Origin of the sequence: Georgenia daeguensis, assembly GCF_039537705.1 — a bacterium.
GTDB classification, from domain to species: Bacteria; Actinomycetota; Actinomycetes; order Actinomycetales; family Actinomycetaceae; genus Georgenia; species Georgenia daeguensis.
In genome coordinates this window covers 57,672-172,184 of sequence record NZ_BAABBA010000005.1, presented here as the reverse complement: position 1 = coordinate 172,184, position 114,513 = coordinate 57,672, and the positions used below count along the sequence as shown (strand labels likewise).

The following is a 114,513-nucleotide window of genomic DNA, read 5'->3' as shown; positions in this document are numbered from 1 at the left end:
CCGATGAACCGGAGAGCGGGCCGGTCCGGTTCGTCCGGACTACCCTTGTCTCGTAGGTGACCGGGCCCACACCCCTCGGCCCGGCGCCGGCTCATCCACGAGATGACGAAGGAGTCGATCACCGTGACCACCCTGTCGCGCCCCGATGCGCACACCCGCACCGCCCCCGTCGCCACGTTCCGCGCCCCGGGTCCCTTCGACCCCGCGCACGGCCACGAGCAGGTCGTCTACTGCAACGACGCCGCCTCCGGCCTCCGCGCCATCATCGCCGTCCACAGCACCGCGCTCGGGCTGGCGCTCGGCGGCACCCGGTACTACCCGTACGAGTCGGAGGACGACGCGCTCGCGGACGCCCTGCGCCTGTCGAAGGGCATGACCTACAAGAACGCCCTCGCCGGGCTCGACCTCGGCGGCGGCAAGGCCGTCATCATCGGCGACCCGACCCGGGAGAAGTCCGAGGCGCTCCTGCGGGCCTACGGCCGCTTCGTCGAGTCTCTCGGCGGGCGCTACGTCACCGCGTGCGACGTCGGGACCTACGTGGCGGACATGGACGTCATCCACCGGGAGACCGACTTCGTCGTGGGCCGCAGCGAGCCGCACGGCGGTGCGGGGGACCCGTCGGTCCTGACGGCGTTCGGCGTCTTCACCGCCATGCGCGCCTGCTCCGACCACGTCTGGGGCACCGTCTCCCTGCGCGGGCGGACCGTCGGCGTGGCCGGCGTGGGCAAGGTCGGCCACCTCCTCGTCGGGCACCTGCTCGAGGCGGGCGCGAACGTCGTGGTGACGGACGTCAGCGACGCCGCGGTCGACCGCCTGCGCCGCTCCCACCCCCAGGTCGACGTCGTCGCCGGCACCGACGCCCTCGTGCGGGCCGACCTCGACGTCTACGCCCCCTGCGCGCTCGGCGGCGCCCTCGACGCGGCGACCGTGGAGGCCCTGCGCGCCCGGGTGGTGTGCGGCTCGGCGAACAACCAGCTGGCCGACGACGGCGAGGGCGGCATCCCCGAGCGCCTCCTCGAGCGTGGGATCACCTACGCGCCGGACTACCTGGTCAACTCCGGCGGCGTGATCCAGGTCTCGGACGAGCTCGAGGGGTTCGTCTTCGAGCGGGCGAAGCACCGCGTGGAGAAGCTGTTCGACGCCACCGTGGCCGTCCTCCGGCGGGCCGAGGAGCAGGGCATCAGCCCGGCGCGCGCGGCGGACCACCTGGCCGAGGAGCGCATCACGACGATCGGCTCGTCCCGGATGTACCTGCCCGGGCGGCGCTGAGCACGGCGGGCTCGCCCGCGGCGGTCCGCCGTCGGGCGAGCCCGGCGACGGCTCGCTCACCCCTGGGTCGTGTCCGACTCCGGTGCCGTGCCGCCCCGGGGCGCCTCGGCGGTCATCAGCGCGGTCAGCTCGGCCTGCTGCTCGGCCGACGGCGTGCCCCAGCCCGGCCGGTAGCCGACCACGTCGCGCAGCGGCCGCCCCTCCTGGTTGCCGGAGAGGATCTCCACGTCGTCGACGTCGATGAGCCCGGGGTGCAGCACGCCGCAGGACTCGGCCACCTTCAGCAGGTCCCGCCGCAGCGTGCGGATGTACCCGGCGAGCCGGACGGACTTCACCGCCGGGTCCAGCCCGTGCGCCAGCCAGGCGTTCTGCGTCGCCACCCCCACGGGACAGGTGTCGGTGTGGCACTTCTGCGCCTGGATGCAGCCGATGGCGAACATGGCCTCGCGGGCGACGCCGAGGAGGTTGCACCCGAGGGCGAGGGCGACGATGGCGTTGTCCGCCAGGCCGAGCTTGCCGGAGCCGGTGAAGACGATGCGGTCCGTCAGCCCGGCGTCGGCGAAGATGCTGTAGACCCGCGGGAACCCCACACGGAAGGGCAGGGCGACCGAGTCGCTGAAGGTCAGCGGGGCGGCGCCCGTGCCACCCTCGCCGCCGTCGACGGTGATGAAGTCGACGCCGCGCTGGCCGTCCGCCATGGCGGCGGCGAGGCCGTGCCAGAAGTCGAGGTCGCCGACGGCGGACTTGATCCCGACCGGCAGCCCGGTGGCGTCGGCGAGGAGCTCGACCCAGTCGAGCATGCTGTCGACGTCGCTGAACTCGGCGTGGCGGGACGGGCTGATGCAGTCCTGACCCGGCCGGACCCCGCGGATCTCGGCGATCTCGGCGGACACCTTGGCCGCCGGCAGCACCCCGCCGAGGCCCGGCTTGGCGCCCTGGCTGAGCTTGATCTCCAGCGCGCGCACGGGCGCCGAGGCGACGAGGTCCTTCAGCCGCTCGAGGTCGAACGCGCCGTCGAGGTCGCGGCACCCGAAGTAGGCCGTGCCGATCTGGAAGATCAGGTCGCCGCCGTGGCGGTGGTGCGGCACGAGCCCGCCCTCGCCGGTGTTGTGCAGGGCCCCGGTCAGCGCGCAGCCCTCGTTGATCGCCCGGACGGCGTTGGAGGAGAGGGAGCCGAAGCTCATCGCCGAGACGTTGACGACCGACTCCGGCCGGAACGCCTTGGCCCGGCCCCGCGCGGCTCCCATCACCTTCGCGCACGGCAGGGTGATCTCCTCACCCGCGCGCGGGTGGGAGGGCGGGGCGACGGCGGAGAACGTGCGGTGCTTGATGATCGGGTAGCCGTCGGTGCGCTCGATGTCGTTGTCGGTGCCGAAGCCGAAGTAGTTGTTCTCGCCCTTGGCGGAGGCGTAGATCCACCGGCGCTGGTCGCGGGTGAAGGGCCGCTCCTCGTCGTTGCCGGCGACGACGTACTGACGAAGCTCGGGCCCGATCGCCTCGATGGCGTACCGGGCGTGGCCGATGACCGGGAAGTTCCGCAGCAGGCTGCGCCGGCGCTGGAGCAGGTCGTGCGCGGCCACGCCCGCCAGGCCGGCGGCGGGGAGGAGCGCCTTTGTCCACCTCATGGGGTGAGTGTGCCGCCGCGGGGATGGACCCGCCATCGCGGGCGCTGACCCGCGCAGCCCACAGACGCACCAGGCCCCCACCCAGCGGGTGAGGGCCTGGTGCGGCGCTGCGCGCGCAGCCGGGGCCGGCGTCAGGGGGCAGCCGGGGCCGCGGCCGGAGCCTGCGTCAGTAGGTGGTGCGGTCCTCCTCGGGCGCCGGGACGGCCGAGCCCTCGTCGGTGGCGTTCGCGGCGTTGATCTGCGGGGCCGCGGAGGTGCCGCCGCTCTTGAGGGCGGCGAGGCGGGCCTCGACCTCGGCGTTGCGGCCGTAGTCCTCGAGCTCGGCGAACTGAGACTCCAGCGTGGAGCCCTGGATCTCGGCGTGGCCGGCCACGCGGGCCTCCTCGCGGCGGACCTGCTCCTCGTAGCGGGCGATCTCGCTGGTCGGGTCCATGATGTTGATGGAGGAGATGGCGCCCTGCACCGTGGCCTGGGCCTCGGCCGTCTTGGCCCGGGCGACGAGCTGGTCCCGCTTGCCCTTGAGCTCGTCGAGCTTGACGCGCATCTGGGTGAGGCCGGTCTTGAGCTTCTCGACGACCTCGTTCTGCGAGTCGATCATCGGCTCGGCGGCCTTGGCCTCGTTCTCGGCGGTGATCTGCTTGCCGATGGCGATCTTGGCGAGGTTGTCGAAGCGGGCAGCCTCGGTGGCGTCGCCGGCGGCGCGCAGCTCCTCCGCCTTGCTCGACGCCGCCAGCGCCTTCTGGCCCCAGTCGCGGGCGTCGGCGAGGTCGGCGGCGTGGTCCTGCTCGGCCAGCCGCAGGTTGCCGATGGTCACGGCGACCGCGTCCTCGGCCTCGGCGATGGAGGAGGTGTAGTCACGCACCAGCTGGTCGAGCATCTTCTGCGGGTCCTCGGCACGGTCGAGGATCGCGTTGATGTTCGCACGTGTCAGCTGGGCGATGCGGCCAAGGATGCTCTGCTTCTCTGCCATGGTGATGCCCTTCTGTGGTTGGGGTCTCGTTCACGTCGTGGGTCTGGGGATCGGACGGGTCAGCTGTGCCCGGGCGAGGTATCCGGCGTCGGGGCGGCCGTCAGAAGCGACCACCGCCGCCGCCGAAGCCGCCGCCGCCGAAGCCTCCGCCACCCCCGCCGAAGCCGCCGCCGCCGAAGCCGCCTCCGCCGCCCCAGCCGCCCCCGTGGCCGCCGCCGCCCAGGAGGATGCCGCCCAGGATCAGGGAGCCCACGTCGATGCCGCCGCGGCGTCCGCCGCCGAACCCGCCACCGCCACCCCACGGGTCGTAACGGTCGGCGTCGCGCTCGGCGAGACGCTGGGCGTCGGCGGCCATCTGCTCGGCCTGGGCCACCAGCTGCATGGCCGCGACCGGGTCGGCGGTGGAGAGCCGGTTCGCCTCGGAGGCGAGGCGGGTGGCCTCCGAGAGCCGGGTGCGGGCCTCGGTGCCGACCGTGCCGCGCCGCGTCGAGATGTAGTCCGACACGGCCCGGATCTGGGAGTTGAGCCGGCCGAGCCGGTCCTGCAGCTGGGCGGACGCCCGACGGCGGACCTCGTCCGCGTCGCGCGCGGGGGCGAGGACGGCGTCGATCGCCGTCTCGGCCGAGTGCAGACGCTGGAGGGCGGCCAGCGGGTCACCGCCGGTGCGCGCCTGGTGGCCCTGGGCGATGGCGGCCTCGGCCTCCTTGCGGCGCGCGATGACGGCCGGGTCGTTCGGCGCCAGGCGGTTGGCGTCCTGGACGTCGCGGGTGATGGAGGCGAGGGCGGTGTCGAGCCGGTTGCCGGCCTCGGCCAGCGCCTGCCCAGCGCCGTGCACGGCCTTGAGCAGGGTGCTCGCCTGGGCGACGGCCTCCTCCGCGACCCGGGCGTGGGTCACGGCCGTCTGACGGTCCCCGGCCTCGACCTTGGCGCGGCCGGTCGCCACGGACTCGTGCGCGGAGACCAGCAGGGCCTTGGCCTGGTCCGGGTTCCTCGACACCGATGCCAGCGCCGCGGCGGGGTACTGGTTGGCGAGCCGCGCGAGCTGGGCGCGGGCGCCCTCGATCTCGCGCTCGACCTCCGTGGCGCGCTGGTCGAGCTCGGAGAGGACCTGCGGGGCACGCGCCTGCATGTCCCGGAGCCGGACGAAGTGCTGCGCCTGGGCGGAGAGCGTCTCGTCGATCTCCGAGGTCAGCTGCAGGATCTCGGCGTACATCTGCCGCTGCTGGGGCTCGGTCTCGGGGATCTCGTCGTCGAGCTGCTGGCGCAGCGCGAACGCGCGCTGGGCCTTCTGCTTCGCCTGGGTCAGCGCCGCGGTGAACTGGTCGGTGGCCTGGAGCCCGAACTGGGCCTTGGCGAACCCGAGCTCCTCCTCGGAGCTGCGGATGGCGTCGTCGGCGCCCAGCAGGGCGGTGCCCGCGCGCTTCGCGAGCTCCGGCGTGGGCAGGGTGAGCGGGTGGCCCGGCGGCAGCTGCTGACGTGCCTGGCGGGGCTCGCCCGCCACCCCCTTCTTCCGGCGGGCGACGAGGAACAGGCCGATCCCGCCGATGACGAGCAGGCCGACGAGCGCGACGGTGAGGAAGCTGCCCAGGCCGCCCCCGCCCTCCGCCCCGGACAGTCCGCCCTCGGCGGCGTCACCGACGCCCTGCGCGAAGCCGACGGCTGCGCCGGTCCAGTCGTCCGCGCCGAGCGCCGGTTCGACGTTCTCGCTCATGACCTGCCGGATCTCGGCCTCGCTCACGGCGGACTCGGAGTGGAGCGCGTAGACGTAGGCCCGGTCGCCGACCGCGACCGAGAGCAGCACGTTGTTCGGCCCGAGGCTGGACTGCTCGGCGGTGTCCACGGACCACTGGGTGGCGTTCATGCCCTCGAAGTTGTCGACGAAGGCGACGAAGACCATCTGGCCGGTGCTGCTCTCGACCTCGTCGAACGCGGCCTGGATCTCGGCCTCGTCGCTGTCGCTCAGGACCTCCGCGGTGTCGGTCACCTGGTCGGCGAGGTTCGTCGGCGGCTCCGCGGCGGCCGGTCCCGCGACGGCGACGGCGGGCACCGCGACCAGGACGGCGGCAGCCAGGGATCTCACGAGCGCGACGGGTCTCACACCGTGATCCTGTCGGCCTCGCCGCGGTCGCGCAACGAATATGGCGCGCTTTCGCCCAGGGAGGAGAACAGGAACCTCGCGCCGGGTGAACCGTTGCGGTCCGGTGACAGCTCGCGCCGCGCTCCGCTGCGCCCCGGCGCAGCGATCCGGCGGTGCTCGTACGGTGGTGGCGTGGAGCTCGTGGTCCTGACCGTGGTCCAGCCGGACGCGACGGTCCCGCTCGACCGGTTCGGCACCTGGCTGGGCGGAACCTCGCTGCGGTGGGTCCGCCCGTGGGCCGGCGACCCCGTGCCCGAGGTCCCCGACGTGGGCTCGGGCCTGCTGGTGCTCGGCGGGCGGACCAACGCCTACGACGACGACGGCACGCCCTTCCTCCCCGCCCTCCGGCGCCTGCTGGCTGACGCCGTCGCGCACGAGCTGCCGGTCCTCGGCATCTGCCTGGGCCACCAGCTGCTGGCCGCCGCGACCGGCGGGCGCGTGGAGGTCGGCGCGGCGCCCGGGCCGGAGCGAGGCGTCGTGCCGATCTCCTGGCACCCCGAGGCCGTGGACGACCCGGTGCTCGGACCGGCCGCCGCCCACGGCCCCGCACTGGTGCCCTCGATGCACGCGGACGCGGTCGTCGACCTCCCGCCCGGTGCCACGGCGCTGGCGCGCTCCGCGCGGTACCCGGTGCAGGCGATGCGGCTCGGCTCCGCGCTCGGGGTGCAGTTCCACCCGGAGGCGTCGCCGGACCTGCTCGGTGCCTGGGCGTCGGGCAGGCCGGGGGTCGACGCCGAGGCGCTCACGACGGCCGCGCGCAGGCACGACCAGGAGGTCGCCCGGGCGGGCCGCGCCGTCGCCGAGGGGTTCGTCGGCCAGCTGCGCCGGGCGCGCTGACGGGTCTCGCGAGGGCGGACCCCCGGGCTCCGTCGGCGGGGCGACCGCGCGTCAGTCGGCGGTGGCGCCGGTGATGGCGTTGACGCCGTCGGCGGAGAGCACGTGCTGCGTGACGAGAGCCGACGCGCCGAGAACGCCCGCGCGGCCCTCCGTCCGGGAGCTGACGATCCGCAGGTGCTGCGTGGCCAGCGGCAGGGAGCGGCTGTAGACCGACTCGCGGATGCCGGCGAGCAGGTGCTCCCCGACGGCGGCGACGACACCGCCGATGACGATGACGGAGGGGTTCAGCATGTTGACGACCCCGGCGAGCACGGCGCCGATGTCCCGCCCGGCCTGGCGCACCGCCTGGACGGCGCCGCGGTCCCCGGAACGCACCAGCTCGACGAGCTGGGCGTTCGTGTCGATCTCGTAGCCGCGCTCGCGCAGCCGCGCGGCGACCGCCGGGCCGGAGGCGACCGCCTCCAGGCAGCCGACGTTCCCGCAGGTGCACAGGGTGGTGTTGCCGTCGGGCACCGCGATGTGGCCGAGGTCCCCGGCGGCGCCCTGCGCCCCGCGCTGCAGCTGCCCGTCGCTGATGATCCCGGCGCCGATGCCCGAGGCGATCTTGACGAGGATCATGTCCTCGACGTCCGGGTAGACGGCCTCGTGCTCACCGAGGGCCATGATGTTGACGTCGTTGTCGACGAGGACGGGCCCCGGGAACGCCTCGCGCAGGTTCCCCGGGACGTCGAAGCGGTCCCAGCCCGGCATGACGGGCGGACTGGTCGGCCGGCCCGTGTCGTGCTCGACCGGGCCCGGCAGCCCGATGCCGACGCCCGCGAGGTCCGAGAGCGGCTTGCCCACCTTCTCGACGAGCCGGCGCCCGACCTCGGTGACCGCACCGAGGACGGCGACCGGGCCGTCGGCGATGGACTGGTCGAACGTCTCCTCGGCCAGGACATTGCTGGCCAGGTCGGTCACGGCGACGCGTGCATGACTGACCCCCAGGTCCACCGCGACGACGTAGCGGGCACCGGGGTTGAACGCGAAGGTCGCCGGCGGCCGGCCGCCGGTCGAGGCCGCCTCGCCGGTGGGCGTGACAAGAGCGGAGGCCAGCAGGTCGTCCACGCGGGCGGAGATGGTCGACCGGGCCAGCCCGGTGACTGCCGCGAGCTCCGCGCGGGTGCGGGGACTGCCGTCCCGCAGCAGCTGGAAGAGGCTGCCGGCGCTGCTGGGCGGGGCGGGCTGCGTCCACTTCCTCGTGGTCCCGCCTTCCACTGTCTGGAGGAGTGCCATACCCGAAGTTAACCACTTATCCAGGCGCTCATCCGCGCCTGCAGCGACATCTTTTGCTTGACGCGCGACGAAAGTCTCCCTACGTTGTGCGCATGGTCACAGCAGACCCCGCACCGTCGTTGCTGCAGATGCGCGGCATCGTCAAGCACTTCCCCGGAGCCAAGGCGCTCGACGGCGTCGACCTGGACATCCGGGCAGGTGAGGTCCACTGCCTCCTCGGGCAGAACGGCGCCGGCAAGTCGACACTCATCAAGACCCTGGCCGGGGCCCACCGCCCCGACCGGGGAGAGATCCTCTGGCAGGGCGAGCCGGTGAGCATCGACTCGCCCCAGGCCGCGCTCGAGCTCGGCGTCGCCACGATGTACCAGGAGCTCGACGTGGTCGACGGGCTCAGCGTCGCCGAGAACATCTACCTCGGCCACGAGCTCGCCAACGGCGGCTTCCTCAGGCGGGGGGAGGCGCACGAGCGCGCCCGCGAGCTGCTCCGCCGGCTCGGCCACCCGGAGATCTCCCCCTCCCGAGAGGTGGGGCGGCTCTCGGCGGCGGGCAAGCAGATCGTCTCCATGGCCCGGGCGCTCTCCCGGGACGCCAAGGTCATCGTCATGGACGAGCCGTCCGCGGTGCTCGACCCCGAGGAGGTCGCCAACCTCTTCCGGGTCGTCCGCTCGCTGAGCGCCGAGGGCGTCGCCATCATCTACATCTCCCACCGCCTCGAGGAGATCCGCCAGATCGGGGACCGGATCACCGTCCTCAAGGACGGCCGGACGGTCGCCACCGGCCTCGCCGTCGCGGACACGCCGACGGCGAAGCTCATCCCGCTCATGACCGGCCGGGACGTCGAGATGAACTTCGGTGGTGCAGGCAGCGGCGCCACCTCCGGCGAGCCCGTCCTCGAGGTCGACGGGCTCGCCCTGGCCGGGGTGTTCTCGGACGTCTCCTTCACCGTCCGGCCGGGGGAGATCCTCGGGCTCGCGGGGCTCGTCGGCGCCGGCCGCTCGGAGATCCTCGAGACCCTCTACGGTGCCCGGCACGCCACCGCGGGGACGGTGAAGGTCAACGGCAGGCCCCTTCGCCGCGGTTCGGTGCCGGCCGCCGTGGACGCCGGCGTCGGCCTTGCCCCTGAGGAACGCAAGAGCCAGGGGCTGCTTCTCGACGAACCCGTCTTCCGCAACATCACACTCTCCACCTTCGGGCGCTTCGCCCGCGGCGGCTTCCTCGACGAGCGGGCCGAGAGGGCCGCCGCCGAGGAGCAGATCGGAGCGCTCCAGCTCGCGCCGGCGGACCCCCGCCGCGTCATCCGTACCCTCTCGGGCGGCAACCAGCAGAAGGCGATGCTGGCCCGCTGGCTCGTCCACGGCTGCACCGTGCTGCTGCTCGACGAGCCCACGCGCGGCGTCGACGTCGGCGCCCGCGCCGAGATCTACACGCTCATCCGCCGGCTCGCCGCCGAGGGAGCCGCGATCGTCGTCGTCTCCAGCGAGATCGAGGAGGTGCTCGGCCTGGCCGACCACGTCCTCGTGATCGCCGACGGCGCGGTCGTCCACTCCGGTCCGGCGGACCAGATCGACGAGCACCGCGTGCTCGACCTTGTCATGGAAGGAACCCACGCATGAGCGAGAACCAGCCGGCCACCGTGCCGGCCGGCAGCATCCCCGGGGGGACGGGGCTGCCGCCGACCAACCGGGACGTCAGCGCGTCCGTGGCGCGCGGCAGGCGCGCACCGAGGTTCCAGCTCGGCCTCGGCCACAGCCTGGGCCTGATCATCGCGCTCGTCCTGCTCGTCGTCATCGGCGTCGTCACCTCGGGCGAGCGGTTCGTCGGCCTGAGCAACATCATGGTGATCCTCGAGCAGACCGCGGTCATCGGTGTCATCAGCATCGGCGTCACCTTCGTCATCACCGCCGGGGGGATCGACCTCTCGGTGGGGTCCGTGATGGGTCTCGCGACGGTGTGGGCGTCGACGCTGGCGACCCAGACGATGGCCCAGGACGTCCACTGGATCGTCATGGTGTTCACCGCCCTCGCGGTCGGTGCCGGGGCGGGGCTGATCAACGGGCTGATCGTCGCCTACGGCAGGGTCGTCCCCTTCATCGCCACCCTGGCCATGCTCGTCGCGGCCCGCGGCCTCGCGGAGATCATCTCCGAACGCCGCACGCAGATCGTCTCCGTCGAGGGCTACCTCGACTTCTTCCGGGCCGACGTCCTCGGCGTGCCCGTCATCGTGTGGATCTTCGTGATCGTCGCCGTCGCCGGGTGGGTGCTGCTCGCCCGCACCACCTTCGGCCGGCGCACCATCGCCGTCGGCGGCAACCCCGAGGCCGCCCGCCTCGCCGGCATCAAGGTGCAGCGCCACACGATGTGGGTGTTCACCCTGGCCGGGCTCACCGCCGGCATCGGCGCCCTGATGATGCTCGCCCGCACCACCGCCGGCAGCTCGACCCACGGCTACCTGTACGAGCTGGACGCGATCGCCGCCGTCGTCGTCGGCGGCACCCTGCTCATCGGCGGCCGCGGCACGATCTTCGGCACCGTGCTCGGCGTGCTGGTCTTCGCCGTCCTGACGAACATCTTCATCCAGAACAACCTCTCCATCTCGGCGCAGGCCCTCGCCAAGGGCGCGATCATCGTCCTCGCCGTCCTGCTCCAGCAGCGCTTCGCCGCGCGCGCCAGATCGAGCTGACGCCGGTCGCGAGGCCCGCGGACCGGCGGTGGCACCGCCCCGGCCGCCGTTCACCCAGACCCTGACCGACCGACACCCCCGACCACACCGTTCCCCCACGTCAAAGGAGACCACCATGTCCCTCCGTCGCCTCGCCGCCCCCGCGGCGCTGATCGCCTCCGCGGCGTTGCTGGCCGCCTGCACGTCCAACGCCCCCGAGGAGACCGCCGACACCGCGAACGGCGGCGGGAACGCCGGCGTCGCGGCCGGCGCCAACGACGAGCCCGGTGAGACCGTCACCATCGGCTTCTCCGCCCCCGCCGCCGACCACGGCTGGATGGGTGCCATCACCTCCGCCGCGGAGGACGAGGCCGCCAAGTTCGAGGACGTCGACCTCCAGGTCGCCGAGGGCACCAACGACGTCAACCTCCAGATCTCGCAGGTCGAGACCTTCATCAACGACGGCGTCGACGCGATCGTCCTGCTGCCCTTCGACGGCGCCGCCCTCACCGAGGTGGCGACCGAGGCGATGGAGGCCGGCATCCCGGTCATCAACGTCGACCGCGAGTTCTCCCGCCCCGAGGCCGCCCGCGTCACCGTCCTGGGCGACAACTACGGCATGGGCCGCAGCGCGGGCCAGTACGTCTGCGAGCGGCTCGAGGGCCAGGAGGACGCCGTCATCGCCGAGATCGCCGGCATCGACAACCTGCCCCTGACCCAGGATCGGAGCCAGGGCTTCGCGGACGCGCTCGGCGAGTGCGGCCTCGAGGTCTCCAACCGTGTGGCGGCCGACTTCACCGTCCAGGGGGGCGAGTCGGCGACGGCGAACCTGCTCCAGGCCGCCCCGGAGATCGACGCGATCTGGAACCACGACGACGACCAGGGTGTCGGCGTCCTCGCGGCCATCGAGAACGCCGGCCGCGACGAGTTCTTCCTCGTCGGCGGTGCCGGCTCGAAGAACATGATGGACAAGATCAAGGCCGGCGACTCCGTCGTCGAGGCCACCGTCATCTACCCGTCCACCCAGGCCGCCGATGGCATCCGCCTCGCCCGCCTGCTGGCTCAGGGCAAGGCCATGGGCGACCTGGTGGAGGTCGAGGTGCCCCGCCTCGTGCAGCTCCACGCCCCGGTGGTCACCGCCGACAACGTCGACCAGTACCTGCCCACCGCGTTCCAGTCCTGACGCCGACGACCCGGCCCGGGCCGACCGAGGCCCGGGCCGGGTCGGCCGCCGCGTCCGGAACCGGTGCGAGAGGAAGACAACATGAGTGAAGCAGCACGCCGCCCCCTGCGGGTGGCGATGGTGGGGTACGCCTTCATGGGGCGGGCCCACTCCCAGGGCTGGCGGGTCGCCCCGAGGTTCTTCGACCTCCCCCGCGAGCCGGTCATGCAGGTCCTCGTCGGCCGCTCGCCGGAGCGGTCGGCGGAGGCCGCGCGCACGCTCGGCTGGGCAGAGGTGGAGACCGACTGGCGCCGGGTCGTCGAGCGCGACGACGTCGACCTGGTCGACATCTGCACGCCCGGGGACACCCACGCCGAGATCGCCACCGCCGCGCTCGCGGCCGGCAAGCACGTCCTCGTCGAGAAGCCGATGGCGAACACCCTCGCCGAGGCCGAGCAGATGGCGTCCGCCGCGGCGGATGCCGCCGCCCGCGGGGTGCTGTCGATGGTCGGGTTCACCTACCGGCGCGTCCCCGCGCTCACGCTCGCCCGGCAGCTCGTCGCGGAGGGGCGTGTCGGCGAGGTCAGGCAGGTGCGCTGCCAGTACCTCCAGGACTGGCTGGCCGACGAGAGCACGCCGCTGTCGTGGCGCACCGACAAGGCGAAGGCCGGCTCCGGGGCGCTGGGGGACATCGGGGCCCACATCGTCGACCTCACCCACTTCATCACCGGCCAGCGCGTCGCCGGCGTCTCCGGCCGCCTCGACACCCTCGTGAGGGAGCGGCCGGTCGCCGAGAGCTTCGCGGGCCTGAGCGGCCGGGGCGGCGCCGGGCGCGGCCCCGTGACCGTCGACGACGTCGCCATGTTCACCGGCGAGCTCGCCGGCGGCGCCCCCGCGGTCTTCGAGGCCACCCGGTTCGCCTGGGGCCGCAAGAACGCGCTGCGCATCGAGGTCAACGGGTCCGCGGGGTCCCTGGCGTTCGACTTCGAGGACATGAACGTCCTGCACTACTACGACGCCCGCGAGCCCGCGCGCACCGCCGGCTTCCGGCGGATCGTCGTCACCGAGCCCGACCACCCCTACACGGGCAGCTGGTGGCCGCCGGGGCACGGGCTGGGCTACGAGCACGGGTTCGTCCACCAGGCCGTCGACCTGGTCCGGGCGATCGACGCCGGCGAGCAGCCCACGCCGTCCTTCGACGACGGGCTCGCCGTCCAGCGGGTCCTCGACGCCGTCGAGCGCTCGGCCGGGCGCCGCAGCGAGTACACCGAGATCCCCGAGCACCGCCGGGCCGCCGAGGCCGCGGCACCTGCGGCCGCCGACCATGACGTCCCCGCCCCCGCGGGGCAGAGCCGAGGAGAGTGAGATGGCACGACCGATCACGCTGTTCACCGGCCAGTGGGCCGACCTGCCGTTCGAGGAGGTCGCCCGCCTGGCGTCGCAGTGGGGCTACGACGGGCTCGAGATCGCCTGCTGGGGCGACCACCTCGACCCCTGGCGCGGCGCCGAGGACGACGCCTACATCCAGGACCGGCTCGACATCCTCGACCGGTACGGCCTGAAGGTCTGGGCGATCTCCAACCACCTCAAGGGACAGGCGGTCTGCGACGACCCGATCGACCAGCGCCACCGGGACATGCTGTCCGACCGGGTGTGGGGCGACGGCGACCCGGAGGGCGTCCGCCGGCGGGCGGCCGAGGAGATGAAGCTGACCGCACGCACAGCGGCGCGTCTCGGCGTCAAGACCGTCGTCGGCTTCACCGGGTCGGCGATCTGGAAGTACGTCGCGATGTTCCCGCCTGTCTCCGCCGAGCTGATCGACGCCGGCTACCAGGACTTCGCCGACCGGTGGAACCCGATCCTCGACGTCTTCGACGAGGTCGGCGTCCGCTTCGCCCACGAGGTCCACCCCTCCGAGATCGCCTACGACTACTGGACGACGGTGCGCACGATGGAGGCGATCGGCCACCGCGAGGCGTTCGGCCTGAACTGGGACCCCAGCCACTTCGTCTGGCAGGACCTCGACCCGGTCGGGTTCATGTGGGACTTCAAGGACCGCATCTACCACGTGGACTGCAAGGACGCGAAGCGCCGGGTGGGCAACGGCCGCAACGGGCGGCTCGGCTCCCACCTGCCGTGGGCGGACCCGCGCCGCGGCTGGGACTTCGTCTCCACGGGGCACGGCGACGTGCCGTGGGAGGACTCCTTCCGCATGCTCAACACCATCGGCTACGACGGCCCGATCTCCGTCGAGTGGGAGGACGCCGGGATGGACCGGCTCGTCGGCGCGCCGGAGGCCCTGGAGTTCGTGCGCTCGCTGGCGTTCGCGCCGCCGTCGGCCGCCTTCGACGCGGCGTTCAGCACGCGCTGAGCCGCCCCGGCTCGGGCGACACGTCGGTCGGCGCCTCCGGGCGCCGGCCGACGGCGCGAGACGCCGCACCGTCCGACGGGAACGGACGAGGACCCGCAGAACCGCTCGGAGCAGCGCGGTGCGGGTCGCTCCTCAAGCCGTGGCGAGGTCCTCCGCGTCGATGATCGTGTACGCGTATCCCTGCTCGGCGAGGAACCGCTGCCGGTGCGCGGCGAAGTCCTGGTCCACGGTGTCCCGGGCGATCACGGCGTAGAAGTGCGCCGTCCTGCCGTCCGCCTTCGGCCGCATGAGGCGCCCCAGGCGCTGGGCCTCCTCCTGGCGCGACCCGAACGACCCCGACACCTGCACGGCCACGGACGCCTCCGGCAGGTCGATCGAGAAGTTCGCGACCTTGGAGACCACGAGCACCTGGATCTCCCCGGTGCGGAACGCGTCGAAGAGCCGCTGCCGCTCGGTGACCGTGGTCTGCCCGGTGATGAGCGGGGCGCCGAGCGACTCGGAGAGCTCGTCGAGCTGGTCGAGGTACTGCCCGATCACCAGGGTCTGCTCACCGGGATGCCGCTCGAGGATCTGGCGGACGATCTTCGTCTTGCCCGGCGCGGACGCCGCCAGCCGGTACCGCTCCTCCGGCTCGGCCGTCGCGTAGACCAGACGGTCGTGCTCGGGCAGCGTCAGGCGGACCTCGACGCACTCCGCGGGCGCGATGTAGCCCTGCGCCTCGATGTCCTTCCACGGCGCGTCGTAGCGCTTGGGGCCGATGAGCGAGAACACCTCGTCCTCGCGCCCGTCCTCGCGCACGAGCGTCGCGGTCAGCCCCAGCCGGCGCCGGGCCTGCAGGTCCGCCGTCATCCGGAAGATCGGCGCCGGCAGCAGGTGCACCTCGTCGTACAGGATGAGGCCCCAGTCGTGGGCGTCGAGGAGCTCGAGGTGGGTGTAGACGCCCTTCCGCCGGGTGGTGAGCACCTGGTAGGTCGCGATCGTGACCGGCCGGACGTCCTTGCGGGCCCCGGAGTACTCGCCGATCTCGTCGTCGGTCAGCGTCGTACGCCGGACCAGCTCCTCGCGCCACTGCCGTGCCGAGACCGTGTTGGTCACCAGGATCAGCGTGGTGGTCTTCGACCGCGCCATCGCCCCGGCACCGACCAGCGTCTTGCCCGCCCCGCAGGGCAGGACGACGACGCCGGAGCCGCCGTGCCAGAAGGTGTCGACGGCCTCCTCCTGGTAGGGCCGCAGGTGCCAGCCGTCCTGCTCGAGGTCGATGGCGTGCGCCTCGCCGTCCACGTAGCCGGCGAGGTCCTCGGCGGGCCAGCCGAGCTTGACCAGCACCTGCTTGAGGTGGCCCCGCTCGGACGGGTGGACGACGACGTCCTCGTCGTCGATCCGCTCGCCGAGGAGACCCTTGACCCGCTTGGAGCGCAGGACCTCCTCGAGCACCGGCCGGTCGAGGGCGTGCAGGACCAGGCCGTGGGTGGGGTGCATGACCAGCTGCAGGCGCCCGTAGCGGTCCATCGTCTCGGCGACGTCGACCAGCAGCGCGTGCGGCACCGGGTACCGGGAGTACTCGATGAGCGCGCTGACCACCTGCTCGGCGTCGTGCCCGGCGGCGCGGGCGTTCCACAGGCCGAGCGGGGTGAGCCGGTAGGTGTGCACGTGCTCCGGGGCGCGCTCGAGCTCGGCGAACGGGGCGATCGCCCGGCGGGCCTCCGTGGCGCGCGGGTGGTCGACCTCCAGCAGGAGGGACTTGTCGGACTGGACGATCAGCGGGCCGTCGGGCATCCGTCCATTGTCGTGCGTCGCGGGCGGCGGGGGCCACCGCGGGGACGGGGCAGGGACGTGATCCGCGCGACCCCGGCGCGCCGGTGCGCCCCGCTCCCACCCGTGCCGCTGTCCCCGACGCGCGGCCCGGGACGGCCGCACCTAGCGTGGGAGGGCCGGCGGCACCGGCCGTCCGGACGACGTCGAGAGGAGACACCCGTGACCGACAAGGACCCCCGAACCAAGGTGACGGACCTGATCAAGGGCATCCGCACGGCCATGGTCACGACCACCACCTCCGGCGGTGAGCTGCACTCCCGGCCCCTCGCCACGCAGGACGTCGACTTCGACGGCGACGTCTACTTCATCGTCGAGCGCGACAGCAGCGTCGTCACCGACGTCGCCGCCCACCCGCGGGTCAACGTCGCCTACGCCGGCGACTCCTCGTGGGTCTCGCTGTCCGGCACCGCCCGCGTGCTCGACGACCACGCCAAGCTGGCCGAGCTGTGGAACACCTTCACCGACGCCTGGATGCAGGGCGGGCCCGAGGACCCGCGCAACGTCCTCCTCCACGTCTCCGCCGAGTCCGCCGAGTACTGGGACTCGCCGGGCGCCAAGGTCGTCCAGCTGGCCAACCTCGTGAAGTCCAAGGTGACCGGCAGGCGGGTGGAGGGCGACTCCGGGACCGTCGAGCTCTAGCCGGACGGCCGGAGCCTGACAGCCCACCGCTCCCACGGCGGCAGGTCCTCCCAGTTGAGCAGGATGGTGCGCCACGCACGGCGCATCCGGCGGCGCCACTGGGCCCGGCCGCGCACCGACCGGCCGGAGACACGCACCCGCAGCGTCCGGTCGAGGACGATCCGGCGGTGGGGGCCGAGCACGAACGCGAGGTCCAGGTCGTCGTGGAGCTCGGGGTCCTCGGTGTGCACGGCGGCCCGGACCTCGTCCCAGGCGGAGCGGCGCACCGCCATGTTGGACCCCCACAGGGCGTGGTGGCCCAGCGCGGCGTGGCACAGCAGGTAGTACGCGCCGAGGTAGGCCCAGGTCGCCGGCCGGGCGGCCGCCGCGGGGAGGCCGTAGAACCGGCCGGTGCCCGTGACGGCGACCGGAGCGTCGTCGGCGCCCATGATCTCCGCGATGCGCTCCACCCAGTCCGGCCCCACGACCGTGTCGGCGTCGAGCCGCGCGACGACGTCGCCGGTGGCCGCGTCGTAGCCGGCCGCCGCGGCCCGGGGGATGCCCGCCACCGGCTCGTGGACCACCCGCGCGCCGAGCTCGGCGGCCACCGCGGCGGTCCCGTCGGTCGAGCCGTTGTCGACGACGATCACCTCCGCCGGGGCCGTGCTCTGCCCCGCGAGCGCCGTGAGGCACACGCGCAGGGCGGGGGCGTCGTCGCGGGCGGGGATCACCACGCTGATCCGCGGGGTGACCGGCCCTCTCGTGCGAGAGCCCGTCACACGACGGCCCGCCGCGTCGCCAGCCACCACGCCGCGACGGCGGCGCCCAGCCCGCCCGCCGCGAGGTCACCGGCCGTGTCGGCGGCGCTGACGTAGATGGCCGGGTCCAGGTAGAGGTGCCCCGCCCACTCGCCGAGCTCCCACACGACGGCGAGCGAGATCCCCGCGGCGACGGCGACGGCGCCCAGCCCGCGCCGCCCTGGCCGCCCGGGCGCCGGGGCCGGGAGCAGGGCGGTCCGCGCGAGGAGGACCACCGCCAGCACGGTGAGCAGGCCCGTGGCCACCACGTGCACGACGACGTCCAGCCACCACCACCGCTGGTAGAGCTGGAGCAGTGCCGCCCACGCCGCGACGAGAAGCGTGCTGCACGTGAGGAGCTGCAGGCCCCCGGACAGGCGGAGCACCCGCGCGAGCGTGACCCCGAGCAGCACCAGGGCCATGAGCGACAGGCCGACGCCGCCCCAGGGGAGCGCCGCAACCATGGAGAGGGCCGTGAGCACGCCCACGCCTCGCACGAGGGTCCGTACCGCTGGCCGCCCCGGGACCTCGAGCACCTCCCGGGCCCGCTCGCGCAGCGGGCGGACGTCCTCGGCGGCGCCCCCCTCCGGCGTGCGGGGGAGGGCGTCCGCGCGCTCGCGGTGCAGCGGAGAGGCCATGCGGACCTGCCAGGCGCGTCGAAGGGCGTGGTGCGTCGTCGAGAAACCTATGCGAGGGCGGCGGCCGGGACCATCCGAGCGGGGCGCGGGTCGTCGGGACCGGCGGCTGGCGCCGCGGCTCACCGGTGGCCGGTCCCGCGGGCGCGGCACAGACTGGCGCCATGACCGAACCGAACGGCCGGACCGAACCGAACGGCCGGACCGACGCCGACGTGCGGCCCTCGCCCTCCGGAGCGGGCCGCCTCGCCCTCGTCACCGGCGCCACCGGCTACATCGGCGGCCGGCTCGTCCCCGAGCTGCTGCGCGCGGGGTTCCGCGTGCGTGCCATGGCGCGCCACCCCGACCGCCTGCAGGGCCGGGACTGGTTCGACGACGTGGAGGTCGTGCAGGCCGACGCCCAGGACGCCGACCAGATCGCGGCGGCGATGGACGGCGTCGACGTCGCCTACTACCTCATCCACTCCCTCGGCTCCGGTCCCACCTTCGAGCAGCGCGACCGGAGCACGGCCCGCGCGTTCGCCGTCGCCGCCCGCGAGGCCCGGGTGGGGCGCATCGTGTACCTCGGCGGGATGCACCCCGAGTCCGAGGACCTCTCCCCGCACCTGGACTCGCGGCGCGAGGTGGGGGAGATCCTGCTGGCCTCCGGCGTGCCGACCGTCGTGCTCCAGGCGGCCGTCATCATCGGTTCGGGCAGCGCCTCCTTCGAGATGATGCGCTACCTCACCGAGCGGCTCCCCGCGATGGTGGCGCCGAAGTGGCTGAACAACCGCATCCAGCCCATCGCAGTCCGGGACGTGCTCCGCTACCTCGTGGGCGCCGCCGACATCCCGCGCGACGTGAGCCGCACCTTCGACATCGGCGGCCCGGACGTGCTGACGTACCGGGAGATGATGCAGCGCTACGCCGCCGTCGCCGGCCTGCCGCCGCGGGTCATCCGCACCGTCCCGGTGCTGACGCCGAAGCTCGCCAGCCTGTGGGTCGGGCTCGTCACCCCCGTGCCCGGCGGGCTGGCGAAGCCGCTCGTGGAGTCGCTGATCCACGAGGTGGTGGCCAAGGAGAACGACATCCGCCGGTACGTGCCCGACCCGCCCGAGGGGCTGCTCGGCTTCGACCGGGCCGTGGAGATCGCGCTGCAGCGGGTCCGGGAGTTCGAGGTCGCCACCACGTGGTCCTCGGCCTCGCCCGCGCACGCGCCGAGCGACCCGCTGCCCGACGACCCGGACTGGGCCGGCGGCAGCCTCTACATCGACGAGCGCGAGACCGTCGTCGACGCCGACCGGGCCCGCCTGTGGGAGGTCATCGAGGGTATCGGCGGCGCCCAGGGCTGGTACTCCTGGAATCTCGGCTGGGTGGCGCGCGGCGTCATGGACAAGCTCTTCGGCGGGCCGGGGCTGCGCCGCGGACGCCGCCACCCGCACGAGCTGGCGGTGGGCGACGCCCTCGACTGGTGGCGGGTGGAGAAGATCGAGGAGGGCCACCTCCTCCGCCTCCGCGCGGAGATGCGCCTGCCCGGCCTCGCCTGGCTCGAGCTCGTCGCCGACCAGGACGACGGCCGCACCCTCTTCCGCCAGCGCGCCATCTACCACCCGCACGGGCTGCTCGGGCAGGCGTACTGGTGGGCCGTCTACCCGTTCCACGGCGTCGTCTTCGGCGGCATGCAGCGCAACATCGCCAGGGCCGCGGAGAGGCACCCCGGTGACGCGTGACCCCGGCGCGGTGGGCCGCGGGCGGGCGACGGCGCAGCCCGCCACCCCGGCACGTCCGACCTCGGGGGACCGGCTGCGCCAGGCCGGCGTGACGCTCAGCTACCTGCTGTGCCTGGTGGGATCCGCGATCGGCGTCGGCGCGTTCGGGGGCACCCCGATCGCCGAGGCCGCCGGCGGCGCGCTCTCCGCCGACGCCACCCACCTCGCCCCGGCGACCGGCGCGTTCTCCGTCTGGTCCGTCATCTACGCCGGGCTGGCGGCCTTCACGCTCTGGCAGTGGCTGCCCGGGCAGGCGGCCAGCCCGCGCCAGCGCCGGACCGGCTGGTGGGTGGCCGCCTCGATGCTGCTCAACGCGGCGTGGATCCTCGTGGTCCAGGCCGGCTGGCTCTGGCCCAGCGTGCTCGTCATCGCCGTCCTCCTGGCGGTGCTGGCGCGAGTCTTCGTCGGCCTCGTGCGCACGCGGCGCGGCGGCTGGCTCGAGTCGGTGGTCGTCGACGGCACCCTCGGCCTGTACCTCGGCTGGGTGAGCGTGGCCACGTGCGCCAACATCGCCGCCGCCCTCGCGGCCGCCGGGTTCGACGGCCTCGGCCTGGCGCCGGAGGTCTGGTCCGCCGTCGTCCTCGCCGCGGTGGCCGCGGTGGGGGTGGGGCTCGCGATCTTCGGGCGCGGACGGCTCGCGCCCGCGGCCACCATCGTGTGGGGCCTGGCCTGGATCGCCGTCGGCCGCACCACGGGTGAGCCGTTCTCGCCGCCGACGGCGGTCGCCGCGCTCGTCGCGGCGGGGGTGGTGGCGGTGGCGACGGTGGCTCTGCGCCTCACGCGCGGACGTCCCGCCGGCCCCGCGGGCCGCCGGACGGGTACACCAGCCGGCGGGTAGTCCGCGGGGCGCCCGCTGAGGGTGCCGGGTAGTCCGCGGGGTGTCTGCCCAGGGTGCCGGGTGGTCCACGGGGTGTCTGCCCAGGGTGCCGGGTGGTCCGGACGGCAGCCCGGCCGACGGGAAAGTGATCCTGCGCAGATGAAGTCGGTCCAGGCTCACTTCATCTGCGCAGGAGCACTTATTGCTGACCCCCGGTGCCGACGCGGGCTGGGGTGCGGAGGCGGGTGCGGGTGAGGAGGCGGGCGGGGGTGCGGAGGCGGGCTGGGGTGCGGAGGAGGGCCTGCACACCACCAGCTGATCCCCCGAGCTCGGTCGCCGAAAAAAACTGCTCCGGCGAATCTGCATCCGCGGAAGCACCCCCGCCGGAATACCTCCATGTCAGCACGTCCCGCTCCCGAACGGGGGCACGACCATGGAGGACCATCATGCGCAAGACAGCTGCACTCGGCGGAGGTTTCGGCCTCGCTCTGCTCGCCCTCGCTGCTTCTCCGGCCGCGGCGGACAACCACACCGCCTCGCTCTCCGTGCTGCACGGGGTGCCCGACCTGACCGTCGATGTCTACGTCAACGGTGAGCTCACCCTCGACGACTTCACCCCCGGCGAGCTCGCCGGGCCCCTCGAGCTCGCGCCGGGCACCTACACCGTCGCGATCACCGCCTCCGACGCCGCGGACGACAGCCAGCCGGCGATCGGGCCGGTGGACCTGCCGCTCGAGGCGGGCGCGAACTACACGGCCGCCGCCCACCTCGACGCGGAGGGCAACCCGACGGCGACCCTCTTCACCAACGACACCTCACCCACCGCACCGGGGGAGGGACGCCTGACCGTCCGGCACATCGCCGCGGCACCGGCGGTCGACGTCCTGGCGGGTGACCAGGCCGTCATCACGAACCTGTCCAACCCGGACGAGTCCGCGCTCGACCTGCCGGCCGGGGTGGTCCCGGCGGCCGTCGCCGCGACCGGGACGACCGACCCGGTGATCGGGCCGGCCGACGTGGAGGTCGCCGACGGCGTCGCCACCTTCGTCTACGCCTGGGGCAGCCTCGAGGACGGCAACCTCGCCCTCGCCACCCAGACGATCGAGGGCCTGCACTCCGCCCCGGGCGGCGTGCCCACCGGTGAGGTCCAGGTGACCGAGGAGGCCGGGATGTTCCCGGCGGCCTGGGCTGGGCTCGCTCTGGCCCTCGGCACGGCCGGCGTCCTGGGCGCCCGTCGCCTCGCCGTCGCCCGCCAGCGCTGAGAAGGAGGGCGGGACATGCGCACCGTGACCACGACCATCGCGGCCCTGCTGCTCGGCCCCGCCCTCCTCGCGGGCTGCTCGGACCTCTCCGGGCAGCCCGCCACCACGACCGCGGTGCCGGCCGAGTCCCCCAGCTCGGCCGGCACCGCCCCCGCAGCCCCTGGGACGGCGTCCGGTGAGCCCGCCGAGCCGGCCCCCCGGACGGCAGCGTCGAACGTGCCCACACCGTCCGGCGTTGCCCACCAGGCTCCGGCCGCGGCGGAGATCCCGGTGCGTAACGCCCGGCACACCGGTCAGATCTCCGCCGCGCCGGAGCCGCCCATCCGTCTGGTCTACGACGCGCTGGGGATCGACATGCCCGTCGCCCCGGTCGGCGTGGCCGAGGACGGCCAGATGGAGGTCCTCCCCGACGCCCTGGAGGCGGGCTGGTACCGCTTCGGCCCGACCGTCGGCGAGAAGGAGGGGACCGCCGTCGTCGCCGCCCACGCCGGCTCCTACGTCACCCCGCGCGGCCCGTTCTACGACCTCAAGGACGCCCGGCCCGGCGACCGGGTGGAGGTCACCCGGGCCGACGGCGTCGTCCTCGCGTACGAGGTCACGACCGTCGAGAACGTCGGCAAGGACGTCATCGACCTCGAGCAGTACTTCCGCCGCGACGGCGCTCCCCAGCTCGTCCTGTTCACGTGCGGCGGGCGGTGGGACGATGCGCGGCAGAGCTACGACGACAACGTTGTGGTGTCGGCGAGGCCCCTTGATGGGTAGTCTCACCGCCACGGCGGGCATTCCCCCGACCGGTGCACGGCCGAGGGAGGTGCGTGTGGACGACGACGACGCCCGCGTCGCCCTCGAGGCCGCCTTCCGGGAGGGGCGTCAGGAGGCGGTGCGCGAGCTGTACGAGCGTTACTCCCCGCTGGTCTACACGATCGCGCGCCGCTCGCTCGGCTCGGTGGCCGACGCCGAGGACGCGACGCAGCAGGTGTTCGTGGCCGCCTGGCGCGGGCGCTCCGGGTTCGACCCGGCACGCGCACCGCTGCAGGCGTGGCTGGTCGGCATCACCCGCAACACCGTCGCCGACCTGCACGCCAGGCGCGCACGGGAACGGCGAGCGGCGGACGCCGCGACCCGCACGGTGGAGGAGGTCGCGCCGCCGGCGGACGATCCCACGCGGGTGGTCGACCAGGTGGTGGTCGCCGACGCGCTCGGGGACCTGGGGGAGCCGCAGGGGGAGATCATGAGACTGGCGTTCTTCGACGAGCTGACGCACGTGGAGATCGCCGACCGCGTCGGGCTCCCGCTCGGCACGGTGAAGTCGCACATCAGACGGAGCCTGGGACGGTTGCGCACGAGGCTGGAGGTGGCAGATGTCGCATCTTGACGACGAGACGGTCGCGCTCCGCGCGCTCGGCGAGCACATCGGCCCCGACGCGGAGGCGCACCTGGACGAGTGCGAGCGCTGCCGGACGGAGGTCGCCGCGCTCGAGCGGGTGACCGTGTCCGCCCGGGGCGGCGGCGGCGCCGGGACCCTCGAGCGGCCGGGCGAGCACGTCTGGCAGCGGATCGCCGCCGAGCTGGAGCTGGCGGAGGGACCTGCGCCCGCGGAACAGGCCGCCCCGGCCGCCCGGCCGGTCGAGCCTGTGCGGCCCGTCGAGTCTGTGCGGCCGGCCGAGCCCGTGCGCCCGGCCGAGCGCGTGCGCCCGGCCGAGCCCGTGCGCCCGGCCGAGCGCGTGCGCCCGGCGGGCGCGCCGTGGTGGCAGCGCCGGACCGCGTGGGTCGCGGCCGCGAGCTTCCTCGTGGGGGTCGGCGGCACCGCGCTCGCCATGAACCTCGCGGACACGGAGCCCGAGGCGCCGGTGGTGGCCACCGCCGTGCTGGAGCCGCTGCCCGGCCGCCAGGTCACCGGCACGGCCGCCGTGCACCAGGTGGACGGACGCCGCGTGCTTCAGGTCGACCTCGCCGACCCCGGCGAGGCCGGGTACCTCGAGGTGTGGCTCCTCGACGCCGACGCCCAGCGCCTCGTCAGCCTCGGCATCCTCAGCGGCGCGGAGGGCGTCTTCGACATCCCGGAGAGCCTGGACATCGGTGAGTTCCCGGTGGTCGACATCTCCGACGAGCCGTACGACGGCAACCCGGCGCACAGCGGGGACAGCATCGTCCGGGGCCGGCTGGTCTGACGATGGTCCCGCGCTCAGGTCCTCGGGTCGGGGGTCAGCGGTGCGGGCGCAGCCTCGTGGTCGAGCTGGTCGGCCATGGCTTTGAGGAACTGGACGACGGCGGGACGGGCGGGCTCCGGCACTGCGCGGGCGATCTCCCGCATGCGCTCGTGCATCCGGGCGAGACGGTCGCGCACCTCGCGGTGCGCGTGCTCGGTGGGGACCACCACCAGCGAGCGCCGGTCGGAGGGGTGCGGGGACCGCGTCAGGTGCCCCGACGCCGTCAGCCGGTCGAGCAGCTTCGTCGTCGAGGCCGTGGAGATGTGCAGGTGCGAGGCGAGCTCGCGCGGCGTCACCGTGCGGCCGTGGTTCTCCGCCGCGATGATGAGCTGCAGGGCCTGCAGGTCGGTCACGTTCATGTCCATGTCGGCGCTCATCCGCCGGCGCATCTCCTGGTCGGCGCGGCGGAACGCACGCAGCGCGGCGAGCATCTCGACCACGCCGTCGCCGTCGTACCAGTAGGACGGGCTGGCGTCCGGCGGCCGGTCCGACGGGGGCTTGTCAGTCATGAGGGTTATGCTACCTTGGAAACTAACTAGCCTGGCTAGCAATCGTCGGGCGACATCTGGAAGAGGTGAGGGCGATGTCCGGCCCGGTCCCGCTCGACCACGTGATCCTTGTGGACGACGACGCCCGCCCTCTCGGCGTCGCGCCTCGTGCCACGGTGCACTCGCGGAGCACCCCGCTGCACCTGGCGTTCTCCTGCTACCTCTTCCGGGACGACGGCCGCGTGCTGCTCACCCGCCGCGCCCTGACCAAGCGCACCTGGCCAGGGGTGTGGACCAACTCCTTCTGCGGCCACCCGCGCTCGGGGGAGAGCCCCGCGGACGCCGTCGACCGGCACGCCCGGCACGAGCTCGGGCTCGCGGTCCACGGCGTCCGCGTCATCCTGCCGCGGTTCCGCTACCGCGCGGTCGACGCCGCCGGCATCGTCGAGAACGAGGTCTGCCCGGTGTACTTCGCGTTCACCGACGACGAGCCCGAGCCGAACCCCGACGAGGTCATGGACCAGCGCTGGGTGGACCCCGAGGAGCTGGGCCGGCTCGTCGTCGTCGCACCGTGGGCGCTGAGCCCCTGGGCGGTGGAGCAGGTCCACGCGCTCGCGGCCGCCGACGACGCCGTCACGGGCGGTCTCGAGACGGAGCTGGCCGGATGAGCGCCGACGCCGCCCGCGGCTCCGGGACCGGGCTCACGCCCGACGACGCCCTGACCGAGGTGCTCGACGGCGGAGCCGCCCACGCCGCAGGGCTCGGCGCCGACTACGGGCGGCTCTGGTCCGCCCTCACCGACGCCTCCGCCGGCGGCAAGCGGTTCCGGCCCGCGCTCGTCGTCACCGCCCACGACCTCCTCGGCGGCCACCTCGCCGGCCCGGCCGCGCGGGTCGGTGCCGCCGTGGAGCTGCTGCACACCGCCTTCGTCATCCACGACGACGTCATCGACGGGGACCACACGCGCCGCGGACGCCCGAACGTCTCCGGCACGTTCGCCGCCTCGGCCGCCGCCGCCGGCGCGAGCCCGCGCGGTGCCCGCACCTACGCCGACACCGCCGGGATCCTCGCCGGGGACCTCGCGCTGGTGGCCGCCGTCCGCTCCGTCGCGTGCTGCGGCGCCCCGCCGGCTACGGTCGAGCGGCTGCTCGACCTGATCGACCGGACCGTCCACGTCACCGCCGCCGGCGAGCTCGCCGACGTGCGCCTGAGCCTGGACCTCGACGACGCGCACGTCCCGCTGGGTGACGTGCTGACCATGTGCGAGCACAAGACGGCCGTGTACTCCTTCGAGCTCCCGCTGCAGGCCGGTGCCGTCCTGGCCGGCGCCGAGGAGACGGTCGTCCGGCGGCTCGGCGAGATCGGCCGCCTGGTCGGGATCGCCTTCCAGCTGATCGACGATCTCCAGGGCGTCTTCGGCGACGAGGCCGTCACAGGCAAGAGCGCCCTGACCGACCTGCGCGAGGGCAAGCACACCCCGCTCATCGCCCACGCGAGAAGCACGCAGGCGTGGCCCGCGATCGCCCCGTTCTTCGGCGACCCGGACCTCGACGAGGCCCGCGCCGACCTGGTGCGCGAGCTCCTCGTCGACTGCGGCTCCCGCGACTTCATCGAGGACCTCGCCGCCGGGTACCTCGACACCGCCCTGAACGTCGTGCGGGAGACTGGCCTGCCGGGGGAGTTCCTCGACGGCGTCGTCGCCCTGACCCGAGACCTCCTCCGGAGAGCCGCATGAGCGCCGCCACGCCCGCCCGCCCGCCGCGCCCGCGCCGTCGGCAGGTCGAGGACCTCGCCGCCCCGTCGGCGCCACCCCTGCACCTGGTCTCCGCGGACCCGCTCTACGACGCCGTCGCCCAGCGCAGCGCCGCGGCCGTCATCGAGGGGTACTCGACCTCCTTCGGCTGGGCCTGCAAGCTCCTGCGCGAACCGGTCCGCACCGCGGTGCGCAACATCTACGCCCTCGTCCGACTGGCCGACGAGATCGTCGACGGGCCCGTGGGCGCCACCGACCCCGAGCGCGCCGGACACCTGCTCCACGAGCTCGAGGAGGAGACCTACCGGACGCTCGCCAGCGGGCACAGCACCAACCTGGTGATCCACGCCTTCGCGCTCACCGCCCGGCGCGCCGGGATCGGCGCCGACCTCGTGGCGCCGTTCTTCGCCTCCATGCGCACGGACCTCTCCGTCACCGCGCACGACCCCACCAGCCTCGACGCCTACGTCTACGGGTCCGCGGAGGTGGTGGGGCTGATGTGCCTGCGGGTCTTCGTCGCCGCGCCCGACGGCCGCCACCTGGCGTACGAGGAGCTCGCCCCCGGCGCCCGCCGCCTCGGCGCCGCCTTCCAGAAGGTCAACTTCCTGCGCGACCTCGCCGACGACCACGACGCCCTCGGACGCACCTACTTCCCCGCCCTGGACGTCGACCACTTCACCGACGCCCACCGCGACCAGCTGCTCGACGACATCGACGCCGACCTCGCCGCCGCGGCCCGGGTAGCCACCCAGCTCCCGCCGAGCAGCCGCAGCGCCGTCCTGGCCGCGCACGGGCTCTTCGCTGAGCTCTCGGCACGCCTGCGCGCGACCCCGGCCGCCCGGATCCGCACCCGCCGGGTCCGCGTGCCCGGACGGCGCAAGGTGCTCGTGCTGGCCCGCTCCCTCGCGCGCGGGGGCCGGTGATGCGCCAGGCCGCCGGGACCCCGGTGCCCGCCGAGGCGGGATCCCGCGACCGGGCCGCCGCCCGCGACCGGCCCGCCGCCTCCCGCGACCGGGCGCCCGGCGGCGGTTCGCGCGGCGGCCGGCGCCGCTCCGCCGTCGTGGTCGGCGGCGGCATGGCCGGGCTCGCCTCGGCGGCCCTGCTCGCCCGCGACGGGTACGACGTCGAGCTCCTCGAGCAGCGCGACGCCCTCGGCGGGCGCGCCGGGTCCTGGGAGCGGGACGGCTTCCGGTTCGACACCGGCCCGAGCTGGTACCTCATGCCGGAGGTGTTCGACCACTTCTTCTCCCTCCTCGGCACCTCCGCCGCCGAGCAGCTCGACCTGGCCCGCCTCGACCCCGGCTACCGGGTGTTCTTCGAGGACCACGCCGAGCCGGTGGACGTGCGCGCGGACCTCGACGCCAACGTGGCCATGTTCGAGTCGCTCGAGCCCGGCGCGGGCGAGCGCCTGCGCGCCTACCTCGCCTCGGCGCGCGAGGCCTACGACCTCGCGGTCCGCCGCTTCCTCTACAGCTCCTTCGAGTCGCTCACCACGCTCGCGCGGCCGGACGTACTGGGCCGGTCCCGCCGGCTCGTCGAACTGCTGCTGCGCCCGCTCGGCTCCCACGTCGCCCGGTCCTTCGCCGACCCGCGGCTGCGGCAGATCCTCGGCTACCCCGCCGTCTTCCTCGGCTCCTCGCCCGACCGCGCGCCGAGCATGTACCACCTCATGAGCCACCTCGACCTCGCCGACGGCGTGCTCTATCCCCAGGGCGGCTTCACCACCCTGATCGAGGCGGTGGCGCGGCTGGCCGAGCGGGAGGGCGCGGTCCTGCGCACCGGTGCCACGGTCACCGCGGTGACGACGGCGGAGCTGCCGGCCCGCCGTCGGCGCGGCCCGCGGCGCGCCGCCGCGCGTGGTGCCCGGGCCCGGGTCACCGGCGTCCGGTGGCGCGACGCGTCGGGGGCCGAGCACCTGAGCGAGGCCGACGTCGTCGTCGGCGCCGCCGACCTGCACCACCTCGAGACGGAGCTGCTGCCGCCCGCGCTGCAGACCTACCCGCAGCGGTACTGGGACCGGCGCGACCCCGGCCCGGGCGCCGTGCTGGTGTACCTCGGAGTCCGCGGGGAGCTCCCCGAGCTCGCGCACCACTCGCTGTTCTTCACGGCCGACTGGGAGAAGAACTTCGCCGCCATCTTCGGCGCCGAGACCCGGGTGCCGGACCCGGCGTCGGCGTACGTGTGCACGCCCTCGCGCACCAACCCGTCGGTGGCCCCGCCCGGGCACGAGAACGTGTTCGTCCTGGTCCCCGTCCCGGCCGACCCGGGCCTGGGACGCGGCGGGGTGGACGGGGCGGGGGACCCCACGGTCGAGCGGGTGGCCGACGCCGCGATCGGCCAGCTCGCGGCGTGGGCCGGGGTGCCGGACCTGCGCGAGCGGATCGTCGTGCGCCGCACCGTGGGCCCCGGCGACTTCGCCGCCGACCTCAACGCGTGGTCCGGCGGCGCGCTCGGCCCGGCGCACACGCTGCGCCAGAGCGCGTTCCTGCGCGGGCGCAACGCGTCCCGGCGGGTCGCCGGGCTGTACTACGCCGGGTCGAGCACCATCCCGGGGGTGGGCCTGCCGATGTGCCTGATCAGTGCCGAGATCATGCTCAAGCGCCTGCGCGGCGACCGCACCACCGAGCCGATGGCGGTGCCGCTGTGAGCTGGCTCTACCTCGCCGCGCTGGTGGTCTCGCTCGGGTGCATGGTGCTCCTGGACCGCCGCTTCCGGCTGTTCCTGTTCGCCGACGCCCGCCGCGGCGCGCTGGTGCTCGCCGTCGGCGTCGCGTTCTTCCTGCTGTGGGACCTCGTCGCCATCGGCCTCGGCTTCTACGGCCGCGGGCAGGGCGAGGCGCTCAGCGGCGTGGAGCTCCTCCCGCACCTGCCGGTCGAGGAGCTGGTCTTCATCACGTTCCTCTGCTACCTCACGATGGTGCTGTACGGCCTGGTGACGAGGTTCTTCGTGCGCGTGCCGGAGGAGGGGCGATGAGCTACGCGACCATGGCGCTGCTCTTCGTGGCCGGCGCCTGCCTCGTGGCCGCGGTCTGCCTGCTGCCGACGTGGCCGCCCTCGATGCGGTGGCGCGGCGCCGTCGGGCTGGTGGCCCTGGTCCTCGCCGTGCTCACGGCCGTGTTCGACTCGGTCATGATCTCCGCCGACCTCTTCCGCTACGACGAGTCGACCCTCTCCGGTGTGCGGGTCCTGCTCGCGCCGGTCGAGGACTTCGCGTGGCCGCTCGCCGCGGCCGTGCTGCTGCCCTCCCTGTGGGTGGCGCTCGGACGACGGCGGAGCCGGGAGCCGCGGGCCGCGGCACCGGGGGCCGTCGGAGCCGGAGCCGGAGCCCCGGAGCCGGGCGTCCCCGAGAGGGGTGCCCCGGGCAGACCGGCGGCGGGGACGGCGGACGGCCCGGCCGAGGACCGGGCGGGGGAGCGGCGATGAGCGCCACCACGTCCCGGGCCACGCCCGGCGGGGCCGTGCGCCAGCTGCTCGGCGCGTCCCGGCCGATCAGCTGGATCAACACCGCCTACCCCTTCGCCGCCGCCTACGTCCTGGCCACCGGCCGCGTCGACCTGCCGCTCGTCGTCGGGACCCTGTACTTCCTGATCCCGTACAACCTCGCGATGTACGGCATCAACGACGTCTTCGACTACGAGTCCGACCTGCGCAACCCGCGCAAGGGCGGCGTCGAGGGCGTGGTCCTCGACCGGCGCTGGCACCGGCTCGTGCTGGTCGCGGCCGCCGTCACGAACCTGCCGTTCCTCCTCTACCTCGTCGCCGTGGGGTCCGCCGTGTCCACCGCGGTGCTGGCGGTGTCGGTGTTCGCCGTCGTCGCGTACTCGGCCAAGGGGTTGCGGTTCAAGGAGCGCCCGGCCCTGGACTCGATGACCTCGGCCACCCACTTCGTCAGCCCGGCGGTCTTCGGCCTGGCTCTCGCCGGCGCGGAGCCGAGCCGGCCGGTCGTCGCCGCGATGGCCGCGTTCTTCCTGTGGGGCATGGCGTCCCAGGCGTTCGGGGCGGTGCAGGACATCGTCGCCGACCGTGAGGGCGGCATCGCCTCCATCGCCACCTGGCTCGGGGCCCGGCGGACCGTTCGCGCGGCGATGGCGGGCTACGCCCTCTCCGCCGCGGTCGTGCTGCTGGCCGGCTGGCCGGGCGCGCTCGCCGCCGTCGTCCCGCTCCTGTACGTGGTCAGCATCGCGCCGTTCCGCAACCTCGACGACGCCGAGTGCGACCGCGCCCGGCCGGGCTGGCGGCGCTTCCTGTGGCTGAACCTGGTCAGCGGGTTCCTCATCACCCAGCTGCTGATCGTCATCGGGCTCGGCTGGGCCTGACGTCGCACGTGGCTGACGAACCGCCGGCGGCGCTTCGTCAGTGCTGTTGCGCAGATGAAGTCGGCCTGGACCGACTTTATCTGCGCGGGAGCACTTACCGGTGGGTGATCCCTTCTCTGCGGCCTCGCTCAGCCGCGGGCGCGCACCTCGACCCGGTCACCGGTGACGCGCACGTCGTAGGAGAGGATCCCGACGCTCGCCGGGCCGCGGGCCACCTCGCCGTCGGCGAGCCGGAAGTGGCTGCCGTGCCACGGGCAGACGACGCAGCCGTCCTCGATCTCGCCCTCCTCGAGCGGGCCGCCCATGTGCGAGCACACGGCGCCGGTGGCGTAGAGCTGGCCCTCGTCGCGCACGATGAGCACCGGCTGGCCGGAGACCTCCGCGCGGACCATCCCGGCGTCGAGGTCCGACACGGCCGCGGCGTCCCGCCACTCGCTCGGCCTCGGGGTGCGGTCGGCGTTGCGGTTCACCGCCACGCCCTGCGCGTAGGCCAGGTGCCCGCCGAGGTAGCCGCCGACCGCGAGCCCCGTCATCCCGAGCAGGGACAGCACCTGGCCGGTGACGTGCCGGCCCGCGCGGCGGGAGAACCAGCTCGCGGCGAAGAACGTGGAGGCGACGACGTTGGAGCCGGCGTGGACGAGCCCGACCCGCTTGGGGCGCTTCGCCGAGCCGAGCTCGGACCAGTCCGCCAGCCCGGCGGCCGCCGTGGGGGCGACGCTGAGAACGGCCGCGCCCAGGAGCCGCTGGGCGGCGGGGCGCGCGGCCGCGCCGCCGGTGAGGTCGAGGACCGTCACGCCCACGTTGAGGCCGATGGGCAGCGCCACGAGCATCGGGTGCAGGGCGTGACCGATCGGCTTGCCGTGGAGGACATCCTTGACCTCGCCGGGCGGGAGCACGGCGTTGACGGCGCCGGCCACGGCGTCGACCACCGGGTCCAGCGCCTTGGCCTTCTCGAGGGATCGCATCACCTGCGCGAAGAACATGGGTCCTCCTACCGGGTCGTCGTCCCGCGAGCGTAGCCAGGGCCCTGAGGGTGCGCCCGTCGAGCAGCCGGCACGGCCGGGAGGGCGACCCGGGAAGCGCGTCGGTGGGCGCCGTGTGAGCATGCACGGATGAACCGCCGTCTTCGCCGGGCACGAGGGATGGCCAGGTCCCTCGCCTGGTCCTACGGCAGCCCGGCTCGGTTGCGGAGCATGGCTGCCTTCTACCGCAGGTTCCTCGCGCCCGGTGACCTGGCGTTCGACGTCGGGTCCCACGCCGGGAACCGGGTGCGCGCGTTCAGGCGAACGGGTGCGCGGGTGGTCGCCGTCGAACCGCAGCCGGACTTCGTCACGGTGCTGCGGCTCCTCTACGGCCGGGACCGGGACGTCGTCGTCGAACCGTGCGCCGTGGGACGGGAGCCGGGGGAGGCTCGGCTCTACCTCAGCACGCGCACGCCGACCGTCTCGACGCTGGCCGGGTCCTGGATGAACGAGGTCCGCCGTGACGCGACGTTCGGCGGTGTGGACTGGGACGAGCAGGTCGTCGTGCCGGTGCGCACGCTGGACGAGGTCATCGACCGGCACGGGGAGCCGCGGTTCTGCAAGATCGACGTCGAGGGGTTCGAGCTCGAGGTGCTCCAGGGGCTGAGCCGCCCGCTGGGTGCGGTGTCGTTCGAGTACATCCCCGTGGTCATGGACCGCACGGTGCGCTGCGTGGGCAGGCTCGCCGAGCTCGGCGACTACCGGTTCCGGTTCTCCCGCGTGGAGAGCTTCGAGTGGGCGACGCCCGGGTGGCTGGATGCCGCCGGCGTCACCGAGGTGCTGCGGGGCGTGTCGCCGCAGGAACGGCCGGGGGACGTGTACGCCGTGCGGGCGGACCTGCCGCTGCCGGCACCTTGACCGGGGAGACGCAGCTCGGGCGGACCGCGGCCGGACCGTCGCGAAGGACGACGGCGTGACGAGCCGTGACTTCACGGGCTGCGAGGCACCTGGTCCTGGACGAACGTGAAGGGCCCCGGGCGCAGTGATGCGCCCGCGGCCCGTCGGTGCGGCTCAGAACTTGTCCTTGCCAACGTTGGGGTTCTTGGGGTCCTCCGCGTTCGAGTCGTTGCCGCCGTTGTTGACGCAGTCCCAGCCGTCCGCCGTCTTGGTGGCGGTCTGGCCGCCCGGACACGTGATCGGCGCGGCCGACGCCGTCGTCGCGCTCGCCAGGCCGAGGGCCAGGAACGCCAGGACGGAGGCTGACAGTGCCATGATGCGGTTGCGCATTGTTCTTCTCCTCAGGCTTGGCCGCGGCCTTGGTCCCGCATCTGTACGGGGCGGGCCGTACGGCCCGGGTGCCACCTGCGCCGCAGATACGGCAGGCCATGGACGGAGAAAATGCGTACGGCGGGCGTAGCCGCGTGTAAATGGCCGGGCCAGGCTACCTCTGCATTTCGACGTAGGTGGCTCTCCGCAACAACGTGCGGTATTGCTGCGCCTATGTGCTGCGCTCAGAAATACGTTGCAGACCGGCCTTGATCTGTTTCGGCCGGCGCGTGGGAATGCCTTTCCGTAGTCGTTTCTGCGCTTCGTTTCCACATTGAGGAGCGGACCGGATCTGATGAATTTTCCCGGGCGCTTCGTGCCGGCGTCGGCAGGAGTCCTGGAGCCGGCTGCGGCACGCCGGCCGGCGCTACCCCCGCGAACCCCGAGAGGGGCTGCTGGGGATGCAGCCCGATGTGACAACCTGGCGGGGAGATCGAGCAGGAGGAGCTGACGATGAGCCCGTTGAAGGTAGCCGCCCGTGCCGCAGTCCCGGCCTTCGAGGTGATGCGGATCCTCGACCGGGTGGCCGAGCTGCGCGCCGCCGGCCGCGACGTCGTCTCGCTCTGCGCGGGCGAGCCCTCCGGCGGGGCCCCGGCCGCCGTGCACGCGAGGGCCGCCCGCATCCACGCCGAGCGCGCGGAGCTGGGGTACACCTCGGCGCTCGGGGTGCGGCCGCTGCGCGAGGCGATCGCCGCCCACTACGGCCGCTGGTACGGCCTCGCCGTCGACCCGGACGAGGTGGCCGTGACCACCGGGTCCTCCGGCGCCTTCGTGCTCAGCTTCCTCGCCGCGTTCGACGTCGGTGATCGCGTGGCCCTCGCGCGCCCCGGCTACCCGGCCTACCGCAACATCCTCGCGGCGCTGGGCTGCGAGGTGGTCGAGGTGGACTGCGGCCCCGCCGAGCGGTTCCAGCCCACCCCGGCCGCCCTGGACGCCGTCGTCGCCCGGTCCGGCCCGGTCGCGGGGCTGGTGCTCGCCTCGCCGGCCAACCCCACCGGCACGATGGTCACCCGTGAGGAGCTCGCCGCCCTGACCGCCTGGTGCGCCGCCAACGGCGTCCGCCTGGTCAGCGACGAGATCTATCACGGCATCACCTACCCGGAGGACCCGGCGGCCCCCGGCGCCAAGGGGGTCTGCGCCTGGGAGACCGACCGGTCCGCCGTCGTCGTCTCCTCCTTCTCGAAGTACTGGGGGATGACCGGCTGGCGCCTGGGGTGGGCGCTGGTCCCGGCCGACCTGCGCACGGCCGTCGACGCTCTCGCCGGCAACGTGGCCCTGTGCCCGCCGACCCCGGCGCAGCACGCGGCCGTGGACGCCTTCACCGCCGGGGCGTACGCCGAGGCGGAGGCCCGCGTGGCCGAGTTCGCCGCGACCCGGGCCCTGCTGCTCGACCGGCTCGACCGCCTGGGGTGGGGCACGGTCGCCCCGGCCGACGGCGCGTTCTACCTCTACGCCGACATCGCCCCGCAGCTCGGCGCCTTCCCCGACTCCGCGGCCTGGTGCGCGGCGCTGCTCGAGGAGGAGGGGGTCGCGGTCGTGCCCGGTGCCGACTTCGACGCCGCGCACGGCACGACGTTCGTCCGGCTCTCGCTCGCGGCCGGGCCGGGCGCCGTCGCCGAGGCTGTCGAGCGGATCGTGCGCTTTCAGGCACGACGCGCCTCGAGCTAGGCGACGGGCTCGTACTCAGGCGCCGTCGAGCGCCTGCCGCAGCCGCGCGGCGTAGGCCTCCGCCTCGCCGTCGTCGGCGTACTTCGTGCGCGGCCAGAAGAACCCGCGCAGCCCGTCGCCCTTGGTCCGCGGCACCACGTGCGTGTGCAGGTGCGCGACGGACTGGCTGACCACGTTGTTCATGGCGACGAACGAGCCCTGCGCCCCCAGCCCGTCCACCATCGCGGCCGCCAGCCGCTGGGTGGCGGCGAGATAGGGGGAGAGGAGGTCCTCGGGCAGGTCGGGCAGCGTGACGACGTGGCGGCGCGGGACCAGCAGCGTGTGGCCCTTGAACACCGGCCGCACGTCGAGGAAGGCGACGACGTCCTCCGTCTCGAGCACCGTGCGTGCCGGGTTCTCGCCGTCGACGACCGCGCAGAACGGGCACCTGCCGGCCGGGGCGGCGGGCGTCACTGCAGCGAGCCGACGTCGTCGGGGACGTCCACCGCGTACTGGCGCAGCAGCTCCAGCGGCACCACCTCGAGCGCCCGCTCGTGGGTGCAGGCGAGCACCACCGGCGCCGCCACGCCCGCGGCGTGCGCCTGCAGCCAGCGCGCCGCCACGACGCACCACCGGTCCCCGGGCCTCAGGCCGGGGAACTGCCACTCGGGCCGGGGGGTGATCAGGTCGTTGCCGACCTGGCGCTGGTGCTGGAGGACCTCCTCGGTCATCACGGCGCAGATGCTGTGGTTGCCGATGTCCGCCTCGTCGGCGATGCACCGGCCCGTGCGGTAGTACCCCGTGACGGGGTCGACCCCGCACTCTCCCAGCTCCCCGCCCAGGACGTTGCGCTCGGCCATGGGCCCATCATTCCCGAACGGCTGCGGCCGTGTCAGTCGTCGGGCAGGGCGGCGACGGCGGAGATGCGGTGGATCGCCAGGGTCAGCTCCGTCTCGCGGGCCACGTCGGCCACCCGCACCCGCCCGGCGTCGACGCTGAGGGGGCGCACCCGGCGGCGCTCCGGCGTGCCGCGCGCCCCGACCACGACGATGTCGACCTGGTCCCCGCCGGCCGCCGCCTCGCGCAGCAGCGCCAGGGCGTGCACGGGGTCGGTCGCGGCGGGGGCACCGTCCGCCCGGCGCGCCGCGTCCCGCCGCACCTGCGTCTCGCCGGCCCGCATCCGTGCCACGAGCGGGCGCAGGTCGGCGTCCTCGAGGCGCCGGGTGTAGGTGCTCGCAGCCGCACCGGGGTAGGTGGGCAGGCCGCTGGTGCGCCGCCGTCCCCGCCGGAGCGTGCCGACGCTGCGCACCGGGCGGCCGGGTGAGCCCGGACGTGAGCCCAGGCCCGCGAGGGCGAGCCCGTCCCCGCCGAGCACCAGCGTGCCGTCGGGTCCCTCGAGCACCGGGGCCAGGCCCGCCTCGCGCAACAGGTCGAGCACCTCGCCCGGTGGTGCCGGGGAGATCAGAACGGTAGGCGCGAGCGCGCGCAGGGACAGCTCGGCCAGCGCGGGCGTGCCGACCAGCTGGGCGGCCAGGGCCGCGTCGTCGACCCGCAGGTAGGACGCCGCCGCCCCGACCCGGGCCTGGCCGTGCCGGCGGGCGGCGTCGCGCACCAGGTAGTCGAGCGCCTGGGGCAGGGGGGTGAGCGAGTACCCGGCGAGGGCCTCGAGCAGCTCGGCGGCGCCGACGCCGGCGTCCATCGCGCGCCGCACCGACCCCGCGGTGAAGCGCACGGTCAGCGCAGACCCGCGCGACTCCACGTCCGCGCACAGCTCGAGGAGCTCGCGCAGCTCCGGGAGCGGCCGCCCGGGGACGACGGCGGTGAGGTCGCCCTGGACGAGCAGGTCGCCGACCGGCTCCGGCAGGGCGGCCTCGAGCGCCTGCGCGACGTCGTCGTCCTCGGCCCCCTCGACGAGGGCGCGACCCGCGTCCGTGAGCGCACCCGCCCCGGTGATCCCGAGGGCCTCGGCCTCGGCGAGCACCGCGGCCACGGTCGGCGCGGGCGCCGTGGCCCGGGGGAGCTCCCAGCTCAGCAGGGCGCGCACCGCCTCGGCGTCCGGCGCGGTGCCGGGCGGCAGGCCGGCGAGGGCGGCCAGCGTGCGGCGGCGCAGGTCGACCGCCCACCCGCGCTCCAGGGTCGGCTCGAGCGCCGCGCGCAGCGCGCCGTTGTCCCGGGTCCCGATGAGCCACGGGGTGCGCGCGGTGCCCAGCCACGCCCGCGCCAGGCGGGCCCAGCGCAGGGGTAGCGGGTCGGCGAGCCAGTCCTCGGCGGTCCGGGCGGGCACCCAGGTCACCTGCTCGTCGCCGTCCTGGGCGAGCAGCCCGGCCATGGCGGCGAGCTCGGCCACCAGAGCCGCCCGGGCGTCGTCGACCTCGAGGGCTGCCGCGGTGCGCCGCAGCTCGCGGACGCCCACACCGCCCGAGCGCAGCACCGCAGCCCCCTCGTGCTGCCAGGTCTCCAGCAGGAGCCCGACCAGCCGGACGATCTCCTCGGCGGCGCGCGCGCCCTCGGCGGGGACGACGGCCGCCGGGACCGTCCGGTGCCCGTCCACGGCCGGGGGTCGCGGCGCCTCGCGCCGGGTGCGGCCGCCGCGTGCGGCCAGCGCGACCTCGCGGGGGAGCACCAGCTGGGCGGGGGAGATCCGGCGCAGCAGGCCGTGGTCGAGGAGCCACGCCGCGCCGTCGGGCACGTCGTCGGGGCGCACGGTCCCCACGGGAGGGCCCCACGTCAGGGCGTCCAGGGTGCCGAGGGCAGAGGCGGGGGCGTCCTTGAGCGCGGCCCGCAGTGCGGTCGCCGTGGTGGGGGCGGCGGGCGGGAGCGAGCCGGCGGGCGGGTGCGAGCTGGCGGGCGGGTGCGAGCCGGCTGGCGCGCCGGGGACGGTGACGCCGGCGTCCAGCTCGGCGAGCGTGGGGCCCAGGCCCGCTGGGTGCGGGCCGAGGGCCTCGCCGAGGGTGGCGACCGGGACGCCGCCGACGACGAGCGCGAGGTCCTCCAGCCGGGCCAACGCGGGCGCGGCGTCGAGCCCGACCGCCTTCGTCACCGCGGCTGCCGTCACCCTCCGCACGGGGGCGAGCCCCACGACGGCCTCGGCGACCGCGAGCTCGACCGTGTGCAGGGTGGCGAGCGCCCGCTCGACGCTCGGTCGCGAGGCCGCCCGTGCCGCGAGCGACGTCAGCGACGACGGCGCGGGGGACGCGAGGTCCGGCCGCGCGGCCAGGAGCGCCGACAGGGCGTCGTCGTCCCGGCGCTCCAGGGCGGCGGCGAGCTCCGCCGTGGTGACCGTGCCCTGAGCCTTCATCCGCACCACATTACGACCGTGGGGCCGCTCGCTCCGCCGCGGTCCGCCCGGCCCGCGGCCGGTCTTGGCGCGCCGGCGTGCTCGGCCCGGTGCCGTGCCGCCGCTCGCATGGCTGGGAGACTCGCTACGCCCCACAGCCGCGCCCCCGGCCGCTTGTCGTCGTGACGTCTGAGTGCTCCTGAGCAGATGAAGTCGATCCAGTCCGACTTCATCTGCTCAGGAGCACTGAGGAAGCAACTGGGGGTGTCGACGAGCAGGTCAAGGAAGCTGCATCAGCGCCGGGACCGGTCTCACGCCGCCGACAAGTGCCGCAGGAAAGCCGCGGCAGAGGCGGGCGAACACGGCGTCCGCGTCGTGAAGGTGGCGCGCGACGAACCTCTGCATGATGAGGCCGGTAGCCCTGATGGCGTCCTCGCGTTGCTTCTCGGCGAGCAGCGCACCCAGACCGGACGTCTCCGAGTACTTGCCTGCGCCGTCGAACTCTGCCGCGACTCCGCGTGGCGCCCCGGCTGATGGGGATCTTCCGTCGAACTCCCAACCCATGTCGGTGAAGAAGACGCCCTCCTCCGTGGCGACGCGGAGCTGAAGGACGGGCCGGGGGAGCCCGCGGGAGACCGCGATCCACCGCAGGTCGGTCTCACCCGGCGACTCGGAGAAGCCGTCCGCGTGCTCCACGACCGCACGGGCACGAACGACGCCCTTGGCCCTTCCGAGCTCGGCCAGACGCGCACGGAGGCCCTCCCGGGCGGCAGACATCTCGGCGTCCGAACGCTCGCGCTCGAAGCGGTTCGGCCGCGCGAGCATCCGGAGGATGCTGTCCACGATCGCGAGTGCACGGCGAGGGCGGAGCGTCCGGGCGCAGTCGAGGGCGGTCCGTTCCAGCGTGGTGACCCGCAACCCGTTGACGACGGTGATCTCGTCGTCGGTCAGGTCGGGCGAGTGGTGGCGCTCGATGTCGGCGACGTCCGGCTTGTGAGGCGGCGAGCTGACTGCCAGGTGGGTGATCCCGTCGGTACGTCCGACCCACGCCCCGTGGACCAGTGCGGCGGACTCGTGGCTGAGGACCGTCCGGCTCGGCAGCTGGCGGGTAACGGCGACGCAGCGGGCGAGTGCGAGAGCCTCCTGGTGGGCCCAGGCGGAAGCAGGGAGGTCCCCGTGCACATAGGCGCCGGGACGGACCCGGACGAGCTCGCCGGCACGATGGGCTGAACGGGCGGTGCCGTAGCCGATCTCCCGAGACAGCACCACGGTGGGCAACGGGCGGGGCGACGGTATCGAGGGTGGCATCACCACAGCGTGTCCTGCTCGGCGGGCGCCTGGACCTTCCGGGTCGCCGACCTGTGGACGCGACGAGTCGGTGTGCACAGAGCCGTACGGCTGGGGACCGTGGTGCTCGTCATCGTCGGGGGCGAGCCGGCGACCCTGCCCGGCGGCAGCGCGGCTCCTCTCGCGGGCCGGCCCCGGGGAGCATGTGGGCCGGAGGGCGGCGTCGAGGCGCACACCGTCAAGTGCGTTCGGGCAGATGAAGTCGATCGAGGCTCACTTCATCTGCTCAGGAGCACTTAGGCGGCGGGTTGGGGTGGCCGAGGCCGGTAGACCGCGGCGGGTCGGGGTGGTGGAGGCCGGCACACCGCGACGGTTGGGGTGACCGAGACCTCGCGCCGGGGGACGGCGGCCCGGCTACCTCAGTCCGTCACCGGGTTGGCCAGCAGGTGCCGGACCTGGGCGACGCTCAGGTCCACCGACGGTCCGGCCGGGTTGATGCGCAGCGCGTCACCGCGGCTCTGCACGAGGAACTCCAGGATCCAGCCCACGGGCAGGCGCCGGTACCCCGCGCCGGACGCCATCGGCGCCTCGTCGTCGTAGGCGGCGGCCTCGAGGGGGGAGGTGAAGACCAGCAGCGTCCGGCCGTCGGGCTCGTCGAGCCACACCGGCTGCACGCGACCGTCGAGCTCGCGCTCGGCGACGAACAGGAACCCCTCGTCGGCGCGCAGCGCGTCGAAGAGCGCCTGCATCGAGGGTGTCCCCGCGGGCTCGCGCGTCGCCGTCGTCGTGAGCAGGTCCTTGACCGCCCCGTTGTGCCCGTCGGCGAGAGCCTTGCGGATCAGGTCGGCAGGAAGCACCGCGGCCGCCCCGGCGGGATCGACGACGACGAACCTCACGGCCGGGTCGGCGGCCGCGCCCTCGAGCGTCGCGGCCGCGGCCTGGACGAGCGTGAAGATGCCCTCCGGGGTGTCGCCGCGGTACTGCTGGACCTCGGCGTTGCGGGTGAACACGGGCAGGCCGCGCGTACCGTCGGGCGCGGTGACGGAGCCGACGACGACCTGCGGCGGCGAGGCGTCGAGCCGGGAACCCGTGGCGTCCAGCACGAGCAGCCCGCCGAACGCCTGACGCAGAACCTCGCGGAGCGACCGGCCGTCCCCCCGCCGGGCGTGCTCGTCGAGCGCCGCGCGCAGCGGAGCGTTGTCCGGCGGCGTGCCCCGGCGTCCGCCGGGGGAGAGCACCCTGCCCTCGCGCGCTGCCGCGAGCACCTCCTCCGGCGGCGCGGCCACGCTGACGTAGTGGACCGTGAGCGCGGCGTCGCCGTCGGCCAGGCGCCACGGCTCGACGTCGGTGGTGACCTGGACGTCCGGGGCGCCGCCGGCCGTCGTCTGCGTCACGACGCCGACCACGACGTCCTCGCCCCCGGGCGCCCGGCGCACGGCCACCCACGTGCCAGTGCCGTCGACGAAGGCCAGCGGCGAGCCGGCGCTGGCCAGGAGGTCGCGCCAGGTCGCGCGGCCATCCACGGTCCCCCGGCGCTGCTGCGGCCGGCGGCCGCCGGAGAGCGGGATGCCGTCGCGGTCGAAGAGGAGGGCGAGCTCGGCCGGCCGCTCCGTGAGGCCCCGACCGGGGGCGTCGGCGGGCGCGACCGACGACGGCGGCACCGCCGCGGGCGAGGCCGCGGACGGTGAGGCGGGCGAGATCGACGATGGCGGCATCGCGGCCGGGGAGGCCGTGGACGCGGAGGTGGGTGAGCCGGGGGACGGCGAGGCCGCGGCGGGCGCGACCGACGACGGCGGCATCGCGGCGGGGGAGGCCGCGGACGGAGAGGTGGGTGAGCCGGGGGACGGCGCCACCGCCGCGATGCGCTCCGCCGGGGCGATCGCCGACGCTCGCGGGAGCAGGTCCGCGGCCGACGCCGGCACGATCGGCGGCGCGTCGGTGGACGGGCGCGCCGGCTGCGGCGCGAACGGCAGGCTCACGCCGGCGTCCGCGGCGCGCTCGCGCGCCCACGCGGGCGTGGCGCCGCGGGTGCGCGGGAACCGGACCCAGTCCTCGAGCAGGTCCGCGGCGCCGACGCGCGGCTGGTCGGCGAGGAGGTAAGTGGGTTCGTCGTCGTAGTTGAAGGTGGTGTCGAGGCGCATCCGCGGTTCGGGCCAGCCGGCCGGGGTCAGCGTGACGACGGCGGAGAACCACGTGCCCATCGGGTGGCGGTAGGCGCTCTCCCGCATCGCCGTCGCGTCCGCCTCGAGCGGGCTGCCCGGCTCGACCGGCACCACCCAGCGGCCGAGCTCTGCACCACCCCGCCCGGTCAGGAGCCCGACGTCCCACCGCTGTCCGCGCGCCGTCAGGTGCACCTCGAGGGTGTCCCAGCCCGGTGCCACCTGGCCCACGGCCCACCGGCTCACGGCGGCAACGGCCTCCTGCTGGCGCAGCATCGGCGGCGTCGCGGTCATCAATCGTCTCCTGGATGAGGTGGCCGCCGGGGAGAGGGGCGGTTCGGGCAGCCTGCCTGACGGCGACGCGCCGGTGCCAACCCGGGACATGGGGAGATCTCCCCGCCCGTCACCGGGAGCGGCTACCTTCCGCCCACGGGCGAATCGGCGTCGTGCCACCGCCGGACGCCGGTATCCTTGGGGCCAGGAAGTGGCGCCGGCACGGTCGGCGCCTTCGTCACGTGAACAACAAAGGGGTCAGTCCCGTGCCTACCGGCAAGGTCAAGTGGTACGACGCCGACAAGGGTTTCGGCTTCATCGCGGAGGACGACGGCGGTGAGGTCTTCCTGCACGCCTCCGCCCTCCCGCACGGGGTGACCCCCAAGCCCGGCACCAAGGTGGACTTCGGGGTGGCCGACGGCCGCCGCGGCCCGTCCGCGCTGTCGGTCACCATCCTCGAGGAGCCGCCGTCGGTGGCCAAGGCGCACCGGCGCCCGGCGGAGGACATGGTGCCCATCGTGGAGGACCTCATCAAGGCGCTGGACCGGGCCTCCAACAGCCTGCACCGCGGCCGCTACCCGGAGAACGGGAAGAAGCTGGCCCAGGTGCTGCGCGTGGTCGCCGACCAGTTCGACGCCTGAGAGACCCAGGCCTGTGGGGCCCGACGGCGTGCGGGTGCCCAGACCGTAGACTGAGCCCGTGCCAGCAGCCACGAAGAACCCTCGCGTGACCACCGCCCCTGTGAAGGAAGCGGTGCTCGCGGGTGCTGTCGACCTCGCACGCGCGGCCGCCGAGGAGGTCGCGCTCCCGGGGCAGGTCGGCGAGCACCGCGGCGTGGTCGTCGAGGGTGACCGGCTGCTGACCCACGTCTTCGAGTCGCTCGTGCCCGGCTACCGCGGCTGGCACTGGGCCGTCACGGTCGCCCGGCCCCCGCGCGGCCGTAGCGCCACCGTGTGCGAGGTCGAGCTCCTTCCCGGCGACGGCGCGCTCCTCGCCCCCGACTGGGTGCCGTGGTCGGAGCGGCTTCGCCCCGGCGACGTCGGCCCCGGCGACGTCCTGCCCTTCGTGGAGGACGACGAGCGCCTCGAGCAGGGCTACGAGGCCACCGGCGAGGACGCCGACGAGCTCGCGATCTTCGAGCTCGGGCTCGGACGTCCCCGCGTCCTGTCCGCCGAGGGACGCGCCCAGGCGCTGACCCGCTGGTACGAGGGGGACCGCGGCCCGTTCGCACCCTCCGCCAAGGCGGCCGCCGCGCCGTGCTCGACCTGCGGGTTCTTCATGAAGCTGGCCGGCAGCCCGCGCACCGTCTTCGGCGTCTGCGCGAACGAGTGGTCGCCCGACGACGGTCGTGTCGTCTCCGTGGACCACGGCTGCGGCGCCCACTCCGAGACCCACGGCCCCGAGCCGGTGTCCCTGTGGCAGTCCTCCGAGCCCGTCATCGACGAGCGCGACCTCGAGGTCCTCGCCACCCACCCCGTCGCCCCCGAGGTGGTCGCGTCCGTGGACGACGGCGCGGCCGGGTCCGAGGCCGGCACCACCGAGCCCACCACCGACGGGTCGCCGGACGAGGCATGAGCGCACCGGTCGGCGCCGACTTCTTCGGCACCGCCGGCCTGCGGGACGCCGCCCTCACCACGTGGCGCCGTGACCCCTCGCGCCTGCGCCAGGACGCGAACCTCGAGGAGGACCACGCCCGCGGCTACTACCGCGACCGCGTGGTCGTGGAGCTGGCCCAGAACGCCGCCGACGCCGCCGCGGCGGCCGGCCTGCGCGGCCGGCTGCTCCTCCGGCTGACCGCCACGCCCGACGGCGCCGAGCTGCTCGCCGCCAACACCGGCGCGCCGCTCACGGCCGACGGCGTGGCGGCGCTGGCCTCGATGCGTGCCTCGGCGAAGCGCTCGGGCGGTCAGGTCGGCCGCTTCGGCGTCGGGTTCGCGGCCGTGCGGTCGGTCAGCGACGAGATCACGGTCGCCACGCGGACGGCCGACGGCGTGGCCGGCGTGACCTTCTCCCTCGCCCGGACCGCCGCGCTGCTCGCCCAGGCCGCCGCGGACCACCCCGCGCTGGCCGCCGAGGTGGCGCGCCGGCACGGCGACCTGCCCGCCCTGCGCCTGCCCTTCCCGGCCGGCGCGCCCGCCGTGCCGGCCGGCTGCACGACCGCCGTCACCCTCCGGCTGCGCGGTCCCCGCGAGACGGACGCGGTGCGCGCCTCCCTCGCCGAGCTCGACGACGTCGTCCTCCTCGCCCTCCCCTCGCTGGGCGAGATCGTCGTCGAGACGGACGACGCCCCGCCGCGGCGCCTCGCCGACGTCCGGGACCGCTGGTACTCGGCGCACGCGTCCGGCGGCCTGGACCCCGCGCTGCTCGCGGGCCGCCCCGTCGAGGAGCGCGAGCGCACCGGCTGGTTCGTCACCTGGGCGGTGCCGCGACCCGGCACGCCGGGCACGCCCGGCGACGCCGCCCAGGGCGGGCACGCCTCCGCCGGCGCGACGGGGCTCGGCACCGTGCACGCCCCGACCCCCACCGACGAGCCCTGCACCGTGCCCGCCGTGCTGATCGGGAGCTTCCCGCTGGACCCCTCGCGCCGGCACGTCGCACCCGGCCCGCTGACCGACAGGCTCGTGCAGCTGGCCGGTGCCCACTACGGCAGCCTGGCCGACCTCCTGGCCGGCGCCCGCGGCCGGCACCCGCTCGGCCGCCCGCACGTGCTCTCCCTCGTGCCGACCGGCCTGCCCGCCGGGGCCCTCGACGCCGCCCTCCACGAGGCCGCGCTCGAGGGGCTGCGGCGCACGCCGCTCCTGCGCGAGACCGGCACCGAGAACCTGCTAAGGGCCGGCGCCGCGCAGGCGCTCCTCGGCCCGGCCGGGCAGGACGAGCACCTCCTCGCGGCGCTCGCCCCGATGGTGGGCGGCCTGGTGCACGTCCCGCCCGAGCACACCGCCGCCGCGCGCGTGCTCGGGGTCGCCCTGCGCGACCTCGCCGACGTCGTCGACTCCCTTCCCACCGGCGGTCACCCGCCGGGGCGGTGGCGTGACGTCTACGCCGCGCTCGCGCCCTACGCCGCGGCCCACCGCGAGGCGCTCGCCGGCCTCCCGGTCCCGCTGCACGACGGCCGCACCGCGCGGGGCGCCCGCGGCCTGCTGCTGCCCACCGCCGGGCTCGGCGGGCTCCCGATCGACCTCCCCGGGCTGCGGATCGTCCATCCGTCGGCCGCGCACCCGGTGCTGGCGACGCTCGGGGCGACCGAGGCGGACGCGGTCACCCTGCTGGAGCAGCCGGAGGTGCGGGCCGCCGCCGAGGACGTCGAGGACGGTGCGCCCGTGCCCGCCGCCGTCGCCGCGGTCCTCGCCCTCGCGCAGGCCGCCGTCGCCGACCGCGGCGAGGACGCCGAGCTGCCCGGCTGGCTGGCCGACCTCCCGCTGCCCGGCGAGGACGGCGAGCAGCACCCCGCCGACGACCTCGTCGTCCCCGGGTCCTGGGCCGCCGGCGTCCTCGACGCCCTGGTCCCGGTCCGCGCGGACGTCGTCGACCGGTGGGGCGCGGCGACCCTGCGGGCCGTCGGCGTGCGCACCGACCTGGTCACGACCGTGGTGCGTGACGTCGTCGCCGAGCCTGGGGAGGACGACGTCCGACTGGACGGCTGGGGCGACTACCTCGCGCACCTCGCCGAGGTGCTCGGCGCCGGCGCGTTCGTCGGGGACGTCACGGCCGTCGCGGACCTCGACGCCGTCGCTGACGAGGCCTGGCCGCGCGCTCTCGCGCGCCTCGCGGAGGACCGGGACGCCCGGGCCGCGCTGCTCACCGAGGTCCGCGCGTCCGCGGGCGGGACGGGCACCGCGCCGTCCTACACCGCCTGGTGGCTGCGCGAGGAGCTCGGCGCCCCGTTCGCCCACCCCCGCGGCGCCGGCGCCACGCCCTTCCTCCCGCCGGCCCCGGACGGCACGGAGGCGCTCGACGACGCCGTCCTGGCCGCCGTCGGGGCCGTGCGCGACCTCGCCGACCTCGACGCCGGCGCGTGGGACGCCTACCTCGACCAGTGGCCCGACGACGGCGCCCTCGCCATGCCCGATGCGCTCGCCCTGTGGCGGGCGCTGGCCCGCGCGGCGGCCGACGGCGTGCGCCTCGCCCCGCCGGACGCGGTGCCCGCGCTCGTGGAGGGCTCCGCGCAGATGGTGCCGGCGGAGCAGGTGGTGGTCGCGGCGCCCGTGTGGGCGCAGGTGCGCGCCGTCCTCCCGGCACCGTCGCACCTCGTCGGGAAGGTGGCCGACCTGCTCGACCTCGACGCCGCCGGCGGCGTGGTGCCCGACGCGGCGGACGCCCGGGCCGTCGCCACGCCCGCCGAGGTGCTGGCCGTGCTCCCCGGCGCGCCCGCCACCTGGTTCGAGTGCGAGCAGCTCACCGTCGACGGCGTCGACGTGAACTGGTGGGCCACCGCCGGCTCGGCGTGGGCGACGACGACCGCGGGCCTGGCGCGCGCGCTCGCCCACGCGGCCGGCCGCTGGGCGGCGCGCCACGACGTCGAGGCGGTGCTGCTCGACCCCGGGGCGCTGGAGGAGGTGCTCGCGGAGGCCGCGGGGGAGTAGGCGTCAGGCGGTCGCGAACTGCGCCGGTGCCGCGCCGGCCCGCCCCGGACCCGCAGCGGGCGTGCCCCGGTCCCACTCGTTGGCGAACGCGCGCCGCTTGCCCGAGCGCAGCAGCGGGATGCCGTCCACGTATCGCATCTCGATGCGGGCGTCCCGCCCGAGGTAGGACCGGAACTCCTCGGCGAGGGCGCGGTCCCGCTCGGCGTCGACCGTCGCCTTCTGCCTGAAGAGATAGGTGCCGGAGCCCGTCTGGACGAGCTGCCACTCCTCGATCCCGCGGTAGGCCCCCCAGTCGCGGACGATGCCGAGCACCGAGACCAGGCGGTCGGCGGTGTCGTAAATCTGGTCGTTGATCCGCCCGGTGATCTCCTCGAGGACGGTGGTGTCCGGCGTGCCGTCGGGGAGCACGGCGAACCGGCCGAGGTCCCCGGTGTCGTACCGGACGAACGGCATGGCGCGGTTGAACAGGTCCGTGACCACGATCCGGCCGATCTCGCCGGGAGCCGCGGGTCCGTCGCCGTCGAGGGCGAGGATCTCGACGTGGTGGCTGGCCACGTTGATCCGGTACGGGCGCTCACCGGGGCGTTGCTGGGCGAGGAGCCCGAGCTCGACGTCCGAGTAGCGGGCGGTCAGCTCCTGGCCGAAGAACCGCGGGCTGGAGCGGTAGAGGTACTCGCTCGGGCTCTCGGCCAGGCTGATGACGCACGCCACGTGCTCCAGCGGCGACCCCTGCGACTCGATCTCGCGGCACAGCGCCTCCAGCCCGGAGGCGTACCCGATGAGCGCCACCGGCCCGCGCGTGCCGCGGATCCGCGCGACCTCCCGGGGCGCGGCCCCCTCGCGCATGTCCCCGACGTCGATGTCCACGAGGTTCTCCGCCCACTCACGCAGCCGCGACGACGGGTGCTCGCGGCGGAGGTAGAACATCGGCATCCCGACGTCGTAGCCCGCCGCACGGGCCAGCGCCAGAGCGTCGACGACGTTGCGGCGCACCTTGACGTCGTCGCGCAGGACCCGGAACGGCGCGCCCGTGGACCCGCTCGTGGCGGTCTCCGACAGGTGCGCGTGGAGGTAGGGCCGGGAGCGGAAGTCCGCCCCGCCGTCGCGCATCATCGCCTTGTGGACCACCGGGAAGCTGCTCAGGCGGTCCGGGTCGCAGCCGGCGAGTTGCGGGACCGTCGCCGCCGCGTGCGCCAGCAGGCGGCGCAGCCGGCGGTCGAGGAACGCCTGGACGGAGGCGGAACGGGGCGCGGCCAGGATCGCCTCGATGTCCCGGAGCGAACGGCGCACCGGGGAGCCCTTCAGCCGGTCGACGGCCCAGAACGCTCGGTTCCGGGCGCCCGTGGAGATGTTCATCCAGACTCCTGCTCGCGGGATCTCACCGTAGCGGGACCGGGCGTGCGTGCGGGCCGGATCAGAGGCCGTGCGCGTCCGGAACGCGGTGGGTCACCGCCGACGGGCGGCCGCGATCGCGTCGACGTACTCCTGCGGCACCTCGGGCTTCATGGACCGCGAGGCGCCCCACTCGTGCTCCTCGGTGTAGAGCCACACGTAGTCGGTAGCCTCGGCCAGCGCGTCCTGCGTGAGGTCGCCCAGGGTGTCGGCGTCGAGCACGTGGTAGTCGTCCTGCTGGTCGCGGTCGTACACGGCCAGCGCCGAGGCGACGCCGCTCCGGTAGTCCTGCGCCTCGGCCGCCCGCACCGACCGGCTGCCGGCGAGCAGGAACCCGCGCCGCTGCCAGTCGGCGAACGTGGCGTACTCGTCGCGGCTGCGCGCGCCGTAGTACTCGCCGCCGTCGATCACGGTCGCCTGGCCGCGCCGGTCGACCATGCCCGAGAAGAACGGCCCGGAGAGCTCGTTGACCCAGGAGATGTCGTTGTAGGGCAGACCGGCGTCGGTCAGCGCCTCGTACGTCGACGGCTCGGAGACCCAGGGCCCGAACAGCACCATGACCTTCAGGTCGGGCCAGCCGCCGGTCATGGCGGCCATGACCTGCGCGCCGCGGCTGCGCGTGAGCGCCGTCGCCTCCTCCGGCGCGAGGCCCGGCGTGGCGCCGTCGTCGTCCGACGGCGTCCACGCCCGGGTGCTGGTCCCGTAGTCCCACGGGGAGCCGCCCTCGCCGTACCACTCGTTGTCGAACCAGATACCGGCGTAGGGCCGGCCGCTCTCTCGCAGCGCCCGGGCCATCGTGCCCGCGTTCGCGGCGACTGTGCGCCACAGCGCGTCGTCGGACCAGTCGAGCTCGTCGTGCAGGGTGATGCGCACCCAGTTGTCCTGCATCCGCAGGCCGGCCGGCAGCGCGGAGACCTGCCGCAGCAGCGCGCCGTGCTCGACGCGCCGGGGCGAGAAGATGTCGGCGGACTCGGGGGTCCGCATCACGATGCCGTCGAAGGGCAGCGCGTCGTAGCGGCCCGCGGCGGCGGCCACCTGCTCGGGGCTGGGGATGTCCTGGCCGTACTTCACCAGGCGGGGGCCGGCCGCGGCCGGCCGGGGCTCCGCGGCGGAGCGCTCGACGACGGGACCCACCTCGGAGGGCGGGGTCAGGCCCGGCAGCGCGACGTTCATCGCCACCACCGCGATCCCGGCGAGCGCCAGGACAGCACCGCTCCACCGGCCGGCCATGGGTCCCATGGTCCGTGCCCGTTCCCGCCGGGGCAAGCCCTCACCGCTCACCCCCGCCGCGCGGCGCGCCACTCGTTCACGATCATCTGGCGCTTGCCGGAGTCGAGCAGCGGGACCCCGTCGACGTGGACGACCCGCACGTCCGCGTCGCGCCCCAGCACCCCGAGGAACTCCTGGCGGATCCGGGCGTCGCGCCCGCCGTCGGGCGCTGCGTTGAGGCGGACCTCGTAGCGGCCGGGACCGGTCTGGGCGAGCTGGAACTGCCGGACGTCGGCGTAGTCCTCCAGCTCCGGCGTCCCCATGGGGTTCACGGGGCGGCCGCGGGTGTCGGTGACGACGTCGAGCACCCGGCCCGCGACGCTGGCGAGGACCGCGTCGTCCGCCCGGCCGCCGTCGTCGACGGCGAGGCTGCCGAGGTCCCCGGTGTCGTAGCGGATGAAGGGCATGGCGCGGTTGAACAGGTCCGTGACCACGATCCGTCCGGTCTCCCCGGGGGCGGCCGGCTCGTCGCGGTCGCGCCGCAGCACCTCGACGACGTAGCTCGCCACGTTGACGTGGTACGCCACCGACCCGTCCTCCTGCGCGATCAGGCCGTTCTCGGTGTTGGAGTAGCGGGCGACGAGCGGGCGCCCGAGGTGGCGCGGGACGGCGGCCCGCAGGTACTCGGTGGGGGCCTCCCCGACGGCGACGACGGCGGAGACCAGCCCCTCGACCGGCGGTGCGCCGGCGTCCAGCGCCCGGCAAAGCTCCGCCAGCGCCGAGCCGTAGCCCAGCAGCGCCACCGGGCGGCCCCGTCGCCGGATCCCGGCGAGCACCGCGCGCGCCCGCGCCTCGTCCAGGCCGAGGACCTCCACCGGCACCACCGCCCGGGCCCACTTCTGCAGGCCGCCCCCGCCGTACTGGCCCTGCCACGTACGCAGGTACACCAGCGGCATCCCCAGCTCGTACCCCGCACGGCGGGCCAGGGCGATCGCGTCGGCCTGGTTGCGCCGCGCCTTGACGTCGTCCCAGACCGCCTCGAACGGGGTGCCCGTCGAGCCGGAGGTGCGGTGCCGGTGGAGCTGGCGGTCGGTGCAGCCGGCGGAGCGCATGGCGGCGCCGTGCTCGCGGTACGTCCCCTTGTCGACCACGGGGAACGAGGCGAGGTCGGCGGGGTCGTGACCGGCGTGGAACCGGGTGGCCCGGGTGGCGTGGTGGAGGAGCCGGGCGAGCCGGTCCCGGCGGGCGGCACGGGCGGCCGGGCTGTGCGGCGCGGCGAACAAGGCGTCGACGTCGGCGACGGACCTGGCGAGGGTGCCTCCCCGGGCACGGTCGAGCGCCCAGAAGGCGTGCCGCCGGACGAGGGCGGATGCGCTCATCGGTACCTCTCTGGAGGACCCCCCAGCCGTGGCGCTCACGGTAGCAGCGGGGCCGCCGGGCGCGGGAGCATTTGTCCGACGGCGGAGCCGGGTCGATCGATCGGCCGTTCGCCGCCGTGGCCGACGGCGTGCCGTGTAGCGTTCGGCGGGCCGTGGCCATCGGGAGCCAGGGCGGCGATTCGAGGTGGCCGGATGTCCCGCACTCGCGTGGTGGTGTCCACGGGCGTGCACGCCGTCGGCTCACTCCTGCCGCAGCTGGTGGGGCTCGCCACCCTCGAGGCCGCCGACTACGGGCACTTCTCCGCGCTGTACCTGACCTACGTGCTGGGGATCTCCGTCGTCTTCTCGACGGTCTGCGACGCCTGGATCGTCACCGCCCGCACCGGCGGCACGCTCGCGCGCTGGTCGGAGTACGGCAGCTCTCTGGCCTGGGTGGCGCTGCTGTGCGGGGCCGCCGTCGCCGTGGTGGCCGAGCTGACCACGCTCGACCCGGCCGTCACGCTGGTCGCCGGGGCCGGCGCCGCCCTGATGGTCTACTACGACGGCGGCCGGTTCTTCCAGGCCCACTCCGACCGGTGGCGGCGCGTGCTGGCCGGCGACGTCATGGTCGTGGTCGGGTTCCTTGCCGGGTGGGCGGCGGGCTACCTCACCGACCAGCACGGACTCCTGAGCCTGCTCCTCGCGTGGGCGGGGGGCGCGGCCGGGGGCACGCTGGGCGTCGTCCGCCCAGTGATCGGCCACCCGGCCGGGGTCAAGAGGTGGATGGTGGAGCACCACCACGCCATCAAGACGCTGATCGCCGACGCCACGATGATGAACATCGGCTCGATCGGCACCCCGTACCTGCTCTTCCTCCCGATGAGCCTGCACCAGTTCGGCCTGTACCGGGCGGTGTCCAACGTCTCCGCGCCGGCGCGCCTGGTGCTCTCGCCGCTGCGCCCGGTCATCGCGGGCATGACCCGCTCCCGCCTGCACTCCGTCCCGCTCGTCGGAGCCGTGCTGGGCGGAGCCGCCTTCTTCGGCACGGCCGCCGCCCTCGCGCTGGCGTGGATCGAGGTCGTCCCGCTGCCGCTCGGCGTCATCGCGGAGATCGGCCCCTGGGCCGTCCCCGCCGGCCTGTACGTGGCCGGCAACGTGATCGGGGAGTTCTACTACATGGTCGTGCGCTTCCACACCGGCCGGGCCGCGCTGTGGTCGGGCCGCCTGATGGAGACCGTCCTCGCCGTCCTGGGGCCGGTGCTCGGCTGGATCCTCGGCGGCCTGAGCGGCGCGATCTGGGGCTACGCCGCGGCGACCATGACCTTCGGGGCGATCTGGATGTGGATCGGCCTGCGCGGCACGCGCGGGCGCTGACTCGCGTCACCGAACGAGGTTGCGGCTCTGGTCGGTCCGGCGCCCGTTTCTCGCCTGAACGTCGTTCGCACCGACCTGCATCTCGGAGGCGGTGTGCTCGCGGCGAAGGGCCTGGTCTACCCGTGTGCCGTTCTGGCTCCTGGTGCACCGACGGCTGGTGACGCACACGGGGTGAGAGCCCGCGCAACAGGGTGAGGCGCAGGGGAGACCGGCGCGGGAACCACCTGAGGTCCGGTACGACTGCGCACCCCGCCCCCCGGCCGGTCACCCCCGTCCCCGGTGCTGCCTGATCCCCCTCACCCCCTCAGGGTGACAGTGACGCGATGGGGGCCACCTCCGATCATCCGCGAAGCCGGTGGAGCTTCCCCATGGGCCGGTCTTGAATGAAAGACGTCGGGGGGACCGACCGGGCGAGAGCCCTGCCGATCTCGAAGGACGTCCTCATGCCGACTTTCCTCAGTACCCGACTTCCCCGGCTGGCCTGGGACGCCGCCAGCTGGGTCATCGCGGCCGGCATGGTCACCGGCGTCGCCAACTGGCACCTCTCCGCGCACCAGTGGGTGGTCGTGGGGAGCTACGTGCTCGCCGCGTGCGTGCTGCAGGTCCTCGTCGGTCTGGCGCTCAAGCTCTACCTGGGCCGGTACCGGTTCGCCACGTTCGACGAGAACGTTGGGCTGGCGGTGGCCACCGGGCTGGTGGGCCTCGCGCTCGCGATCTTCTCTCTCTCCGTCCACGGCCTGGAGTCGGTCGCCGTGGCGGTCTCGGTGCTCTGCCCGCCGCTCGCGCTGCTGTCCATGGTGCTCGGGCGCGGGGCCTACCGGGCGCGCCACGACCGCGAGCGGCCTCCCGCGCCGTCGTGCGAGCGGGTCGTGGTCTACGGTGCCGGCGACGCCGGCTCGCAGCTCGTGCGGCTCATCGCCGAGGACAGGTCCGTGGGGTACCACGTGGTCGGGCTGGTCGACGACGACCGCCTCAAGCGGCACCTCGTCATCCACGGCTGCCGGGTGATCGGCACCGGGACCCAGCTCGTGGAGAGGGCCCGCGAGGCCGGCGCCACCATCGTCATCCTGGCCATCCCGTCCGCCGGCGCCGAGCTGGTGCGCCGGGTCTCCGACGAGGTGAGCGCGGCCGGCCTGAAGTTCCTCACGCTGCCGCCGCTGCGCGAGATGATCGCGCGGCCGGTCCAGCTGGGGGACGTCCGTGACCTCGACATCGCCGACCTGCTCGGCCGGCGCCAGGTCGACACCGACGTCGAGCGGATTGCCGACCACCTGGCCGGGCGGCGGGTGCTGATCACGGGCGCCGGCGGCTCCATCGGCTCCGAGCTCGCCCGGCAGGTGCACCTGTTCGGCCCGGCCAGCCTGATCATGCTCGACCGCGACGAGTCGGGGCTGCACGGGGTGCAGCTGTCGATCTACGGCCACGCCCTGCTCGACACCCCCGACGTCGTGCTCTGCGACATCCGTGACGAGGAGGCCCTGCGCACGGTCTTCGCGACCCACCGCCCCGAGGTGGTCTTCCACGCGGCGGCGCTGAAGCACCTGCCGATGCTCGAGCAGTACCCCGACGAGGGCTGGAAGACCAACGTGCTCGGCACGCGCAACGTGCTGCGGCTGGCCGCGGAGTTCGGCGTCGAGCGCTTCGTCAACATCTCGACCGACAAGGCTGCGGACGCCAAGAGCGTGCTGGGGATGACCAAGCGCCTCGCCGAGCGTCTGACCGCGTGGTTCGCCGAGCACCACGAGGGAACCTTCGTCTCGGTGCGCTTCGGCAACGTGCTCGGCTCGCGCGGGTCCGTCCTGCACACCTTCCGCGAGCAGATCGCCCGGGGCGGTCCAGTCACGGTCACCGACCCCGCGGTCACCCGGTACTTCATGACCATCCCGGAGGCGTGCGAGCTGGTGATCCAGGCCGCCGCCATCGGCCACGACGGCGAGGTGCTCGTGCTCGACATGGGGGAGCCGGTCAGGATCGTCGACGTCGCCCGCCGCATGATCGCCCAGTCCGGGCGGGACGTGAAGATCGTCTTCACCGGCATGCGGCCGGGGGAGAAGCTCCACGAGGACCTCTTCTCCCCGGTGGAGCACCACAGCCGCTCCGAGCACCCGGCCATCGAGGTGGTCGACGTGCCGTCCATCGACCCGGCCCACCTCTCCACCGCCCGCGGCGACCTGTCCCTGCTGCGTCTCGCGCCCGAGCCCGCGGAGGAGCGTCATGCTGAAGTCCCGCTCAGCGCGTGACCCGCGGACGGCCCGGCTCTGGCCCGTCGCACGGGCCGTGCCCGGTGACCACGCCGTGCCCGGCGCCCGCGCCGCGCGCGCGTACGACGGCGTCAAGCGGGCCCTGGACGTCGGCGTCGCCGCCGTCGCGCTCGCGGCCGCCGCGCCCGTCATGGCGGTCGTCGCCGTCCTCGTGCGGCGCGACCTCGGCAGCCCGGTCCTGTTCCGGCAGGACCGGCCCGGCCGCGACGGCGAGATCTTCACCCTGGTGAAGTTCCGCAGCATGCGCGACGCGGGCGAGGGGCCCGGGGACGACGACGCGTCGCGCCTCACCCCGTTCGGCGCGGCCCTGCGCGCCACCAGCCTGGACGAGCTGCCGACGCTGTGGAACGTCCTCCGCGGGGACATGAGCCTCGTCGGCCCGCGCCCGCTGCGCACCCACTACCTCCCGCTCTACTCGCCGCGGCAGGCCCGCCGGCACGAGGTCCGGCCGGGCGTCACCGGCCTGGCCCAGGTCAGCGGCCGCAACGCCCTGAGCTGGGACGAGCGTCTCGAGCTCGACGTGCGCTACGTCGAGACGCGCTCGCTGCTGGTGGACCTGCGCATCCTCGCCCGCACCGTCGCCGTCGTGCTGTCCCGGTCCGGGACCGCCCCGGAGGCGTCGGCGATCATGCCCGACTTCACGGGGAGCGCCCATGTCTAGGACCCTGGAGCCGGTCAGGCGCCCGGGCCGGCTCGGCCGCCGGGTCGCCGCCCGCCGCTCGCCCGATCTCGTCCCCGGCCGCGCGCCCGCGCCGCCGTCGTCCCCCCGCCTGGTCCTGACGGTGACCAGCGCCGGCTCCCTCCCGCTCATGCGGGGATTCCCGCAGCACCTGCAGCGCGCGGGCTGGGACGTGCACGTCGTCACGGGCCCGGGCCCGGACCTCGACGCGCTCGGGGACGTCGTCGGCGGCGTGCACGCGGTCCCGATGCGGCGCGACCCCAGCCCCCTCGAGGACGCCCGTGCGCTGGCGGCGTGGGTGCGGCTGCTGCGCCGCCTGCGCCCCGACGCGGTGCTCGCCGCCACCCCGAAGGCCGCGCTGCTCGGGCTCGTCGCCGCCCGGCTCACCGGCGTGCCGGTGCGCGTCTACCACCTGTGGGGCCTGCGCCTGGAGACCACCACCGGCCTGCTGCGGCGGGTGCTCACCCTGACCGAGCGGGCCACCGCCCGCGCGGCCACCCGGGTCCTCTCGGTCAGCCCGAGCCTGTCCGCCGAGTTCGCCGGCGCCGGCCTCGCCGGCCGGCGCCCGGTGGACCTCATCGGCCGCGGCAGCTCCTCCGGCGTGGACACCCAGCACTTCGACCCCTCGCTGGTGCGCCTGTCCGAGGTGCGCCAGGCCGCCCGGGCCGCCCGCCTCGAGCCGGACAGGTTCGTCGTCGGGTACGTCGGCCGGATCACCCCGGACAAGGGGCTCGGCACCCTCGACGAGGCGATGCGGATCCTGGCGGAGGATGGCGTGCGGGCGTGCCTGCTCGTCGTCGGGGAGGAGGACGTGGCCGGCTACGACCCGTTCACGGTGCACCACGTGCACCGCGCCGGCCGCGTCGCGGACCCGCGCCCGTACTACCGGCTCATGGACGTGCTGTGCCTGCCCACCCTGCGCGAGGGCATGCCCAACGTGTGCCTGGAGGCGGCGGCGATGGAGATCCCCGTGGTCACCACCACGGCCACCGGCGCGGTGGACAGCATCGCCGACGGCGAGACCGGGCTGCTCGTCCCGCCCGGGGACGCCGCCGAGCTGGCCCGGGCGCTGCGGGCCCTGCACCACGACACGGCGCTGGCCCGGCGCATGGGGGCCGCGGGCCGCCGCTGGGCGCGCACGCACTTCTCCCGCCCGGAGCTGTGGGCCGGGCACGACCAGTACCTCCGGCGCCAGCTGCCGAAGGAAGGGAACGACCGATGAGCGAGCACATCTTCCTGTCCCCGCCCGACTGCGGCCCGGCCGAGGCGCAGGCGGTGCAGCGGGCCCTGGCCTCCGGGTGGGTCGCCCCGCTCGGCCCCGAGGTGGACGCCTTCGAGGCCGAGGTGGCCGCCCGGACCGGCCGGCGTCACGCCGTTGCCCTGTCCAGCGGCACGGCCGCGCTGCACCTGGCGCTCCTGGGGGTCGGCGTCGGGCCCGGGGACGTCGTCCTCACCTCGACGCTGACGTTCGTCGCGACGGCGAGCGCGGTGCGCTACTGCGGGGCGGAGCCCGTCTTCGTCGACAGCGACGAGAGCGGGAACATGGACCCCGGCCTCCTCGACCTCGCGATCACCGACCAGCGCCGGCGCCGCCGGCGCATCGGCGCGGTGCTGCCGGTGGACCTGCTCGGGAAGGTCGCCGCCTACGAGGAGCTGCTGACCGTGGCCGCCGAGTCGGGCATCCCGCTGGTCTCCGACGCCGCCGAGTCCTTCGGCGCCGTGCGCCGGGGCCGGCCGGCCGGGTCCTTCGGCCGCGCGGCGGCGATCTCCTTCAACGGCAACAAGATCATGACCACCTCCGGCGGCGGGGCCCTCGTCACCGACGACGGCGCCGTGGCCGCCCGCGCCCGGTACCTCGCCACCCAGGCCCGCCAGCCCGTGGCGCACTACGAGCACACCGAGATCGGCTACAACTACCGGCTCTCGAACCTGCTCGCCGCGCTCGGACGGGCCCAGCTCGCCCGGCTCGACGAGATGATCGAGCGGCGCCGCGCCCTGAGGATGCTCTACCGCGAGCTCTTCGCCGGCACCCCGGGCGTGGAGGTCCTCGGCGCCCCCGACGGCTCCGAGATCGACGTGGCGGCGCTGCGCCGGAGCGGCCCGCACGGGCGCCTCACCCGCGACAACTTCTGGCTGACCACGGTGCTCGTGGACGCCGCGGTGGCCGGGTGGACGCCGGCGGACCTCATCGCCGCCCTCGCCCGTGCGGACATCGAGGCCCGTCCGATGTGGAAGCCGCTGCACCGCCAGCCCGTCTTCGCCCGCAGCACCGTCTACGGCGGGGCGACGGCGGAGCGGCTCTTCGCCCGCGGCGTCACCCTGCCCTCCGGCTCCGCCCTGGACGTGGCCGGCTGGGCCCGGGTGGCGGACACCGTCCGGGCATTCCTCCAGCGCCGGGCGCAGGCGGGGAGGCCGGCGGCTCGGCTGTCCGTCGGCCGCACCCCCGCGGGCACCCGGCCCCTGCGTGCGGCAGGTGCGCCGTGACCGCCGGGGCCGGCGGCGGACCCGTGACGGTGGTCATCGGGTCGGCGGGCCGCCGGCTGTACCTGATCGAGTGGTTCCGGGACGCGTTCGCGCGGCTGGGGCTCGACGGCGAGGTCGTGGCCACCGAGAACGATCCCACCAGCGCCAGCTTCGGCTTCGCCGACCGCGGCGTGGCCATGCCGGCCTACAGCGACGCCGCGTACGCCCCGGCGATGCTGGAGCTCTTCCGGCGCGACCGCCCGGCCCTGTTCCTCTCGGTCAACGACTACGAGCTCCAGGTCCTCTCCGAGGGCCTGGCCGACGAGCTGCGGGCCACGGGGTGCGCCGTCCTCGGCCTGCCCCGCGCCGGCCAGGAGCAGGCGACGGACAAGTACCTCATGTCGCGGCTGCTCGGCCGCGCCGGTGTCGCGGTGCCGCGCACGGTGCTCGGCTCACGGTGGGAGACCCTCGTGGCCGACGACGGCGCGCCGGGCACCCAGTACGTCGTGAAGCACCGCTTCGGCTCCGGGTCCTCCGGGCTGCGGCTGACGGACCGCGACGGCCTGGCCGCCGCGGTGGACGAGGCCTCCGGCTCGGCGACCGACATCCACGGCCGCCCCGTGCTGCGGGCCCGCGACGCCGTCGTCGTCCAGCGGCGGCTGATCGGCCAGGAGTTCGGGGTCGACGGGGTCTTCGGCCTCGGCCACCCCGCCGGGGTGCTCCGCGGTGCGCTCGCGCGCCGGAAGGTGCGCATGCGCTCGGGCGAGACGGACAAGGCGGTGACCGTGGACCCGGCGCCGTTCGCGCCCGTCGTCGCCCGCCTCGGGGCCGCGCTGCGCCCGGTCGGCGTCGTGGACATGGACCTGATCCGCGACCGGGAGGGCGTGCTGTGGGTGATCGACGTCAACCCGCGCTTCGGGGGCGGCTACCCGTTCATGCACGTCGCGGGGGCGGACGCGCCCACCTACCTGCTCGCCTCCGCCCTCGGCCTGCACCCGGACCCGGCGCTGCTGCGCTACGAGACCGGGGTGGTCGGGGCCAAGTTCGAGTCGATCCGCCGGACCGGCGCGCTCGTCGAGCCCGCGGCGGGCGGTGCATGAGGGTGACGGCGGCCGGGCGGGGGGCGCACCGCGGCACGACGCTGCCGGTGCTGGTCCTCGCGCTGTGCTTCGCCGCCGTGCCCTCGGCCGCGGCGGGCGGGTCCGTGGCGCTGACCGGTGCGGCCGTCGCGCTCAGCGCCGTGGCCGCCGCCGTGGTCGCCGTCCACCTGCGGCTGTCGCTGGTGGAGCTGACCGTGATCGCGCTGCCGGTCCACTTCTACCCGCCCGGGCAGGGGTCGCTGGTGAACCTCTCGCTGGCCGACGCGGTGCTCGCGCTGCTGCTGCTCGCCGCGGTCGTGCCGGAGTGGCGCCGCGGCCGGGCGGCCGACGGCGCGGCCCGGCCCACCTGGCCCCTGCTGCTCGGCTACGCGCTCGCCCTGCAGCTGGTGCTGTGGGCCTCGCTCGTCGGGCCGGTGCTCGACGGCGGCGCGGACTTCCTCGGCGGGGTGGTCGCCGCGGCCAAGATCGCTCTCGCGTGCGGGTACCTGCTGCTGCTCTACGCCGCCGCGGCGCCGCGCCTGCGGGCCGGGGACCACCGCATCCTGGACGTCTGGGCCGCCACGGCCACCGCGAGCGCCCTGATCGGCATCGGCGCCAGCGCGCTGTACGCGGTCGGCCTCGACCTAGGCCTGTCCTACTTCTGGCGCGCCTCCGGCACCTTCGAGGACCCGAACGCGTTCAGCGTCTACCTGCTGCTCTCCCTCGGCGTCGTCATCGCCGCCCACCGCCTGCGCACCGGGCGGCCGTGGTCCGTCAGCGTCGTCGTCATCGTGGTGGCGGTCCTGCTCTCCGGCTCGCGCGCCGCGCTCGCCGCGATGGCGCTGGCCGCCGTCGTCACAGTCCTGCTCACCCTCGGCACCCGGGCGGGCGTCGCCTTCCGTCGCCTCGCCGCGGTCACCGCCCTGCTCGGGGTGCTCGCGGTCCTGGTCCTGCCGGACGAGTGGGTCGGGGACGTCCTCCAGCGCGCCACGAGCGTCTTCACCCCCGACGACGGCGCCGCCCCCGACGCCCGCTTCGAGCTGTGGTCCGTGGCCGTGCAGCAGTGGGCGTCCAGCCCGGTCCTGGGCGTGGGCGCCGGGCAGTACATCCCGGTGGCCCAGCAGATGCTGGGGCCGCAGATGGACACGGTGCCGCACAACACCTACCTCGGCTTCCTCGCCCAGACCGGCACCGTCGGGCTGCTCGTCTTCATGCTCGTGCCCGCCCTGGTGGTCGTGCGCACGCTGCGCGCGGCTCGCGCCGGCGACGCGGGCGCACCCTACCTGCTCTTCTCCGTCCTGTGCCTGCTGGTGCAGGCCTTCACGCTCAGCCTGGAGAACGCCCGCCCGATGTGGGCCGTCCTCGGGCTGGTCCTGGCGATGTACGACCCGGCCACGCCCGGCCCCGAAGAACCTCACCGTCCCGCCACCCCGCACGGGCGTGGTCTGCCACACTCGAGTCCCGCCCGAAGGGGTCTGCGATGGAGCTGAACGGAATCCTGCGCGTGCTGCGCAAGCGGTGGACGAGCGTGCTCGTCACCCTTGCGGTGGCGGTGCTGCTCGCCGTGGTCGTCACCGCCCTCATGCCGGCCCGGTACACCGCGACGGCGAAGATGTTCTTCTCCGCCCGCTCCGGCCAGTCGATCACCGAGCTGAACGAGGGCACGACGTTCGCCGCGAGCCAGATGAGCTCGCTGGCGGACATCGCCACCTCCCCGCTGGTGCTCGAGCCGGTCATCGAGGACCTCCACCTGTCCACCACACCCCCCGAGCTGGCGGAGTCGCTGAGCATCACGGTCCCGGAGGGCACGGCGATCCTGCAGATCGCCGCCATCTCACCGACCGCCGAGGGCGCCGCCGAGCTCGTCAACGCCGTCGCCGGCGAGCTCTCCGACGCCGCCGACGGCCTCTTCCCCGCGGCCGAGGACGGCGCCGAGGCGGTGCGCGCGACCATCCACACCCCCGGCGCGGTGCCCACCGAGCCGTCCGTGCCGAACCCGCCCGTCAACCTCGTCCTCGGCGTGGTGCTGGGGCTCCTCGTCGGCGTCGGCGTCGCCGCCCTGCGCGAGGCACGCGACACGAGGGTGCGCGGCGAGCGCGACCTCGCCGACGTCACCGACGCCACCGTCCTGGCCCGGCTCGGCCGGGCGGAGGAGGGCGAGGCGCCGGTGTTCATGCAGACCGACCCGAACGGCCAGCGCGCCGAGGCCGTGCGCGGGCTGCGCACCAACCTGCACTTCCTGACCGCCACCGGCTCGACTCGCACGATCGTCGTCACCTCCGCCACCGCCGGGGAGGGCAAGACCACCACGGCGGTCAACCTCGCCGTCGCGCTCGCGGACACCGGCACCTCCGTCCTCCTCGTCGACGCCGACATGCGCCGCCCCGCCGTCGCGCGCACCCTCGGCCTCGAGGGGCGCGCCGGGCTGTCCACCCTGCTCATCGGCCAGGCCGGTCTCGAGGACCTCGCCCAGCGCTGGGGCGACCGGCCGCTCGACGTCCTGCCCGCCGGGCAGGTGCCCCCCAACCCCAGCGAGCTGCTCTCCTCGGTGCCCATGGCCGACCTGCTCGCCGAGGCGGCGGGGCGCTACGACGTGGTCATCGTCGACAGCCCGCCCGTTCTCGCGGTCACCGACGCCACCGTCCTGAGCACCCTGGCCGGCGGCACGCTGATGGTGGTGGCCACCGGCAGGCACCGCAAGACCGAGCTGCGCGAGGCGCTCGACCGCCTCGACCACGTCGGCGCACGGGTGCTCGGCCTGGTGCTCAACCGGGCCGAGGTCGGTAAGGAGGACACCCGCCGGTACGAGGAGTACGTCGAGGACGGCGCGGCCGCCCGGGGCGGGGCGGGGGCCGGGTGGGGCGCGATCGACCCCGCGCTCGCCGGCAGCGACGCCGTGCCGGTCCTCGGTGACGCCGGGCCGTCCCGGCGCGGGGCCCGGAACGCGCCCGCCGTCGTCCCTCCCTCCTCCGCCGTGCCCGGCCCGACGGCCGGGGGCGAGGTGCCGCCCGCCGTCGCGGACACCGCGGCCACCCCCGGCGACCCCGACGACGAGTGGTGGGCCGACGCCGACGCCGAGTTCATGTCCGCCGAGGAGCTGTCCGCCCCGGACCGGTCGCCGGACCGTGACGTGGACGGAGCGGCGCCCGACGTCGGCCGGCCGGCCGCGAGCAACGGCACCCGCCCGGGCGAGAGCCGACGACCCGCGCCGTGGGGCGCCTGACCCCTGGGGAGGGCCTGTGGGGGACAGACCCGTCCGGGTGGGGCTGATCTGCACGAGCCCGCACGTCACCGCCTACACCAAGGACTTCATCGACTGGGCCGCCCGGCAGGACGACGTCGAGGTCACCCACCTGATCCTCGCCCGCGCCCCCGCCGGCGGCCCCGGCACGCGCGCCGGCCTGCCGCTGACGCTGCGCGCGCTGAGCGTGCTCGAGTCGGCCGTGCTGCGACGCCTGCGCGGCTTCCGCGACCACGGCAGGACCGTGGACCTCGGCGAGCTGATGCCGAGGGTGACCCTGGCGGCCCGGACGGCGCCGGACGGCGTCCTCGCGTTCGACGACGCGGCCGCCCGGACCGTGAGGTCCCTCGGGCTGGACGTGCTGGTCGCCAACGGCACCCGGATGCGTGGGCCTGTCCTGGAGGTCCCGCGACTCGGCACCCTGGCGGTGCAGCACGAGGTGGACCCGCTCGGGCCGCCCGGGTTCTGGGAGGTGCTTCACGGGCGTGCCTCGACGGTTTACTCGATCCACCGGCTCACCGCCGACGGCGGGAGCGTCGTGGTCCGCCGCGGGCGCACCTGGACGGGGCTGTTCGCCGAGCTCAACCACGCGATCGTCATGCGGCGCTCCTACCACCACCTGCAGCTGCTCCTGAAGGAGCTCGCGCGCCCGGGAGCCCCGGCGGCCGAGCCGCGGCTGCGGCCCGCCCGCCCGGAGCCGGGGGAGGGGTGGGCCGCCCCCGCGCCGGCGACCACCGCCGACACCCTGCGGTACGCCGCCAGGGTGGCCGGCACGGTGACCCCGAAGCTCGTCGACAAGGCGCTGGGGCGCCCGCGGTGGAACGTCGCCTGGGTGCGCGCGCCGTGGCGGGAGGCCGGCACCGCCCACGCCACGGAGCTGCCCCGCCGGCGCGGCCACTTCTACGCCGACCCGTTCGTGGTGGCCCGGGACGGTCGGCACTACCTCTTCACCGAGGACTACCAGCGCGGGGTCGGCAGGGGCCGGATCTTCGTGCACGAGATCGCCGAGGGCCGCAGCCGCGAGGTGGGGGTGGCGCTCGCGGAGCCGTTCCACCTCTCCTTCCCGTACCTCTTCGAGCACGCAGGAGAGCTGTACCTGGTGCCCGAGAGCGCGAAGGACCGCTCGATCCGGATCTACCGGTGCACCCGGTTCCCGCTCGGGTGGGAGCTGGTCCGCGTGGCGATGCGCGACGTCGACGCCGTCGACACCATGATCTTCCCGTTCGGCGGGCGCTGGTGGCTGCTGACCTCCATCGCGCCGCCGGGCACCGGCGACTACTCCGCCGAGCTCTTCGCCTTCCACGCCGACTCCCCGCTGGCGCAGACGTGGCACCCGCACGCGGGCAACCCGCTCGTCATGGACCCCCGGCGCGCCCGCAACGGCGGCATCGTGCTCGACGGCGGGGAGGTGTACCGGGTCAACCAACGTCACGGGTTCGGCACCTACGGCGAGGGGGCGGCGGTGAACCGCATCGTCGAGCTGACCCCGACCACGTTCGTCGAGGAGCCGGTCACCGGCATCTCGCCCAACGCCTCGCTGCGCGTGCGGCGCACCCACCAGCTGCACACCGACGGCGAGTACACGGTGTTCGACTACGTGCGCACGCCGCGGCTGCGGCCCCCCGCCGTGCACCGGTCCGCGTCCCGCCGGCGCACCCGCGGGCTCGTCCGCCTCGCGGACCCCGGAAGCTGACGGCCGCGGCGTCCCGGGCGCCCGGAAGCCGACCGTCGCGGGACTTCACCCGGGCACCTGACGGTCGCGGCCGCGCGCGCCCGGAGCGCCGAGGCCCCGAGCCCGTTCCGGTCACACGGGGAAAGCCGTCCGTATAGCCTCGGCCCATGGGGGCCGCGGGGGTGCTGAGTGCGCGGGCGCCCGCGCCTCGCACCCAGGGCGACCACCTGAGCATCTTCGTCCGCCAGCTGCCGTTCGCGGCGGTGACCCTCGCGATCATCCTCGCCGTCGCGATCTTCGACAACGCGCTGCTCGGTGACGACCGGTTCTTCGCCGCCGTCGTCCTCACCGTCGTCGCCACGGCCCTGTCCCTCCTCCTGCCGTGGAGCCGGCTGCCCCGCTGGAGCACCGTCGTCGTCCCGGTCATGGACATCTGCGCCGTCGCGTTCGCGGAGGCCGCCGGCTTCGAGTCCTACGTCCTCGTGCTGCTCCCGGCGCTCTGGATGGCCACGCGGTTCGGCCGGACCGGCGTGGTGATCAGCATCGGCCTCGGCACGGCGGCCGCGTGGGGCCCGGAGCTCCTCACCGCGGCGGAGGCGGCGATCACCGACCTCAACCGTCAGGTGCTCGGCCCGGCCGTCCTCACCGCGGCCGGGATCTACCTGCACCTCTCCGAGAAGCGCTCGACCGCCCGCAGGACCCTGCTGGGCCGGCAGAGCGCCCTGATCGAGGAGACCCTCCGGGACGCGCGCGCCCAGCAGCTCCTGCTCGGCGGGATCCTCAACACGATCGACGTCGGCGTCGTCGCCATGGACGCGCACGGGCGGGTGACCCACATCAACCGCGCCCACGCCCGGGTCATCGCCGGCCGGTACCGCGTGGGCGACCCGGTCGACGTGCACGCCGGCATCGACGGCTACCGCGCCGACGGCGTCACCCCGCTCGGGCACGACGGCTCCCCGCTCGTGCGGGCCAGCCGCGGGGAGACCATCGACCGCGAGCTGACGATCTGGGAGGAGACGGACGGCAGCCGCCGGGCGTTCCGGGTCTCGGCCGCCCCGCTCCTGGACGAGGACGGGAACTGGGCGGGCGCCGTCGTCGCCTACCAGGACCTCACCGCCGAGACGAGCGCGCTCGCCCAGCGTGAGGACTTCGTCTCCTCGGTCTCCCACGAGCTGCGCACCCCGTTGACCTCGATCCTGGGCTACCTCGAGCTCGCCCTCGAGCAGCCCGGCGTGCCCGAGAGCGCCCGGGCCCACCTCCGGGTGGTGCAGAGGAACACCGAACGGCTCCAGCGCCTCATCGGCGACCTCCTCACGGCCGCCCAGACCCGGGCCGGGGAGATCGCTCTGACGGCGGTGTCGGTGGACCTGCGGGAGGTGGTGGCCGAGGCGGTGCAGAGCCAGAGCCCCCGCGCCGCGAGCCGCGGCGTGGTGCTCGAGAACCTGGCCACCGAGCCGTGCGTGGTGCACGGCGACCGGATCAGGCTGAACCAGGTGACCGACAACCTGGTGTCCAACGCCATCAAGTACACCGAGCGCGGCGGGACCGTGACGCTGACGCTCGGCGTCGAGGGCGACGAGGCCCACCTGTCCGTGCGGGACACCGGCATCGGGATCTCGGCGGACGACCAGGAGCACATCTTCGACCGGTTCTACCGGGCCTCGTCCGTGCGGAGCGGCAACGTGCCCGGGACGGGGCTCGGGCTGCACATCTCCCGGCAGCTCGTCGAGGCGCACGGCGGCCGGATCGAGCTGACCAGCGCCACCGGGAAGGGGACCACCATGGACGTCTACCTGCCCCGGGAGCGGCGATGAACCTCGACATGACGACGCTGCTGGTCGTCTCCTCCCTCGTCATCACCGTGACCTCGGTGCTGTTCATCGTCGAGGCCAGGTACCGGGAGGGCGACGAGGTGGACCGGCTGTGGTCCCTCGCCTTCGCCGCGGCCCTCACGACCGGCCTGTCCTACCTCGCCTCCGCCGTCGTCCCGGAGCTGTGGTGGGCGAACGCGGTCGGCAACATCGGCAGCGTCCTGACCACGTGCGCCATGTGGAACGGGATCCGGGCCCTGCAGGGACGCCGGTCGCTCGTCCAGGTCTCGGCCGGGGCGGGGGCGCTCGCCGGGTTGGCCGTCGTCGTCGCCGGGCCCGACGGCGGGGCCTGGGCCGGCGGGGCCGTCATGCTGGCGGGCACCGCGCTCGGCGCGCTCGCGGGCGGCGTAGCCCTCCTGCGGTCCGCCTCGGCCAGGCGCATCCGCGCGGCCGTGCTGCTCGGGACGGTGCTGCTCGCCGCGGGGGCGTTCTACGCCTTCCGGCTCGTGGTGTTCCTGACGGCGGGGCCGCAGTCGCTCCTCTTCCGCACCTACGCGGGCACGGAGGTGACCACCCTTTTCGTGGTCCTGCTGATCACCGGGGCCGCGTTCTCCATGGTGGTGCTGCGCGGGACCCAGGCCCGCGCCCGGCAGGACGAGGCGCGCAACTTCGACCCGATGACGGGGGCGCGCACCGGCGTCTCCTTCGTGCCGCGCGCGACGGCCCTGCTGCGCGCGCACGAGGAGGGGAACGTGCCGGTGGCCCTCGCCGCGGTGACGCCGGAGGGGATCGACGAGATCGCCGTGGCGTTCGGGCGCGAGCACGCCGACCGGGCGCTCGTGGTCTGCGGGGAGGCCGTGCAGGTGCTGCTGCCGAAGCGGGCGCTCATGGGCCGCGACGCGATGGACGGCCGGGCGTTCCAGGTGCTGCTGCCCGGGTGGACGGCGGAGGAGGCCGCGGCGTGGGCCACCGAGGTCCGCAAGGAGATCCTCGAGTCCCCGCTGGAGGTGCCCGGCAGCCGGCTGCGGCTGGCCGTGAGCATCGGTATCACGACCGCGCGCACGCACGGCTACGACCTCGACGGGCTCTGCGACGTGTCGCGGAAGGTCTCCCGCGGCGCGATCGCCGAGGGCGGGAACCGGGTGGTGCCGGCCCAGGCCGACGGCGACGTCAGTGCGCCGACTGCCACTCGTTGACGACCACCTGCCGCTTTCCCGAGGCCAGCAGCGGGACCTCCTCGACGTAGGTGATCACGAGGTCGGCGTCCGCCCCGAGCGCGTCGAGCAGCTGCGCCCGGATCTGCGTGTCACGTCCGGCGTCGGGCGAGGCGTTGAGCCGCAGCGTGTACCGGCCGGGCCCGGTCTGGGCCACCTGGAACTGGCGGACGTCGGTGAAGCGGCTGAGCTCCATGAAACCCATCGGGTTCAGGCTGCGGCCGCGGGTGTCGTACACGGTGGCCATGGACCGGCCCGCGATCGAGGCCAGGACGGCGTCGTCGGCCCTGCCCCCGCCGTCGACGGCGAGGGTCCCGCGGTCACCCGTGTCGTAGCGGATGAACGGCATCGCGCGGTTGAACAGGTCGGTGAGGACGATCCGGCCTTCCTCGCCGGCGCCGGCGGGCCGGTCCGAGTCGTGCCGCAGCACCTCCACGAGGTAGCTCGCCCGGTTCACGCGGTACCCCGTGCTGCCCGGCTCCTCCTGCGCGACCAGGCCGTTCTCGCTGTTGGAGTAGCGGGCCACCAGGGGCGTGCCGAAGTGCCGCTCGGCCGCACGGCGCAGGTAGTCGGTGGGCGCCTCTCCCACGGCGACGACGGCGGCGACGCGGTCCGCGACCCCGGGGTGACCGGCGTCGAGGACGTGGCACAGCAGCTCGAGCGCGGAGGTGTAGCCGAGCAGCGTGACGGGGTGGCGGCGTCGCCGGACGGCGTCGAGCACCTCGCGCGCGCGACCGTCGTCGAGCGAGCGGACGTCGACCGGGGTCAGACCCTCCCGCGCGCGCTGGACGGGTCCCTTCCGGTAGGCGCCGCCCCAGATGCGGAAGTAGATCAGCGGCATGCCCAGCCGGTAGCCCGCCCGGGTGGCCATGGCGATGGTGTCCGCGCGGTTGCGCAGGGCCTTGCCCTGATCCCACACCGCCTCGAAGGGGGTGCCGGTGGAGCCGGACGTCACGTGCGGCTGCAGCGCCGCGGCCGCGAAACCACGCGAGCGCATCGCCGGCCCGTGCTCGCGGAACGTCAGCTTGGTGACGACGGGGAAGGTCGTGAGATCCGTCGGGTCGCTGCCGCGGTAGAACGGAACGCGTTCGACGGCGTGCAAGAGGAGCGCGGCGAGCCTTGTGTCGAGCAGGCGGCGGACCTCTGGGTCGTGGGGGTCGTCCAGGGCGGCGTGGATCTCGTCGACGGCCTCGGCGACGGGCCGGCCGTGGGCCCGGTCCAGGGCCCAGTAGGTCGTGCGACGGGCAAGGGCAGCCGCGTCCATGGGCATCCTCCGGGCTGTATCCCTCGTCCGCTGCTCAACGTAGACGAGCGAACGGGGTTCGACACCGGAATGAGCGGCCGACCGGGCGAGCGCGGATCTTTCGCTTTTCTTGAGGTGACGTGAAGGTGCCCTGGACCGTGGATTGAGGTTGGCCGTGGAGTCTCCATCTCGGCAGGCACGGACGACCCCGTGCCGACATTCCGAATCACGTCGACAAGGACTCTCCATTCATGAGTAGCAACGCCGAGACCCCGCGCTCCCGCTCCAGGCTCACCAAGGCGCTCGTCGCCACCGGCGTGGGCGTCGCCCTGCTGGCTGGCGGCGGTGGCACGTTCGCCGCCTGGTCGGACGAGGCGCCCATCGCGAGCGCCAAGACCATCGTTGCCGGTCAGCTGGACATCGTGAACGTTGGGAACGGTGTGTGGACCGATTCGGCGGGCAACGTGCTCACGGACGCGTATCGGATCGCCCCCGGAGCGAAGATCACGTACACGACGGACGTCGATATCGCCCTCGAGGGAGACGGTTTGAGCGCCAACTTCTCGGTGGCGCCGCCGCCGATCTCCGGCACGCCCACGGACTCGAGCGCGTTGAGCACGACCGTCTCCGTCAAGGATGCGAACGACGCCAACCTGGCCTCGAACGACAATGGCGCGGCGACCGTAGAGCTGACGAAGGGGGGGACCTACACGGTCGAGATGGTCGTAGCGCTCTCTCACAGCGCCGACAACTCGTGGCAGAGGGCGGTCCTTGAACTCCGCAACTCGACCCTGGAGATCGACCAGGTCGTCCCTGACGCGACCGCCTAGCACCACTTCTGCTTCCTCGGAGCCGTCCCTGCGGCACCGCGGAACAAAGCCTCCGCGGAGCCGTCCCCCGACTCCGCGGAGCATGCCTCCTCGGGGCACCCCCCAGCCCCGAGGAGGCCCCCCTTCTCGGTCCGCCGAGCGCTCTCCTCGGAGCCACCCCCTGCGGTTCCGAGGAGAGCGATCTGTTCCTCCAGCGACGAAGGTCTCGACCACATGAAGACGCCCCGACTGTTCAGCGCCACCGCCGCCGTCGCGGTCGGTCTGGCGCTGCTCAGCTCGGGCGGCGGCAGTGTGGCGGGCTGGTACGACGAGCTGGAGATTCCCGGAGCGACGATCACCAGCGGAGAGCTCAGGGTCGAGAAGCTCAGCACCTCGGTGACCACGTCCGGCAGCACGGTGATCGTCGATGTGACCTCCCGGCTGCACGTCGAGGGCGACGCCTTGGCGGCGGGCCTCACGCTGAACGTCGAGGGTCTCTCCTCGCCGGACGGCTCGCAGCCCGTGGTCGAGGTCCGCAAGGGTGAGAACGGCGAACGACTCGACCTCTCGGCCCAGCCCTGGCAGGTCGACGATTCTGACGACGGCGTCATGGTCACCGCACACATCAGCCTGCCGATCGCCGCGGCGCAGGCCCTGACAGGTCAGCCCAAGGTGACCTGGAAGCTGACGCAGGCCACACCGGGCCAGGGGTGGTCCTCTGAGGCTGTGCAGGAGATCTCGTTCGCCGGCGTCTTGCCCGCGGTGCCCATCTTCCCGTCGCTGGCGTGCGCCCTCACCTCCGTCGACGGCGTCATCACCATCTCCTGGACCTCGAACGATCCGGCACCAACGCGCTGGGAGGTCGTCGAGCACAACGGTGCAGGCAACAAGGAGACGATCGTCGAGACCATCACTTCGTCGAATGGCGTCATGGTCTACAGCGCAACCGTCGACACCCAGAACGGCATTTGGCGGTACTCGATCCGCGCTGTCTACGAGGGCGAGGAACCGCAGCTGAGCCAGGTCGTCACCCTCACTTCCTGTGCCGCCGGAACCCAGAACGGGGGCTGACATGACCACCCCGCTGCGACGCGCGCGCACCGCGCTGCTCTGGCTGATCCTCGGTCTCCTCGCGGCGCTCGCGCTCGCGATCGTCGTGGTCCCGCGCGTCCTGGGGTGGGTCCCGCTGACCATCCTCACCGGCTCGATGGAGCCCACCATCCCCACCGGGAGCCAGGTGGTCGTCGCGCCGGTCGAGGGCGACGAGGACGCCCAGTCGCTCCAGATCGGCGACGTCGTCACGTTCATGCCCTACCCGGACGACCAGACGCTGGTCACCCACCGCATCGTCAGCCGCTCCGTCGGCACCGACGGCTCCGTCTCGTTCACCACGCAGGGTGACGCGAACGGCGCGGCGGACCCGTGGGAGCTCACCGCCACCCAGCTGCGCGGCGAGGTCCGGTACCACGTGCCGTACGCCGGCTACGTCGCGACCATGCTCGACGGGAACCAGAAGAGCACGGGCATCGTCGTCGTCGCCGTCGTCCTCTTCGGCTACGCCGCCATACAGTTGGTAACTGCGGCACGGGACGCCCGCCGTCCGAAGCGGCGAACCGCCCCGGACGAGGAGCCGACGGCGGACCCGACAGAGCAGGACGAGCACCCGGTCACGGACCGGGCCGAGGAGGAGGTTCATCCGTGAGTGCCATCCTCGATCCCGTGGCGCTGCGCGCGCTCGAGTCCGACCTCGGGCCCGACGCCGCCAGGGACTTCGCCGGCCGGTACCTCGCGGAGCTCCCGGCACGCGTCGACCGCCTGCACCGCGCCGTGCGCGACGGCGACATCGAGGACGGCTACGCGGCCGCGCTGAGCCTGAGCTCCACCTCGGGGATGGTCGGCGCCGTCGTCGTCGCCCGGCTCGCGCGCGGGTTCGCCGCGGCGGCCCGGCACGGCCTGGGCTGGCCGGCCGCCCGCACGCTGGGTGACCTCTCGGCCGCCGCGAGGGTGACCCGCACCGAGCTCACGGCCACACTCAGCATCCCGGGCCCACCCTCTCGCGCGGTGTACCGCCTCCCGGGGTGAGGCAGCCGGTCACCCACGCTTCAGCCTGCTCGCAACTGCCCTGCGCGCACGTGAAGGTGTGTGCTTCCTGTTACGGGAGAGGAGGCGCGATGACGCCCTTGCACACGCTCCATGACATGGCGGCCGATCTCGGCACGGACGTGGCGCGGGACTTCGCAGACCTCTATCTCGCCGCGCTCGACGGCCGCATGCACCGGCTCCGCGACGCGCTGGTCTCCGACGACACCGCCGGGACCTACACCGCGGCCGTGAGCCTGTACACGGCCAGCTGGATGGTCGGCGCGCAGGAGCTCGCCGACGCGGCCCACGACGTCGCCGAGTCCGCCCGCAGCGGCGACCTCGAGGGCGCGCGCTCGGGCATGCCGCCCCTCGAGTGCCGCGTCGAGCCCGCCGTGGCGGCGATCCGGGCGGCGGTCAGCGAGCTGGAGTCAGCCGGTACCCGACACCGCGCACGGTCTCGATGAACCGCGGCGAGGACGCGTCCTCGCCGAGCTTGCGCCGCAGGTTCGCCACGTGCACCTCCACGGTGCGGCGGTCGGCGCCCGCCACCTCCGCCCCGGTGGAGTAGTCGTCGCCCCACAGCCGGCGCACCAGCTCGTTCTTCGACACCACCCGGTTGGGTGCGCTCAGCAGCGCGGCCAGCAGGTCGAACTCGCTCCGGGTGAGGTGCACGGGCGCGCCGTCGAGCTCGACGATCCGGGCATCGACGTCCATGCGCAGGCCGCGGTGCTCGATCACCCGGTTCGGGGTCCGGACCGGTGCCGTGCCGTCTCCCGTCCCGGCCTCCCTCGTCGGCGACGACGGCGAACCCGCCCCCTGCGCGGCAGCCGACGGTCCGGCGGCCGCGGGTGACTCGGCGACGGCCGGCGAGGTCGCGGACGGGGCGGCGAGGGTGCGCGGGCGGCGCAGCATCGCCTCGATCCGCGCCCGCAGCTCTCGGGGGCGAAAGGGCTTGGTGACGTAGTCGTCGGCCCCGGCGTCCAGGCCCAGGAGGGTGTCGATCTCCTCGGCGCGGCCGGTGAGCATGACGAGGTAGGTGCTGGAGAACATGCGGATGCGGCGGGCGACCTCGAAGCCGTCGATGTCCGGCAGCGAGATGTCCAGCGTGGTGACCAGAGGCCGGTGGGCGCGGATCAGCTCGACGCCCGCGGTGCCGCTCCCGGCGGAGTGCACGACGAAGCCGGCCTGGCCGAGGGTCGCCTCGAGCAGGAACCGGATGTCGGCGTCGTCCTCGATGACGACCGCCGTCCGCACGTCGTCAGTTTCGGTCACCCTGTGAAAATAACAACAATCACCGACATTCGGGCGTCAGCCGTCGAGAAATCTCGTTCGCGTTCTGCTAGGTCGCCCGCAGGCGGGTGGTCTGCGGGTCCGACCGCCGTCGACGACCGCTCGGCGACCCGGTTCGGTGGCTCCTCCGCCCGCACGGGATGATGGCGGCACCATGCCTGAAGATCACCCCCGCGCCGCGCGTCCCACCGACCCGTACGACGCCCCGATGTTCCCCCTCCGCACCGTGGTGCTGGGTGCGTTCGTGCCCTCCCTGGTGTTCGAGATCGGCCTCGGGGCGATGCTCCCGATCATCGCCCCGACCGCGGTCGGGCTGGGTGCCGACCTCGCGCTCGCCGGCGTGCTCGCCGCGCTGCTGCCCGTCGGCCAGATCATCGCCGACCTCCCCGCCGGCTCCCTCGCGGCCCGGATCGGCGACCGGTACGCGATGATCCTCGCCGGCGCCGTCGCCGCGGTGGCGTTCGCCGGGGCGGCGTTCGCGCCCGGCCTGGTCACCCTGGCCGTTGCGGTGCTCGCCACCGGGGCCGCCTCGGCGGTGTTCAACCTGGCGCGGCACTCGTACCTGACGGAGATCACCCCGCCACTGCGGCGCGCCCGAGTGCTCTCCACCCTGGCCGGCGTGCACCGGATCGGGCAGTTCCTCGGGCCGTTCGTCGGTGCGCTCGTCATCCACGGCGGCGACGTCCGCAACGCCTACCTGCTCGGCGTGGTGACGGCCGCGGCCGCGACCCTCACGCTGGTGCTCGTCCCGGACACGGCGCCGGGGGAGCGGCCCGCGGCCGGGTCGCTGCGGGCCCGGGCGGCCGCGCGGCGGACCGCACGCCTGGCGGCCGGGCCCGGCCCGACGATGGGCCAGGTGCTGCGTGAGCACCGGCGGGTCTTCACCACGCTCGGCGCCGCGGTGCTGCTGGTCGGCGCCGTGCGCGGCGCCCGCCAGACGGTCATCCCGCTGTGGGGGGAGCACCTCGACCTCGACCCGGCCACCACCTCGCTGATCTTCGGCATCGCCGGCGCGGTGGACATGCTGCTCTTCTACCCGGCCGGCAAGGTCATGGACCGTCTGGGCCGGCTGTGGATCGGTGTGCCGTCGATGATCGTCATGGGCGCCGCCACGCTCGCTCTGCCGTTCACGGACTCGGTGGTGAGCATGTCCGTCGTCGCCGGTCTCATGGGGCTGGGCAACGGGATGAGCTCGGGCATCCTGATGACCCTCGGCTCCGACGTCGCGCCGGCGTCGGGCCGGGCCCAGTTCCTCGGGATGTGGCGGGTGCTGCAGGACTCCGGCGGTGCGCTCGGGCCGCTCATCGCGTCCGCGGGCGCGGCGCTCGGCTCGCTGGCCGCCGGCATCTGGGTGACCGGGGCGCTCGGCGGCGCGGCCGCCGCCGCGCTGGCGCGATGGGTGCCGCGCTGGTCGGTGCACGCGAACCGCACGACCCGCCGCCGGGCGGGCCTGATTCCCTGAGGGGGGCGCCCCGCGGAACGCGCCGCCCCTCAGAACAGCGAGGTGGTGATGAGGTAGCCGTAGTGCCGGCCCTCGACGGGCCGGAACGGGTCGCCCTGGTAGCCGTGGTCTTTGTGCTGCCGGTTGTGGCTCTCGACCAGCTCCCGGAACCGCGTGACGCTCTCGCGGCCGTCGTTGTCCGGGCACCGGCCGCTCTGCAGGCACAGCGCCACGGCGCCCGCGGTGACCGGGCTGGCGAAGCTGGTCCCGTGGCGGGCCGCCGAGTACAGGCCGCCGGGCGCCGTCGTGGTGATGCAGGCGCCCGGCGCCGCGACGGTCCGGGCCCGGTCCGCGGCGCTGGTGGCCCAGTTCGAGAAGGAGGCGACGGCGTCGTCGGTGATCGCCAGGGGCGACGGCGGGCACGCGTCGGGGCCCGCCCCGCCCGGCCGGCCGTCGGTGTCCGTGGCGGCCGTCACGGCGAGGACCTGGTCGTAGCCGGCGGGGATGGCCCGGGCCAGGTCCTGCGCCCCGTTGCCGGCGGCGACGACGTAGCTGACCCCGGCGCGGACCGAGCCGCAGATCGCGGCGTGGAGGGCGTCCTCCGAGGTGCTTCCGCACCGGCCGTCGTCCGTGCCCCCGCCCGCGATGGAGATGTTCGCGACGGCGATGTCGTTGCCCGGGTCGGCGTCCGTGCGGGTGCCGGTGATCCAGTCGACGGCGCACACCAGGCTCGCGATGGTGATGCTGCCGCCGGCGTCGGTGACCTTCACCGACCACAGCGGGGCGCCCGGCGCGGTGCCGACGACGCCGAAGCCGTTGTCCCGCGCGGCGGCCACCCCGGCCACCGCCGTGCCGTGGCCCGTGGTGTCGCTCAGCGCGGCGCCGGGGGAGACGGGCCGGCCGCCCGAGCAGTCCACGCCGCCGCGCACGTTGAGGTCGGGGTGGGCCCGGTCGATGCCGGAGTCGACGATCGCGATGTTGACCCCGACGTCGCCGGCGCCGTCGCCCGCCTGGGTCGAGGACGCCGGCCCGTCGACCCGCCGGACCTGGTTGCCGATGAGCTGGGAGGCGGAGGTGGCGGCCTCCTCCACGGGCGCGACGGCGGCGAGCACGCGGTCCTCGGTGACGAAGGCGACCGCGGGGTCGGCCGCGAGGCGCTCGGCCTCCGCGGCGCTCATGGTGGCGGTGAAGCCGTCCACCGCCGCGTCGAAGGTCTGGGTGGCCTCGGTCCCGTGCGCCTCGGCCTCGGCCGCCGGGTCCCCGGCCGCGCCGTCGAGGACGACGACGTACCGCGCCTCGTCCGCCTCGCCCACGGCCGCCGCGGGGAGCCCGGTACCGGCGAGCAGCGCGGCGAGCGCGGCGACGCCGGCCGCGAGCAGACCGGTGCGGGCTCGCGGGCGCGGTTCGGTGGTCTCCACTCTTCGCTCCTTCGCGAACGGGCGAGGGCCGGTCCTCCCGACGGTAGGGCCGCACCGAAGGCGTCACAACCCCGTCTGCCCCCCTTCCGCACCCGCCGGGGGTAGGGGTGTTAGGGGTTCACGCGCCCGAGGACGCCCGGACCACCAGGGCGGGCTGGAAGAGGACCTGCTCGGGCTCGCCGTCGCCGAGCAGGAGGTCCGCCGCCCGCCACCCGATCTCGTGGCTGGGCTGGCGCACCGAGGTCAGGGGGACGGCGAGCTCGGGGGCGAAGTCGACGTCGTCGTAGCCCACCACGGCCATCTGCTCCGGGACCGCGATCGAGGCCTCGCGCAGGTGGCGCATCGCGCCCAGGGCGGTGAAGTCGTTGACGCAGAACGTCGCGGTGGGCGGCGGCCCGGGCCGGGCGAGCAGCTCGGCCATCGCCCGGCTGCCGCTGTCCGCGTTGAGGGAGGGCAGCGTCACCTCGACGACCACCCTGCCGGGGTCCAGGCCGGCCTCGACGACGGCGGCGAGCACCCCCTGGCGCCGGTCCGCGCACTGGCGCAGCGAGAGGGGGCCGTTGAGGAAGGCGATGCGCTCGTGCCCGCGCTCGAGCAGGTGCGCCGTGGCGAGGGCGGCGCCGCGCACGTCGTCGACCGCCACGGACGCGACGTCGGGGAAGGGGCTGGTGTGGTCGAGGAGAACCACGTCGGTGCCGCGCTCACGGACGCGCGCCACCGTCTCGAGCGTACCGCGCGACGGCGTGACGAGAAGGCCGCGGACGCCGTGCTCGACGAACTGGCGCACGAAGCGGCTCTCACGCTCCGGGTCCTCGTCCGAGCTCGCGAGCATGAGCACCAGGTCGTCCTGGGCCAGGCGGTCCTCGATGCCGCGGGCGGTGGCGGTGAAGAAGGGGTTGGCGATGTCGAGCACGATCGCCCCCACGGTGCGGGAGGTGCCCTCGCGCAGCTGCCGCGCGGAGGCGTTGCGCACGAAGGAGAGCTGCTCGATGGCGTCGAGCACCTTGGTCCGCGTCCGGTCGGAAACCTGCGAGGGGTGGTTGAGCACGTTGGAGACGGTGCCGGCGGACACCCCGGCGAGCCGGGCGACGTCGGTGATGCTCGCCCGTCGGGCCGTTCCTGCGCGGGTGCGCGCCATCGTCCCTCCCGGACCGCCGCTGGACGGGCCGAGTGTAGCCGCTCGCCCCCGCGCCGGTGAAACGATTCAGGGACCGAGGCAGGCGCCGTGCGCCGTCGGTAAAGCGGCGACTAGATCGTGACCGCGGAGCCGTTGACCGTGCCCGGCGACGGCGGTAGGTTCTGCCGCAACTTGAAACGATTCATCGGAGGACGACGGTGTCCGAAGAGCCCGAAGCCGTTCCACCACCCCGCCGGCCGGTCATCGCGCTGGAGGACGTCTCGAAGTCCTTCGGCGCCGTCCGGGCGCTGCGCGGCGCGCACCTGGAGATGTACGCCGGCGAGGTGCACGGGCTCGTCGGCGAGAACGGCGCCGGGAAGTCCACGCTGATCAAGGTCCTCGCGGGCGTCCACCGGCCCGACGCGGGCCGGGTGCTCCTCGACGGCGAGCCGGTCGAGCTCTCCTCCACCGCCGACGCCATGGCCGCCGGCATCGCCGTGATCTACCAGGAGCCCACGCTCTTCCCGGACCTGAGCGTGGCGGAGAACATCTACATCGGCCGGCAGCCGCTCGGCCGCCTCGGCCGCATCGACCGGCGCCAGATGCACCGCGACGCCGCCGCGCTGTTCACCCGGCTCGCCGTGCCGATCGCGCCGGAGCGGCCGGCGCAGGGGCTGTCGATCGCCGACCAGCAGATCGTCGAGATCGCCAAGGCGATCTCCCGCGGGGCCCGGATCCTGGTCATGGACGAGCCGACGGCGGCACTCTCCGGCGTCGAGGTGGAGCGGCTCTTCACGGTGGTGCGGGCGCTGCGCGACGACGGCGCGGCCGTCCTGTTCATCTCCCACCGCTTCGACGAGATCGAGTCCCTGTGCCGGCGGGTGACGATCCTGCGCGACGGCGCCTTCGTCTCCTCCCACCTCGTCGAGGACATCACCGTCGACGAGATGGTGCGCCGGATGGTCGGCCGGGAGCTCTCCGCCATGTTCCCGAAGAAGGACGTCGACCCGGGGGAGGTGGTCCTCGAGGTCGAGGGCATCAGCCGGCCGGGGGTCTTCTCCGACGTCAGCCTGACCGTGCGCGCGGGGGAGATCGTGGCCCTGGCCGGGCTCGTCGGGGCCGGGCGCACCGAGGTGGTGCAGTCCATCTTCGGCGTCGACCCGCGCGAGGGCGGGACGGTACGCGTGGACGGCCGGGTGCTGCCCCCACGCAGCCCCCGGGCGGCGATGGCCGCCGGCGTCGCGCTCGTGCCGGAGGACCGCCGTCAGCAGGGCCTGGTCATGGACATGTCCGTCACCCGCAACGCCACCCTCAACCGCACCCGGCAGCTCGCGCGGCTCGGGCTGCTGACCGGGCGGGCGGAGCGGGCGGAGGCGCAGCGCTGGACCGGCCTGCTGCGCACCAAGTACGGGCGGCTCTCCGACGCCGTGGCCACCCTCTCCGGCGGGAACCAGCAGAAGGTCGTCCTGGCGAGGTGGCTCGGCACCGAGCCGCGCGTGCTCATCGTCGACGAGCCGACCCGCGGGATCGACGTCGGCACCAAGGCCGAGGTCCACCGGTTCATGTCCGACCTCGCGGCCCGCGGCGTCGCGGTCCTCATGGTCTCCTCCGAGCTCCCGGAGGTCCTCGGCATGGCCGACCGCGTCCTGGTGATGCGCGAGGGCCGGCTGACCGCGGACCTCCCGCGGGCCGAGGCCACCGAGGAGTCCGTGATCCGCGCCGCGACCCGGCAGGAGGTGACCGCATGACCTCGGTGCAGTCGCGGCCCGCCGAGCCGGTCACCACCGGCGCGGCCGTCTCGAGGCTCCTGAGCTTCAGCCGCCAGTTCCGCGCCGCCGGGCTGGTGCTGGTGCTCGTCGTGCTCGTCGTCGCGACCGCCGTCGCCAACCCGCGGTTCCTCTCCCCGCAGGGCCTGCGCGACCTCCTGCTCGCGGCGGCGCTGACGGTGCTGCTGGCGACCGGCATGACGCTGGTCATCCTCACCAAGGGCATCGACCTGTCCATGGGCTCCGTGCTCGGCCTCTCCGCCTTCGGCACCGCCACCGTGCTCAGCTCGAACCCGGGGCTGCCGGTCGTGGCGGGCGCCGCCGTCGGGATCGCCATCGGGGCGGCCTGCGGGCTCGTGAACGGGGCGCTGATCTCGCTCGGCAAGGTGCCGCCGCTGGTGGCGACGCTCGGCACCCTCTACGTCTTCCGCGGGCTCGTGTACTTCTGGGCGGGGGGCTCGCGCATCAGCGCGGGCGACATGCCGCGCGGGTTCCTCGGCCTGGGCACCGGCCGGATCCTCGGCATCCCGTACCTGATGCTCATCGCCCTGCTCGTCCTCGTGGTCACCGGGGTCTACCTCGGCCGGTACCGCGCCGGCCGCGACCTCTACGCCATCGGCTCCAACCCCGAGGCGGCCGCGCTCGCCGGCATCCCGATCATGCGGCGCCTGATGTGGGCCTACGTCGCGGCCGGGGCGATGGCCGGGCTCGGCGGCGTGCTCTACGCGGCCCGCTTCGGCACGGTCGACGCCTCGGCCGGCAGCGGGCTCGAGCTCGACGTCGTCGCGGCCGCCGTCGTCGGCGGGGTCGCCATCTTCGGCGGGTCGGGCACCGTGTTCGGCGCCGCCCTGGGCGGCCTCATCCTCACCGTGATCAACAACGCCCTGCCCGCCCTCGGGATCGACCAGTTCTGGCAGCGGGCGATCGTCGGTGCGCTGATCATCGGGGCGATCGGGCTCGACCGTCTCGTCTCCCTCCGCCTGGCCGCCTCGCTGAGGAGGAGCTCCTCCCGTGTCCGTTGACCTGAAGAACTCGCCCGACGTCGGGCGCGAGGAGCGGCTGGCGTTCCGGCCGACCCTCGGCTGGGACAGCGCCGTCATCGCTGTGACCGTGGTCTTCCTGATCGTCGCCTCGCTCGGCGTCGAGCACTTCGGCACCGCCCGCAACTTCGGCTTCCTCGTGCTGGACCTCGCGCCGATCCTGCTGCTCGCCCTGCCCTCGACCCTCATCATCGTCACCGGGCAGATCGACCTGTCGGTGGCGAGCGTGGTCGGCCTGACCAGCGCCGCGATGGGCGTGATGTGGAACGGCGGGCTGCCGCTGGAGACGATCGTCCCGCTCGTCGTGGTCGTCGGCGCCGTGCTCGGCGCGGTCAACGGCTTGTTCATCACCGTGCTGGGGCTGCCCGCGCTCGCGGTCACCATCGGCACGCTCGCCCTCTACCGCGGCCTGGCGTTCGTGCTGCTGGGGGACACCGCCGTCGCAGACTTCCCCCGCAGCTTCACCGGCTGGGTGATCGGCAGCGTGGGGGACGGCGTCGTGCCCAACGTCCTGCTGCCCCTGCTGCTCCTCACGGTGATCTTCGGCGTCGTCCTCCACGCCACGCCGGTCGGCCGGTCCGTCTTCGCGATCGGCGCCAACGAGACCGCCGCCCGCTACGCCGGCATCCGGGTGGGGTGGACGCGCTTCTGGCTCTACGTCACCTCCGGCGCCGTCGCCGGCCTGACCGGGGTGTACTGGACGCTGCGCTACTCCAGCGCGCGGGGCGACAACGCCGTCGGGCTCGAGCTGACGGTCGTGGCCGCCGTCCTCCTCGGCGGCGTGTCCATCTTCGGCGGGCGCGGCACCCTGCCCGGCGTCCTCGCCGGCGTCGTCCTCCTCGGCTCGGTGCAGAACGCGCTGCGGCTCGAGCGGGTCTCCACCGAGGCGCTCACCGTGGTCACCGGCCTCCTCCTCATCGTCTCCGTGCTCATCCCCAACGTCACCGCGGCGGTGCGGCTGCACGCCGCCCGGCGACGGCGGGCCCGCGCGGCCGCCGCCGAGCCGGCCGGGGAGGAGGTGCCCGCCGGCCCCTAGACGCGGCCCCGCGACCTTCACCACCACGCCGCCGCCGGCGGCACGGCAGATAAGGACCCACCATGAATCTCCGCCAGCAACGACGCTCACGGACGGCCTCCGCGGCCCTCGCGCTAGGAATCGCGCTCACCCTCGCCGCGTGCGGGGGCACCACCCAGGACTCCGCCGACGAGGAACCGACCGGCGGGGGCGGCGGTGCCGCCACCGGCGGCGCGACCGGCGGCGGGGGCGGGGCCACCGAGTACGAGGAGGGCCTCGCCATCACGATGCTGCCCAAGCAGGTCAACAACCCCTACTTCGAGACGTCCAGCGAGGGCGCGCAGAAGGTGGTCGAGGAGCTCGGCGGCACCTACGAGTACACCGGCCCCTCGGACGCCTCGGCGTCCTCCCAGGTCAGTTACATCAACACGCTCACCCAGCAGGCCGTCGACGCGATCCTGCTCTCCGCCAACGACCCCAACGCCCTGTGCTCGGCGCTGGAGCAGGCCATGTCCGGCGACACCGCCGTCGTCACCTTCGACTCCGACGTCGACCCCTCCTGCCGCGACGTCTTCGTCTCCCAGGTCGACGGCGAGGAGGTGGGCAAGACCCTCATCGAGATGGCGTCCGAGCAGATCGACGGCTCCGGGCAGGTCGCGATCCTCTCGGCCACCGCCAACGCGACGAACCAGAACGCCTGGATCCAGGTGATCGAGGACGAGCTGGCGAACAACCCCGACTACGCGGACATCGAGCTGGTCGCGACCGTGTACGGCGACGACGAGGACGAGAAGTCCTTCTCCGAGACCCAGGGGCTGCTGCAGGCCAACCCGGACGTCGAGGCGATCATCTCGCCGACGACGGTCGGCATCGCCGCCGCCGCGCGGTACCTGCAGGGGTCGGACTACAAGGGGAAGGTGGCCCTGACCGGGCTCGGCACCCCCAACCAGATGCGGGAGTTCGTCAAGGACGGCACGGTCACCGAGTTCGCCCTGTGGGACCCGGGCGCCCTGGGGCAGCTCGCCGCCTACACCGGCGCCGCGATGGCCTCGGGCATCATCACCGGCGAGGAGGGCGAGACCTTCGAGGCCGGGGACCTGGGCGAGTACGAGATCGGTGCCGACGGCGTGATCACCCTCGGCCCGCCGACCCGGTTCAACGCCGACAACATCGACGACTTCGACTTCTGACGGCCGCCCACCCCCGGTGAGCCGTCGTCTCCTCGCCGAGATGTCACCTGTTCGACCGGGAGTCACCTGCTCGACCGGGAGTCACCTGATCGCCGAGAAGTCACGAACTCACCAACGGTCGGACGAGATCGAGGAATCGGTTGGCCGAGAAGCCATTCCGAACCAGAACCTCGATCTCGTCGCGCCGACGAGCGGCCGGCCGGTCCGCCGGGCGGCTCCGCCGAGAGAGGAGAGAGGCGTGGAGCGGATCTGCTTCCTCGCGCGCGTCCGGCCCGAGCTCGCCGCCGAGTACCGGGAGCGCCACGCGGCCGTCTGGCCGGAGATGCTCCGGGCGCTCGACGCGGCGGGCTGGGGCAACTACTCGCTCTTCCTGGCCGACGACGGCACGCTCGTCGGCTATCTCGAGACCGAGGACTTTCCGGCGGCCCAGGCCGCCATGGCCGCCACCGAGGTCAACGCGCGGTGGCAGGCGGAGATGTCCCGGTACTTCGTCACCGCGGGGCCAGCCCGGCCCGACGAGAGCTTCGTGCCCCTGCAGGAGGTCTTCCACCTGCAGGACCAGCTCGCCGCCCTCGAACCGAACGCCGGCGCGGGCGCCGCCTCCGGTCCCGCAGCCCCCGAAGGAGAATCATGACCGTCCCCGACCCCCTGCCGGCGCTCGCCGCGCAGACGATCGAGCTGCCGTCCTGGGCGTTCGCCAACTCCGGCACGCGGTTCAAGGTGTTCGGCCAGCCGGGAGTCCCGCGCGACCCGTACGAGAAGCTCGCCGACGCCGCCCAGGTCCACCGGTACACCGGCGTCGCCCCGCGGGTGTCCCTGCACATCCCGTGGGACCTCGTGGACGACTACGCCGACCTGCGCCGCCACGCCGCCGAGCTCGGCGTGAGCATCGGCGCGATCAACTCCAACGTCTTCCAGGACGACGACTACATGCTCGGATCCCTGTGCAACCCCGACCCACGGGTGCGGCGCAAGGCTCTCGACCACCACCTGCGCTGCATCGAGATCATGCGCGAGACCGGCTCCCAGGACCTCAAGGTCTGGCTGGCCGACGGCCTGAACTACCCCGGCCAGGACGACCTGCGCGCCCGGCAGGAACGGCTCGCGGAGGGGCTGGCGGAGATCTACGCCGCGCTCGGCCCCGAGCACCGGCTGATCCTCGAGTACAAGTTCTTCGAGCCGGCGTTCTACGCCACCGACATCCCGGACTGGGGCACGTCCCTGCTGCACTGCCTGGCGCTGGGCGAGCGGGCCATGGTCGTCCTCGACACCGGCCACCACGCGCCCGGCACGAACATCGAGTTCATCGTCGCCCAGCTCCTGCGGGTCGGGCGCCTGGGCGCCTTCGACTTCAACTCCCGCTTCTACGCCGACGACGACCTCATGGTCGGCGCCGCGGACCCGTTCCAGCTCTTCCGGATCATGAACGAGATCGTCGCCGCCGACGCCCTCCGGCCGGGCTCGGGGGTCAACTTCATGCTCGACCAGTGCCACAACATCGAGCCGAAGATCCCCGCACAGATCCGTTCGGTCATGAACGTCCAGGAGGCGACGGCGAAGGCGCTCCTCGTCGACCGTGACGCCCTGCGCGCGGCGCAGACCGCGGGCGACGTCCTCCGCGCCAACGCCGTCCTCATGGACGCCTACAACACCGACGTCCGGCCGCTGCTGGCCGAGCTGCGCACCGGCCAGGGGCTCGACCCCGACCCCGTCGCCGCGTACGCCCGGTCCGGCTACGGCGAGCGGGTCGCGGCCGAGCGGGTCGGCGGCGTCCAGGCCGGCTGGGGGGCGTGAGGCCGGTGACCGGCGGCGGCACGGTCGCCGCCGTCGACCTCGGCGCCACCAGCGGCCGGGTGATGCTGGCGCACGTCTCCGCGCGCGAGCTCGCCGTCACGGAGGCGGCCCGCTTCCCCAACACCCCGGTGCGCACCATCGACGGCCTGCACTGGGACGTCCTGGGCCTGTACGCCCGCACCCTCGCCGGGCTGGCGGAGGCCGTGCGGGCCGGCGACGTCGCGAGCGCCGGCATCGACAGCTGGGCGGTGGACTACGCCCTCCTGCGCGGCACGCGCATGCTGGGGGTGCCGTTCCACTACCGCGACGAGCGCACGGCGCGGGGCGTGGCCGCCGTGCACGCCGTCGTCCCGCCCGCAGAGCTCTTCGCCGTCAACGGCCTGCAGCACCTGCCGTTCAACACGGTCTTCCAGCTCGTCGTCGACCGGCTCGACGGCGTCCTCGACGCCGCCGACCGGTTCCTGCTCGTGCCGGACCTGCTCACGTACTGGCTCACCGGCACGGCGGCCGCCGAGCGCACCAACGCCTCCACCACCGGCCTGCTCGACGCGCGCACGGGGGAGTGGAGCACCGGCCTGGCGCGGCGGCTCGGCATCCCCGGTCGGGTCCTGCAGCCCCTGGTGGACCCGGGTGCCGACGCCGGTCCGCTCCTCCCGCACGTCGCCGCGCAGCTCGGGGAGGGGGCCGCCCGGCTTCGGGTCACGACGGTGGGGTCGCACGACACCGCCTCCGCCGTCGTCGCCGTGCCCGCCACCGACGCCGACGTCGCCTACATCAGCTGCGGCACCTGGGGGCTGGTCGGCGTCGAGCTGGAGCACCCCGAGCTCTCCGACGCCGGACGGGCGGCCGGGTTCACCAACGAGCGCGGCGTGGACGGCCGGGTCCGGTACCTGCACAACGTCATGGGCCTGTGGCTGCTCAGCGAGTCGGTGCGGACCTGGGAGGCCGACGGCGGGGAGGTCGACCTGCCCGGGCTCGTCCGCGCCGCCGGTCAGGTCGCTGACCCCGTGCCGATCATCGACGTCGACGACCCGGGGTTCCTGCCGCCGGGCGACATGCCGGCGCGCATCACCGGGTGGTGCCGCGCGCACGGCGTGGAGCCGCCCGCCACCCGGGCGGCGGTGGTGCGCACGATCCTGGCGAGCCTGGCCGACGCGTTCGCCCGCACCGTGCACCGGGCGGCCGAGCTGACCGGGCGGCGCGTGCGCACCATCCACCTCGTCGGTGGCGGTGCCCGCAACGCCGTGCTGTGCCGGCTCACCGCGGCGAGCTCCGGGCTGCCCGTGCTCGCCGGGCCCGTCGAGGCGACGGCGATGGGCAACGCCCTGGTCCAGGCCAGGGCGCTCGGGTTCGTCAGCGGGGACCTCGAGGCGCTGCGCGCGCTGGTCGTGGCCACCCACCCGCCGCAGGAGTTCCGGCCCTGACCGGGGAGCTGTCCGGAACGAGGCTGCCGATGTGGTCGCTGGGAGCGGCCACATGAGCAACGTCGTGCGGGAGACGTGACGGTGAGCCGAGATGTCTCGGTTCGGGGGCATTTCGGGTAGCTGCGCCTCGGGCTCTTGTGTGACGTAGAACACGCTGTTACCTTATGTGAGCGCTCACATCCCGCCTCGCGACGAAGCAGGTGATAGGTCCAGTGCAGTCCCCGAACACCGAAGGAACCCCGCTGCTCCAGGTGCGGTCCGTCTCGAAGTCCTTCCCCGGCGTCAAGGCGCTGAACAACGTCTCGCTCGAGCTGCGCGCCGGAGAGGTCCTCGGCGTCTGCGGCGAGAACGGGGCCGGCAAGTCCACCCTCATGAAGATCCTCACCGGCATCTACGAGCCCGACCCCGGGGGAGAGGTGCTGCTCGACGGGAAGCCGTCGACGGTGACGAACCCGCACGAGGCGCAGGCGGCCGGGCTGGCGATCATCCACCAGGAGTTCCAGCTCGTCCCGGACCAGACCGTCGCCCAGAACATCTACATGGGCCGCGAGCCGCGCCGGTTCCTCGGCCAGGTCATCGACGACCGCCGGCAGGAGCGCGACGCCCGCGCCCTGCTGCGCAGCCTGAAGATCGACATCGATCCCGCCCGCCGCATCCGGGACCTCACGGTGGCCCAGCAGCAGATGGTCGAGATCGCCAAGGCGCTCTCCTTCGACGCCCGCATCCTGATCATGGACGAGCCCACCGCGGCCCTGACCGACTCCGAGATCGAGACGCTGTTCCGGCTCATCCGCGACTTCGTCTCGCCCAGCACCGGCGTCATCTACATCTCGCACCGGATGCCCGAGATCCGGGAGATCACCGACCGGGTCTCCGTCATCCGCGACGGCACCTACGTCGGCACCGTGACGACGGCGGAGACGGAGATCTCGCAGATCATCGCGATGATGGTGGGACGCAAGATCTCCACCGACGTCCGGCCTCCCGAACGGGTGACCGGCGAGCCGGTGCTCGAGGTGGAGGGCCTGAACACCCGGCACCTGCTCCGGGACATCAGCTTCACGCTCCACCGCGGGGAGATCCTCGGTTTCGCCGGGCTCATGGGAGCCGGCCGCACCGAGGTCGCCCGGGCCGTCGTCGGCGCCGACCCCACGACCTCGGGGTCCATCAGGATCAACGGCCGGCCGGTCACCATCCGCACGCCCGCCGACGCGGTCGCGCTCGGCGTCGGCTACCTCTCCGAGGACCGCAAGCGCTACGGGCTCCTGCTCGACCAGTCGGTCCGCGCGAACATCGGACTCTCCTCCCTACGAAGGTTCAGCTCCGGCCTCGGGTTCGTGCGCGAGCGCGGCATCACCGCGGAGGCCGAGAAGCAGGTCAAGGCGCTGCGGATCAAGACCCCGTCGGTGCACCAGCTCGCCCGCAACCTCTCGGGCGGCAACCAGCAGAAGGCGATCATCGGCAAGTGGCTCACCCGTGACTGCGACGTCCTGATCGTCGACGAACCCACCCGAGGCATCGACGTCGGTGCCAAGGACGAGATCTACACCCTGCTCCACGAGCTCGTCAGGCAGGGCAAGTCGGTCATCGTCATCTCGTCCGAGCTTCCCGAGGTGCTGCGCCTCGCCGACCGCGTCGCGGTCATGTGCGAGGGCCGGATCACCGGGACTCTCGACAGGAACGAAGTCACGCAGGAAAGGATCATGGAGTTGGCCACCCTATTCCGCACGGAGACGATGGGAGCGGCGTCGTGAGCGCCGCGGTTCCGGCCGCCCGGCCGGAGGCGGCGGCGCCCGAGACGCCGATCGCCCGACGGCGCTCCGTCAGCATCCAGCAGTTCCTCGCCTTCGGCGCGCTCATCGCCCTCTTCGCCTTCTTCGCCGTCGCGAGCCCGAACTTCCTCAGCACCTCCAACGTCTTCGGCATCCTGCTGGCGGCGTCGGTGACCGGGATCCTCGCGCTCGGGGCCACGTTCATCATCGCCACCGGCGGCATCGACCTCTCGGTCGGCACCGCCATGACGCTGTGCTCCGTCATGACAGCGGTGTTCGCCACGGAGGCGTTCCTGGGCCTGCCCATGCCGCTGGCCGTCCTGCTCGGCATCCTGTTCGGCGCCTTCCTCGGCCTGATCAACGGCCTCAACGTCGCGGTGCTCGGCATCCCGCCCTTCATCGCGACGCTGGCGATGATGATGGCCGCGGCCGGCCTCTCCCTGGTCATCTCCGGGGCGACGCCGCTGTACTTCACCTCGGTGCCCGGCTTCGGGCAGATCGCCCTCGGCACGCTGATCCCCAACGTGCCCAACGCGGTGCTGATCTTCCTCGCGCTCGCCGTCATCGCGGGGGTCCTGCTCAACAAGTCCCTGATCGGCCGCTATGCGCTCTCCATCGGCTCCAACGAGGAGGCCACGCGCATGTCGGGCATCAACACGCGCTCGTGGCTCATCAGGATCTACGTCCTGGCCGGCGTCTTCACCGGCATCGGCGGCGTCGTCATGGCGGCCCGCCTCAACTCGGCCCAGCCGGCCCTCGGCCTGGGCTACGAGCTCGAGGCGATCGCCGCCGTCGTCATCGGCGGCACCTCCCTCTCCGGCGGCCGGGCCTCCGTCCTCGGCACGATCATCGGCGCCATCCTCATGGCCACCCTGAACAACGGCCTGCAGATCATGGCGATCCCGCAGGAGTGGCAGAAGGTCGCCGTGGGTGTCGTCATTCTCGTCGCCGTCTTCGCCGACAACGTGCGCCGGCGCCGCGAGTCCCGCGTGTAGCAGCTGAACGTCCCACCCGTCACGTACGAAGGAGTACCCGATGCGCAAGACCACACTGGCCACCACGATCGTGCTCTCGTCCCTCGCCCTGGCCCTCGGCGCGTGTTCCGACGGCGGAGACGGGGGCGGGGGCGGGGGCGGGGCGACCGCCGGAGGCGGCGGGACCGCGGCCGGCGGCGGCGACGAGATGTACGTGGCGCTGATCTCCAAGGGCTTCCAGCACCAGTTCTGGCAGGCCGTGCGGCAGGGCGCGGAGGACGCCGCCGACGAGCTCGGCGTGCGGGTCACCTTCGACGGGCCGGACACGGAGGCCGACGTCGAGCAGCAGCTCCAGCAGCTGCAGACGGCGCTCTCGGGCAACCCCGACGCCGTCGGCTTCGCCGCCCTCGACTCCGAGGCCTCGATCCCGCTGCTCACCCAGATCGACTCCCAGGGCATCCCGGTGGTGGCGTTCGACTCGGGCGTGGAGTCCGACATCCCCGTCTCGACCGTCGCGACCGACAACAAGGCCGCGGCCGCCGAGGCCGCGAAGCACATGATCGAGCTCACCGGCGGCAGCGGGGACGTCGCCGTGATCTGCCACGACCAGACCTCGCTGACCGGCATCCAGCGCCGTGACGGCTTCGTCGAGGCCATCGAGGAGGACGGCGGCCTCACCATCGTCGACATCCAGTACGGCGGCGGCGACCAGCTCCGTTCCACCGACATCACCAAGGCGATCCTCCAGGCCAACCCCGACCTCGCCGGGATCTACGGCTGCAACGAGGGCTCCGCCATCGGCGTCGTCAACGGCGTGCGCGAGCTGGGCCGCGCCGAGGACATGGCGGTCGTCGGGTTCGACTCCGGCAAGGGCCAGATCGAGGCCATCAAGGACGGCACCATGGACGGCGCCATCACCCAGGACCCGTACCAGATCGGCTACCAGACCGTCGAGACGGCCGTGAAGGCGGTCAACGGCGAGGAGGTCGAGGAGACCGTCGACACCGGCTTCTACTGGTACGACGAGACCAACATGGAGGACGAGGAGATCGCTCGCGCCCTCTACGAGTGAGCCAGGCGGTCGCCGGCCCGGGGCCCGGGCCGGCGACGCCGCACCAGGTCGATCCTGGCACCACGCCCGGACCGGCGACTCCGCACCAGATCGATCCCGGCACCACGCCCGGACCGGCCGACCGGTCCGGCCGGCCACGCGCGCGCCCGCCCACCAGCGGGAGGAGGGAGGAGCCCAGATGGCAGCGACCACGACCGTCGCGGCGGTGGACCTCGGGTCCAGCTCGGGCCGCGTGGTGGCCGGCCGGTACGACGGCGCCGCGGTGCGCCTGGACGAGGTGCACCGGTTCGCCGTCCAGGTCCAGGAGGCCGACGGCGCGCTGTGGTGGGACGTCGAGGCCATCCTCGCCGAGGTGCGCCACGGTCTGGCCCGCGCCGCCCGGCACGGCCCCCTCGACGCCGTCTCGGTCGACGGCTGGGGCGTCGACCACGCCCTGCTGCGGGCGGACGGGACCCTCGCCGCACCCGTGCGCGCCTACCGGGACCCGCGCACCGCGGACGTCCCTGCCCAGCTCGCCGGACGCGCGCCCGACCTGCTGCTGTGGCGGCTGACCGGGGTGCGGCCCGACCCGATCAACACCACGCACCAGCTGGTCGCCGGCCTGCGCGACGACCCCGCCCTGCGGGAGGAGGTCGACGCCGTCCTCATGCTCCCCGACTACGTCGCCCACCGCCTGGGCGGCGAGCGCGGGTGGAGCCGGGCCATCTGCTCCACCTCCGGGCTGTGCGCGCCGGGCGCCAGGGACTGGTCCACCGAGGTGATGGACCTGCTCGGCCTCGACCCCGCCTGGTTCGGCCCGCTGAGCGACGAGCGCACCGCCGTCGGCACCCTCGCCGACGACCCCCGGACCCCGCTGCTGCGCGCCGGCAGCCACGACACGGCGTGCGCGGTGCACGCCCTGCCGCCCGGCGACGGCGACCGCGCCTTCCTCTCCTCCGGGAGCTGGTCCCTCGTCGGCGTCGAGCGGGACGAGGCGCTGCTCGACCCCGCCGCCCTCGAGGCCGGGTTCACCAACGAGGTCCGCACCGACGGCGGCGTCCGCCTGCTGAAGAACCTCACCGGGCTGTGGATCCTCCAGGAGTGCCAGCGCCAGTGGCTGGCCCAGGGGCTCCGCGCCGAGCCGGCCGAGCTCGTGGCGGAGGCGCGCGCGGCGGACTCCCTCGGCGTCGTCCTCGACCCCGCCCACCCCGACCTCGCCCGCCCCGGCCCCATGGCCGACCGGGTCGCCGAGCACCTCCGCCGGCTCGGCGCCGCCCCGGCCGACCGGGCGCAGCTGGTCCGGGCCGTCCTGGAGTCGCTCGCCGCGGCGTACGCCCGCTCCGTCGAGCAGCTCGCCCGCCTCACCGGGACCCGGCCGGGCCATCTCGTGGTGGTCGGCGGCGGCGCGCGCAACACCCTGCTCTCGGAGATGACCGCGGCCGCCTGCCGCATCCCGGTGCTGGTCGGGCCCGTCGAGGCCTCCGCCGCCGGCTCGGTGCTGGCGCAGCTGGAAACCCTCGGCCACCTCGCCGGCCGCGACGACGGCGCCCGCGCCCTCGCCGCCTCCGCCCCGCCCACCCTCATCGACCCCGGCGACGTCGACCCGGCCCTGCGCCGGCTCGCCGACCTCGCCGCCCGCTGACGACCGGAAGGACCTCACGAGAGATGTCAACCGAGGAGAAGGACCTGCGCGAGCAGATCTGCGACGTGGGCCGCAACCTGTGGCAGCGGCAGATGGTCGCCGCGAACGACGGCAACATCAGCGTCCGGCTGTCGACCGGCGAGATCCTGTGCACCCCGGCGTCGGTGTCGAAGGGCTCCCTCACGCCGGAGAAGATCGCCAAGGTCGACGCCGACGGGCAGGTGCTCGAGATGACCGCGCCCTTCCGTCCCTCGACCGAGGTCCGGATGCACCTGAAGGTCTACGAGGCTGACCCCGGTGTGAGGGCCGTCGTCCACGCCCACCCGATGTACGGCACCGTCTTCGCCGTCAAGGGCGAGGCGCTGACGCTGAAGATGCTGCCGGAGTCGGTCATCCACATGCCCGAGATCCCGCTCGCGCCGTACGCCACGCCGTCCACGGACGCGCTCGGCGAGGTGGTGGTGCCCTTCGTGCCCACGCACCACGGGTGCCTGCTCGAGCAGCACGGCGCCCTGACCTGGGGCGCCGACCTCTCCGACGCCTACCTCGCGATGGAGCGGCTGGAGTACACGGCCAAGGTGACGTACCTGCTGCGGCTGATCGGCGGCGAGCGCGAGCTGCCTGCGGAGGCCGTCGCCACGCTGGTCGGGCTGCGCTCCCAGTACGGGCGATGACCGGGCAGCATCGGCGATGACCGGGCGGACGCGGACGGAGGAGAGAGGTGCCGGGGGGATGACAGCGAAGAACATCGTGATGGCCGACGTCGCCCGCGCGGCGGGCGTGTCGCTGCAGACCGTGAGCCGCGTGCTCAACGGGTCGACGGCGGTGAGCGAGTCCACCCGCTCGACGGTGCTGCGCCTCGTCGACGAGCTCGGCTACCGGCCCAACCTCCAGGCCCGCTCCCTCGCCTCCCGCCGCACGAACCTCCTCGGCATCCTCGTGGTCGGCACGGTCTACCACGGTCTCGCCTCGACGCTGCTGGCCGTCGAGGAGGCGGCCCGGCGCGCCGGGCTGCTGGTCACCATCACCCGGGTGGCGGCGGACGACGCGGTCGGCGTGGCGGGCGCCATGGCGCGCATCGCGAGCCAGCGGCCGGAGTGCGTGATCGTGGTCGCCCAGCACGGCGCCACCGTCCCCGAGCTCCTCGCCCACCACGACGGCATCCCCATGGTCCTGCTCCTCTCCGGCCAGCACGACCTGCCCGGCGTCGCGACGGTGTCCATCGACCAGGAGTCGGGCGTCCGCGCGGTGCTGGAGCACCTGCGCGAGCGCGGCTGCCGCACCGTCACGCACGTCGCGGGGCCACGGAGCTGGACCGACGCCACCTCCCGCGCCGAGATCCTCGAGCGGCTGGCCCCCACCCTGGGCATGGTCGCCACCGTCGTCGACGCCAACTCCTGGGACGCCGAGGACGGTCACCGCGTCGGGCGGCGGATCGCCGCCGGGCCGCTGCCGGACGCCGTCGTCGCCTCCAACGACCTCCTCGCCCTCGGGGTCCTCGCGGCCCTGCGCGAGGCGGGGACGCGGGTGCCGGAGGACGTCGTCGTGACCGGGTTCGACGACGTCCCCGGGGCCGGGTTCTTCGACCCGCCGCTGACCACGGTCCGGCAGGACTTCGCCGCACTGGGCGCCGGTGCGGTGCGCTGCGCCCGGGAGCTGTGCGACGGCGGACCGACCCGCGACCTCCGGGTCGCACCCCAGCTCGTGGTGCGGGCCAGCACGGGACGGGCGACATGAGCCTCGTCGTCGCCCACGACCTGGGCACCAGCGCGGACAAGGCGTCCCTCCACGACGCCGGCGGCCGGCTGCTCGGCTCCGTCACCGTGCCCTACCCGACCGTCCACGGCCCGGCGGGGGAGGCGGAGCAGGACCCGCACGACTGGACCGGCGCCGTCGCCGCCGCCACCCGCGACCTGCTCGCCGCGACCGGCCGCGGACCGGACGAGGTGGACGGGGTCGTCGTGTCCGGCCACATGCAGGGCGCGGTCCTCCTCGACGCGCAGCTCGAGCCGGTGCGCCCGGCGCTGATCTGGGCGGACCGGCGCAGCACCGCCCAGGCCGTGCGGGCCGCCGAGCTGGTCGCCCCCGCCGAGGTCTACGCCCGCACCGGGCACCGCCTCTCCGAGAGCTACACGCTGGCCAAGGCGCTGTGGGTGGCCGAGGAGGAGCCGGCGGCGTTCGCGCGCGCCGAGCACCTCGTGCAGGCCAAGGACTACGTCGTCGCCCGGCTCACCGGCACCGTCCGCACCGACCCGTCCGACGCCTCCGGCACGAACCTGTACCTGCTGCAGGAGGGGCGGTGGTGGACCGAGCTCGCCGAGGCCGCCGGGCTGCCCACCCGCCTGCTGCCCGAGATCGTCCCCTCGACCACCGTGGTGGGCGGCCTCACCGCCGCCGCGGCCGCCGCCGCCGGCCTGCGCGCCGGCACCCCGGTGGTGCTCGGGGGCGGGGACGGTCCGATCGCCTCGGTGGGCGCCGGGTCCCTCGGCCCCGACGACGACCCGTACCTGTGCCTGGGCTCCTCGGCCTGGATCGCGCTCGCCGCGGACCGCCCGGCCCTGGACCCGGCCCGCCGGACCATGACCTTCGCCCACGTCGTCCCCGGGCGGTTCGTGCCGATCGCCACGATGCAGGCCGCCGGCGCCGCGCTGTCCTGGCTCGCGGCCGCCGTCGGCGACGACGTGGCGCGGCTGCTCGACGACGCCGCCGGCGTGCGGGCAGCGGAGGAGGGGTTGTTCTTCCTGCCGCACCTGATGGGCGAACGCGCGCCGCTGTGGACCCCGCACGCCCGCGGCGCCTTCGTCGGGCTCGCCCCGCACCACGGCCGCGCCCACCTCACGCGGGCGGTGCTCGAGGGCGTCGCGCACAACCTGCGCAGCTGCCGCACGGCGCTGCAGGCCGCCGGGCAGCGGGTGGACCGCCTCCAGGTGATCGGCGGAGGCGCGCGCTCCGGCGTCTGGCTGCAGGTCCTCACCGACGTCCTCGGCGTGCCGGTGCTGCGCCGCAGCGTCGACGCGGAGGCGGGCAGCCTCGGCGCGGCCGTCACCGGCCTCGTGGGCCTCGGCGCCCTCCCGGACTTCGCCGCCGCTCGCACGCTGAGCGAGATCACCGACGTCCTGGAGCCGGAGCGCGACCCGCAGCCGGCCGAGGACCTGCACGACCGCTTCGAGGCCGCCCGCGACGCCCTGCTGCCCTGGTTCGAGGCGGGCCTCGCCCGACCGACTGTCCCCACCACCCGCCTCGGAGGCTGACGATGCTCGACCTCTTCCTCGACAGCGCCGACCTCGCCGAGGTCGAGCCGCTGCTCGCCACCGGCCTCTTCGCCGGCGTGACCACCAACCCCACCCTCCTCGCCCGCGCAGGCGTCGGCTCCGACCGCCTGCCCGCCGTCGTCGAGCGCATGCGCGCCGCCGGCGCCCGCACCCTCTTCGTCCAGACCTGGGGCGCGACCACCGAGGACCTGCTCCGCAACGCCCGCGAGATCCGGGACCGGTGCGGCGACGTCGGCATCAAGATCCCCGTCACCCCGGCCGGGATCGCCGCCACCCGCGCGCTGGCGGACGGCGGCGTCGTCACGCTCGTCACCGCGGTCTACAACCACGTGCAGGTGCTCCCCGCCGTCGCCGCCGGGGCGACGTTCGTGGCGCCCTACGTCGGACGGATGACGGACAACGGCCGCGACGGCGTCGGCGAGGTCCTCACCATGCAGCGGATCCTCGACGCGGTCGGCTCGTCGACCCGGCTGCTCGTGGCGTCCCTGCGGTCCCCGGCCGACGTCGCCCGCCTCGCCGCCGGGGGCGTCGACTGCTTCACCATCGCGCCGGCGATGTGGGAGCAGCTCCTCGACGAACCCCTGACCACCGAGGCGGTGCGCGTGTTCGAGGACGACGTCGCCCGGACCCGCGCCCCGCACGCCGGGCACCGCTGACCACCACCCACCAGGAGGAAACCCCGTGCTACTCGGACCGCTCACCCACCCCGGCCTCGTGCACGCGCTCGCCTCCGCGGGCCACGGCGCCCAGGTGCTGCTCGCCGACGGCAACTACCCGCACTCCACCGGCGCCGCCGCCGGTGTGCCGCGGATCCACCTCAACCTCGCCCCCGGGCTCCTCGACGTCGACCAGGTGCTCGAGGTGCTCCGGGCCGCCGTCCCGATCGAGGCGGCCGCGGTGATGGCGCCCGGAGGCGGGGAGACCGTGCCCGCGCACCACGGGTACCGGGCGCAGCTGGGGGAGACGGTGGCGTGGCGCGAGCTGGGCCGGTTCGAGTTCTACGAGGCCTGCCGCGGGCCCGACCTCGCCGCCGTCGTCGCCACCGGCGACCAGCGCCTGTACGCCAACCTGCTGCTCACGCTCGGCGTGCGCGAGCCCGGGGCCTGAGGGGGAGCCGTGGCACAGAGCGCCCTCTTCGGGATCGACATCGGGACCTCCAGCACCAAGGCCGTCCTGGTCGGACTCGACGGGCAGGTCCTGCGCACCGCGGTCCGCGAGCACCCGGTGGACCGGCCCCACCCCGGCCACGTGGAGATGAACGCCGAGGTCTGGTGGGACGAGCTCGCCTCCCTGGCCGAGGAGCTGACCGGCGACGGCGCCCACGAGGTGATCGCCGTCGGCGTCTCGGGGATGGGGCCGTGCGTCCTGCTCGTCGACGCCGAGGACCGGCCCGTCCGGCCCGCCATCCTCTACGGCGTCGACACCCGCGCGGGCGAGGAGATCACGCTGCTCGGGGAGCGGCTGGGGGCCGAGCAGATCTACGCGCGCACCGGCACGGCCCTGTCGAGCCAGGCCGGCGGGCCCAAGATCCTCTGGGTCTCCCGCCAGGAGCCGGAGCGGTACCGCCGGGCGCGGCGGCTCCTCATGCCCGCGTCCTACCTGGTGCGCCGCCTCACCGGCGAGTACGTCCTGGACCACCACTCCGCCAGCCAGTGCACCCCGATGTACGACCCGCACGCCTCCGCCTGGCTCGAGGACTGGGCGCAGGTGTGCGCCCCGGGCCTCGAGCTGCCGCGGCTGCTGTGGCCCGGGGACGTGGCCGGCCGCACGACGACGGCGCTCGCGGGCATCCCCGCCGGCGTGCCGGTGGTGGCCGGGACGATCGACGCGTGGACCGAGGCGGTCAGCGTCGGCGCCCAGCGCCCGGGCGACCTGTTCCTCATGTACGGCACCACGATGTTCCTCGTCTGCACCACCGAGGCCGTGGTCACCCACCCGGTGATGTGGTCCACCGCCGGGGCCTTCCCCGGCACCCACTGCCTCGCCGGCGGCATGGCCACCTCCGGCGCCATCACGGCCTGGCTTCGCGACCTCACCGGCACCCCGGACTTCGGCGCGCTGGTCGAGGAGGCCCGCTCGTCGGGCCCCGGCGCCCGCGGGCTGCTGGTCCTGCCCTACTTCGCGGGCGAGCGCACCCCCGTGCAGGACGCGGACGCACGCGGCGCCATCCTCGGCCTGACGGTCTCGCACACCCGCGGCGACCTCTACCGCGCCGTGCTCGAGGCCACCGCCCTGGCGGTGCGGCACAACGTGGAGGTCATGCGCGAGGCGGGCGCCCGCATCGACCGCGTGGTCGCCGCGGGCGGCGGCACCCAGGGCGACCTGTGGCCGCAGATCGTCTCCGACGTCACCGGGCTGGACCAGGTGCTGCCCCGGACCACGGTCGGGGCGAGCCTGGGCGCCGCGTTCCTCGCCGCGGCCGCCGTCGCCGAGGCCGACATCGACGCCTGGAACCCCCCGCGCGCCACCATCACGCCCCACCGCGACCTGACCACCCGCTACGACGAGCTGTACGCCCTCTACCGCGCCGCCTACCCGGCGACCGCGGAGATCTCGCACGCCCTCGCCCGGGTCCAGCGCGCCGACGGCTGACCCGCCGCCCCACCGAAGGAGAACCTGACATGACCAGCACCACGTACGAGTTCCCGGCACCGGCCGCCGTGCCGGAGGCGCCGGAGAAGGTGGTCTACCTGACCACGAGCGGCGACCTGCGCGAGCCCGCGAACAAGGCCGGGTGGCCCACGCAGGAGGCGTTCGAGTCCCTGCTGCGCGGCGCGGTGGAGAGGGAGGGGTGGACGCTGCGCCGTGCCTTCGACGTCGACCCGGTCAAGGGCCACGGGTTCGTCACCAGCCAGCGGCAGGGCATCGAGACCTTCCGGGCCGTCCCGCCGGACGCGCCGGTCATCGTGGCGACGACGATCTGGCAGTACTCCCACCACGTGCTGCCCGGGCTGCGCACGCACCGCGGGCCGATCCTCACGGTCGCGAACTTCGCTCCCGACTGGCCGGGCCTGGTGGGGCTGCTCAACCTCAACGCCTCGCTGACCAAGGCCCAGGTGCCGTACTCGACGCTGTGGACCGTCGACGGCACCGACGAGTGGTTCCTCGGCGCCCTGCGGACCTGGCTGGAGACCGGGAGCGTCGAGCACGACACCTCCCACGTGCGCGACCTGACGCTGCCGGACTCCGAGGAGGCACGGCTGGGCCGCGCCCTGGCCGAGCAGCTGCGCACCGAGAAGGCGATCGTCGGCGTCTTCGACGAGGGCTGCATGGGCATGTACAACGCGATCATCGACGACGAGCTGCTCAACCCGCTGGGCATCTACAAGGAGCGGCTCTCCCAGTCCGAGCTCTTCGCGCAGATGCAGACCGTGCCCGACGACGAGGCCCGGGCCGTGGGGCAGTGGCTCACCGACGCGGGCATGACGTTCCGGTTCGGCACCGACCCGGACACCGAGCTCACCGAGGACCAGGTGATGTGGCAGTACAAGATGTACGTCGCCGCCCTGCGCCTCTCCGACGACTTCGGCCTCGACGCCGTCGGCATCCAGTACCAGCAGGGACTCAAGAACGTCTGCCCCGCCTCCGACCTCGTCGAGGGACTGCTCAACAACGTCGAGCGCCCCCCGGTGCGGAGCCGGGACGGCTCCCGGGTGCTGTACGAGGGGCGGGCCCTGCCGCACTTCAACGAGGTGGACGAGGGCGTGGCCGTCGACGCGCTCATCACCAACCGGGTCTGGACCGCGATGGGCCTCGACCCCGCCACCACGCTGCACGACGTGCGCTGGGGCGAGGACCACGACGGGCAGTTCGTCTGGGTCTACGAGATCTCCGGGTCCGTCCCGCCCTCGCACTTCGCCGGCGGCTACGCCGACGCCGAGGGCTGGCGGCAGAGCCCGGTGTTCTTCCCCCAGGGCGGCGCCACGATCAAGGGCGTCTCCAAGCCGGGCGAGATCGTCTGGTCGCGGGTGTACATCGAGGGCGGGGAGCTGCACGTCGACCTCGGCCGCGCCGGCGTCGTCGAGCTGCCGCCCGAGGAGACCGAGCGGCGCTCGCGGCTGACCAACCCCGAGTGGCCCATCGCCCACGTCGTCCTGCGCGGCATCACCCGCGACCAGTTCATGGCCCGCCACAAGGCCAACCACGCCCAGCTCGTCTACGCCCCCGACGCCGCCACCGCCGACAAGGCGCTGGTGGCCAAGGCCGCCATGTTCGACGCCCTGGGCGTCCACGTCCACCTCTGCGGCGACGTCGCCGTCCGATAGGAGCACCATGACCACCGAGACCACCACGCCGCTCGAGGGGCGGGTCGCCGTCATCACCGGCGCCAGCTCCGGGATCGGCGCCGCCCTCGCCGCCCAGCTCCACGCCCAGGGCGTGCGGCTCGGCCTGCTCTCCCGTGCCGGGGCCGACCTCGGCCTCGCCGGCGCGCTCGGGATCGCGTGCGACGTCCGCTCCGCCGACGCGGTCGAGGACGCCGTCGCCCGGGTCGCCGGCGAGCTCGGCGTGCCCGACATCGTCGTCGCCAACGCCGGGGTCGGGCACTACGCCGACTTCGTCGACACCCCGCTCGAGCGCTCCGTGGAGATGATCGAGACCAACCTGCTGGGCACCATCCACCTCTACCGCTCCGCGGTGCCGCGCATGCTCGACGCCGGCGTGCAGGGCGACCTCGTCACGGTCGCCAGCGAGGCGGGCCGGCGCGGCTTCCCCGGCGAGGCCGTCTACTGCGCCTCCAAGTTCGGGCAGGTGGGGCTGAGCCGGGCGCTCGACGGCGAGCTGCGGGAGAAGGGCATCCGCGTCACCGTGCTGTGCCCCGGCGGGGTGCACACCGAGTTCGCCGTCGGCGGCGGGCGCGGGCGCAGCCACGACGACCCCACGGTGCAGGCCATGATGACGGCCGAGGACGTCGCCGACCTCGCCGTCTACGCGGTGACCCGCCCGCGCGGCATGCGCCTGACCGAGCTCGCCCTGCGACCCATGTCCGAGGCCATCTGGGGCTGACCCCCTCCCGTTCTCGCGAGACGTCTGAGCGAGGACCCGGAAATCTGAGAGAGGTTCGCATGACATCCGCACCCGAGCAGCTGATCGCCCGCTCCAACCGGCTGGGCGCCGACCCGCGCAACACCAACTACGCCGGCGGCAACACCTCCGCCAAGGGCACCGACACCGACCCGGTGACCGGCCAGGACGTCGAGCTGCTCTGGGTCAAGGGCTCCGGCGGCGACCTCGGCACCCTCACCGGGAAGGGCCTGGCCGTCCTGCGCCTGGACCGGATGCGCGCCCTGGTCGGGGTGTACCCGGGCGTGGACCGCGAGGACGAGATGGTCGCCGCGTTCGACTACTGCCTCCACGGCCGCGGCGGCGCGGCGCCGTCGATCGACACCGCCATGCACGGCCTGGTCGACGCCCCGCACGTGGACCACCTCCACCCCGACTCGGGCATCGCCGTCGCCACCTCCGCCGACGGCGAGCGCCTGACCCGGGAGATCTTCGGCGACCGCGTGGTGTGGGTGCCGTGGCGACGGCCCGGGTTCCAGCTCGGGCTGGACATCGCGGCGATCAAGGAGGCCAACCCCCGGGCGATCGGGTGCGTGCTCGGCGGGCACGGCGTCACCGCCTGGGGCGACACCTCGGAGGAGTGCGAGGCCCGCTCCCTGGAGATCATCCGCACCGCGGAGGAGTTCATCACCCGGCGCACCGCCGCGCTCGAGCTCGAGGGCCGTCATCCGTTCGGCGCCGTGCGCCCGGGCTTCGACCCCCTGCCCGACGACGAGCGGCGCACCCGGGCGGCCCGGCTCGCGCCGGTGATCCGCGGCCTGGCGTCCACCGACGCCCCGCAGGTCGGGCACTTCACCGACTCCGCCGTCGTCCTGGACTTCCTCGCCCGCGAGAAGCTCGGCCCTCTGGCGGAGCTGGGGACCTCGTGCCCGGACCACTTCCTGCGCACCAAGGTCCGGCCGCTCGTCCTCGACCTGCCCGCCACCGCCTCCCTCGAGGACGCCACCGCCCGGCTGCGCGAGCTGCACGAGACCTACCGCGCCGACTACGCCGCCTACTACGACCGGCACGCCGGCCCGAACTCCCCGCCCATGCGCGGCGCCGACCCGGCGATCGTGCTCGTCCCCGGGGTGGGCATGTTCTCCTTCGGGAGGAACAAGCAGACCGCGCGCGTGGCGGGGGAGTTCTACGTCAACGCGATCAACGTCATGCGGGGCGCGGAGGCCATCTCGACCTACGCCCCGATCGACGAGTCGGAGAAGTTCCGCATCGAGTACTGGGCGCTGGAGGAGGCGAAGCTCCGCCGGATGCCCCCGGCCAAGCCGCTGGCCACCCGGATCGCGCTGGTCACCGGGGCGGCGTCGGGGATCGGGCGGGCGACGGCGGAGCGGCTCGCCGCGGAGGGCGCGTGCGTCGTCGTCGCCGACCTGGACCAGGCCAAGGCCCAGGAGGTGGTGGACGCCCTCGGCGGGCCCGACGTCGCCGTCGCCGTCCGGGCGGACGTGACCCGCGAGGACGACGTCGCGGCCGCCGTCGACGCCGCGTGCCTCGCCTTCGGCGGGGTCGACCTCGTGGTGAACAACGCCGGCCTGTCCATCTCCAAGCCGCTGCTGGAGACCACGGCGGCGGACTGGGACCTGCAGCACGACGTCATGGCGCGCGGGTCCTTCCTCGTCTCGCGCGAGGCCGCCCGGGCGATGATCGCGCAGGAGATGGGCGGGGACATCGTCTACATCGCGTCCAAGAACTCCCTGTTCGCGGGGCCGAACAACATCGCCTACTCCGCCACCAAGGCCGACCAGGCGCACCAGGTGCGGCTGCTCGCCGCCGAGCTGGGCGAGCACGGCATCCGCGTCAACGGCATCAACCCCGACGGCGTGGTCCGCGGCTCGGGCATCTTCGCCGGCGGGTGGGGCGCGCAGCGGGCGAAGGTCTACGGCGTGGAGGAGGCCGAGCTGGGGAAGTACTACGCCCAGCGCACGCTGCTCAAGCGCGAGGTGCTGCCCGAGCACGTGGCCGCCGCCGTGTTCGCGCTCACCGGCCCGGACCTGGTCCAGACGACCGGCCTGCACGTGCCCGTGGACTCGGGGGTGGCGGCGGCCTTCCTGCGCTGAGGGCCGGGCGGGCGCGGGGCGTACGCCGCTGCGCACCACACGGGCGCCGGACCGTCGTGCCGAAAGGTATGGGGCGGGGTACCCCGTGTCCCTAACCCGTCCGGGCCGCGCTACCCCATCACCCTGACCAGGGGCGGGGGTGAGGGAATTGGATCACCCCGCATTCAGCGGGGGGAGCCGGTCCCGAACGCGGCCATTGCTGCTGAAGTGGGCTCCTCACCCGACCGACGACACCGGGGCAGGAGCGGCGATGCTGAAGCGTGTATCACGGCCCGGGCCGCTCGCGGCCCCGCGCCCCGCCGGGCACGCGACCATGGACCGCGTCCTGACCACCACCGCCCGGATGCTCCGCGCGGTGCCGGAGCTGGACCAGCCGCGCACGCGCGCGGCGCGGGCTGCCGGCACCCGGGCGGTCTGGCTCTGGATGTGGCCGGCGCTGGCCCCCGACCCCGGCGGGCCGTGGGACCGGCGCTACCGTGCCGTGCTGGCGCTGACCGACCTCGTGCTGGTGGTCGTGGCGCTGCGGGTGGCCGCACTGACCCGGTTCGGCAGCAACCCGAACAACCTCGAGCTGGGCCCGCTGGAGCTGGGGTACGACGCCGTCGGCGTGCTGATCGCCGTCGTCTGGTTCGTCAGCCTGAGCGCCTTCGACACCCGCAAGCGGCGCCTGATCGGGGCGGGGCTGGAGGAGTACCGCCGGGTCCTCGTCGCCACGCTGGCCGCGTTCGGCGGGATCGCCATCGTCTCCTACCTGGGCCCGGTCGAGCTCTCCCGGGGCGTCTTCGTCGTCGCCCTCCCCGTCGGCCTTCTGCTGGTCCTCGCGGGCCGGCTCGCGTGGCGCAAGTGCCTGTCCCGCGTGCGCAAGCAGGGCCGGGCGCTGACCGGCACCGTGGTCGTCGGGGACGCCGACGAGGTGGCGTGCGCCGTCGACCGGATGCTCAAGCACCCCGAGGCCGGGTACGCGCCCGTGGCGGTCTCCCTCACCGGCTCCGAGCTGGGTGGGGTGACCGGCACGCCGCCGGTGCCCGAGCTGCCGCGCGTCTCCCTGGACGAGCTCCGGCTGGCCGCCCGCGACCCCCGCCTCGGTGCGGTGCTGATCGCCGGCAGGATGCCGTCGAACGAGGTCAAGGAGCTCGCCTGGGAGCTGGAGGAGGGGGCGGCCGAGCTGCTGCTCGTCTCCCAGCTCACCGACGTGGCGGGCCCGCGCATCCACCAGAGCCCGGTCGACGGGCTGCCCGTGGTCCACGTCGACCTGCCCAGGTTCTCCGGGGCCGAGCACGTGGTCAAGCGGACCATGGATGTGGTCTTCGCGTCCGCGGCCCTCATCCTGCTCGCCCCGCTCTACGCCGCGGTGGCTCTGGCGATCAAGGTCGACGACGGCGGGCCGGTCTTCTTCCGCCAGGAGCGGGTGGGCCAGAACGGCCGGCCGTTCCACATGCACAAGTTCCGCTCCATGGCGGTCGACGCCGAGGCCCGGCTCGCCGACCTCATGGACCGCGGGCTCGGCGACGGCGTGCTGTTCAAGATCGCCGACGACCCCCGCATCACCCGGGTGGGCCAGTTCCTGCGCCGGCACTCCCTCGACGAGTTCCCCCAGTTCTGGGACGTGCTGCGCGGCCGGATGAGCGTGGTGGGCCCGCGGCCGCCGCTGCCCCACGAGGTGGCGCAGTACGAGCGGCACGTCCACCGCAGGCTGCTCATCAAGCCGGGCGTCACGGGGCTGTGGCAGGTGTCGGGCCGCTCGGACCTCTCGTGGGAGGAGAGCGTGCGGCTGGACCTCAGCTACGTGGAGAACTGGTCGCTGAGCGGGGACCTGATCCTCGTCCTGAAGACGGTGCGCGAGGTTTTCAAGGGGCGCGGCGCGTACTGAAGAATGCTTCGGTGCCCTCGTACCGCGTGCGTCTGATCGTCGGCCTCCTCCACCCGGGCGTCGCGCCCGAGCTGCTGCTGCCCGAGGCGGCCGGCGCGGCCGCTGAGACCACCACCGTCGAGGCGAAGGACGTGGGCATCGTGGCCGGCCGGCCGCAGATCACCGTGCGCTTCACCGCCGCCGACGACGGCGAGGCGCGCCTCGTGGCCGCGCGGGTGCACGAGACCGCACGTGGCCTGGCGGAGGTGAGCGGGCCGGCACTGACCCAGCGCGTGGGCGGGCGCTGGCGGGACGTGTAGCCGCCGGGCCGCGCCCGTGAGGACCGCCATCTGTGCCGAGGGCGACCGACCAGGACGCAGTCTTCGGCGGAGATGGCGGTCGCCAGGCTCGGCAGGCATCGTCGGTGCTCGCCGCCGCCGGGCCGCGCCCGCGGCCCGCCGGCCCCCCGGAGGTGGGACCGACGAGCCGCGACGGCGATCAGAGCCCTCGGGAGCTCAGGCGGCGAGGGTGCGGCGGCCGATCACTGCCGCGCCGCCCGCGAGGAGCAGGACCGCGAGACCGCCAGTGGCGGTGGTGCTGATCCCCGTGTCGGCGAGCGCGTCGCGATCGGAGCCGGCCGGCACCGACGCTGCCGCGGTGGCAGCTGTCGAAGCGGCTGCCGCCGAAGCGGCTGCTACGGAGCCGAGCGGCTCCGAACCGATCCCGCCTCCGAGAACCGCACCGACGCCGAAGCGGCCACCGGCGCTGACGCCGGAGGACAGCACGCCGGACTCGCCCGACCCGTCGGGATCGGCTGGGGTGAGCGGCGCGCCCGCGGGCGAGTCCGGGGAGATCGGCTCACCGGGGACGCTCGGGTCGCCCGGAGCAGCCTGGCCGCTCGGGTCGGTGGGAGCGGCCGGGGTGCTCGGCTCGGCGGGCGAGAGGTCACCCGAGACGGCGTCGCCGCCGACGCTGACGGCGACGCCGCCGACGGTCACCGGTGCGGTGACCGGGGCGACGACGTCGGTGTCGGTGAGGACGTCCCCGGCCAGCGCACCGCCGTCGGTGCTGTCGGTGCTGTCCGTGACGGTGACGTCGCCGGGGGTGGCCGCGGGGGTGCCACCGTCAGACTGGGTGCTCGCGTCGCCGAGGACGCTGACGGCCACGCCGTCGACGGTCACCGGTGCGGTGACCGGGGCGACGACGTCGGTGTCGGTGAGGACGTCCCCGGCCAGCGCACCGCCGTCGGTGCTGTCGGTGCTGTCCGTGACGGTGACGTCGCCGGGGGTGGCCGCGGGGGCGGCACCGTCGGACTGGGTGCTCGCGTCGCCGAGGACGCTGACGGCCACGCCGTCGACGGTCACCGGTGCGGTGACGGGGGCGACGACGTCGGTGTCGGTGAGGACGTCCCCGACCAGTGCGCTGCCCTCGGAGCTGTCCTCCGGGGCGTCGGCGACCGCCACGTCCTGCCCGCTGGCGGGTCGGGAGCCGGCGCACTCGGCGTCGGCGTCGCCGACGACGGCGACGGAGGTGCAGCCGACGGTCACCGGTGCGGTGACGGGTGCGACGACGGTGATGTCCTCGGCGACGTCGCCGACCAGTGCGCCGCCGTCGTCGGGCTCGGCGTCCGCGGAGGCGCCGGTGACGGTGACCTCGGGCGGGGCCGGTGCGGGGGCGGCCCCGCCGGACTCGGTGGTGGCGTCGCCCAGCACGCCGACGTCGACGCCGTCGACGGTCACCGGTGCGGTGACGGGGGCGACGACGGTGACGTCGTCGGCGATGTCGCCGACCAGGCCGTCGGTGGCGGCGTGTGCCGCGGCGGTGCCGGCGACCATGAGACCGCCGGTCAGGAGCGCTGTGCGCAGCGCTCGGCGAAGGTAGATACGCATGGGACTTCCTCCTGGCTGATGGGTTGGTGCGCGCGTGGGCGCGCCTGTCGGCACGGCGGCCGAGGGGCCGCCATGCCCCCGTCAGTCAGGGGCTACGGAGATCTCGAGCAGGACCTCGAGGAAGGCCGACGGCGGGGCCGCGGCGGGAGAGAGACTCAGGTCGTTCGGGGGCAGGTCGAGGCTGCGCGCCAGGTCGGCGTCGGCGGAGCCGGCCCCGTGGGAGGTGCCGGCGGAACCGGGTGGTGCCGGAACGCGAGACGGCGGGCTGGGCGACGTGGAGCCGTCGGTAACGGCTCCGGGAACTGCACCGTCCTGGCTTCCCGCGGCGATCGGCGCCGCAGTGGCGACGCGGACTGCTCGACCGGCCTCGCTCGCATCGGCGGCCCCACCGGCTGCCCGGTCGGGCGGCGGAGCTGCTGATGAGACCGGGCTGGGGGCAGGTCCTGCGTCGATCGACGGTCCCGCGCCGGGGTTCACGCCAGCCGGCACGTCGTCGACCTCAGGGTTCTGGCTCAGGCCGGGGGCCGGGCTGTCCGCGACGGGCAGCAGGGGCACCAAGACCTCGGTGACCGGACCGCTGACGGGCTCCAGCGCGTCGGTGACGGGTCGGACGACGCCGTTCACCACAGGAGCGAGGACGTCGGTGACCGCGTTCGTCACCGGCGTCAGTTCCTCGACCACGGGTGCGGCGACGTTCTCGGCCACCGGGGCGACCACCTGCTCGACAGCAGGGGCGACGCCCACGACCGCGGGCGCGACGACGTCGCGGACGGCTGGCTCGACGACCGCAGCGGAGGGCTCGACGGCTCCAAGCACGACCGGGGCGGCGACGTCGCGTGGCGGCTCGACCGCCCGCTGAACGGCGGGCTCCGCCTCGCTCGAGATCGGTGCGGTCACCTCGGTGACGAATTCCTGCGTCGCGGCACCGATTGCCGGGGGCGCGATCGCCGTCGCCTCGCCGACCGTGCCGGTGACCCCGGCGACCACCTCGCCGGCCAGCGACTCGCCGTCGTCGGCGGAGGCGGACGAGGCGAACCCGGCGGTAGCGAGCACGACGATCCCGGTGCCGCCGATCGTCATGAGGCCGCGCGTGACCCAGCGTGCGAGGCGGGTTCTCCCACCGTCGCGGTGCCGATCACGAACGAGCGCCATGGTCGTCCCCCGAGAGAGAAGTCGACCTCAAGATACCGACGGTGTCCGGATGGTGCGACTCGTGAGGCTCGGCAGTTCCGCGAGACGTCGGCCTACAGGTTCCCGCCGTCGCTGCTGCCGTCCGCGGCGCCGAGGTCGTACCGCAGGTGCCGCGCATCCTCCGGGTAGTGCCCGGGTCGGTGCGGAGAAAGGCCAGGCACCCCGAGATTCGGACGGATCACGCCGCCGCTAGCACCCGGGGTGACCGGACGATTTCGCCCGCCCATCACCGTCAATGCCCGTGTCCCGCGGGGATGACCGTGGTGTGCTGGTGCAACCAGTCACCCGCGAGGACCGAACAGGCTGCAGCGCCGCCCCGAAACCGTGCGGCGCGTGCGAGAGCCGTGCGGCCAGGGGAGGGGGACTGGGCGCGGGGCGGGCGGCGCAGGGGGTCGGCCCGCCCCGCGATCAGCGCCCGCGCCTCGGGACCTCAGGCCCACCCGGCCCCGGCCGACGCGTCTAGCCTGGGACGCAGGAGGTCCGCCGTGGCAGCGCAGCCCACCCTGATCAATTCCGTCGTGCGGGCGCTGAACCTGCTCGACGCCGTCGGCGCGGCCGGCGGGCCCGTGCCCGCCAAGCGGCTCGCCCACGCCGTCGGCCTGCCGCTGGCCACCACGTACCACCTGTTGCGCACCCTCGTGCACGAGGGGTACCTGGCCCGCACGCCCGAGGGGTACGTCATCGGAGAGCGGGTGGACGCGCTCGCGGCGGGCGTCGCGATGCCCGAGCGCTCGCGGCAGGCCCCGCGCCTCGTCGCCCTCGCGGGCGGGAAGTGACGGGGCGGTCCTCAGCCCTTCCGGACGATCTCCACCGTGGCGTCCAGGTGCGTCACGTGCAGGAGGAAGCGCACCACCTCCGCGGGCTCGATGAAGGTGACACCGTGCGGCGACGTGATGGCGAGCGTCCGCAGGGCGCCGATCCCGGCGGAGTCCATGAAGGTGACGTGCCGGGTGTCGACCTCGACGGGCAGTCCGGTGCGCACCGTCTCGGAGACAGCCTCCTCCAGGTCGGCCATGCACAGCTGGTCGATCGACCCGGCCAGCACGAGCCGGACGCGGCCCTGGTCGGTCAGGACGGCGAACGTCGGAAGTTCGGTGTGCGAGCGAGTGTCCCTGCCGGTCAGCGTGGCCATGGTGCCACCCCCCTGTTCCGAGCGCCCCAGCGCGCGTGGACGGGATCCAACGAGTGTCGCGGTGCCTAGGCCCCGCCTGCGGAGCCGCCGACGACCGCTCGGCGTGTGGGCGAGTCTGCACCCGGGTGCAGCACTTGTCGAGGCCTTCCGACCAGCATCTTGACGACCCCCTGAGGGGTGCGGGCGCGTCCGCTATCACCATCTGAAATAACGGCCGTTGCCCCGGTCCGGCGCCCCCACCAGAGTGAGAGGCACGGACATCGAGCCAACGGAGGCAACCATGTCGACAGACATCACCCAGCCGGCACCCGTACCGGCACGCACCGACGCCGGCTCGCCGGCGCCCGAGCTCCCGGACGAGGTCCGGCTCGGGCTCTACGAGACGATGGTGCTCTCCCGCACCTTCGAGGAGGCCATCCTCCGCGAGTACCACGCGGACAAGGGCCCCGGCTTCGACATCGGCAAGGGCCTGGTCCCGGGGGAGATGCACCTCTCCGCCGGCCAGGAGCCCGTCGCCGCCGGCGTGTGCGCGCACCTGACGCGTGACGACGCCGTCACCGCCACCCACCGCCCGCACCACTTCGCCGTCGCCCACGGCGTCGACCTGAGGAAGATGACCGCCGAGATCTTCGGCCGAGAGACCGGACTCGGCAGGGGCCGCGGCGGGCACATGCACCTCTTCGACCCCGACACGCACTTCTCCTGCTCCGGCATCATCGCCGAGGGGTACCCGCCCGCGCTGGGCATGGCGTTCGCCTTCAAACGCCGGGGGACGGGCGGCATCGCCGTCGCCGTCACCGGCGAGGGCGCCGCGAACCAGGGCGCGTTCCACGAGTCCCTCAACCTCGCCGCGCTGTGGAAGCTGCCCGTGGTCTTCGTCGTCGAGGACAACGAGTGGGGCATCTCGGTGGCCCGCACCGCCTCGACCGCCGTCACCTCCAACGCCCAGCGCGCCGCCGGCTACGGCATGCCCGGCGAGCGGGTGGAGGACAACGACGTCGACGCCGTGTACGACGCCGCCCGGCGAGCCGTCGCGCGAGCCCGGGCGGGGGAGGGGCCGAGCCTGATCGAGGTCGCCACCCTGCGCATGTGGGGCCACTTCGAGGGCGACGCCCAGGGCTATCGCCCCGGGCTGGCGGACCTGCCCAAGCTGGACCCGATCCCGCGCTACGAGGCGCGCCTGCGCGAGGCCGGCGTGCTCGACGACGGCGCGGTGTCCCGCATCAAGGAGGAGGCCTCCGAGAAGGTCGAGTCCGCCGTCGCCTTCGCCAAGGACAGCCCCGTGCCCGACGTCGCCGACGTCATGAAGTACGTCTTCGCCGAGGAGAACCGATGACCACCACAGCCCCCACCCAGCCGGCGACCCGCCGGCTCAACACCTCCAAGGCGATGGTCGAGGCCATCGCGCAGGAGATGGAGCGCGACGAGACCGTGATCTACCTCGGGGAGGACGTCGGCGCGTACGGCGGCATCTTCTCCTCCACCACCGGGCTGCTCGAGAAGTTCGGCAAGGACCGGGTCATCGACACCCCGATCTCCGAGACGGCGTTCATCGGCCTGGGCATCGGCGCCGCCACCGAGGGCATGCGGCCGATCGTCGAGCTCATGTTCGCCGACTTCATGGGCGTGTGCCTGGACCAGATCTACAACCACATGGCGAAGATCCACTACTTCTCCGGCGGGAACGTCCGTGTGCCGATGGTGCTGACGACGGCGGTCGGCGGCGGGTACTCCGACGGCGGCCAGCACTCCCAGTGCCTGTGGGGCACCTTCGCGCACCTGCCGGGGATGAAGGTGGTCGTGCCGTCCAACCCGGCCGACGCCAAGGGCCTGATGACCGCCGCCATCCGCGACGACGGCCCCGTGGTCTACATGTTCCACAAGGGCATCATGGGCCTGCCCTGGATGGCGAAGAACCGCCGCTCCATCGACGTCGTCCCCGAGGGCGAGCACGTCGTACCGATCGGGAAGGCGAACGTGGTCCGGCCCGGGACCGACGTGTCCGTCGTGACGCTCTCGCTGTCCGTCCACCACGCGCTCGACGTCGCCGAGAAACTCGACGGCGAGGGCGTCAGCGCGGAGGTCCTCGACCTGCGCTCGCTCGTGCCGCTGGACCGCGCGGCGATCCTGGAGTCGGTGCGCAAGACCGGCCGGCTCGTGGTGGTCGACGAGGACTACCTGTCCTTCGGCGTCTCGGGCGAGGTGGCCGCGACGATCACGGACGAGGACCCGTCCATGCTCAAGGCGCCGGTGCAGCGGGTGACCATGCCGGACATCCCCATCCCGTACGCGCACGACCTGGAGTACGCGGTGCTGCCGCGCCAGGAGCGCATCGAGGCCGCTGTCCGGCGGGTGCTGGCATGACCGACGTGCTCTTCCCGCCGCTCGACGAGACCAGGCCGGACACCGAAGGTGTGCTCGCCACCTGGTACGTGGCCGACGGCGAGCAAGTCACCGAGGGGCAGCTGCTCGGCGAGGTGCAGGTGGACAAGGTCGACGCCGAGGTGACGGCGCCGGCGGCCGGGACCGTGCGACTGCTGGTCGCCGAGGACGACGCCGTCAGGCAGGGGGCGCCCATCGCGCGGATCGAGTAGGCCACCCATCCGGCCCACGCCTCAGCGCGCCCACCGGTCCCGCAACCGGTGTGCGCGCCGCCGTGCGTTGCAGTGGGGCACGCCCCTTCCGTTGCTGTGGGCGCGCCGGTACTCACCTGCGCCGCGGCTGCGGCGGCCCTGCGTCGAGGCGTGTGCCGCCGCGCCTGCGGGTTGCGGGTCTGCGTCGAGTGAGACGAAATTGCCCTTATGGCGTCGAAATAACGCAGAATTCGTCGCACTCGACGAGCCGCCGGTGCTCGGTCCACGCGGTGCTCGGTCCACGCGGTGCTCGGTCCACGCGGTGCTCGGTGCACGCGGTGCTCGGTGCACGCGGTGCTCGGTGCACGCGGTGCTCGGTGCACGCGGTGCTCGGTGCACGCGGTGCTCGGTCCACGCGGTGCTCGGTCCACGCGGTGCTCGGCGCACGCGGTGCTCGGTCCACGAGGTGCTCGGCGCACGCGGTGCTCGCCGCCGACGCGCTGCAGATAGGCCAGAACAAGGCATGGATTCCTGCCTCACTCGTCCCTATCCTGAGTGGCGGTCGAGCCGATGTGGAGCATCATGTCGCTCACGAAGATCTGCCCGTCGCAAAGGAGCGAGAGCATGTCGGACAGCCACAGCAGGCAGGGGCGCGAGCACCAGGGCGGACGGACGCTGCCGGACGCCGTCGGAGCTGACGGGGGCGGTGACACAGGCCGCGGCGCGGACGGCGGTCCGTCACCCACCGCAACCGTCGAACGCATCGCGGTGGCGCCCGGCAGCTCCACCGAGCGTGGGGGCGGCACGTACCGCACCTTCGACGAGGTGCAGGAGATCCTCAGTCCGACCGAGCAGCGGCTCGAGCGGCTGCGCCGCACTGTCGGCCTCTTCCTCGGGCCGCTCGCCGGGATCGCCGTCTACCTCGCCACCGGGACCCTTGACGAACCCGCGCAGCGGCTCGCCGGCATCCTCGTCTTCGTGATCGTCTACTGGATCACCGAGGCCATCCCGATCCCCGTGACGGCCATGCTGGCGATCTCGCTCGTGGTGATCTTCTCGGTGGCGCCTGCGCCCGAGGTGTTCGCGCTGTTCGGCAACCCGACGCTGTTCGTCTTCGTCGGCGGGTTCATCATCGCGGAGTCCATGCGCAAGCACGGCCTGGACCGCCGGTTCGCCTTCGGCGTGCTCAGCCTGCCGGGCGTCGGCAGTTCGGTGGTGCGGATCATCATCGCGTTCGGCGCGATCACCGCCCTGCTCAGCGGCTTCGTCTCCAACACCGCGACCGCGGCGATGATGATGCCCATCGGCGTCGGCATCGTGACGTTCATCGCCGGCGTGATGTCGGCCGAGTCCGGCAAGGAGCTCGACCCGCGCCGGCTGCGCTTCGCCACCGCCCTGATGCTCATGGTCGCGTACGGCGCGAGCGTCGGCGGTCTGCTCACCCCCGTCGGGAGCCCGCCCAACCTCATCGGGCGCGGTCTGATCGAGGAGGCGACGGGGGAGACCATCCCGTTCTTCACCTGGATGGTGCTCGCGTTCCCGATCGTGCTGCTGATGTTCGTCGCGCTGTGCTTCATCCTCATCGCCCTCAACCGGCCCGAGACCAAGCGCATCTCCGGCGTGGAGGAGTACGTGCGCCTGGAGCGCGAGCAGCTGGGCCCGATGGGGCGCGGCGGGCGCAACACCCTCATCGCGTTCGGCGTCGCCGTGGTGCTGTGGGTGACGCCCGGCGTCGTCGCCCTCTTCACCGGCGGTGAGGGGGAGTTCTACGAGAGCGTGCTGGCGCGGATGAACGAGGGCGCCGTCGCCGTCGTCGCAGCGAGTCTGCTGTTCCTGCTGCCGATCGACTTCTCGCGCCGGCAGTTCACCATCAGCTGGAACGACGCCGCGAAGATCGACTGGGGCACCATCCTGCTCTTCGGCGCCGGCATCACCCTCGGGAGCCTGCTCGGGTCGACCGGGCTCGCCGAGCGGATGGGGGGCGCGCTGAGCGACCTCCTCGGCGTCAGCTCGCTCCTCGGCCTGACGCTGCTCGCCACCGTCATCGCCGTCATCATCAGCGAGACGACGTCGAACACCGCCAGCGTCGGAGTGGTGGTGCCGATCGTGATCCCGCTCGCCGAGGCCGCAGGCGTGAACCCGGTCATCCCCGCCGTCGCGGCGATCTTCGGGGCGTCCTTCGGATTCATGCTCCCGGTGTCCACGCCGCCGAACGCGATCGTCTACGGCACCGGAATGGTGCCGATCATGAAGATGGTCCGGTCCGGGATCGTCTTCGACATCGTCGGCATCGTGCTCATCGTCGCCGGGGTCATGGCGATGGGCGCGGTGCTCGGGCTGGGCTAGCGGGCTGGGTGCGGCGGGCGTCCGTCCGGCAGCGGCAGGCCGCTGGCGGTCGCCCGCCCCGCGAGGGTGAGCTGTGCTCGGTTCCTCGATCCGACCCGCGGCCGGCAGCCTGCTCGCTACGCTCCGGCCGTGCCGACGACGACGCCGACCACCCCGGCCACGCGCGCCTCCACCACCGAGCGGGCGACGGTGGCCCGCTCGTCCGCCCTCGTGCTAGCTCTCGCCTGGTCCACCGTCGGGTTCGCGACGACGGATCTGTGGGTGGTCCTCCCGTCCCCGCACCCGTTGTTCGCCGGCGCGCACGCGATGCTCGAGGCCGGCTGGGGCGTCACCATGACCTGCCTCATGGTGGTGCCGCTGCTGGCGATGGTGGTCCGCCCCGACCTGGCCCGGGCGGTCGCCGTGCAGGTCGCGCTGCTCGCGGCCTGCACCGCGCCGGCCGGGTTGCTCGCGCTCGACGTCGCCGTCGTCCTCCTCGGCGTGGCGCAGCTGCTCACCGCCGGCATCGTCGCGTGGGTGTACCGGGGGCGGCGTCCCGTGCACGGTGAGCCCCGCGGAGAGCCGCGTCGTGACGAGCCTGCTGGCGGGGGCGAGCCCGGCCGCGGTGAACCCCGCGGCGGTCGGTCCCACCGCGGCGGGCCCCGGACAGGTGAGCCTCGGCGGCTCACCGCCGTGTGGTCGGTCCTCACGGTCATCGTGTTCGTGGGCCTGCCGTGGGGCGGCTTCATGCGCACCTCCGGCAGCTACTACCCCGACGGTTCCCGCAATGGCGCGATCCTCCTGGCGGCCACGGTCGCGGCGGCCTGGGTGTTCGCGTGGCTGCTCCGCCGGCCGGCTGCGGTGCCGCCGGCGCCTCGGTGGTCCGCGGTGCCAGCACCGGAGGCTCGGTCGTCCGTGATGCCAGCACCGGCGCCTCGGCCAGCCACGGCGGCGCCCGCGGACCGGCCGGCCGCGACGTCACCGGCGGACCCGGCGACGCCCGACCGCTGGCGACGAGGCGCGCCCCTGCTCGCCCTCGCCACGGCGGGCGCCGTGCCGTGGCTGGTGTACGTCTGGCACCTGACCGCCGAGGCCCGGTCGCCCGGTCACATCCCGTACCTGACCAACAGCGTCGACCACTGGCCGCAGCAGGCGGCGGCGGCGCTCGCGCTCGTGGTGCTTACGGTGGCCGCGGTCGCCGGCCTGGGGTCGGTGCGGCTCGCGGGCTGGACCGCCGGGCTCGCCGCCGTCGGCCTCGGCGGTTTCTCGCTGCTCTACCCCGACGTCGGCGCGAGCCTCGGACCGAACTGGGGAGCCCTCGCTGTGGTGTGGGGCGTGGGCGTCGTCGTCGCGTCCGCCGCGCATCCGGACCAACGACCACCGGCTTCTGCCGGTGGCACGGTGCGGGCCGTAGCGACGCCGCCGTAGGTCCGTGTCTCGCTCCGCGGAACCGGGCCAAAGCTCTCGACGCCCCGCCACCGACCACGGCTACGGTGCCGAACGCCCGCGAACCCGCGGGTGCCCGCGGCGCCCACGCCGCACGCCCGCACCCGGAGGAGAGCTCACGTGACCGACACCGTCCTGCCCCGCCACCTCGACCACGTCGTCGTCGCGACGCCCGACCTCGCCACCGCCGTGCAGAAGTTCGAGGAGGCCACCGGCGTCGCGCCCGAGCCGGGCGGTGTGCACCCCACGTTCGGCACCCGCAACTACCTGGTCTCCTTCGGGGGCGACGCCTACCTGGAGATCATCGGCGCCGACCCCGAGAACACCACGTTCTCCGGCGCCCGCTCGTTCGGGGTCGACGACGTCCGTGAGACCGCCGTCGTCACCTGGGCAGCGCATCCCGGTGACCTCGACGGGGCCCGCGCCCGGGCCCGCGAGGCCGGGCTGGACCTCGGGGAGGCGTACGACGGCGCTCGCCGCACCACCGACGGCACGCTGCTCGAGTGGCGCCTGACGGCCCACCTCGTGGAGCCGTCCGGGCTGGTGCCGTTCCTCATCGACTGGGGCACCACCACCTCGCCGGCGGTCAGCACGAAGGCGCGGGTGAGGCCGGCCGCGCTGGTCGCCACCCACCCGCGGCCGGAGGAGATCACGCCGGTGCTGCAGGCGATCGGCACGGACCTGAAGGTCGGTCGCGGTGAGCCGAATCTGCGCCTGACCGTCGAGGGACCGGGTGGCAGCCTGACGCTCTGATACAAACGGGCCGTGCACATCGCGGCTCTGATCCTCGTCGGCATCGGCGTTCTCTTCGTCGTCGCGGCGGCGACCGTGAAGTCTTTCCTCATCACGAGGAAGGAACAGCGGTGCACGGCGACCACCGACGGCGAGGTCGTCGGGTTCGTCCGGTCGGGGGAGATGTTCTACCCGGTGGTCCGCTACGTCGTCGACAGCCGGGTGTACGAGCGGCGCATGCCGGCGGCCGTGAACACGCGGAAGGTCCTCTACGGGGGGCCGTTCGTCCGCGGCACGGTCGACGCCGGCTACGACGTGGGGCAGCGGGTGCGCGTCCGGTACGACCCGGAGACGCCCACGCGGTGGTTCGTCGAGGGGGATACGGTCACCTGGACGCTGGTGAAGGTCTTCGCGTTCGTGGGGGCGGGGTTGATGGTGCTCGGCGTGGTGTTCGCCGTCGCGAGCGCGGTGACGACCGGCTGAGCGGCTGCGCAGCCGCGCGCACCGACTCGAGCGGCTGCACCGGCTCCTGCCCCTGCACCGGCTCCTGCCCCTGCGCCGCCTCCTGCCCCTGCGCCGCCTCCTGCCCCTGCGCCGGCTTCTGCCCCTGCGCCGGCTTCTGCCCTTGCGCCGGCTTCTGCCCTTGCGCCGGCTTCTGCCCTTGCGCCGGCTTCTGCCCTTGCGCCGGCTCCTGCCCTTGCGCCGGCACCTGCCCTGCACCTGACCTGCCCTGCACCTCCTTCTGATCTGCCCCGGCACCTCAGCTGGCCGCGCTCTCCAGGACGTTGCGGACCATCGCGACCAAATCGTCGCGCCGCGCGAACTGTGGACGGTCCACGACGAGCACGGTCCAGCCGGCGGCGCGCAGCGCGTTGACGCGGGCGCGATCGCGGGCGACCTGGCGCGGGTCGTCGTGGTACGAGCCGTCGTACTCCACGACCACCCGCAGCTCCGGCCAGGCGAGGTCGACGCGGGCGACGAACATCCCGTCGCTCGTGAGAACGGTGTACTGGGTCACCGGGCGGGGGAGGCCAGCTTGGACGAGCACCACCCGCAGCTGGGACTCCCTCACGGACTCGGCGCCGGCGTCGACGAGGTCGAGCATCTTCGGCAGCTCCCGGATCAGCCGCACGCCGCGGTGCTGGGCGGCGACGTCCTCCACCTGCTGCCGCGTCACGCCGGTGGCGCGGACGAGCGCGTCGAGGAGCGGCACCGCGCGGAGCGGGTCGGAGTGCCTGCCGACGTCGAAGGCGGTACGCGCAGGCGTGGTCACGGGGCCGAACCGCGAGCGCATCATCTCGCCGGGAAGGAGCACGTCGCCGCGGACACGCAGATGCGTGCGGCTTCGCACTCGGCGGTCGGGCGGCAGGATGACCTCCACTGGGTCATCGGGCCACGCGACGTCGCCGCCATGCACCCAGACCGCGCTGATCCCGGCCAGCACCGCCGCGGGCACGGCGAGGCGCGTCGCGCGAACGCGGTCCTCGTGCGTGATCGGGCCGGCCACCGTGTGCACGCCGCTGAGCAGCCGCTGGTAGCTCGGGCCGTCGATGACCCGGTTGCTCACCAGAGTCGTTGCGTCTGCGCGGCGGAAGGGCCCGCGCGAGAGGGGGAGAGGGACCGGATCAGGACGCCGCATGGCGGAAGCGTCGACGCCTCCACGGCGACACTTCCCTTGTGAGCTCCAGCTCTGTGGATGAGACGTCGTCCGACGAAGCGGTGAATGCTCGCCCCGCGCCGAGGCTTCCACGCAGGGAGCTGGTCATGGAGCGCCGCAGCGCGCGCGGAGCCGAGCCTGCAGTCGCCGAGTGCGACATCTTCCACCTAGAGCGACTCGCTCTGGGTGGAGAACGTCGCACTCGACGGCCCTGATACGCGTGCTTGACCT

The 114,513-nt window shown here is 74.2% G+C and carries 99 protein-coding genes; 73 read left to right on the top strand and 26 right to left on the bottom strand.

Translation table 11 applies throughout. From position 1 onward, the window contains the following. Positions 1-132: 132 nt before the first annotated feature. Positions 133-1,269, top strand: coding sequence for a Glu/Leu/Phe/Val family dehydrogenase (locus ABD774_RS06895; protein WP_486327282.1), 1,137 nt, complete (start codon positions 133-135; stop codon positions 1,267-1,269). 56 nt (positions 1,270-1,325) lie between these two features. On the opposite strand, the gene ABD774_RS06890 is transcribed toward ABD774_RS06895, so the two are convergent. From ABD774_RS06890 to ABD774_RS06880, 3 genes are all read right to left on the bottom strand, one after another. Then, entirely contained in the window at positions 1,326-2,894 is a 1,569-nt protein-coding gene (locus ABD774_RS06890; protein WP_345039162.1) for a glutamate synthase-related protein, read from the bottom strand. Positions 2,895-3,060: 166 nt separating this feature from the next. After that, the gene (locus ABD774_RS06885) at positions 3,061-3,864 is read right to left on the bottom strand and encodes a PspA/IM30 family protein (protein ID WP_345039160.1); all 804 of its coding nucleotides are present in this window, start codon (positions 3,862-3,864) and stop codon (positions 3,061-3,063) included. Between the two features lie 100 nt (positions 3,865-3,964). Then, the gene (locus ABD774_RS06880) at positions 3,965-5,962 is read right to left on the bottom strand and encodes a TPM domain-containing protein (RefSeq protein ID WP_345039157.1); all 1,998 of its coding nucleotides are present in this window, start codon (positions 5,960-5,962) and stop codon (positions 3,965-3,967) included. A 171-nt stretch (positions 5,963-6,133) separates the two neighbouring features. Here ABD774_RS06880 and ABD774_RS06875 point away from each other — a divergent pair, with 171 nt between their 5' ends. Continuing rightward, entirely contained in the window at positions 6,134-6,838 is a 705-nt protein-coding gene (locus ABD774_RS06875) for a type 1 glutamine amidotransferase (RefSeq protein ID WP_345039155.1), read from the top strand. 51 nt (positions 6,839-6,889) lie between these two features. On the opposite strand, the gene ABD774_RS06870 is transcribed toward ABD774_RS06875, so the two are convergent. Continuing rightward, positions 6,890-8,113: an ROK family transcriptional regulator gene (locus ABD774_RS06870; RefSeq protein WP_345039153.1), complete on the bottom strand. Its 1,224-nt coding sequence runs from the start codon at positions 8,111-8,113 to the stop codon at positions 6,890-6,892. A 92-nt stretch (positions 8,114-8,205) separates the two neighbouring features. Between ABD774_RS06870 and ABD774_RS06865 the strand changes: the two genes are divergently transcribed. The 5 genes from ABD774_RS06865 (at position 8,206) to ABD774_RS06845 (ending at position 14,305) form a co-directional block, all read left to right on the top strand. Beyond that, a complete protein-coding gene (locus ABD774_RS06865; RefSeq protein WP_345039152.1) occupies positions 8,206-9,726 on the top strand; it encodes a sugar ABC transporter ATP-binding protein in 1,521 nt (506 codons plus the stop codon). Further along, positions 9,723-10,793, top strand: coding sequence for an ABC transporter permease (locus ABD774_RS06860; protein WP_345039150.1), 1,071 nt, complete (start codon positions 9,723-9,725; stop codon positions 10,791-10,793). Before ABD774_RS06865 ends, ABD774_RS06860 begins: the two co-directional genes overlap by 4 nt. A gap of 115 nt (positions 10,794-10,908) precedes the next feature. Continuing rightward, a complete protein-coding gene (locus tag ABD774_RS06855; protein WP_345039148.1) occupies positions 10,909-11,955 on the top strand; it encodes a substrate-binding domain-containing protein in 1,047 nt (348 codons plus the stop codon). Positions 11,956-12,036: 81 nt separating this feature from the next. Beyond that, complete coding sequence (locus tag ABD774_RS06850; RefSeq protein WP_345039146.1) at positions 12,037-13,299, top strand: Gfo/Idh/MocA family protein; 1,263 nt, start codon at positions 12,037-12,039, stop codon at positions 13,297-13,299. Between the two features lies 1 nt (position 13,300). Further along, positions 13,301-14,305: a sugar phosphate isomerase/epimerase family protein gene (locus tag ABD774_RS06845; protein ID WP_345039144.1), complete on the top strand. Its 1,005-nt coding sequence runs from the start codon at positions 13,301-13,303 to the stop codon at positions 14,303-14,305. Positions 14,306-14,437: 132 nt separating this feature from the next. On the opposite strand, the gene ABD774_RS06840 is transcribed toward ABD774_RS06845, so the two are convergent. Next, a complete protein-coding gene (locus tag ABD774_RS06840; protein WP_345039143.1) occupies positions 14,438-16,081 on the bottom strand; it encodes a DNA repair helicase XPB in 1,644 nt (547 codons plus the stop codon). Positions 16,082-16,279: 198 nt separating this feature from the next. Here ABD774_RS06840 and ABD774_RS06835 point away from each other — a divergent pair, with 198 nt between their 5' ends. After that, positions 16,280-16,759 carry a pyridoxamine 5'-phosphate oxidase family protein gene (locus ABD774_RS06835; protein WP_345039141.1) on the top strand — a complete coding sequence of 160 codons (480 nt, stop codon included), beginning with the start codon at positions 16,280-16,282 and terminating at the stop codon, positions 16,757-16,759. Here the strand turns inward: ABD774_RS06835 and ABD774_RS06830 are convergent. Both ABD774_RS06830 and ABD774_RS06825 read right to left on the bottom strand, forming a co-directional pair. Continuing rightward, positions 16,756-17,472: a glycosyltransferase family 2 protein gene (locus ABD774_RS06830; RefSeq protein WP_345039139.1), complete on the bottom strand. Its 717-nt coding sequence runs from the start codon at positions 17,470-17,472 to the stop codon at positions 16,756-16,758. The two genes, ABD774_RS06835 and ABD774_RS06830, sit on opposite strands and share 4 nt — an antisense overlap. 41 nt (positions 17,473-17,513) lie before the next feature. Then, positions 17,514-18,173 (bottom strand): DUF2238 domain-containing protein, encoded by a 660-nt coding sequence (locus ABD774_RS06825; RefSeq protein WP_345039138.1) that lies wholly within the window; start codon positions 18,171-18,173, stop codon positions 17,514-17,516. A 161-nt stretch (positions 18,174-18,334) separates the two neighbouring features. On the opposite strand from ABD774_RS06825, the gene ABD774_RS06820 reads away from it, so the two are divergent. From ABD774_RS06820 to ABD774_RS06795, 6 genes are all read left to right on the top strand, one after another. Then, positions 18,335-19,879, top strand: coding sequence for an SDR family oxidoreductase (locus tag ABD774_RS06820; protein ID WP_345039136.1), 1,545 nt, complete (start codon positions 18,335-18,337; stop codon positions 19,877-19,879). Beyond that, a complete protein-coding gene (locus ABD774_RS06815) occupies positions 19,869-20,756 on the top strand; it encodes a TspO/MBR family protein (RefSeq protein ID WP_425554493.1) in 888 nt (295 codons plus the stop codon). The genes ABD774_RS06820 and ABD774_RS06815 overlap by 11 nt, the downstream gene beginning before the upstream one ends. Positions 20,757-21,181: 425 nt before the next feature. Further along, a complete protein-coding gene (locus ABD774_RS06810) occupies positions 21,182-21,997 on the top strand; it encodes a DUF4397 domain-containing protein (RefSeq protein WP_345039133.1) in 816 nt (271 codons plus the stop codon). Positions 21,998-22,012: 15 nt separating this feature from the next. Continuing rightward, complete coding sequence (locus tag ABD774_RS06805; protein ID WP_345039132.1) at positions 22,013-22,759, top strand: class F sortase; 747 nt, start codon at positions 22,013-22,015, stop codon at positions 22,757-22,759. Positions 22,760-22,814: 55 nt separating this feature from the next. Beyond that, complete coding sequence (locus ABD774_RS06800; protein ID WP_345039129.1) at positions 22,815-23,372, top strand: RNA polymerase sigma factor; 558 nt, start codon at positions 22,815-22,817, stop codon at positions 23,370-23,372. After that, a complete protein-coding gene (locus ABD774_RS06795) occupies positions 23,359-24,168 on the top strand; it encodes an anti-sigma factor (RefSeq protein ID WP_345039127.1) in 810 nt (269 codons plus the stop codon). Before ABD774_RS06800 ends, ABD774_RS06795 begins: the two co-directional genes overlap by 14 nt. Positions 24,169-24,182: 14 nt before the next feature. On the opposite strand, the gene ABD774_RS06790 is transcribed toward ABD774_RS06795, so the two are convergent. Beyond that, positions 24,183-24,716: a MarR family winged helix-turn-helix transcriptional regulator gene (locus ABD774_RS06790; RefSeq protein WP_345039126.1), complete on the bottom strand. Its 534-nt coding sequence runs from the start codon at positions 24,714-24,716 to the stop codon at positions 24,183-24,185. 74 nt (positions 24,717-24,790) lie between these two features. Between ABD774_RS06790 and idi the strand changes: the two genes are divergently transcribed. From idi to ABD774_RS06755, 7 genes are all read left to right on the top strand, one after another. Further along, positions 24,791-25,363, top strand: a complete 573-nt coding sequence (gene idi / locus ABD774_RS06785; RefSeq protein ID WP_345039125.1) for an isopentenyl-diphosphate Delta-isomerase — start codon at positions 24,791-24,793, stop codon at positions 25,361-25,363. Beyond that, on the top strand, positions 25,360-26,430 hold the full coding sequence (locus ABD774_RS06780; protein WP_345039123.1) for a polyprenyl synthetase family protein: 1,071 nt from the start codon (positions 25,360-25,362) through the stop codon (positions 26,428-26,430). The genes idi and ABD774_RS06780 overlap by 4 nt, the downstream gene beginning before the upstream one ends. Then, entirely contained in the window at positions 26,427-27,371 is a 945-nt protein-coding gene (locus ABD774_RS06775; protein ID WP_345039121.1) for a phytoene/squalene synthase family protein, read from the top strand. The genes ABD774_RS06780 and ABD774_RS06775 overlap by 4 nt, the downstream gene beginning before the upstream one ends. A gap of 152 nt (positions 27,372-27,523) precedes the next feature. Next, positions 27,524-29,095 (top strand): phytoene desaturase family protein, encoded by a 1,572-nt coding sequence (crtI, locus tag ABD774_RS06770; protein WP_345039312.1) that lies wholly within the window; start codon positions 27,524-27,526, stop codon positions 29,093-29,095. Continuing rightward, positions 29,092-29,421, top strand: a complete 330-nt coding sequence (locus ABD774_RS06765) for a lycopene cyclase domain-containing protein (RefSeq protein WP_345039118.1) — start codon at positions 29,092-29,094, stop codon at positions 29,419-29,421. The genes crtI and ABD774_RS06765 overlap by 4 nt, the downstream gene beginning before the upstream one ends. Further along, positions 29,418-29,870: a lycopene cyclase domain-containing protein gene (locus tag ABD774_RS06760; protein ID WP_345039116.1), complete on the top strand. Its 453-nt coding sequence runs from the start codon at positions 29,418-29,420 to the stop codon at positions 29,868-29,870. The genes ABD774_RS06765 and ABD774_RS06760 overlap by 4 nt, the downstream gene beginning before the upstream one ends. Next, on the top strand, positions 29,867-30,763 hold the full coding sequence (locus ABD774_RS06755; protein WP_345039114.1) for a prenyltransferase: 897 nt from the start codon (positions 29,867-29,869) through the stop codon (positions 30,761-30,763). Before ABD774_RS06760 ends, ABD774_RS06755 begins: the two co-directional genes overlap by 4 nt. Positions 30,764-30,891: 128 nt before the next feature. On the opposite strand, the gene ABD774_RS06750 is transcribed toward ABD774_RS06755, so the two are convergent. Further along, a complete protein-coding gene (locus ABD774_RS06750; protein ID WP_345039112.1) occupies positions 30,892-31,746 on the bottom strand; it encodes a Rieske (2Fe-2S) protein in 855 nt (284 codons plus the stop codon). Positions 31,747-31,956: 210 nt separating this feature from the next. On the opposite strand from ABD774_RS06750, the gene ABD774_RS06745 reads away from it, so the two are divergent. Further along, a complete protein-coding gene (locus ABD774_RS06745; RefSeq protein WP_345039110.1) occupies positions 31,957-32,643 on the top strand; it encodes an FkbM family methyltransferase in 687 nt (228 codons plus the stop codon). A gap of 153 nt (positions 32,644-32,796) precedes the next feature. Here the strand turns inward: ABD774_RS06745 and ABD774_RS06740 are convergent, their stop codons facing one another. Next, positions 32,797-33,012, bottom strand: coding sequence for a hypothetical protein (locus ABD774_RS06740; protein ID WP_345039107.1), 216 nt, complete (start codon positions 33,010-33,012; stop codon positions 32,797-32,799). Positions 33,013-33,504: 492 nt separating this feature from the next. Here ABD774_RS06740 and ABD774_RS06735 point away from each other — a divergent pair, with 492 nt between their 5' ends. Continuing rightward, complete coding sequence (locus ABD774_RS06735; RefSeq protein WP_345039105.1) at positions 33,505-34,719, top strand: aminotransferase class I/II-fold pyridoxal phosphate-dependent enzyme; 1,215 nt, start codon at positions 33,505-33,507, stop codon at positions 34,717-34,719. 15 nt (positions 34,720-34,734) lie between these two features. Here the strand turns inward: ABD774_RS06735 and ABD774_RS06730 are convergent, their stop codons facing one another. The 5 genes from ABD774_RS06730 to ABD774_RS06710 all read right to left on the bottom strand — a co-directional run bounded on the left by ABD774_RS06730 (position 34,735) and on the right by ABD774_RS06710 (position 41,715). Continuing rightward, positions 34,735-35,172, bottom strand: coding sequence for an HIT family protein (locus tag ABD774_RS06730; RefSeq protein ID WP_345039103.1), 438 nt, complete (start codon positions 35,170-35,172; stop codon positions 34,735-34,737). Further along, positions 35,169-35,558: a DUF2237 family protein gene (locus ABD774_RS06725; protein ID WP_345039101.1), complete on the bottom strand. Its 390-nt coding sequence runs from the start codon at positions 35,556-35,558 to the stop codon at positions 35,169-35,171. The genes ABD774_RS06730 and ABD774_RS06725 overlap by 4 nt, the downstream gene beginning before the upstream one ends. Positions 35,559-35,590: 32 nt before the next feature. Further along, a complete protein-coding gene (locus ABD774_RS06720) occupies positions 35,591-37,996 on the bottom strand; it encodes a helicase-associated domain-containing protein (protein WP_345039098.1) in 2,406 nt (801 codons plus the stop codon). A gap of 258 nt (positions 37,997-38,254) precedes the next feature. Further along, on the bottom strand, positions 38,255-39,283 hold the full coding sequence (locus tag ABD774_RS06715) for a hypothetical protein (protein ID WP_345039096.1): 1,029 nt from the start codon (positions 39,281-39,283) through the stop codon (positions 38,255-38,257). A gap of 398 nt (positions 39,284-39,681) precedes the next feature. After that, positions 39,682-41,715, bottom strand: a complete 2,034-nt coding sequence (locus ABD774_RS06710; RefSeq protein ID WP_345039093.1) for an SseB family protein — start codon at positions 41,713-41,715, stop codon at positions 39,682-39,684. A 245-nt stretch (positions 41,716-41,960) separates the two neighbouring features. On the opposite strand from ABD774_RS06710, the gene ABD774_RS06705 reads away from it, so the two are divergent. Genes ABD774_RS06705 through ABD774_RS06695 form a run of 3 tightly spaced genes read left to right on the top strand, consistent with a single transcriptional unit; the run spans position 41,961 to position 46,277 of the window. Beyond that, the gene (locus tag ABD774_RS06705) at positions 41,961-42,335 is read left to right on the top strand and encodes a cold-shock protein (RefSeq protein WP_248257626.1); all 375 of its coding nucleotides are present in this window, start codon (positions 41,961-41,963) and stop codon (positions 42,333-42,335) included. Positions 42,336-42,393: 58 nt separating this feature from the next. Beyond that, positions 42,394-43,269 carry a DUF3027 domain-containing protein gene (locus ABD774_RS06700; RefSeq protein ID WP_345039089.1) on the top strand — a complete coding sequence of 292 codons (876 nt, stop codon included), beginning with the start codon at positions 42,394-42,396 and terminating at the stop codon, positions 43,267-43,269. Beyond that, positions 43,266-46,277 carry a sacsin N-terminal ATP-binding-like domain-containing protein gene (locus ABD774_RS06695; RefSeq protein WP_345039087.1) on the top strand — a complete coding sequence of 1,004 codons (3,012 nt, stop codon included), beginning with the start codon at positions 43,266-43,268 and terminating at the stop codon, positions 46,275-46,277. Before ABD774_RS06700 ends, ABD774_RS06695 begins: the two co-directional genes overlap by 4 nt. Positions 46,278-46,280: 3 nt before the next feature. Here ABD774_RS06695 and ABD774_RS06690 read toward each other — a convergent pair whose 3' ends face one another. The 3 genes from ABD774_RS06690 to ABD774_RS06680 all read right to left on the bottom strand — a co-directional run bounded on the left by ABD774_RS06690 (position 46,281) and on the right by ABD774_RS06680 (position 50,257). Then, positions 46,281-47,633 (bottom strand): phenylacetate--CoA ligase family protein, encoded by a 1,353-nt coding sequence (locus ABD774_RS06690; RefSeq protein WP_345039085.1) that lies wholly within the window; start codon positions 47,631-47,633, stop codon positions 46,281-46,283. Positions 47,634-47,723: 90 nt separating this feature from the next. Next, the gene (locus tag ABD774_RS06685; protein WP_345039083.1) at positions 47,724-48,899 is read right to left on the bottom strand and encodes a hypothetical protein; all 1,176 of its coding nucleotides are present in this window, start codon (positions 48,897-48,899) and stop codon (positions 47,724-47,726) included. A gap of 47 nt (positions 48,900-48,946) precedes the next feature. Continuing rightward, positions 48,947-50,257, bottom strand: coding sequence for a phenylacetate--CoA ligase family protein (locus ABD774_RS06680; protein WP_345039080.1), 1,311 nt, complete (start codon positions 50,255-50,257; stop codon positions 48,947-48,949). Between the two features lie 192 nt (positions 50,258-50,449). Between ABD774_RS06680 and ABD774_RS06675 the strand changes: the two genes are divergently transcribed. The 11 genes from ABD774_RS06675 to ABD774_RS06625 all read left to right on the top strand — a co-directional run bounded on the left by ABD774_RS06675 (position 50,450) and on the right by ABD774_RS06625 (position 66,015). Then, positions 50,450-51,610, top strand: coding sequence for a hypothetical protein (locus ABD774_RS06675; RefSeq protein WP_345039078.1), 1,161 nt, complete (start codon positions 50,450-50,452; stop codon positions 51,608-51,610). 443 nt (positions 51,611-52,053) lie between these two features. Continuing rightward, the gene (locus ABD774_RS06670) at positions 52,054-53,850 is read left to right on the top strand and encodes a polysaccharide biosynthesis protein (RefSeq protein ID WP_345039075.1); all 1,797 of its coding nucleotides are present in this window, start codon (positions 52,054-52,056) and stop codon (positions 53,848-53,850) included. Then, positions 53,825-54,532 (top strand): sugar transferase, encoded by a 708-nt coding sequence (locus ABD774_RS06665; RefSeq protein ID WP_345039073.1) that lies wholly within the window; start codon positions 53,825-53,827, stop codon positions 54,530-54,532. The genes ABD774_RS06670 and ABD774_RS06665 overlap by 26 nt, the downstream gene beginning before the upstream one ends. Continuing rightward, positions 54,525-55,772: a glycosyltransferase family 4 protein gene (locus ABD774_RS06660; protein ID WP_345039071.1), complete on the top strand. Its 1,248-nt coding sequence runs from the start codon at positions 54,525-54,527 to the stop codon at positions 55,770-55,772. The genes ABD774_RS06665 and ABD774_RS06660 overlap by 8 nt, the downstream gene beginning before the upstream one ends. Beyond that, positions 55,769-57,034 (top strand): DegT/DnrJ/EryC1/StrS family aminotransferase, encoded by a 1,266-nt coding sequence (locus ABD774_RS06655; protein WP_345039069.1) that lies wholly within the window; start codon positions 55,769-55,771, stop codon positions 57,032-57,034. Before ABD774_RS06660 ends, ABD774_RS06655 begins: the two co-directional genes overlap by 4 nt. Beyond that, the gene (locus ABD774_RS06650; RefSeq protein WP_345039067.1) at positions 57,031-58,113 is read left to right on the top strand and encodes an ATP-grasp domain-containing protein; all 1,083 of its coding nucleotides are present in this window, start codon (positions 57,031-57,033) and stop codon (positions 58,111-58,113) included. The genes ABD774_RS06655 and ABD774_RS06650 overlap by 4 nt, the downstream gene beginning before the upstream one ends. After that, on the top strand, positions 58,110-59,582 hold the full coding sequence (locus ABD774_RS06645) for an O-antigen ligase family protein (protein WP_345039065.1): 1,473 nt from the start codon (positions 58,110-58,112) through the stop codon (positions 59,580-59,582). Before ABD774_RS06650 ends, ABD774_RS06645 begins: the two co-directional genes overlap by 4 nt. Continuing rightward, positions 59,573-61,315, top strand: a complete 1,743-nt coding sequence (locus tag ABD774_RS06640) for a tyrosine-protein kinase domain-containing protein (RefSeq protein WP_345039063.1) — start codon at positions 59,573-59,575, stop codon at positions 61,313-61,315. Before ABD774_RS06645 ends, ABD774_RS06640 begins: the two co-directional genes overlap by 10 nt. 16 nt (positions 61,316-61,331) lie before the next feature. Then, the gene (locus ABD774_RS06635) at positions 61,332-63,026 is read left to right on the top strand and encodes a glucosamine inositolphosphorylceramide transferase family protein (protein WP_345039062.1); all 1,695 of its coding nucleotides are present in this window, start codon (positions 61,332-61,334) and stop codon (positions 63,024-63,026) included. Positions 63,027-63,172: 146 nt separating this feature from the next. Beyond that, positions 63,173-64,822, top strand: coding sequence for a sensor histidine kinase (locus tag ABD774_RS06630; RefSeq protein WP_345039059.1), 1,650 nt, complete (start codon positions 63,173-63,175; stop codon positions 64,820-64,822). Next, a complete protein-coding gene (locus ABD774_RS06625; protein ID WP_345039057.1) occupies positions 64,819-66,015 on the top strand; it encodes a GGDEF domain-containing protein in 1,197 nt (398 codons plus the stop codon). Before ABD774_RS06630 ends, ABD774_RS06625 begins: the two co-directional genes overlap by 4 nt. Here ABD774_RS06625 and ABD774_RS06620 read toward each other — a convergent pair. Then, positions 65,990-67,297, bottom strand: coding sequence for a phenylacetate--CoA ligase family protein (locus tag ABD774_RS06620; protein ID WP_345039055.1), 1,308 nt, complete (start codon positions 67,295-67,297; stop codon positions 65,990-65,992). The two genes, ABD774_RS06625 and ABD774_RS06620, sit on opposite strands and share 26 nt — an antisense overlap. Positions 67,298-67,527: 230 nt before the next feature. Here ABD774_RS06620 and ABD774_RS06615 point away from each other — a divergent pair, with 230 nt between their 5' ends. The 5 genes from ABD774_RS06615 to ABD774_RS06595 all read left to right on the top strand — a co-directional run bounded on the left by ABD774_RS06615 (position 67,528) and on the right by ABD774_RS06595 (position 70,631). After that, positions 67,528-68,106 (top strand): alternate-type signal peptide domain-containing protein, encoded by a 579-nt coding sequence (locus ABD774_RS06615; RefSeq protein ID WP_345039053.1) that lies wholly within the window; start codon positions 67,528-67,530, stop codon positions 68,104-68,106. A gap of 213 nt (positions 68,107-68,319) precedes the next feature. After that, a complete protein-coding gene (locus ABD774_RS06610; protein ID WP_345039051.1) occupies positions 68,320-69,156 on the top strand; it encodes a hypothetical protein in 837 nt (278 codons plus the stop codon). A 1-nt stretch (position 69,157) separates the two neighbouring features. Next, positions 69,158-69,787, top strand: a complete 630-nt coding sequence (locus tag ABD774_RS06605; protein ID WP_345039049.1) for a signal peptidase I — start codon at positions 69,158-69,160, stop codon at positions 69,785-69,787. Continuing rightward, positions 69,784-70,167 (top strand): Hpt domain-containing protein, encoded by a 384-nt coding sequence (locus tag ABD774_RS06600; RefSeq protein WP_345039047.1) that lies wholly within the window; start codon positions 69,784-69,786, stop codon positions 70,165-70,167. The genes ABD774_RS06605 and ABD774_RS06600 overlap by 4 nt, the downstream gene beginning before the upstream one ends. Before the next feature lie 89 nt (positions 70,168-70,256). Beyond that, positions 70,257-70,631, top strand: coding sequence for a hypothetical protein (locus tag ABD774_RS06595; protein ID WP_345039045.1), 375 nt, complete (start codon positions 70,257-70,259; stop codon positions 70,629-70,631). On the opposite strand, the gene ABD774_RS06590 is transcribed toward ABD774_RS06595, so the two are convergent. Next, a complete protein-coding gene (locus ABD774_RS06590) occupies positions 70,582-71,439 on the bottom strand; it encodes a response regulator transcription factor (protein WP_345039042.1) in 858 nt (285 codons plus the stop codon). The two genes, ABD774_RS06595 and ABD774_RS06590, sit on opposite strands and share 50 nt — an antisense overlap. Before the next feature lie 172 nt (positions 71,440-71,611). On the opposite strand from ABD774_RS06590, the gene ABD774_RS06585 reads away from it, so the two are divergent. Beyond that, on the top strand, positions 71,612-72,919 hold the full coding sequence (locus ABD774_RS06585; protein ID WP_345039040.1) for an MFS transporter: 1,308 nt from the start codon (positions 71,612-71,614) through the stop codon (positions 72,917-72,919). Positions 72,920-72,948: 29 nt separating this feature from the next. On the opposite strand, the gene ABD774_RS06580 is transcribed toward ABD774_RS06585, so the two are convergent. Beyond that, the gene (locus ABD774_RS06580) at positions 72,949-74,316 is read right to left on the bottom strand and encodes a S8 family peptidase (protein ID WP_345039038.1); all 1,368 of its coding nucleotides are present in this window, start codon (positions 74,314-74,316) and stop codon (positions 72,949-72,951) included. A 118-nt stretch (positions 74,317-74,434) separates the two neighbouring features. Then, complete coding sequence (locus ABD774_RS06575; RefSeq protein WP_345039035.1) at positions 74,435-75,454, bottom strand: LacI family DNA-binding transcriptional regulator; 1,020 nt, start codon at positions 75,452-75,454, stop codon at positions 74,435-74,437. Between the two features lie 197 nt (positions 75,455-75,651). Between ABD774_RS06575 and ABD774_RS06570 the strand changes: the two genes are divergently transcribed. The 22 genes from ABD774_RS06570 (at position 75,652) to ABD774_RS06465 (ending at position 101,657) form a co-directional block, all read left to right on the top strand. Then, positions 75,652-77,181 (top strand): sugar ABC transporter ATP-binding protein, encoded by a 1,530-nt coding sequence (locus ABD774_RS06570; protein WP_345039033.1) that lies wholly within the window; start codon positions 75,652-75,654, stop codon positions 77,179-77,181. Then, positions 77,178-78,221, top strand: a complete 1,044-nt coding sequence (locus ABD774_RS06565; protein ID WP_345039030.1) for an ABC transporter permease — start codon at positions 77,178-77,180, stop codon at positions 78,219-78,221. Before ABD774_RS06570 ends, ABD774_RS06565 begins: the two co-directional genes overlap by 4 nt. 37 nt (positions 78,222-78,258) lie before the next feature. Next, on the top strand, positions 78,259-79,275 hold the full coding sequence (locus tag ABD774_RS06560; RefSeq protein ID WP_486327281.1) for an ABC transporter permease: 1,017 nt from the start codon (positions 78,259-78,261) through the stop codon (positions 79,273-79,275). A 62-nt stretch (positions 79,276-79,337) separates the two neighbouring features. Continuing rightward, on the top strand, positions 79,338-80,444 hold the full coding sequence (gene rhaS, locus ABD774_RS06555) for a rhamnose ABC transporter substrate-binding protein (RefSeq protein ID WP_345039026.1): 1,107 nt from the start codon (positions 79,338-79,340) through the stop codon (positions 80,442-80,444). Positions 80,445-80,682: 238 nt separating this feature from the next. Further along, complete coding sequence (locus ABD774_RS06550) at positions 80,683-81,078, top strand: L-rhamnose mutarotase (RefSeq protein WP_345039023.1); 396 nt, start codon at positions 80,683-80,685, stop codon at positions 81,076-81,078. Then, positions 81,075-82,238, top strand: coding sequence for an L-rhamnose isomerase (rhaI, locus tag ABD774_RS06545; protein ID WP_345039021.1), 1,164 nt, complete (start codon positions 81,075-81,077; stop codon positions 82,236-82,238). Before ABD774_RS06550 ends, rhaI begins: the two co-directional genes overlap by 4 nt. Before the next feature lie 62 nt (positions 82,239-82,300). Further along, positions 82,301-83,662: a rhamnulokinase gene (locus ABD774_RS06540; protein ID WP_425554499.1), complete on the top strand. Its 1,362-nt coding sequence runs from the start codon at positions 82,301-82,303 to the stop codon at positions 83,660-83,662. 212 nt (positions 83,663-83,874) lie between these two features. Next, positions 83,875-85,416: a sugar ABC transporter ATP-binding protein gene (locus ABD774_RS06535; protein WP_345039017.1), complete on the top strand. Its 1,542-nt coding sequence runs from the start codon at positions 83,875-83,877 to the stop codon at positions 85,414-85,416. A gap of 50 nt (positions 85,417-85,466) precedes the next feature. After that, the gene (locus tag ABD774_RS06530; protein ID WP_486327280.1) at positions 85,467-86,429 is read left to right on the top strand and encodes an ABC transporter permease; all 963 of its coding nucleotides are present in this window, start codon (positions 85,467-85,469) and stop codon (positions 86,427-86,429) included. A 40-nt stretch (positions 86,430-86,469) separates the two neighbouring features. After that, entirely contained in the window at positions 86,470-87,480 is a 1,011-nt protein-coding gene (locus ABD774_RS06525) for an ABC transporter substrate-binding protein (RefSeq protein ID WP_345039013.1), read from the top strand. 178 nt (positions 87,481-87,658) lie between these two features. Continuing rightward, positions 87,659-89,101 carry a rhamnulokinase gene (locus ABD774_RS06520; RefSeq protein ID WP_345039011.1) on the top strand — a complete coding sequence of 481 codons (1,443 nt, stop codon included), beginning with the start codon at positions 87,659-87,661 and terminating at the stop codon, positions 89,099-89,101. Between the two features lie 23 nt (positions 89,102-89,124). Continuing rightward, complete coding sequence (locus tag ABD774_RS06515) at positions 89,125-89,775, top strand: class II aldolase/adducin family protein (protein ID WP_345039008.1); 651 nt, start codon at positions 89,125-89,127, stop codon at positions 89,773-89,775. 58 nt (positions 89,776-89,833) lie between these two features. Continuing rightward, on the top strand, positions 89,834-90,838 hold the full coding sequence (locus ABD774_RS06510) for a LacI family DNA-binding transcriptional regulator (protein ID WP_345039005.1): 1,005 nt from the start codon (positions 89,834-89,836) through the stop codon (positions 90,836-90,838). After that, entirely contained in the window at positions 90,835-92,352 is a 1,518-nt protein-coding gene (locus tag ABD774_RS06505; protein ID WP_345039003.1) for a xylulokinase, read from the top strand. The genes ABD774_RS06510 and ABD774_RS06505 overlap by 4 nt, the downstream gene beginning before the upstream one ends. Before the next feature lie 2 nt (positions 92,353-92,354). Beyond that, positions 92,355-93,029, top strand: coding sequence for a transaldolase family protein (locus tag ABD774_RS06500; RefSeq protein WP_345039001.1), 675 nt, complete (start codon positions 92,355-92,357; stop codon positions 93,027-93,029). A 25-nt stretch (positions 93,030-93,054) separates the two neighbouring features. Next, positions 93,055-93,480 (top strand): RbsD/FucU family protein, encoded by a 426-nt coding sequence (locus ABD774_RS06495; RefSeq protein ID WP_345038998.1) that lies wholly within the window; start codon positions 93,055-93,057, stop codon positions 93,478-93,480. Positions 93,481-93,489: 9 nt separating this feature from the next. Further along, a complete protein-coding gene (locus ABD774_RS06490) occupies positions 93,490-94,965 on the top strand; it encodes an FGGY-family carbohydrate kinase (RefSeq protein ID WP_345038996.1) in 1,476 nt (491 codons plus the stop codon). A gap of 29 nt (positions 94,966-94,994) precedes the next feature. Continuing rightward, on the top strand, positions 94,995-96,638 hold the full coding sequence (locus ABD774_RS06485; protein ID WP_345038994.1) for a fucose isomerase: 1,644 nt from the start codon (positions 94,995-94,997) through the stop codon (positions 96,636-96,638). A gap of 7 nt (positions 96,639-96,645) precedes the next feature. Continuing rightward, complete coding sequence (locus ABD774_RS06480) at positions 96,646-97,377, top strand: SDR family oxidoreductase (RefSeq protein WP_345038991.1); 732 nt, start codon at positions 96,646-96,648, stop codon at positions 97,375-97,377. 59 nt (positions 97,378-97,436) lie between these two features. Further along, on the top strand, positions 97,437-99,488 hold the full coding sequence (locus ABD774_RS06475; protein ID WP_345038989.1) for a bifunctional aldolase/short-chain dehydrogenase: 2,052 nt from the start codon (positions 97,437-97,439) through the stop codon (positions 99,486-99,488). 250 nt (positions 99,489-99,738) lie between these two features. Beyond that, entirely contained in the window at positions 99,739-101,358 is a 1,620-nt protein-coding gene (locus ABD774_RS06470; protein WP_345038986.1) for a sugar transferase, read from the top strand. Between the two features lie 11 nt (positions 101,359-101,369). Then, positions 101,370-101,657, top strand: a complete 288-nt coding sequence (locus tag ABD774_RS06465) for a hypothetical protein (RefSeq protein ID WP_345038984.1) — start codon at positions 101,370-101,372, stop codon at positions 101,655-101,657. Positions 101,658-101,852: 195 nt separating this feature from the next. Here the strand turns inward: ABD774_RS06465 and ABD774_RS06460 are convergent, their stop codons facing one another. Continuing rightward, complete coding sequence (locus tag ABD774_RS06460) at positions 101,853-103,226, bottom strand: hypothetical protein (protein WP_345038982.1); 1,374 nt, start codon at positions 103,224-103,226, stop codon at positions 101,853-101,855. A gap of 81 nt (positions 103,227-103,307) precedes the next feature. Beyond that, a complete protein-coding gene (locus tag ABD774_RS06455; protein WP_345038979.1) occupies positions 103,308-104,306 on the bottom strand; it encodes a hypothetical protein in 999 nt (332 codons plus the stop codon). Between the two features lie 596 nt (positions 104,307-104,902). Here ABD774_RS06455 and ABD774_RS06450 point away from each other — a divergent pair. Further along, positions 104,903-105,193: a helix-turn-helix domain-containing protein gene (locus ABD774_RS06450; RefSeq protein ID WP_345038977.1), complete on the top strand. Its 291-nt coding sequence runs from the start codon at positions 104,903-104,905 to the stop codon at positions 105,191-105,193. Between the two features lie 11 nt (positions 105,194-105,204). Here ABD774_RS06450 and ABD774_RS06445 read toward each other — a convergent pair whose 3' ends face one another. Continuing rightward, positions 105,205-105,549, bottom strand: coding sequence for an STAS domain-containing protein (locus ABD774_RS06445; protein WP_345038975.1), 345 nt, complete (start codon positions 105,547-105,549; stop codon positions 105,205-105,207). Positions 105,550-105,934: 385 nt separating this feature from the next. On the opposite strand from ABD774_RS06445, the gene ABD774_RS06440 reads away from it, so the two are divergent. The 7 genes from ABD774_RS06440 to ABD774_RS06410 all read left to right on the top strand — a co-directional run bounded on the left by ABD774_RS06440 (position 105,935) and on the right by ABD774_RS06410 (position 113,108). Beyond that, on the top strand, positions 105,935-106,885 hold the full coding sequence (locus tag ABD774_RS06440; protein WP_486327279.1) for a thiamine pyrophosphate-dependent dehydrogenase E1 component subunit alpha: 951 nt from the start codon (positions 105,935-105,937) through the stop codon (positions 106,883-106,885). Next, entirely contained in the window at positions 106,882-107,913 is a 1,032-nt protein-coding gene (locus ABD774_RS06435; RefSeq protein ID WP_345038969.1) for an alpha-ketoacid dehydrogenase subunit beta, read from the top strand. The genes ABD774_RS06440 and ABD774_RS06435 overlap by 4 nt, the downstream gene beginning before the upstream one ends. Beyond that, the gene (locus tag ABD774_RS06430; RefSeq protein WP_248257578.1) at positions 107,910-108,143 is read left to right on the top strand and encodes a lipoyl domain-containing protein; all 234 of its coding nucleotides are present in this window, start codon (positions 107,910-107,912) and stop codon (positions 108,141-108,143) included. The genes ABD774_RS06435 and ABD774_RS06430 overlap by 4 nt, the downstream gene beginning before the upstream one ends. A gap of 603 nt (positions 108,144-108,746) precedes the next feature. After that, positions 108,747-110,468 (top strand): SLC13 family permease, encoded by a 1,722-nt coding sequence (locus ABD774_RS06425; protein WP_345038965.1) that lies wholly within the window; start codon positions 108,747-108,749, stop codon positions 110,466-110,468. A gap of 129 nt (positions 110,469-110,597) precedes the next feature. Next, on the top strand, positions 110,598-111,875 hold the full coding sequence (locus ABD774_RS06420) for a hypothetical protein (RefSeq protein ID WP_345038963.1): 1,278 nt from the start codon (positions 110,598-110,600) through the stop codon (positions 111,873-111,875). A 138-nt stretch (positions 111,876-112,013) separates the two neighbouring features. Further along, positions 112,014-112,646, top strand: coding sequence for a VOC family protein (locus ABD774_RS06415; RefSeq protein WP_345038961.1), 633 nt, complete (start codon positions 112,014-112,016; stop codon positions 112,644-112,646). Between the two features lie 12 nt (positions 112,647-112,658). Further along, positions 112,659-113,108: a DUF3592 domain-containing protein gene (locus ABD774_RS06410; RefSeq protein ID WP_345038959.1), complete on the top strand. Its 450-nt coding sequence runs from the start codon at positions 112,659-112,661 to the stop codon at positions 113,106-113,108. Between the two features lie 277 nt (positions 113,109-113,385). Here ABD774_RS06410 and ABD774_RS06405 read toward each other — a convergent pair whose 3' ends face one another. Further along, positions 113,386-114,192 carry a DUF559 domain-containing protein gene (locus ABD774_RS06405; protein ID WP_345038957.1) on the bottom strand — a complete coding sequence of 269 codons (807 nt, stop codon included), beginning with the start codon at positions 114,190-114,192 and terminating at the stop codon, positions 113,386-113,388. Positions 114,193-114,513 lie beyond the last annotated feature (321 nt).

Excerpts from the sequence above, each read along its gene's own strand:
- rhaS (WP_345039026.1), top strand. The coding sequence starts at position 79,338 with ATGAATCTCCGCCAGCAACGACGCTCACGGACGGCCTCCGCGGCCCTC.
- ABD774_RS06665 (WP_345039073.1), top strand. The coding sequence starts at position 53,825 with ATGCTGAAGTCCCGCTCAGCGCGTGACCCGCGGACGGCCCGGCTCTGG.
- ABD774_RS06615 (WP_345039053.1), top strand. The coding sequence starts at position 67,528 with ATGAGTAGCAACGCCGAGACCCCGCGCTCCCGCTCCAGGCTCACCAAG.
- ABD774_RS06475 (WP_345038989.1), top strand. The coding sequence starts at position 97,437 with ATGACATCCGCACCCGAGCAGCTGATCGCCCGCTCCAACCGGCTGGGC.
- ABD774_RS06860 (WP_345039150.1), top strand. The coding sequence starts at position 9,723 with ATGAGCGAGAACCAGCCGGCCACCGTGCCGGCCGGCAGCATCCCCGGG.
- ABD774_RS06485 (WP_345038994.1), top strand. The coding sequence starts at position 94,995 with ATGACCAGCACCACGTACGAGTTCCCGGCACCGGCCGCCGTGCCGGAG.
- ABD774_RS06890 (WP_345039162.1), bottom strand. The coding sequence starts at position 2,894 with ATGAGGTGGACAAAGGCGCTCCTCCCCGCCGCCGGCCTGGCGGGCGTG.
- ABD774_RS06710 (WP_345039093.1), bottom strand. The coding sequence starts at position 41,715 with ATGACCGCGACGCCGCCGATGCTGCGCCAGCAGGAGGCCGTTGCCGCC.
- ABD774_RS06715 (WP_345039096.1), bottom strand. The coding sequence starts at position 39,283 with ATGCCACCCTCGATACCGTCGCCCCGCCCGTTGCCCACCGTGGTGCTG.
- ABD774_RS06840 (WP_345039143.1), bottom strand. The coding sequence starts at position 16,081 with ATGCCCGACGGCCCGCTGATCGTCCAGTCCGACAAGTCCCTCCTGCTG.
- ABD774_RS06655 (WP_345039069.1), top strand. The coding sequence starts at position 55,769 with ATGAGCGAGCACATCTTCCTGTCCCCGCCCGACTGCGGCCCGGCCGAG.
- ABD774_RS06680 (WP_345039080.1), bottom strand. The coding sequence starts at position 50,257 with ATGAGCGCATCCGCCCTCGTCCGGCGGCACGCCTTCTGGGCGCTCGAC.
- ABD774_RS06630 (WP_345039059.1), top strand. The coding sequence starts at position 63,173 with ATGGGGGCCGCGGGGGTGCTGAGTGCGCGGGCGCCCGCGCCTCGCACC.
- ABD774_RS06740 (WP_345039107.1), bottom strand. The coding sequence starts at position 33,012 with ATGCGCAACCGCATCATGGCACTGTCAGCCTCCGTCCTGGCGTTCCTG.
- ABD774_RS06855 (WP_345039148.1), top strand. The coding sequence starts at position 10,909 with ATGTCCCTCCGTCGCCTCGCCGCCCCCGCGGCGCTGATCGCCTCCGCG.
- ABD774_RS06585 (WP_345039040.1), top strand. The coding sequence starts at position 71,612 with ATGCCTGAAGATCACCCCCGCGCCGCGCGTCCCACCGACCCGTACGAC.
- ABD774_RS06780 (WP_345039123.1), top strand. The coding sequence starts at position 25,360 with ATGAGCGCCGACGCCGCCCGCGGCTCCGGGACCGGGCTCACGCCCGAC.
- ABD774_RS06565 (WP_345039030.1), top strand. The coding sequence starts at position 77,178 with ATGACCTCGGTGCAGTCGCGGCCCGCCGAGCCGGTCACCACCGGCGCG.
- ABD774_RS06460 (WP_345038982.1), bottom strand. The coding sequence starts at position 103,226 with ATGCGTATCTACCTTCGCCGAGCGCTGCGCACAGCGCTCCTGACCGGC.
- ABD774_RS06640 (WP_345039063.1), top strand. The coding sequence starts at position 59,573 with ATGGAGCTGAACGGAATCCTGCGCGTGCTGCGCAAGCGGTGGACGAGC.
- ABD774_RS06795 (WP_345039127.1), top strand. The coding sequence starts at position 23,359 with ATGTCGCATCTTGACGACGAGACGGTCGCGCTCCGCGCGCTCGGCGAG.
- ABD774_RS06850 (WP_345039146.1), top strand. The coding sequence starts at position 12,037 with ATGAGTGAAGCAGCACGCCGCCCCCTGCGGGTGGCGATGGTGGGGTAC.
- ABD774_RS06660 (WP_345039071.1), top strand. The coding sequence starts at position 54,525 with ATGTCTAGGACCCTGGAGCCGGTCAGGCGCCCGGGCCGGCTCGGCCGC.
- ABD774_RS06500 (WP_345039001.1), top strand. The coding sequence starts at position 92,355 with ATGCTCGACCTCTTCCTCGACAGCGCCGACCTCGCCGAGGTCGAGCCG.
- crtI (WP_345039312.1), top strand. The coding sequence starts at position 27,524 with ATGGCCGGGCTCGCCTCGGCGGCCCTGCTCGCCCGCGACGGGTACGAC.
- ABD774_RS06870 (WP_345039153.1), bottom strand. The coding sequence starts at position 8,113 with ATGGCACTCCTCCAGACAGTGGAAGGCGGGACCACGAGGAAGTGGACG.
- idi (WP_345039125.1), top strand. The coding sequence starts at position 24,791 with ATGTCCGGCCCGGTCCCGCTCGACCACGTGATCCTTGTGGACGACGAC.
- ABD774_RS06510 (WP_345039005.1), top strand. The coding sequence starts at position 89,834 with ATGACAGCGAAGAACATCGTGATGGCCGACGTCGCCCGCGCGGCGGGC.
- ABD774_RS06695 (WP_345039087.1), top strand. The coding sequence starts at position 43,266 with ATGAGCGCACCGGTCGGCGCCGACTTCTTCGGCACCGCCGGCCTGCGG.
- ABD774_RS06845 (WP_345039144.1), top strand. The coding sequence starts at position 13,301 with ATGGCACGACCGATCACGCTGTTCACCGGCCAGTGGGCCGACCTGCCG.
- ABD774_RS06505 (WP_345039003.1), top strand. The coding sequence starts at position 90,835 with ATGAGCCTCGTCGTCGCCCACGACCTGGGCACCAGCGCGGACAAGGCG.
- ABD774_RS06515 (WP_345039008.1), top strand. The coding sequence starts at position 89,125 with ATGTCAACCGAGGAGAAGGACCTGCGCGAGCAGATCTGCGACGTGGGC.
- ABD774_RS06775 (WP_345039121.1), top strand. The coding sequence starts at position 26,427 with ATGAGCGCCGCCACGCCCGCCCGCCCGCCGCGCCCGCGCCGTCGGCAG.
- ABD774_RS06685 (WP_345039083.1), bottom strand. The coding sequence starts at position 48,899 with ATGGCCGGCCGGTGGAGCGGTGCTGTCCTGGCGCTCGCCGGGATCGCG.
- ABD774_RS06670 (WP_345039075.1), top strand. The coding sequence starts at position 52,054 with ATGCCGACTTTCCTCAGTACCCGACTTCCCCGGCTGGCCTGGGACGCC.
- ABD774_RS06820 (WP_345039136.1), top strand. The coding sequence starts at position 18,335 with ATGACCGAACCGAACGGCCGGACCGAACCGAACGGCCGGACCGACGCC.
- ABD774_RS06760 (WP_345039116.1), top strand. The coding sequence starts at position 29,418 with ATGAGCTACGCGACCATGGCGCTGCTCTTCGTGGCCGGCGCCTGCCTC.
- rhaI (WP_345039021.1), top strand. The coding sequence starts at position 81,075 with ATGACCGTCCCCGACCCCCTGCCGGCGCTCGCCGCGCAGACGATCGAG.
- ABD774_RS06645 (WP_345039065.1), top strand. The coding sequence starts at position 58,110 with ATGAGGGTGACGGCGGCCGGGCGGGGGGCGCACCGCGGCACGACGCTG.
- ABD774_RS06620 (WP_345039055.1), bottom strand. The coding sequence starts at position 67,297 with ATGGACGCGGCTGCCCTTGCCCGTCGCACGACCTACTGGGCCCTGGAC.
- ABD774_RS06520 (WP_345039011.1), top strand. The coding sequence starts at position 87,659 with ATGGCAGCGACCACGACCGTCGCGGCGGTGGACCTCGGGTCCAGCTCG.
- ABD774_RS06825 (WP_345039138.1), bottom strand. The coding sequence starts at position 18,173 with ATGGCCTCTCCGCTGCACCGCGAGCGCGCGGACGCCCTCCCCCGCACG.
- ABD774_RS06440 (WP_486327279.1), top strand. The coding sequence starts at position 105,935 with ATGGTGCTCTCCCGCACCTTCGAGGAGGCCATCCTCCGCGAGTACCAC.
- ABD774_RS06425 (WP_345038965.1), top strand. The coding sequence starts at position 108,747 with ATGTCGGACAGCCACAGCAGGCAGGGGCGCGAGCACCAGGGCGGACGG.
- ABD774_RS06575 (WP_345039035.1), bottom strand. The coding sequence starts at position 75,454 with ATGGCGCGCACCCGCGCAGGAACGGCCCGACGGGCGAGCATCACCGAC.
- ABD774_RS06470 (WP_345038986.1), top strand. The coding sequence starts at position 99,739 with ATGCTGAAGCGTGTATCACGGCCCGGGCCGCTCGCGGCCCCGCGCCCC.
- ABD774_RS06540 (WP_425554499.1), top strand. The coding sequence starts at position 82,301 with ATGCTGGCGCACGTCTCCGCGCGCGAGCTCGCCGTCACGGAGGCGGCC.
- ABD774_RS06445 (WP_345038975.1), bottom strand. The coding sequence starts at position 105,549 with ATGGCCACGCTGACCGGCAGGGACACTCGCTCGCACACCGAACTTCCG.
- ABD774_RS06525 (WP_345039013.1), top strand. The coding sequence starts at position 86,470 with ATGCGCAAGACCACACTGGCCACCACGATCGTGCTCTCGTCCCTCGCC.
- ABD774_RS06675 (WP_345039078.1), top strand. The coding sequence starts at position 50,450 with ATGTCCCGCACTCGCGTGGTGGTGTCCACGGGCGTGCACGCCGTCGGC.
- ABD774_RS06885 (WP_345039160.1), bottom strand. The coding sequence starts at position 3,864 with ATGGCAGAGAAGCAGAGCATCCTTGGCCGCATCGCCCAGCTGACACGT.
- ABD774_RS06625 (WP_345039057.1), top strand. The coding sequence starts at position 64,819 with ATGAACCTCGACATGACGACGCTGCTGGTCGTCTCCTCCCTCGTCATC.
- ABD774_RS06755 (WP_345039114.1), top strand. The coding sequence starts at position 29,867 with ATGAGCGCCACCACGTCCCGGGCCACGCCCGGCGGGGCCGTGCGCCAG.
- ABD774_RS06455 (WP_345038979.1), bottom strand. The coding sequence starts at position 104,306 with ATGACGATCGGCGGCACCGGGATCGTCGTGCTCGCTACCGCCGGGTTC.
- ABD774_RS06435 (WP_345038969.1), top strand. The coding sequence starts at position 106,882 with ATGACCACCACAGCCCCCACCCAGCCGGCGACCCGCCGGCTCAACACC.
- ABD774_RS06750 (WP_345039112.1), bottom strand. The coding sequence starts at position 31,746 with ATGTTCTTCGCGCAGGTGATGCGATCCCTCGAGAAGGCCAAGGCGCTG.
- ABD774_RS06595 (WP_345039045.1), top strand. The coding sequence starts at position 70,257 with ATGACGCCCTTGCACACGCTCCATGACATGGCGGCCGATCTCGGCACG.
- ABD774_RS06430 (WP_248257578.1), top strand. The coding sequence starts at position 107,910 with ATGACCGACGTGCTCTTCCCGCCGCTCGACGAGACCAGGCCGGACACC.
- ABD774_RS06735 (WP_345039105.1), top strand. The coding sequence starts at position 33,505 with ATGAGCCCGTTGAAGGTAGCCGCCCGTGCCGCAGTCCCGGCCTTCGAG.
- ABD774_RS06745 (WP_345039110.1), top strand. The coding sequence starts at position 31,957 with ATGGCTGCCTTCTACCGCAGGTTCCTCGCGCCCGGTGACCTGGCGTTC.
- ABD774_RS06610 (WP_345039051.1), top strand. The coding sequence starts at position 68,320 with ATGAAGACGCCCCGACTGTTCAGCGCCACCGCCGCCGTCGCGGTCGGT.
- ABD774_RS06790 (WP_345039126.1), bottom strand. The coding sequence starts at position 24,716 with ATGACTGACAAGCCCCCGTCGGACCGGCCGCCGGACGCCAGCCCGTCC.
- ABD774_RS06480 (WP_345038991.1), top strand. The coding sequence starts at position 96,646 with ATGACCACCGAGACCACCACGCCGCTCGAGGGGCGGGTCGCCGTCATC.
- ABD774_RS06725 (WP_345039101.1), bottom strand. The coding sequence starts at position 35,558 with ATGGCCGAGCGCAACGTCCTGGGCGGGGAGCTGGGAGAGTGCGGGGTC.
- ABD774_RS06690 (WP_345039085.1), bottom strand. The coding sequence starts at position 47,633 with ATGAACATCTCCACGGGCGCCCGGAACCGAGCGTTCTGGGCCGTCGAC.
- ABD774_RS06810 (WP_345039133.1), top strand. The coding sequence starts at position 21,182 with ATGCGCAAGACAGCTGCACTCGGCGGAGGTTTCGGCCTCGCTCTGCTC.
- ABD774_RS06805 (WP_345039132.1), top strand. The coding sequence starts at position 22,013 with ATGCGCACCGTGACCACGACCATCGCGGCCCTGCTGCTCGGCCCCGCC.
- ABD774_RS06720 (WP_345039098.1), bottom strand. The coding sequence starts at position 37,996 with ATGAAGGCTCAGGGCACGGTCACCACGGCGGAGCTCGCCGCCGCCCTG.
- ABD774_RS06865 (WP_345039152.1), top strand. The coding sequence starts at position 8,206 with ATGGTCACAGCAGACCCCGCACCGTCGTTGCTGCAGATGCGCGGCATC.
- ABD774_RS06605 (WP_345039049.1), top strand. The coding sequence starts at position 69,158 with ATGACCACCCCGCTGCGACGCGCGCGCACCGCGCTGCTCTGGCTGATC.